This is a genomic window from Polaromonas sp. YR568 (assembly GCF_943371715.1).
Lineage (GTDB): Bacteria > Pseudomonadota > Gammaproteobacteria > Burkholderiales > Burkholderiaceae_C > Polaromonas.
Genome location: NZ_CALRVW010000004.1, coordinates 115344 through 228064 on the forward strand (window position 1 = coordinate 115344; position 112721 = coordinate 228064).

Below are 112721 nucleotides of genomic sequence, written 5' to 3' on the forward strand. Positions count from 1 at the left end.
TCACCTTCGCCGGCCTGCTGATCGGTCGGGCACGCTTGGGCTGGCGCGGGCGGCAGGCGGTGCGGGTGCTGTATCTGGGCTCCGGCCTGCTGCTGCTCGGTTATGTGGGCTCGCGTTTTGTCCTTGAAGTCATTTTGAAGCGCGTATGAAATACCTGTTGGTGATTGTCCTGGCGCTGGGGGTCCTCTGGCTCTGGCGCAGCAACCGGCGCGCCGGGCAGCCGGGGCGGCCACCCGCGCCGCCGGCCGGCCGCCCCGGCATGCCGGCCACCGAAGTCGTGGCCTGCGCCGTCTGCGACGTGCACCTGCCGCGTGCGGACGCGCTGCCCGGTGGCAAGGGGTTTTACTGCAGCGACGCGCACCGCCGCCAGGCCGAGGGCTGATGGCCAAGGCGGCGCCGGACTCCGGAAATTCCTGGTTTGGACCGGTAGAGAAATCCGGCGCATGGGAATCGGATGCCGGCGGCGAGTCTTTCGGCCGGCTGTGGCGGGCGTTCATGGCGGCCCGCGTAACGCTGGCCACCGTGCTGCTTGCCTTGCAGGCCTCCATCTATGCGCTGGGCCAGCCTGTCGGCAAGGCCATGATCGCGCTGTGTGTGGCCTATTTTGTTGCCGCGCTCGCCGTGCGTGTCTGGGCTCAACCGAAACCGCCAGGCAGCACCTTCGACGCCCAATGGCTCTCCACGGTCGGCGTCGACGTGCTGGCATTTTCGGCGCTCAATTTCCTGCAGTCGGGGGCGATCAACTACACGGCGCTGTTCGCGCTGCCGGTGCTGCTGGCGTCCGTGCTGGGCCCCATCCTGCTGGCCCTCGGTACCGCCGCCAGCGTGGCGCTGCTGCTGCTGGCCGATGCCTGGTGGGCCTCGCTGCAATTGCCGGGCGACGCCACGGCGCGCTTCCTGCAGGCCGGTCTGAGCGGCTCGGGCTTTTTCATCATTGCCCTGCTGGCCAACCAGCTGGCCCTGCGCCTGTCGCGGGAACAAAAGCGGGCCGAACGCAGCCACTCCGCCGCACGCATGCAGACCCAGGTCAATGAACTGGTGATCGACACCCTGGTCGATGGCGTGCTGGTCATCGATACCAAGGGCATCGTACGCGCGGCCAACCCCGCTTCGCTGCGTTTGCTGGCCAGCCAGGACACGGCGCGCACGGCCCCCTTTGTATTGGCCGCCGAGACGGCCTGGCAGCCCCTGACAGAGCTGGCACAACTGACATTCGAGCAGCGCCAGCCGCAGCAGGCCGATGTGAGCCTGGAGCATGCCTCGCGCCATGCCCGTCGCCTGCAGGTGCGTACCCGGCTGGCCGCCTCGCGCGACGGCTCGCACGAGAGCCTGTGCGTGATGTTCCTGGAAGACCTGCGGGAAATGGAAGCCAGGGTGCGCACCGAAAAAATGGCGGCGATGGGCCGCATGTCGGCCGCGGTGGCCCATGAAATCAGGAACCCGCTGGCGGCCATCACGCAAGCCAATGCCCTGCTGGAGGAAGACCTGCAGGACCCCGGGCAGCGCCAGCTCACAGGCATGGTCAGCCAGAACGCGCAGCGCCTGGCCAGGATCGTCGAGGAAATCCTCAACATCTCCCGCGTTCAGGAGCAGGCGCCCCAGGCGCTGACAAGCGCCCTGCCGCTCGATGACATGGTGCAGCGCATCTGCTCGGACTGGACCCAGCAAACGGCATCGGGCCAGCGGCTGCGCCTGCGTGCCGGTGCCGGCCGGACGGGCGTGCTGTTCGAGGCCGAGCACCTGCGGCGACTGATGGTCAACCTGCTGGACAACGCCCTGCGTTATGCCAGCGCTGCAGGCGATGCGATACAGGTCGCCACCGACATCACCGCCGCCGGGCAGCCCCGGCTGTCGGTCTGGAGCGACGGGCAACCACTGGAAAAAACGGTGCAGTCGCATCTGTTCGAGCCGTTTTTCTCTTCGGAGAGCCGCTCGAGCGGGCTGGGCCTGTATATCTGCAGGGAGCTCTGCGAACGCCATGGTGCGCTCATAGGCTACCAGCGGGCCGTCCGCAACGCGGTGGAAGGCAACGAGTTTTTTGTTATCTTCCGGCCAGCCGCCACCGCGCCAACTTTGTCCCAGACGGGTTTTGACACAATGTGGTCTGACATCCAGAAAACACCATGACTCTCCCGACGCAAGCCCACATCCTGGTGATTGACGACGAGCCCGACCTACGAACCCTCTACGAGCTGACCCTGCTGCGGGAAGGCTACCGGGTTGAGGCGGCGGCCGACCTGGCGCAGGCGCGCGCCCTGCTGCAGCAACGCCGCTTTGATGCCGTGATCACCGACATGCGCCTGCCCGACGGGCTGGGCCTGGAGCTGCTGCGCGAGATGGTCACCCTGCAGCGCCCCGAACGCTGTGTGGTCATCACCGCCCACGGGTCCGCCGAAAATGCGGTGGAAGCGCTGAAGGCCGGCGCCTTTGACTACCTGACCAAGCCGGTGGACCTCAAGCAGTTTCGCAGCGTGGTGGCGTCGGCCATCCAGGGACCGGCGCCCCCCACGGCCGTCGCCGAGCGCAGCAGGCCCGGCAGCGAGGACGGACCCGCCGCCTCCAGGGCCGCACGGCCGGCGGATGCCTCCCCGACACTGCAGCGCCTGGTCGGCGAATCGGCCGTGATGCAGGCCGTCAAGTCCCGTATCGTCAAGGTCGCCAGCAGCATGGCGCCGGTGCTGATCCAGGGTGAGTCCGGCACCGGCAAGGAACTGGTGGCGCGGGCCGTGCACGACTGCAGCCATCGCGCGGCAGGGCCCTTTGTCGCCGTCAACTGCGGCGCCATCCCGGAAAATCTGCTGGAAGCCGAATTTTTCGGGGCCCGCAAAGGCGCCTACACCGGCTCGGCACAGGACAGGCTCGGTTATTTTCAGTCGGCCAAAGGCGGCACCCTTTTTCTGGACGAGATTGGCGACCTGCCGCTGGCGATGCAGTCCAAGCTGCTGCGTGCCATCCAGGAGCGGGTCGTCCGTCCGCTGGGCTCCACCCAGGAGGACACGGTGGATGTGCGCGTTGTCAGCGCCACCCACAAGGATCTGGCCGCTGCGGTGGCGGCCGGCACCTTCCGCCAGGATTTGTACTACCGGCTCAACGTCATTGAAATCAGCGTCCCGCCGCTGCGTGAGCGCCGCGAGGACCTGCCCGCCCTGTGTCGGGACCTGCTCGGAAGGATTTGCCGGGAGTCAGGCTTTCACATGCCGGACCTCTCCGGTCAGGTCCTGGCCACCTTGCAGCAGCACCCCTTCAACGGCAACGTCAGGGAACTCGAGAACCTGTTGCACCGGGCCATTGCCCTCGGCGAAGACGGTGACCTGCATCTCGAATCGCCGCCGGCCGAATATGTCGCCGTGCCGGAAAACCTGCAGGACTTTCTTGACGGGCAGGAGCGCAACATCCTGTCCAAGGTCCTGCAGGAAACCGGCTTCAACCGCACGGCGGCCGCCGCCAAGCTGGGCATCAGCCTGCGCCAGATCCGTTACCGGATCGCACGCCTGAACATCGTGACGCCCCAGGGCGATGAAGCGGCCGATGAGCCCTCCTGAGGCCGTATCCGCACTGTGGCGGGACGGCTGGTACCGCTATGCCAGGGCGCTGACATCGCCGAACTTCGGTCCGCGACCCGCGTCGGCTTGCATCGACCTGATCGTCATCCACTCCATCAGCCTGCCGCCGGGCGAATTTGGCAATGGCCAGGTGCAACGCCTGTTCACCAACCAGCTGGACTGGGACGCCCATCCCTACTTTCAGTCGTTACGCGGCTTGCAGGTGTCTTCCCATTTTTTCATCACCCGGTGCGGGGAGCTGTGGCAGTTTGTCAGCTGTGATGCGCGCGCCTGGCATGCGGGCGAGTCCGGCTACCGCGGCAAAAACAACTGCAACGACGACTCGATTGGCATCGAACTCGAGGGCCTGGAAGGCGGGCTGTTCGAAGCCGCCCAGTACGAAACCCTGGCCAGCGTCTGCGCGGCGCTGCTGCGTCATTACCCGATCACCTACCTGGCTGGCCATGAACACATTGCCCCCGGCCGCAAGCAGGACCCGGGGCCCGGCTTCGAATGGTCGCGGCTGCAGGATTCGCTGGGCTTGCCGGCTAAGTGTTTTCCCGCAGATCTCTGATGACCCTGGTGGTGGCCGCTTGGGGGCCGTCCGTCAACAACCACGACCATCGGAAGCCTTGATCGCCTTGCAAGGCGCATGAACACGTGATCGGCACGTGTCCGGCCGATGGATGCCCAGCTTTCGGGGCACCCACGCGGACCCAGGCTTGTGCATTTTTTCCTGCAAAAAAAAGCCACAAAAAGTAAGCGGACCGTGCCGCAGCGATTCAGGACCGATACACTACCTGTAGTGCTTGAAATCACTCCAGACCCTAGGTATAGTGTCTTAGCCCTATATCCGATGGATGGATTCAGGTGCCCAACAGCCCAAGGAAAGCCCGCCACCAAGCCAGCCACAGGCAACCGTCAGCCCTTCTTCCTGTCCTGAATCACATCGAACTCACCAACAACAAAGCACAACGAGGAAAACATGCAAACCGCCCAACACGCAGTCCCTACCCCCGCCGGCATGCCTGTCGCACACCAGTCTCCTGCCAGCAGCGCCCAAACCAGCTCCCTGGCCCACTACCAGATCATCCGCCGCAACGGCGCCGTGGTTCCGTTTGAGCCGAACAAGATCGCCGTCGCGATGATGAAAGCCTTTCTGGCGGTGCACGGCACCCAGGGCGCGGCGTCGGCCAGCGTGCGCGAAACCGTGGACGGCCTGACCCAGGCTGTCATGCGCGCCCTGATGCGCTCACGCCCGGGCGGCGGCACCTTCCACATAGAAGACGTGCAGGACCAGGTCGAGCTCGGCCTGATGCGCGGCGGCCACCATGAAATCGCCCGCGCCTATGTGCTGTACCGCGAAAAACGTACACAGGAGCGCGCACGTCAGCCGCAGACGCCAGCCACCCAGGCACCACAGCTGCATGTGCTGGACGGCGGCAAAAAAGTCACGCTGGACATCGGCAAGCTGCAGGCGCTGATCGAAGCCTCTTGCGCCGGCCTGGGCGCCGAGATCAAGCCCGACCCGATCGTGCAGGAAACCATGCGCAACCTGTACGACGGCGTGCCGATCGACGAGGTCTACAAGGCATCCATCCTGGCGGCCCGCACCCTGATCGAAAAAGACCCGGACTACACCTACGCCACCGCGCGTCTGCTGCTGCATACGATCCGCCGCGAAGTGCTGGGCGAGGAAGTCACCCAGGAAGACATGGGCACCCGCTACGCCGAGTACTTTCCCCAGTTCATCGCCAAGGGTGTGCAAAACGAGCTGCTCGATGAAAGACTGCAGCAGTTTGACCTGGAGCGCCTGGGCGCCGCGCTCAAGCCCGAGCGCGATCTGAAATTCGACTACCTCGGCCTGCAGACCCTGTTCGACCGCTACTTCCTGCACGTGCGCAAGCAGCGCATCGAGCTGCCGCAGGCGTTCTTCATGCGCGTGGCCATGGGCCTGTCGCTCGACGAGATCGACCGCGAAGCCCGCGCCATCGAGTTCTACGAAATCATGTCCTCGTTCGACTTCATGTCGAGCACCCCCACGCTGTTCAACGCGGGCACGCTGCGCTCGCAGCTGTCGTCCTGCTACCTGACGACGGTGGCCGACGACCTGGGCGGCATCTACGACGCCATCAAGGAAAACGCGCTGCTGTCGAAGTTTGCCGGCGGGCTGGGCAACGACTGGACGCCGGTGCGCGCACTCGGCGCCCACATCAAGGGCACCAACGGCGAGTCGCAAGGCGTCGTGCCATTCCTGAAAGTCGTCAATGACACCGCCGTGGCGGTCAACCAGGGCGGCAAGCGCAAGGGCGCGGTCTGCGCCTACCTTGAAACCTGGCACCTGGACATCGAGGAATTCCTGGAACTGCGCAAAAACACCGGCGACGACCGCCGCCGCACGCACGACATGAACACCGCCAACTGGATTCCCGACCTGTTCATGCGCCGCGTGATGGAAAAAGGCAGCTGGACGCTGTTCTCGCCATCAGACACGCCCGACCTGCACGACAAGTTCGGCATCGAGTTCGAAAAGGCCTATGTCGCCTATGAAGCCAAGGCCGAGCGCGGCGAAATCAAGCCCGCCCGCAAGCTGCAGGCCATCGACATGTGGCGCAAGATGCTCTCGATGCTGTTCGAGACCGGCCACCCCTGGATCACCTTCAAGGATGCCTGCAATGTGCGTTCACCCCAGCAACACACCGGTGTCGTGCATTCGTCCAACCTGTGCACCGAGATCACGCTCAACACCAGCGACACCGAAACCGCGGTCTGCAACCTCGGCTCGGTCAACCTGGTCCAGCACCTGAAAGACGGCGCCGTCGACCACGAGAAGCTCAAGAAGACCATCACCACGGCCATGCGCATGCTGGACAACGTGATCGACATCAACTACTACGCGGTCAAGAAGGCACGCGACTCCAACATGCGCCATCGCCCTGTCGGCCTGGGCATCATGGGTTTCCAGGACTGCCTGTACGAGCTGCGCATTCCCTACGCGTCGGATGCCGCGGTCGACTTTGCCGACAAATCCATGGAAGCCGTCTGCTACCACGCCTACTGGGCCTCGACCGAACTGGCCAGGGAGCGCGGCAAGTACACCAGCTACAAGGGTTCGCTCTGGGACCAGGGCATCCTGCCGCTGGACACGCTGGACTTGCTGGCCAAGCAGCGCGGTGGCTATCTGGAAGTGGATCGCTCGGTCACGCTGGACTGGGACGCCCTGCGCCAGAAGATCGCGCAAGATGGCATGCGCAATTCCAACTGCGTGGCCATCGCACCGACCGCCACCATCTCCAACATCATCGGCGTCGATGCCTGCATCGAGCCCTGCTTCGGCAACCTCTCGGTCAAGTCCAACCTGTCCGGCGAATTCACGGTCATCAACCACTACCTGGTGCGCGACCTCAAGCGCCTGGGCCTGTGGGACGACGTGATGGTGGTGGACCTCAAACACTTCGACGGCTCGCTGCGTCCCATCGACCGCGTGCCGCAGGACATCAAGGCGCTGTACGCCACGGCGTTCGAGGTAGATGCCACCTGGCTGGTCGAGGCCGCGTCACGCCGCCAGAAATGGATTGACCAGGCGCAGTCGCTCAACATCTACATGGCCGGCGCCTCGGGCAAGAAGCTCGACGACACCTACAAGCTGGCCTGGTTGCGCGGCCTGAAGACCACTTACTACCTGCGCACCATGAGCGCGACGCACGCAGAAAAATCCACCGTGAAAGCCGGCAAGATGAATGCCGTGGCCTCCGGCAACACCGACGACACCGGCAGCATGAACGCACTTGATGCGGCGGCAGCCACAGCGCAGGCGCAGATGAGTGCATCACCTGCGACGGACATCAAGTTTTGCGCGATCGACGATCCAGGATGTGAGGCCTGCCAATAAAAAAACGGATCACGGCGCCGGAAAAATCCGGCGCCTGATTCGATGTAATTGAGCAACACTAATTCAGAGCGATGTGAATGAACACTTTTCATTTTGTATCGCTGCTTTCATAATCCAACTTATTGGAAACATCTATGTTGACCTGGGACGAAGAAGCTAAACCATCGTTGCAAAAACCTCTTGCCAGCACCCTTCCTGAAGGGAGCTCGATGGAACTTCCGCCTCTTTCTTTGCAGCCCCATGCTGCAGCCCGCATGCTCGACGACAGCGCCCTGACTTCTTCAGGCATGCGCGCAGCACCGGCCGCCGTGGCGCCCACCACCCATCGCGTCAAAGCCGCCGACAAACGCATCATCAACGGCCAGACCGACGTGAACCAGCTGGTCCCGTTCAAGTACAAATGGGCCTGGGAAAAATACCTGGCCAGCTGCGCCAACCACTGGATGCCGCAGGAAGTCAACATGACGCGCGATATCGCGCTGTGGAAAGACCCGAACGGCCTGACCGAAGACGAACGCCGCCTGGTCAAACGCAACCTCGGCTTCTTCGTCACCGCCGACTCGCTGGCCGCCAACAACATTGTGCTGGGCACTTACCGGCACATCACGGCACCCGAGTGCCGCCAGTTTTTGCTGCGCCAGGCGTTTGAAGAAGCCATTCACACCCACGCCTACCAGTACATCACCGAATCGCTGGGCCTGGACGAAAGCGAAATCTTCAACGCCTACAACGAAGTGCAGTCGATCCGGGACAAGGACCAGTTCCTGATTCCCTTCATCGATGCGATCTCGGACCCCAACTTCAAGACCGGTACCCAGGAAGCGGACCAGACCCTGCTGAAGTCGCTGATCGTGTTCGCCTGCCTGATGGAAGGCCTGTTCTTCTACGTCGGCTTCACGCAGATCCTGGCGCTGGGCCGCCAGAACAAGATGACCGGCGCCGCCGAGCAGTACCAGTACATCCTGCGCGACGAGTCCATGCACTGCAACTTCGGCATCGACCTGATCAACCAGCTCAAGCTTGAAAACCCGCTGCTGTGGACTGCCGAGTTCAAGGCCGAGATCAAGGCCCTGTTCATGAAGGCGGTTGAGCTCGAGTACCGCTACGCCGAGGACACCATGCCCCGTGGCGTGCTGGGCCTGAACGCTTCCATGTTCAAGGGTTACCTGCGCTACATCGCCAACCGCCGGGCCACGCAGATCGGCCTGGAAACGCTGTTCCCGAACGAGGAAAATCCGTTCCCCTGGATGAGCGAAATGATCGACCTGAAAAAGGAACGCAACTTTTTTGAAACCCGTGTGATCGAGTACCAGTCCGGTGGTGCTCTCTCCTGGGACTGACAGACAAGCCGACACAACAATGATTTCCAGACTTGCATTGACCACTGACCGCACCGCAGAAGTGCGCGCGTTGGGCTTTGCTCCCGTGTTCGCGGCGCTGGGCCCGGTTCGCCGACAGCCCAACGCCGTGAATCGCTTCGCGTACTCCAGACGTGAAGTGATCTTTGCAATGTGATCAAGGAGAAAACTATGGCAACTGCGAAAAAAACTGCGGCTAAAAAAGCTGCTCCGAAGAAAGCCCCTGCGAAAAAAGTAGCGGCGAAAAAAGCGCCTGCTAAAAAAGTAGCAGCGAAAAAAGCCCCGGCCAAAAAAGCGCCAGCGAAAAAAGTAGCAGCTAAAAAAGCTCCTGCGAAAAAAGCGCCAGCGAAAAAAGCCCCGGCCAAGAAAGTAGCGGCGAAAAAGCCTGCTGCGAAAAAAGCAGCAGCTAAAAAGCCTGCTGCGAAAAAAGCAGCAGCTAAAAAGCCTGCGGCGAAAAAAGTAGCGAAAAAAGCGCCAGCTAAGAAAGCTGCTGCGAAGAAACCCGCTGCCAAAAAGCCAGCAGCCAAGAAAGCAGCGAAAAAGCCCGCTGCGAAGAAAGCCGCGAAAAAACCCGCTGCCAAAGCTCCTGCTGCTCCGGCTGCCCCTGCGGCTCAGACAACTCTGAACCCGCAAGCTGCCTGGCCGTTTCCAACAGCCAGCAAGCCGTAAGCAGTAAGGCCCTTGGCCTCAAGCCCGACATCGCAAGATGCCGGGCTTTTTTGTTTTCTGGGTGAGGGGCAAGGCATGGCCCGCGCCCATTTCAGGACAGCCGGCCGCGTCGGCATCGAATTGCTACAAATTCAATAGCTGTCTGCGCCCGCCCGGAAAGGGCTGGAGACCTTTTTTGCTTTGAGTTTCGCCTACAGGCCGGTTTCAGCGGTGGTGAGTGTGTAGTTCTGGCCGCCGCGGAAGGCAATCTTGTGGGCGCCGACACGGTTGCCCAGCTCGGCGCAACGCACCAGCGACCAGCCTTTTTCGAGACCGAACAGCAGGGCCCCGCGAAAAGCGTCGCCGCAACCGGTCGGGTCCACCACTTCGGTGGCGACCACCGGCGCGACCAGCGTCTTGTCGCCGTCCACCCAGACCTCGCAACCGTGCGCACCCAGCGTGACCACCAGGCCCTGCACCCGCTTCGATATCTCGGCGCAGGACAAACCGGTCCGGTCGCACAGCAGTTTGGCCTCGTAGTCGTTGACCGTGACCCAACTCGCCAGCTCGACAAAATGGGCCAGGTCCTGGCCGTCAAACATCGGCAGGCCCTGGCCGGGATCGAACACAAAAGGAATGCCGGCGGCCTTGAACTGCTCGGCATGCTGCAGCATGGCATCGCGCCCGTCCGGCGAGATGATGCCGATGCTGATATCGGCGCGCGGCGCGATTTGGGTCGTGTGCGCCTGGCCCATCGCCCCGGGATGAAAGGCGGTGATCTGGTTGTTGTCGCGGTCCGTCATGATCATGGCCTGGGCGGTGTAGGTGTCTCCCACCTCCCTGACAAACTCGGTGCTGATGCCCAGTGTGTTCAGGCGCGCCACATACTCGGCGCCATCGGTCCCCACGGTCGCCATGGGCAAGGGTGTTCCGCCCAGCTGCTGCAGGCTGTAGGCAATGTTGCCGGCGCAACCGCCAAACTCCCGGCGCAGGGCCGGCACCAGGAAAGACACATTGAGGATGTGCAGCTGGTCGGGCAGGATCTGCTCGGCGAAGCGTCCCTCGAACGTCATGATGGTGTCAAAGGCCAGGGAACCACAAATTACAGCAGGCATGGAGATCTCGATTCAGTCAGGGATAAAAAGCAAGGACCCGGTAGCCGGCAATCCGCAGGGGCGCGGAAGGCCGCGCGGGCGACGGTTGGGACGCGTTGGCGTCGGGTGGGGAATTCAGAATTCTGATCGCCAGCGCGCCGGAGAATTCGGCGCCGGCTGCCAGCGTTGGAGCGGTGGCGCCCAGTTCGGCCGGGCTCAGCACACGCCGCAGCTGCGCCTGGTCCTGGGTGTCGGTCAGTGTCAGCTCCAGCGACGGCAGGGCCAGGGGGATCGCCCCTGCGTTCCTGATCACCACCTTGAGCCGATAAGCATCGGCGGCGAGTTTGTTGAAGGTCGAACTCTCGATCACCACCGATTCAATCTGCTGCGGCGGCCTGATCTCGCAATGCAGCGAGGCGCACAGCGTGTACAAGGCCGGACGGAGCCAGGGCTGCGACACGGCCAGCGTATGCCTCTGGAACAGGGCGACCTGCAGCAGCAGGGCGGCCAGGAGCACCGATGCCGCCAATCCGAGCGCCACACGCACCGCGGGCTTGCGCCAGAACGCATCGCGCCTGGCCTCGCGCACAAACGACACCTCGTGAACAGGGTCGGGTTCAGCGGCCTCCGATTCACTGAACGCACTTTCCGTATAGCCCGCTCGCGCTGCGGGTGCAGCCGCTGCGGAAAAGTCGGAGGGCTCGGGGCTCACCGAAAAGGCGAACACGTCGGCGGCGAGGTCGGGCGACGGCGACACCTGGACTTCCGGCACCGGGGCAGGCGCGGCAACCAGTGCCGCCTCTTCCGCCTCCTCCATCAGCATGGCATCCGACCAGTCGGGCTCAGGCTCCGCCGAGGGCGCCACCAGCATGGGTGCCACGGAGGCCGCCCGGTCGCTGCCCACCGGCGGTTCAGGCTGGGCAGAAGGTACCGCGGGCACCGAAACATCAGTGGGCAACGCGCTGGACGGGGGGGCGTAGGGCTGCAGGTTGGCTGCTGCGTCAAAAACTTCGGAGCAGTGCCCGCAACGCACCCAGCCTTGCGAAATCTTGAGTTGGTCGGCCACGACTTTGAACATCGTGCCGCAGGCAGAACAGCGCGTAATCAGGCTCATTTAGGGCCTTATTGTACGGGGCGTGTCAGGGTGCGGGTCCGCTCAGAGCCGGGCGGTCATCAGTATCCAGCCGTCTTCCTGGTCCGCCACCTGCAGCTGGCAGTAAGGCGCATAAGCAGCCTTGAGCTCGTCGGCCTGCCGCTCGAGAATGCCGGCCAGCACCAGCGCACCGCCGGGAGCCACACGCGCGCAGAGCAGCGGCGCCAGCACCTTGAGCGGCGTGGCCAGGATGTTGGCCAGCACGGTCTGGTAAATGCCTTCGGCCTTGTCGGGCAGGCCGGTGGTCAGACTGACATGGTTCGCCTCGGCATTGGCCAGCGTGGACTGCACGGCCGCCTCATCGATATCAACCGCATCGATGCTGGAAGCACCGAACTTGGCCGCACCAATGGCCAGAATGCCGGAACCGCAGCCATAGTCGAGCACACGCCCCAGCGACTTGCCGGCCGCGCCCTGGCCCGCAATCCAGCGCAAACACATGCGTGTGGTCGGGTGGGTACCGGTGCCAAACGCCAGCCCCGGGTCCAGCCGGATCACCTGCCGGGCCTGCGCGGGTGGCTCGTGCCAGGTCGGGACAATCCAGAACTCGGGGGTGATTTCCACCGGCGTAAATTGAGACTGCGTCAGCCGCACCCAGTCCTGCTCGGGCACCGCCTGGATGGCCACCAGCCGGCAACCGGCAAAAAAGTCCTGCGCGGACAGCACGCTGGCGGCGTCGCGCGCGCCGGCTTCATCCGAAAAAAGCGACACCACGCGCGAACGCTCCCAACCGGCCTTGGGTGGCGGCATGCCGGGCTCGCCAAACAGGGCCTGCTCGGCAGGCGTCTGTGCATCGGCATCTTCGACCGACACACTGAGTGCGTCGAGCGCATCAAGCGCCTCGCTGAGGATTTCGACCTGGGCAACGGGTGCCAGAAGAATCAGTTCAAACATGATTTATCGGCAAGCAGCCAGTTCAAGCCAGGGCCGCGGATCTGGCTTTGCCAGTCCGCAGGCGCAGCGGCCCCCTCGGGGGGCAGGGAGCCACACGAAGTGGGCAACCGTGGGGGCCACATGTTCACCTGTCACGTTGCGACAACCACTCTTCAAGGTAGTGGATGTTGGTGCCGCCGTCCATGAACTTGGCATCCACCATCAGTTCGCGGTGCAGCGCAATGTTGGTGTTGATGCCCTCGACCACGGTTTCGGCCAGCGCGGTGCGCATGCGGGCCAGGGCCTGCTCGCGGGTGTCGCCGTGAACAATGATCTTGCCGACCATGGAGTCGTAATTCGGCGGCACAAAGTAGTTCGTGTAGATGTGCGAGTCCACCCGCACGCCCGGCCCGCCCGGCATGTGCCAGGTGGTGATGCGCCCTGGCGACGGCACAAACTTGTAGGGATCTTCGGCGTTGATGCGGCATTCGATCGCATGGCCCTTGATCTCGACTTGGCGCTGGGTGAAGGGCAGCTTTTCGCCGGCCGCAATCTGGATCTGCGACCGGACGATGTCCACGCCGGTGACCCACTCGGTCACCGGGTGCTCGACCTGGACCCGGGTGTTCATCTCGATGAAGTAGAACTCGCCGTTTTCGTACAGGAACTCGAAGGTCCCGGCACCACGGTAGCCAATTTTCTTGACGGCCGCGACGCAGCGTTCACCGATACGCTCGATCAGCTTGCGCGGAATGCCCGGGGCCGGCGCCTCTTCGATCACCTTCTGGTGACGGCGCTGCATGGAGCAGTCCCGCTCACCGAGCCAGACCGCATTTTTGTACTGGTCGGCCAGAATCTGGATTTCGATATGCCGCGGGTTCTGCAGGAATTTCTCCATGTAGACCTCGGGGTTGCCAAAGGCAGCGCCCGCTTCGGCCTTGGTGGTCTGCACCGCGTGCAGCAGCGCTGCCTCGGTGTGCACCACCCGCATGCCACGCCCGCCACCGCCGCCGGCGGCCTTGATGATGACGGGGTAACCGACCTGCCTGGCCGTGCGCTTGATGATGGCTGCGTCGTCCGGCAAGGCACCTTCGGACCCCGGCACACAGGGCACGCCGGCCTTGATCATGGTCTGCTTGGCCGAGACCTTGTCACCCATGATGCGTATCGATTCGGGCGACGGGCCAATGAACTTGAAGCCGCTTTTTTCCACCCGTTCGGCAAAGTCGGCGTTTTCGCTCAGGAAACCGTAGCCGGGGTGGATCGCCTCGGCGTCCGTCACCTCGGCGGCCGAGATGATGGCCGGCATGTTGAGGTAACTCAGCGCCGACGGTGCCGGGCCGATGCAGACCGACTCGTCCGCCAGCTTGATGTACTTGGCCTCGCGGTCGGCTTCGGAATACACCATCACGGCCTTGACGCCGAGTTCCCGGCAGGCCCGCTGGATGCGGAGCGCAATTTCGCCGCGGTTGGCGATCAGTATCTTTTTGAACATGCGGCGGTCACTCGATCATGAACAGCGGCTGACCGTATTCCACCGCCTGACCGTTCTCGCACAGGATGCGGGTGATGGTGCCGGATTTGTCCGCTTCAATCTCGTTGAGGATTTTCATGGCCTCGATGATGCATATGGTCTCGCCTTCCTTGACCTGACTCCCCACTTCCACGTAGGCCTTGGCGCCGGGGCTCGAGGAACGGTAAAAGGTGCCGACCATCGGGGACTTGACCGCATGGCCGGCGGGCGCAGCGGGTGCGGCCGGCTCGGACGGTGCAGCCGGCACGCCGGCCGCCGGAGCGGCCACCGGTGCCGGCATCATGGCCATGGGGGCCTGCATCACCATGGGCGTTCCGCCCGACTTGACGATACGGACCTTGCCTTCGGCTTCGGTGATTTCCAGTTCAGACACATTGGACTCGGAAACGAGGTCAATCAGTGTCTTGAGTTTTCTTAGATCCATGGTTTCTCCAACGACGGTGGGCGCCTCGAGACGGCGGTTCCGAGATTCATGTTGCCGACGGCATGACGGGCGAACGGCGGCGCTGGTTTGCGCCTACATTCCGCTTTTTATACCCTTCGGCGCTTAAAAATCAGCTAATTTTATTAATTCAGGCTATTTTAGCCAGACGCGAAAGGGCGAAGTCTACCGCATAGCGGTAACCGGCCGGCCCGAACCCGGCCATCACGGCTTCCGCCAGATCCGAAAAATAGGAGTGGTGGCGGAAGGCTTCGCGGCGGTGAACATTGGAAAGATGCACCTCCACGAAAGGAATGGCCACGCCAGCAAGGGCATCACGGATCGCCACGCTGGTATGCGTGAAAGCCGCCGGGTTGATGACGATGAACTGTGTGCCGTCGGTGCGCGCCTGCTGGATGCGGTCAACCAGCGCACCTTCATGGTTGCTCTGAAAAGTCTGTAGCGATGTGCCGCGATCTGCGGCGAATTTGACCAAATCTTCGTTAATTTGATCCAACGTCGTCACCCCGTAAACCTGCGGCTCCCGGGTTCCGAGCAGGTTCAGGTTCGGTCCATGCAATACCAGTAAGTTCATCAATGCTGCCTCCTTCCCGGCCGGCCGCCGGGCAAGCCCGAACTTTACCCCATATCCATGCGATACCCGGCCGGCGACCAGGACTCATCTCCCCCCACCCCCGCTTCTCAGGCCAGTTGCGCCCACTGGGCCAGATCCTCGGGCGTCACCTTGCCGCTTTTGCGATGCAGCAGCTGACCGGACGCGCCAAACACCACGGTGAAGGGCAGCCCTCCGGACAGGTTGCCCAGCGACTTGCTCAGCTCGGTGCCGGAGAAGCCGGCCATCGCCACCGGAAAACCCAGCGGTTTGCGCTGCAGCCAGGCCCGCACCGCACTGGGTTGATCCACGGCCAGACCCAGAACTTGCCAGCTTTTAGCCTTGTTTTCCCGGTAAAAGCTGTCAAGAAGAGGGAGTTCCTCGATACATGGCGGGCACCAGGTGGCCCAGAAATTGACCAGCAGGGGTTTGCCGGAAAAATTGGCCAGCGCCAGGCTGGCACCGTCGGGCGTGTCAAAGGATTGCGCCCAGAACGGGTCGCGCGTTGCGCCCTGCCCGCTCGCGGCGGCGGGTACGCCATGCGGCTGGAACTGCCACCAGGCGACGCCCGCGCCCGCGAGTGCGGCCGCCGCAGCCGTACCGCCCAGCATCAGTTGCCGGCGGTTCATGAAGGGGTTTCCTGGGTGGCCATCAGCAATTTTTGCACGTCGGCCAGATCCCCACGCGGCTTGCGGCCTTTGGCATCTGGCCTCAGCGCACCGCGCAGGTGGTCGTGGTCATAGACCATCAGGTGCACACCGACCGTTTCCTGCAGCGGCTTGCACAGGCTGCGCACGCTCAGCGCCTCGACGCTGTCGCCGGTGAACCCGGTGACGGTGCGGGGTTCGTAATCCACATCGTGGTCGATCAGCGCAATTTCGGCGGATTTCGGGTCGTCGCAGAACAGCTGGATGTAGATGTCGGACAGCCGCGTGGCCGTGCCGTGCCAGACGGCGCCGCCCAGGTAGGGCCGAAATTGCGCCATGCGCTGCATCCAGGTCAGGGCCAGCGCACGCAACGCGGCCAGCTCGGCCGGCTGGGTCTCGGCGCAGAACAGCGCGATGTACTCGCGCACCGCGTCTTCGACCTCGTCGTTGCCCGGCAGTTCGCTGCGGCCGGGCAGGTCCATCTGCTTGACGGCGCGGCGTTTGGCCGGCCCGTACTCCAGGCCTTCTTCCACGACCAGCGCGGCGGCGGTGGCGGCAATTTCCAGTTTCAGGGTGTGGGTGTTCACGGTAGGGTTCTCGGCGATGAAGGGCCGCCTGCACATCGGCGGCCGCATGAATGATTCTGCATGCGGTTGACCCGCCCGCCAGCGGTAAAGTTGCATGCGCGGGGAAAAGCGGCCTGCACGCTTACAGCGCGTACATTCTGCAATGCTATGAAATAAATAGCTGCTTGCGCATGTCCTGTTTGGGCTACCGCCGTATTTCATCACAATTCCGGCAAAAAGCAGTGAGCGGCGACGTCCGCCCTGCCCGCCGCGTGGCTTCTAGAATACCTGCATGCACATACATATTCTGGGAATCTGCGGCACCTTCATGGGCGGTCTGGCCGCGCTGGCGCGCGAGGCCGGGCACAAGGTCACCGGTTGCGACACCGGCGTCTACCCGCCGATGAGCGACCAGCTGCGTGCGCTGGGGATCGAGTTGATCGAGGGTTATGGCGCCGACCAGATGGCGTTTGCCCCGGATGTATTTGTGGTCGGCAATGTGGTGTCCCGCGCGCATGACGCCAGCGGCAAACCCAAATTCCCCCTGATGGAAGCCATCCTCAATGCTGGCGTGCCCTACACCAGCGGTCCCCAGTGGCTGTCCGGCCATGTACTGCACCACCCGACGCACCACCCCACCGGCCCGCGCCATGTGCTGGCTGTCGCGGGCACGCACGGCAAAACCACCACCACGGCCATGCTGGCCTGGATTCTGGAGTCTGCCGGCCTGCAGCCGGGCTTTCTGGTCGGCGGCGTGCCGCTGAACTTCGGCGTGTCGGCACGGCTGGGCACCGGCAACACCTTTGTGATCGAGGCGGACGAATACGACACCGCGTTTTTCGACAAGCGCAGCAAGTTCGTCCACTACCGGCCGCGCACTGCCATTCTGAACAACCTCGAGTTCGACCACGCCGACATCTTCGACAACCTGGCGGCGATCGAGCGCCAGTTCCACCACCTGGTGCGCACCGTGCCCGGCAGCGGCCGGATTGTGGTCAACGCCCGCGAAGACAGCCTGGCGCGCGTGCTGGCCCAGGGCTGCTGGAGTGAGCGGGTACTTTTCGGCGGCTCCGCGGCCGAAGGCTTCTCCGCCCAGGGCGAACCCGCGGCTTTCGACGTGCTGCGCGACGGCCGCAAAGTAGCGCGCGTTGAATGGGCCATCAGTGGCGTGCACAACCAGCTCAATGCGCTGGCCGCCATCGCCGCGGCCGAGCATGTGGGCGTGGCGCCGCAAGCGGCCGCCGAGGCCCTGGGCAGCTTCGAGAACGTGAGGCGGCGCATGGAGGTGCGCGGCACGGTGGCGCGTGCCGGCGGAACGATCACCGTTTATGACGACTTTGCGCACCACCCGACCGCCATCCACACCACCATCGACGGACTGCGCCGCCAGCTGGCCAGCGCGGGCGGCGACCAGCGCATCCTGGCGATCTTCGAGCCACGCAGCAACACCATGAAACTGGGCACCATGACGGCCCAACTGCCCTGGAGCCTGGAGCAGGCCGACCTGGCGTTCTGCCATGCCGGCGGACTGGACTGGGACGCCCGGGCCGCGCTGGCCCCCATGGGCGCGCGCGCGCAGGTGGCGGACAACCTCGACCAGCTGCTGGCGCAGGTCACAGCCGCGGCGCGTCCCGGTGACCACTTGCTGTGCATGAGCAACGGCGGTTTTGGCGGCATCCACGCGCGCTTGCTGGAGGCCTTGCAGGCCGGCTGATTTGCTACTTTTTTGATAGCTGCCTGCGCACGCCCATCAATGGCTGCAGGCCAAAATCATCCAGAAACTCAGTAGCTGACCGCCATCGCCGGCACATCGATGTGAATCACCGGCTTGGCCAGCGAGGCGCTGGCCGCCCGCGCAAAGGCCTGGGCCCAGGCGGCATCGGCAAACTGCTGCGGGCCGGCGGCCTGGGCGACCACCAGCACCTTGTCGGCCATCAGCAGCTTGCCGGTGGGCCGCAGCGGCTCGCAACCCATCTGGGTGAACTGCTCGTCGAGCCAGGCCCTGGCCACATCGTGCGGCATGGGCTGAACCTCGTTGAGGTCCATCCGCACGGGCGGGCTGTTTTTGAAGGTGACGGTGACTTCGCTGTACATGGGTTTCCTCGGTATCGAAGCGGAATGCCTGCCAGCATGAACGCCGCCGTCCGCTCCGGCAATCGGCTAAAACCCGCGCCGGCAGCACAGGCCGCCCGCAGGCTTACTGGCGGCCCAGTTGCGCCGGCGCCGTCAGGTCGTGCTTGCGCACCGGGAGGGTCGGTGGACCCGCAGGTGCGCCCGGCAGCGCCTGTGCCAGCCCGTTGCGGCTTCTCCCGGGAAGGCTGTCCTCCCCGCCGGTGAAGGTGGCGGCTCCTGCCTTGTCGGGTGTCGTGGTGATCGAACCGGCGAAATACAGGCTGGCCAGGTCCCGCGTCAGCTGGGCGTGTGTCAACGCGGTACGCCGCAGCAAGGCGTCAAAGTCGCCCGCTGCCTGCGACAGTTCGCGCAACAGGATCAGCTGCGAGTCCCTGATCCAGCGCATGGGCACGGCGGGCGCATGGCGAAAATAGACCGGCTTGCTGCGGTAGCGCGAAGGCAACACGTCGCGCTCCGTGCGCTGCGCATAGATCCAGCGCAAATGGGTCAGGCTGCTGCGCAGAAAATGACTCGGGATGTCGTGCGCCTCCAGGGGGCGCCGGTCCCATTGGGCCAGTTCGAAATCGGCCGGGTCGGCCTTGCGCAAAATGCCGATGCGCCACTCGTGGAAATCCATCACCGCCAGCAACTGGCCCCTGTGGCTGACGTGATAAATACCGGGCAGCAACTCGTTCTCGCGCGCGATCAGTTGCCCGCCCAGGACAAACTGGGAACGCAAAGGCCGCAACCAGCCCTCGAAATGCTGCAGCACCCCGGACAGGCTGGCAGCCGCGCTGAGGTCGAAGGTGTGCTTGGGGTCAAAATCGTCAGAGGACAGCGGCAGCGAGAAGGCGATCGGGCGGTCAACCTCGTCCAGATCAAGCTGCACGGTGCGCTCGGTGGGCAGGCCGGCCAGGATTTTCAGGGTGTCGGCGGCCACCAGCCGGCTTTTTTCACCACTGACCAGCCAGGCATCGGCCTCCGCAAACGGGCCGACACGCCACACCGCCCCGCCCGTTGGCAATTGAGCGAGCAGCAGATGGAGCCGCTCGCGTTGCTCGGGCGTAAAACCAGCCAGACCTAGACAGAGGATGGGTTGCTCGGAAGACATGGCGCTTTCGTGGACGACCGGTTCTTCCATGTGACAACCGCTGTCGTGGCATGGGATGGAAGTGTAACCAGAAGTTCCAAATCTAGCACCAAATGGTTAATGCGCCATCCCCCAATTGGGGGAGGCGGCGTCAACGCGCACGTCGGGCTTTGACCGCTTCGGACAACACATCGAGCAAATGGAGCGAATCATCCCAGCCCAGGCAGGCGTCGGTGATGCTTTTGCCGTATTCCAGGTTTTTGGCATCGTCCTTGCCGGGCGTGAATTTCTGGGCACCCGGCTGCAGATGGCTCTCGACCATCAGGCCGAAGACCTGGTGCGAGCCCCCCGCCACCTGGGTGGCAATCTCGCGCGCCACCTCCAGCTGTTTTTCATGCTGCTTGGAGCTGTTGGCGTGGCTGCAGTCGACCATCAGCGTGGCCGGGAGTTTGGCCGCTTCCAGCTCCTTGCAGGCCGCGCCCACGCTGGCTGCATCGTAATTGGGCGTCTTGCCGCCGCGCAGGATCACATGGCAGTCCTTGTTGCCGTTGGTCTGCACAATCGCCACCTGGCCGTTTTTGTGCACCGACAGGAAATGGTGGCCACGTGCGGCCGCCTGGATCGCGTCGGTGGCGATGCGGATGTTGCCGTCGGTGCCGTTCTTGAAGCCAATAGGTGCCGACAGGCCGGACGCCAGTTCGCGGTGCACCTGGCTTTCGGTGGTGCGCGCCCCGATGGCACCCCAGGCGATCAGGTCGCCGATGTACTGTGGCGAGATCACATCGAGGAACTCGCTGCCGGCCGGCAGGCCCAGGCGGTTGATGTCGATCAGCAACTGGCGTGCGATGCGCAGGCCTTCGTCGATGCGGTAGGTCTCGTCCAGGTAAGGGTCGTTGATCAGGCCTTTCCAGCCTACCGTGGTGCGCGGTTTTTCAAAGTACACGCGCATCACGATCTCCAGCGTGCCGGCGTATTTCCGGCGCTGCTCGGCCAGACGACGCGCGTAGTCCAGCGCCGCCGCCGGGTCGTGGATGGAACACGGACCGATCACCACCAGCAGGCGGTCGTCCTTGCCGGCCATGATGTTGTGGATGTTCTTGCGTGTCTGGGTGATCAGCGACTCCACAGGGGTGCCGCTGATCGGGAAGAAGCGGATCAAATGCTCGGGAGGGGGTAACACAGTGATGTCCTTGATGCGTTCGTCGTCGGTCTGGCTGGTTTTGTCGACAGGACTCGCATACCAGGCATCGCTGGCTTGGGTGGCTTTGGCATTCATGGCTGGCTTCCTTTAAGAACGTTCAAGAATCGATTCGGCAAATGGCACGGGCAAAAAAAAACCGCCGGGGTCCCGGCGGTTTTCAAGAATCTGTTGCGTCTTTTTCTGCTTACGCGAGGATCTCTCTACCGCCGGAGGCGCTTGAGAACCAAAAGTAAGCAAAATAGGATTTCGCGGAGGTCATGGGTGGAATGTAGCACAGCTGCCGGGCCATGCATTTTTTGATGGGTGCGGCCTTGGATGGCCAACCCGGGGGATATCCTCTCCTGCAAGCAGGGGCCGCGGAACCGGCTCCGCCGGCCCGCAGGCGCAGCGCCCCCTCGGGGGGCAGAGAGCTACACGCAGTGAGCGAACGTGGGGGCAAACATCCCTAACCGCGCAAGCGTTCCCACCAGGTTCTGGCCCGCTCCACCCGGGCCTCGTCGAGCGCCGCCGAGCCGGACTCGCCCGCTTCCCGGCCGCTGAGCTGTTCGTACATGTCGATCAGCAGCATGCCTTCTCCCAGCGTACGCCACCCCACCAGCTCGAAGTCCTCAAAATGGATGGTTTGCGGCGGCGGCGGGCCGGGCTTGTCCTGGGGGCTGGCTGCCAGCAGCCACTGACCAATCAGCACACGGAAGTTGTTCAGCGCCGCCAGGTAGGCCGCGTATTCATAAAGGCCGCGCCAGGCCGGAGAGAGCGCAATCACCAGCGCGCGATGCTCGCGCAGGATGGTCATCAGGTCCATCAGGGGTGCGGCCAGCGCCTGCAGATCGGGCTCGCGCTTCAGGCCTGACAGCACGGCTTCGATGCCCACCGCCAGGCCACCCATGCCGTCGGCCAGCTGCAGCGACTCCTCGTCGGCCATCGCCGAACGCAGGAAGTGGCTGAGTTCGCCAAAACTCTGGATGCTGGGAAGCAGCGTGGTCGGGTCAATCGGCAGACGTGCGCTGGGTCCCCCGCTCATGGTTCACCTCGCCCTCAGGCGGTGCCGCCTACGGTCAGGCCGTCAATGCGCAGGGTGGGCTGGCCGACGCCGACCGGCACGCTCTGGCCTTCCTTGCCGCAGGTGCCGACGCCGCTGTCGAGCTGCATGTCGTTGGCGATCATGGTGACGCGGGTCAGCGCATCGGGGCCGTTGCCGACAATGGTGGCGCCCTTGACCGGGTACAGGATCTTGCCGTTTTCGACCCAGAAGGCTTCGCTTGCGGAGAACACGAACTTGCCCGAGGTGATGTCCACCTGACCGCCGCCGAAATTGGTGGCGTACAGGCCCTTCTTGATGCTGGCGACAATTTCCTCCGGCGCCTTGTCGCCACCCAGCATGTAGGTGTTGGTCATGCGCGGCATCGGCACATGGGCATAACTTTCGCGGCGGCCGTTGCCGGTAGGCTTGACGCCGGACAGGCGCGCATTGAGCGAGTCCTGGATGTAGCCCTTGAGGATGCCGTCCTCGATCAGCACGTTGCGCTGGCTGGCGTGGCCCTCGTCATCGACATTGAGCGAGCCGCGGCGGTCGGCAATCGTGCCGTCGTCGAGCACCGTCACGCCTTTGGCCGCCACACGTTGGCCGACGCGGCCCGAAAACGCGCTCGAACCCTTGCGGTTGAAGTCGCCCTCCAGCCCGTGGCCAATCGCCTCGTGCAGCAGGATGCCGGGCCAGCCGGGGCCCAGCACCACGGTCATTTCGCCGGCGGGGGCCGGACGCGCATCGAGGTTGGACAGGGCCGCGGTCACCGCGTCATTGACATATTCATTGATCTGCGCCTCGTCGAAATAGGCCAGGCCGAAACGGCCGCCGCCGCCGCCCGAACCCATTTCGCGGCGGCTCACGCCAGCGACTTTTTTCTCGGCAATCACGGTGACCGACAGGCGCACCAGCGGCCGCACGTCGGCGGCCAGCGTGCCATCGGCCCGCGCCACCATCACCACGTCGTATTCGCTGGCCAGGCCGGCCATGACCTGCACGATGCGCGGGTCTTTGGCCTTGGCGAGTTTTTCCACGCGCTCAAGCAGTTGGACCTTGGCCGTGCTGTCCAGTGTCGCGATCGGGTCCATGTCCCGGTACAACGAGCGCCCCGGCGCGACCTTGCGCGCCGGCACCTTGACACGGCCGGCGCGGGTGGCCGCCGAGATGGTGCGCACGGTGCGCGCCGCGTCGAGCAGCGAGGCCTCGGAGATGTCGTCGGAGTAGGCAAACGCGGTTTTTTCACCACTGACCGCACGCACGCCCACGCCCTGGTCGATGCTGAAGGAGCCGGTCTTGACGATGCCTTCTTCCAGGCTCCAGCCTTCGCTGCGCGTGTACTGGAAATACAGATCGGCGTCATCCACGCCGTGCGAGGTGATTTCCCCCAGGGCGCGGCTCAAATGGGCCTCGGTCAGCCCGAAAGGCGCCAGCAGCAGCTTTTGCGCTATCGCCAGCCGCTCCGACGTGGCGTCGGCGTTCGGACGGGCGGCGCGGGCGGCGGTAAAGGCTGGCTTGCGGGCCGAGGCCGGCGAGGATTTGAGTGAGGTCATGCGGTCATTGTAGGCAGTCCGCCCCGGCCCCGCCCCTGCAAGGCTACTGTCCGCCGCATGCCACCTGACACCGACCACCGCCGGCGAGTGATCAGGCGCTCAGGTCGCTGGTCGCCGCCGCCGGCCCGTTGGTTTTGCACGAGTCGATGCCGCTGTCGCGCGCGGCAGCCGTGGAATACATCTGGCTCTGACCAATCACCTGGTTGTTGCCGGCACGCAGGGTGAAATAGGGCGATCCGTCCTTGCCGTCCAGGCGCACATACCGGTCGTCGTCCGCAGCATTTTTCTTCACCGATTCGATGCCTGCGAGGGCGCTGGCCTTGGTGTCGTACATCTCGCTGGACAAAATGGTCTGCCCATTGCCCGCCAGCAAGGAGAAGAAATACTTGTCGTTTTTGGATTTCTTGAGTTCGAATTTGCCAGCCATCAGGTTTCTCCTTGAGAAAAAGGGATTACAACGCTTGCCCTTCTTTGTAGCCGACCCCAGGCTGGAGCGCAAGAACCTGTTCCCGAATCGCGGCACGCCATGTGCCGGCCCCAGGCTGCCCGACGGGCCTCAAGGTCCGGGCTAACGGTCCGCCAGGTACTTGAAAATGGCCGCGTCATCAAGCGCAGCCAGCCCCGCGTTATGCGCCTGGGCAAACACCTCGCTGGCGCGCGCGCCCAGTGGCCCCTCGAAACCAGCAGCCCGGGCCGCTTCCACCGCCAGGCGGGTGTCCTTTTCAAGCAGCGTCACATGCGCGCGCGGCGCATAGTCGCCGGCAATGGCGCGGCGCATGCGGTCGGAGCCTATCCAGCTCTGGCCGCTGGACTGCTCGATGACGTCCAGGGTCCGCCCCGGGTCCAGCCCCAGGCGCCCGGCCAGGGCCAGCACCTCGGCCGCCCCGACCAGGTTGATGCCGGCCAGCAGGTTGTTGACCAGCTTGGTACGGGCGCCGTCACCGGGTTGGTCGCTGATGCGAAAGACCTTGCCCGACAGGGCCTGCAGCAAGTCCGCCTGCTGTTCATACACGGCCGGTGCGCAGGCGACCATCAGGCTCATGGAGCCGTCACGCGCCCGCGCCGGACCGCCCGACATGGGCGCGTCCACCGTGTGCACGCCCAGCGCCGCCAGCTGGCCGGCAAAAGCCTCGACATCCTGCGGCGAGATCGTCGGGCACAGCATCACGGTGTGGCCCGGCTGCAGCATGCACGCCAGCCCGTCGGGGCCGAACAACACGGCGTCAGTCTGCGCGGCATCCACCACACAGACAATGAATGCTACCGAATTGATAGCTGCCTGCGCAGGTACAGAAAGGGCTGAAGCCCCTTTTTCCTTCAACTCTGCGACTTTGACAGGGTCGATGTCGCAGACCTGCACGGCCCAGCCCCGGGAGAGCAGGTTGGCCGCCATGGCGCCGCCCATGTTGCCGATGCCGATGATGGTGACCGTCATGGGGGACAGGGGCATGCTCACCTTAACTTTGCACCAATCTCTTGGCCTTGGAGATCGACATCAGGATGCCCACCGCCAGCCCCAGCGTGACCATGGCCGTGCCGCCGTAACTGATGAAGGGCAAAGGTACACCCACCACCGGCAGGATGCCGCTGACCATACCCATGTTGACGAAGGCGTAGGTGAAAAAGATCATGGTGACCGCGCCGGCGAGCAGTCGGGCGAACAGCGTGGGCGCCTCCAGCGCGATGACCAGGCCGCGAAAGATCAGGAAGATAAAGCCGGCGATCAGCAGCAGGTTGCCGACCAGCCCGAACTCCTCGGAGTAGGCGGCAAAAATGAAGTCGGTGGTGCGTTCGGGAATGAATTCCAGGTGGGTTTGCGTGCCCTGCATGAAGCCCTTGCCGAAGACCCCGCCCGAGCCGATGGCAATCATGCCCTGGATGATGTGAAAACCCTTGCCCAGCGGGTCCCGCGTCGGGTCGAGCAGCGTACAGATGCGCTGCTGCTGGTAGTCGTGCAGCACCGGCCAGCGCACGCCGTCGGCACACAGCTGCGGCTCGAACCAGACCACCAGGAAAATGCCGGCCAGCCCCAGCAGCACCGGCGGCGCAATCAGCTTCCAGCTCAGCCCGGCAAAAAAGATCACCGCCAGGCCGGCCGCCAGCACCAGCAGCGAGGTGCCCAGATCGGGCTGCTTCATGATCAGGCCCACCGGCACCGCCAGCAACAGGCAGGCGACCAGGTAGTCGAGCGGTCGCAACTGCCCTTCGCGCTTCTGGAACCACCAGGCCAGCATCAGCGGCATGGCGATTTTCAGGATCTCGCTGGGCTGGATCACGATGCCCAGGTTGATCCAGCGTTTCGCGCCCTTCTTCGTGATGCCAAAAATCGCCACGGCCACCAGCAGCGCCACGCCCAGCACATACAGGGGCACGGCAAACGCCATCAGGCGCTGCGGCGGGATCTGCGCCACGACAAACATGATGCCCCCGGCAATCAACATGTTGCGGCCGTGGTCCATGAAACGGGTGCCGTGGTCAAAGCCGGACGAATACATGATCATCAGGCCGGCGCTGGCCAGCAGGAAAACGGCAAACGCCAACGGGCCGTCAAAGCCCTGGAACATCGGGGCGGCGCGCTGGAAAAGAGAGGGTTTGTCGAAAACGGCGGACATGAAGGAGGATTATCTGCCAGCTGGTGCCGGCAGGTTCGCTACAGGGTCCAAATCCGCACTCGACAGCGTCACGCTGCGCCGGTGGTCCGCTTTGGACAGTAGGACGGACTCCCCACTCCCTCCCCCCGCCCCTCCCTCGCCCCGCTGGGCGATAGCGGGGAGTTTCATTTGGCTACGTGTTCTGCGCCCGCGTGCAAACATGACGGCCGCGTGCCCCGACATGACGCGCTTTGCGCGTCATGTCTCCCCATACCCGAACCCGCATTCGTTTCCCCCACCCGTCGGGCTGGGCCGAGGAGCGCAGCCGAAAGTGGATCAGGGCGAGCGATTGTCTGAGCGCAGCGAGTTCGAGCTCGACCCCACTTTCGGCGAGCACCGGAGGCTGCCCGCAGCGAAGCGGAGGGACCCAGACCATCGGGTCGCCTTTTCTTTTGCTTACTTTTCTTTTGGCGACGCAAAAGAAAAGTGAGTTGCCGCCGGGCAACCCCCGGCTTGCTGGTGAACTACAAACAAGCGAAGAGCTGAAGTAGTTAGCACGTATGGATCCCGGATCAAGTCCGGGATGACAGACAGCGCAATAAATTTGCTACAAGTTCAATAGCTGCTAACGCGCTCCAGTCATTGGCCAGAGCCCCTTTTTACGTAGAATTCATCATGCCCACCACCCACCTCCTCTACCTCCACGGCTTCCGCTCCTCCCCCCAATCCGCCAAGGCCCGGCAGGTCGCAGCGTGGATGCAAAGCCACCACCCCGGGGTGGTCTGGTGGTGCCCGCAACTGCCGCCCTCCCCGCGGGAAGCGATGGAACTGGTGAACAGTGGCATCGCCGGCTGGCCGCGTGACAGCATGGCGGTGATGGGTTCGTCGCTGGGCGGCTTTTATGCGACGCATGTGGCCGAAACCTGCGGCTGCAAGGCCGTGCTGCTCAACCCGGCAGTGAATCCGACGCGCGACCTGGCGAAGTACATCGGCGAGCAGACCGCCTGGCACGACCCGAACGAACACTTTTTCTTCGAGCCGCATTTTGTGGATGAGCTGCGCGCCCTGGAGCGCGGCCCCGCGGCCCGGCCGGAAAACTACTTCGCCCTCATCGCCAAGGGCGACGAGGTGCTGGACTGGCGTGAAATGACCGGCCGCTACCCGGGGGCGCACATCCGGCTGCTCGAAGGCGGCGACCACGCCATCAGCGACTTCGAGCGCCACTTGCCGGAGGTGATGGACTTCCTGGATCTCGCCTGAGGCCGGCCCGGGGCGGCTGATTACACTAGGAGAAGTAACCAAAGGATGTCGTTTTGTTTGTATTGTTTGAAGAGGCCGGCAAGTTTCTGGCCGGCCGCATCTTGTCCGAAGCCGATACCTCGCTGCAGGTGGAGCTCGACTCGGGCAAACGCGTCAAGGTCAAGGCGGCCAACGCGCTGCTGAAATTTGAGAAACCCGCGCCGGCCGAGCTGGTCGCTGCCGGACAGCGCCTGAGCGCGGAGATCGAGCTGGACCTGGCCTGGGAATTCGCGAGCGACGAGGAATTCGGCTTTGCCGACCTGGCGCGCGACTACTTCAGCGCCGACCCGGCCAAACCGGCCTCCATCGAGCAGCAGGCCGCCGCGCTGTTCCGCCTGTTCGAGGCGCCGCATTATTTCCGCCGCGCCGGCAAGGGGCGCTTTCGCAAGGCGCCGGCCGAGATCCTGCAGCAGGCGCTGGTCGCCATCGAAAAGAAAAAACAGGTCATTGCGCAGATCAGCGCCTGGGCCGAAGAACTCGCCCAGGGCCAGTGCCCGGCGCCGGTGCGCGAGCAGCTCTACAAGATTTTGTTCAAGCCCGACAAGAACAGCCCCGAATACAAGGCGGTGGTCGAGGCCTCTCGCTCGGCGCACAAGGCGCCGCTGGACCTGCTGCAGCAATCGGGCGCAATTGCCTCGCCCTACCAGTTTCACTGGAAACGCTTCCTGTTTGAAAACTTCCCGAAAGGCACGGGTTTTCCGGCCCTGCAGGCCCCCGCCATCAGCGACGAATTGCCGCTTGCGGACGTTCGGGCGTTTTCCATCGACGACTCCAGCACCACCGAGATCGACGACGCGCTGTCGGTGCAGGGCCTGGGCAGCGGCACGGTCACGCTGGGCATCCACATTGCCGCGCCCGGCCTCGCGGTGTTGCCGGGCAGCCCGGTGGACGCTTTGGGACGTGCACGCCTGTCCACGGTGTACATGCCGGGTTACAAGCTGACCATGCTGCCCGATGAGGTGGTGCAAAGCTACACGCTGCAGGAAGGGCGCAACTGCCCGGCCCTGTCGCTGTATGTCACCTTCGATGAAGCCACGCTGGCGATCCGTGAGTCGGTGACGCGGCTGGAGCAGGTGCCCATCGCGAGCAACCTGCGCCATGACAAGCTGGACGACACCTTCAACGAAGCGTTCTTCGAAGCAGCGCAGGCCACGCCGCCAGCCGGCGTCACCTGGGGCGTGGAGCTGGCCTTTTTGCACCGGCTGGCCCTGCACCTGAAGGCCCAGCGCGAAGTGGTGCGCGGCAAGCCGGAAAACTTCAACCGGCCCGACTACAACTTCTCGCTCGACATTGCCCCGGGCAAGGAGCCGGAAGGCAACGAGACGGTCAGCATCAGCATCCGCAAACGCGGCGCGCCGCTGGACCTGATCGTCGCCGAGGCCATGATCCTGGCCAACAGCACCTGGGGCGAATGGATGGCCACGCATGGCGTGCCCGGCATTTACCGCAGCCAGGCCAGCCTGCTACCGGGCGTCAAGGTGCGCATGGGCACCAAGGCCCTGCCGCATGCCGGCATCGGCGTCAAGAGTTACGCCTGGGCCACCTCGCCGCTGCGCCGCTACACCGATCTGGTCAACCAGTGGCAGATCATCGCCTGCGTCAAACACGGCCGCACGGCCGCGCTGGCCGCACCGTTCAAGCCGAAAGACGCGGAACTGTTTTCCATCATCTCGGGCTTTGATGGCGCCTACAGCGCCTACAACGGTTTCCAGGCCGGCATCGAGCGTTACTGGACGCTCAAATACCTGCAGCAGAACCAGATCACCGAGCTCACGGCGACGGCCTTCAAGGACAACCTGGTGCGCGCCGACGATCTGCCGCTGGTGTTGCCGGCCGCCGGTGCCCAGGGCCTGCCGCGCGGCGCCAAGGTGCGCATCCGCCTGGGCGACATCGACGAGATCACGCTCGACATCCACAGCACGGTGCTCGAACGCCTGGACGCCGTGGTGAACGAAGCCGATGCCGAGCAGGTGGCCGAGGAAGACAACGAATCGGAAATCGCCGCTGGTCCGATCTCCATCGCCGTCGATCTGAACGAGCCGGCCGACGACGCTGCAGCCGTGGCGGGCGCCGGTTAACACCCATAATCCTCTCCTGTGAAGTCCCCCAGCACCCTGCAAATCGCCTTGGGCGTATCGCTCGCCGTCCATGCGGTCCTCCTGACCGTGCGTTTTGTCGATCCGGAACGTTTAAACCGGATTTTTCAGGACACACCGCTGGAAGTGATCCTGGTCAACGCCAAAAGCAATGAGCGGCCGGACCAGGCCAAGGCGATCGCCCAGGCCTCGCTGGCCGGTGGCGGCGAGGCGGAAAAAGGCCGGGCCACCAGCCCACTGCCGCCTTCGGCGCTGACCGAGCTCGGCGACGCCAGCGAAGACGCGCAGCGCAAGGTCGAGACCATGCAGGAGCAGCAGACCATGCTGCTGGCACAGATCAAAAAGCAGCTTGCGGCCATGCCGCCGCCTGACCCGAAGGTGCCGTCCGCCGACCCGGCCCAGGCTGAACGCGAGGAAAAGCGCAAGCAGCTGATCAAGATCCTGGCCGAAATCGAGCGGCGCATCAACGAAGAAAACGCGCGGCCCAAAAAGCGCTACATCAGCCCCGCCACCCGCGAGGAGGTGTACGCCGTGTACTACGACACGCTGCGCCGCAAGATCGAGGAAAAAGGCACGGTGAACTTTCCCGAGCAGGCCGGCAAAAAACTGTATGGCGAACTCACCATGGTGCTCACGGTGAACCACGACGGCCGCGTCCTGTCCACCGAGGTGGCCGAAACCTCGGGCAACCTGACGCTGGACCGGCGCGCGCAAAGCATTGCGCGCAACACCGGCCCGTTTGACCGTTTCAGCGAGGCCATGCGCCGCAAGGCCGACCAGATCGTGGTGGTCTCGCGATTCAAGTTCGCGAGCAACGAGACGCTGGAAACCAAGCTCCTTGAGCGATGAGCGGCCCCATGGATCACTATTGCGTCCTCGGCAACCCGGTGGAACACAGCAAGTCGCCCGCCATCCACGCGCGTTTTGCCGAGCTGACCGGCCAGGCCATGGACTACCGCAAACTGCTGGCACCGCTGGATAACTTCGCCCAGACGCTGCAGCAATGGATAGACAGCGGCGGACGCGGCTGCAACGTGACCGTGCCCTTCAAGTTCGAAGCCTTCCGGCTGGCCACTGTTGCCACCGAACGCGCCCAGCTGGCGCAGGCCGCCAACACGCTGAAGTTCGAGGCCGGCCGCATCGAAGCCGACAACACCGACGGCATCGGCCTGGTCAATGACATCCAGAACAATGCGGGCGTCCGGCTGGCCGGGCGTGACCTGCTGCTGCTGGGCGCCGGTGGGGCCGCGGCCGGCGTGCTGGGGCCGCTGCTGGCAGCCGGTCCGCGCCGCCTGGTGGTCGCCAACCGCACGCATACGCGCGCGGTCGAGCTGGTGGCGCGCCATACCAGCCATGCCTCGCTGCAACAGATGCTACAAAAAACAGAGCTGGTCGCGCAGGAACTGCAAGGGCTGGAGGCCGATTTTGATGTGATCATCAACGCCACGGCAAGCAGCCTCAGCGGTGCAGCCATCACGCTGGACCCACGACTGCTCAAACCCGGCGCGCTGGCCTACGACATGATGTATGGCGCGGCTGCCCAGGGGTTCACCGACTGGGCACGGACCCACGGCGCGGTGCCGCGCGACGGTCTCGGCATGCTGGTGGAGCAGGCCGCTGAATCCTTTCTGTTCTGGCGCGGTGTGCGCCCGCCCTCGGCCCAGGTGCTCAAGGAAATGCAGCAGCAAAAGGCCGCGGCATGAAAGCCGTGCTGCGCTGGGTCCTGCTGGTGCTGCTGGCCGCCGTGGCGCTGCAGCTTTATTTTGTCGGCCGTATCGCGCTGATGGTCGTGGTGGATCCGCAGTCCACCGCCTTCCAGCGCTCGGAAGCGTACCGCCTGGTCACCGAAAAAGGCGAGCTCAAATGGCGCCAGCAGTGGGTGCCTTATGCCGAGCTGCCGGCCAACCTCAAGCGTGCGGTCATCGCGTCCGAGGACGCCACCTTTGTCGAGCATGAAGGGGTGGACCTGGAAGCCCTCGAAAAAGCCTGGGAGAAAAACACCCAGGCCGAGCAGCGCGCCGAAAAGGCCGCCGGCAGGCTGTCCAACCGCGCCGCGCCGGCGGGCGCGGCCAAGGCCGCCAGACCACCCAAGATTGTGGGCGGTTCCACCATCACCCAGCAGCTGGCCAAAAACCTGTTTCTCTCAGGCGAACGCACGCTGATGCGCAAGGGCCAGGAGTTGGTGCTGACGCTGCTGCTCGAAGCCCTGCTGAGCAAGCAGCGCATCCTGGAGATCTACCTCAACAATGTCGAATGGGGCGAAGGCGTGTTCGGCGCCGAAGCCGCGGCCCAGCATTATTTCCGCAAGCCCGCCGCCAGACTCAGCGCCTACGAGGCCGCGCGACTGGCCGTCATGCTGCCGCGCCCCAAGTACTTCGAAACCCGTCCGGGCTCGGGCTACCTGGCCTCGCGCGCGGCCACCATCGCGGCGCGCATGGGTGGGGTGGAGGTGCCGTGAAGATACCCGCCAAAGTCATGAGCCTGTTCCTGCTCGGCCTGATCCGGGCGCTGACCGGCGCGCAGGCTCGCTGGCAGGGCTGCCCGCCCAAGGCGGAACAGCGCATTTATTTCGCCAACCACCAGAGCCATGCCGACCTGGTGCTGATCTGGGCCGCCCTGCCCAGCGAGCTGCGCAGCATCACGCGGCCCATCGCCGCCAAGGACTACTGGACCAAAACGCCGTTCAAGCAGTGGCTCACCACCTCGGTGTTCAATGCGATCTATGTGGACCGCGCCAAAACCAGCGACCAGGACCCGCTGGAACCGCTGATCGACGCGCTCGAAAGCGGCGATTCCATCATCCTGTTTCCCGAAGGCACACGCGGCAACCAGGAAGAGCCGCAGGCCTTCAAGTCAGGCCTGTACAACCTGGCGCAGAAGTTTCCGCAGGTGGTGCTGGTGCCGGCGTGGATCAACAACGTGCAACGCGTCATGCCCAAGGGCGAAGTCGTGCCCGTGCCCATTCTGTGCTCGGTCACCTTCGGCGCGCCCCTGGCGCTGCAGGAAGGCGAGGACCGCGGCGCCTTCCTGGCGCGTGCGCGTGATGCCGTGCTGGCGCTGAGGGAAAGCTGATGAGCAGCTTTCTGCGCAACCTGAGCCCGTCCAACCAAGTCGGCCTGCTGTTTGTCGTGGTGTTCGGCCTGCTCATCGTCGCCAGCATCGCGGCGCTCATCATGTCGCTGCGCGACAGCGGCGAGGACGAGATCCGCACGCAGGACATCAAGGAGTTCAGCAGCCTGCTCAACACCTCGTGGATCATGTGCACCGTGTTCTGGGTCGGCTGGGCCCTCGGCGAGACGGTGGCCACCCTGCTGTTTGCGCTGGTGGCCTTTTTCGCCCTGCGCGAATTCATCACGCTGTCGCCGACCCGCCGTGGCGACCACCGCAGCTTGGTGCTGGCTTTTTTTGTGGTGCTGCCGGTCCAGTTCTGGCTGGTCATGACCGAGCGCTTTGATCTGATCACCGTGTTCATCCCGGTCTATGTGTTCCTGGCAATCCCGGTGGTCAGCGCCCTGGCCAATGACCCGCAGCGCTTTCTGGAGCGCAATGCCAAGCTGCAGTGGGGCATCATGGTCTGTGTGTATGGCATCAGCCATGTGCCAGCCCTGCTGCTGCTGGACTTTCCGGGCTACAGCGGCAAAAACGCCTTCCTGGTGTTTTTTCTGGTGTTTGTCGTGCAGACCGGCATGCTGGTGCAGCACCTGGCCGCGCGCAAGTGGCCGCGCACGCCGACCGCGCCCGCGGTCAGCCAGAGCTTCAACTGGACCAGCTGGCTGATCGGCTTGGGCGCCGGCGGTTTTGTCGGCGGGCTGATGTCGGGCCTGACCCCCTTCAAGCCGGCGCAGGCCGTGGCCATGGCATTGATCGCCTGCGTCGCCGGCTCGCTCGGCCACCTGGTGATGAAGGCCCTCAAGCGCGACCGCGGCATCACCAACTGGGGCAGCGAAGGCCGGTCGGTCACTGGCGCCACCGGCCTGCTGGACCGGGTCGATGCCCTGTGTTTTGCCGCGCCGGTGTTCTTTCATTCGGTTCGATGGTATTTCGGGCTATGAGCTTGCGTTTCGAGATTTTGTATTTACCAGCCAGGGCCGCGGAGCCGGCCTTGCCGGGCCGCAGGCGCAGCGCCCCCTCGGGGGGCAGCGCAGTACACGAAGTGACAAGCGTGGGGGCCTAATGCGTATTCTCGGCATCGACCCCGGCCTGCAGATCACCGGCTTCGGCGTGATCGATGTGGACGGGCCGTCGCTAACGTACGTGGCCAGCGGCACCATCAAGACCACTCACCTGGATCGCGGCAACCTGCCGGCGCGGCTGAAAGTGCTCTTTGACGGCATCTGCGAGATCACGGCCCGCTACACGCCTGACAGTTCCGCCTGCGAGATCGTGTTTGTGAATGTCAACCCACAGGCCACGCTCATGCTGGGCCAGGCGCGCGGCGCCTGCGTCACCGCGCTGGTGAGCTGCAACATCGAGGTGGCGGAATACACGCCGCTGCAGATGAAGAAAGCCGTGGCCGGCTACGGAAAGGCCGGCAAGCCCGAGGTGCAGGAGATGGTCAAGCGCCTCTTGAGACTCCCCGCCCTGCCCGGCAAGGACGCGGCCGACGCCCTGGCCCTGGCTATCACCCACGCGCATGTGGGTGGCTCCGCCGCGATCCTGGCGCGGGCAACCACCTTGGGTCGGACTTCCACCGCCTCGTTCAAGGACGGCCGGCACCACTGAGCTGGCTGAGGGAGGGCAGTTGCCCGCTCAACTCTTCTTAAAGTAACGTGGGAAGAAAGGCAGAAGGGCGGCAACCATGCTCCGGAGTCTGCTTCGTCATGATCCCGGACATTTGACTGAGTCGCGATATGCTCATCGTAGTTACTTCGCGAACTCACGACGAAGCAGACGATGTGCAACGACCGCCGCCCCAAAAACCGCGGTACCGACGACGAGCCACTTAAAGCCAGAAGGAAGCTCATCCCTGTCGTACAACGTGCGGTGAGGATTGCTCTTCAGAAATCGCAACCGAATGCTTTCACCCCTGGCCAATGCTTGTACATGGTCTCCGGAAAGGAATTTCCCATTCACGGCGATAGGTCCGCCAGGAGTCTCATAAACAACGTCAGCCTGTGCTGATTGTCCTGGCGCGAACTTTGCTGCCCTTGTTAAGGCCAAGTCCGAACTCTTCATTACAGCGCGTTCGGACATCCAGGAAAATTGCATTTTCTCGAACAGTTCGAGGCCCCCAATAAATAAGCCACTTAGACCCATAACGTACAGCCAGGCAACGAAAGCTACCTTACCCATAGTGCCCCCTCCAGGTCAGCTGCCGAACATCTGGCCGGGTCAGCTTTAGAGTAGCTTGCATGTCGCTTCACTGCCAATCTCCGTTTTTTCATTGCTTCCTCTTCAACGGGTGAGAACCGAGTCCGCGCAGGCGGGGCATCGTCGGGCAGCCAATTCTATTGCAGACCTTTTGACGCGCGAGCGAGTAATCTTCGCTGCGCGACGTACCTCAGGCAGTTCATCGACGACGGACAGAGCAACCCACCATGGCTTCGTTCTCAACCGAAACTACCGCAACCGTGTGAGGCAAATTGAACCCATGCAGTGACATTTTCGGAGGTCTTGTTTTCAAGACAGGCCGCGCGCGAGGCAGGATTATTCCGATGGTATTTGACGCCGCACTCAGCGATGGATCGACGTACGGCCCCGCCGATTTCGCCTGCGTCCCAAGCGGGCGCGCTTTGAATTTTTATACGAATAGAAACTAACGTCACCCTGGGGGACAGGCCTAGCCCCAGAGCAGTTCGTCGGCGATCAGTATGGCGAAAAAGACGAATGCGGCGACCAGCGTGCCGCCGAGTATCCTGAGGCCGGTGCGTTTGTAGCGGACGTTCGATGTCAGCGCGAACAGCGCAAACGAAATGCCCGCAGCCACCAGCAGCAAAACAATGACGATGCGGAAAACAGCCATGCAGCTCCCGTTCTACCAAGCCCGCGCCAGGGTCGCAAAACCCTCAGGCGCTTTTTTTTCATCGTCGAAGGTGACGACTTCCCAGGCATCTTCGTGCGCCAGCAGCTCGCGCAGCAGCTTGTTGTTCAGCGCATGGCCGGAACGGAAGGCCGTGTAGGCGGCCAGCAGCGGCTTGCCGAGCAGGTACAGGTCGCCCATCGCATCGAGGATCTTGTGTTTGACGAACTCGTCGTTGTAACGCAGGCCGTCGGTGTTGAGCACCTTGTAGTCATCCATCACGATGGCATTGTCCAGGCCACCGCCAAGCGCGAGCCCGTTGGCGCGCATCATCTCGACGTCCTTGGTGAAACCGAAGGTGCGGGCGCGCGCGATGTCGCGGCTGTAGGAACCGCTGCCCATGTCGAACTCCACACGCTGGCCGGTGGAATCCACCGCCGGGTGGTCGAAGTCAATTTCAAACCCCAGCTTGTAGCCGTTGTAGGGCGACAGGCGCGCCCATTTCTCGCTGGCGCCCTGCCCTTCCCGCACCTCGACCGGCTTGAGCACGCGGATGAAACGCTTGGGTGCCGCCTGCAGTTCAATGCCGGCCGACTGCAGCAGGAACACGAACGAGGAGGCCGAGCCGTCGAGAATCGGCACCTCTTCGGCGGTGATATCCACATACAGGTTGTCGATGCCCAGGCCGGCGCAGGCCGACATCAGGTGTTCAACCGTGTGCACCTTGGCACTGCCGCTGGAAATGGTGGAAGCCAGGCGTGTGTCGGTCACCGCCTGCGCGGAAATGGGAATGTCCACCGGTTGCGGCAAATCCACGCGCCGAAACACAATGCCCGTGTCCGGCGCCGCCGGCCGCAAGGTCAGCTCGACCCGCTGACCGCTGTGCAGGCCGACGCCAACGGCCTTGGTCAGCGATTTGAGGGTGCGTTGGGCAAGCATGGACTTATTTTAATTGGGGAGGGTGAACCGTTGGTAAAGCACGGTTATACGGGTAATCGTCCGGGCCGTCCCTGTACAAGCCTTCTGTAGCCCAAGCTGCTGCGGTGTGCCTGCAAGCCGGGACTCGCCCCGGCGGGCGACTTACTTTTCTTTGCTTCGCCAAAGAAACCTAAGGAAAAGAAAGGCGACCCGATGGTCTGGGTCCCTTCGCTTCGCTACGGGCAGCCTGCGGTGCTCGACAAAAGCGGGGTCTCGCTCGAACTCGCCTTCGGCTCAAACAATCGCGAGCCCTGATCCGCTTTTGCCTGCGCTCCTCGGCCCAGCCCGACGGGTGGGGGATGAAAGCGGGAGCGGATTCGGGTGCGGGAAGACTTGACGCGCAGCGCGTCAAGTCGGAGAACGTGGCCGTCATGTTTGCACGTGCTTGCAGCACACGCAACCAAATGAAGTCCCCCTCAATCGCCCAGCGGGGCGAGGGAGGGGCTAGGGGTGGGAGTGGGGAGTCACCCCTACTGCCCAGTGCAAACCACAGCCGCGGCGTGACGCTTCAAAAAACCGGGATCAATCCGCCTGCTTGCGCAGGAAAGCCGGAATCTCGAAGTCGTCCATGCCGCCCGACGCCAGCGCATCGACCTTGGCAGCCGCCTGCGTGCGGTTGGTACGCCAGACGCTGGGCACCGCCATGTTGCCGTAGTCGGTCTGGGCCGAACCCATGCTGCTGCCGCCCGGATGGGCACCACTGACGGTTGCGCCGCCGATCGCCATGTTGAGCACCGGCATGTTGTCCGTGCCGGTACGAAGCACCTGCAGCGGAGGCGCCTGGCGGCGTACGCCCTGGCGGCTCAGGCCGGTGGCTACCACGGTAACGCGGATGTCTTCGCCGAGGTCGTCGTCGTAGGCGGTGCCGTAAATCACATGCGCATCAGGCGAGGCGTAGGCGCGAATGGTGTTCATCGCGAGCTTGGACTCGTTGAGCTTGAGCGAGCCCTTGGCCGCGCTGATCAGCACCAGCACGCCCTTGGCGCCCGACAGGTCAATGCCTTCGAGCAGCGGGCAGGCGACGGCCTGCTCGGCCGCGATGCGTGCGCGGTCCGGGCCGTTGGCGCGGGCCGTGCCCATCATGGCCTTGCCGGGTTCACCCATCACGGTGCGCACGTCCTCGAAGTCGACGTTGACGTGGCCGGGGACGTTGATGATCTCGGCAATACCGCCGACGGCGTTCTTCAGCACGTCGTTGGCATGCGCAAAGGCTTCATCCTGCGTCACGTCGTCGCCCAGCACTTCGAGCAGCTTCTCGTTGAGCACCACGATCAGCGAATCGACGTTGGCTTCGAGTTCGGCCAGGCCGAGGTCGGCATTGGTCATGCGGCGCCCGCCTTCGAACTCGAAAGGTTTGGTCACCACACCGACGGTGAGGATGCCCATTTCTTTCGCGATGCGTGCAATCACCGGCGCTGCGCCAGTGCCGGTGCCGCCGCCCATGCCGGCGGTGATGAACAGCATGTGCGCGCCGGCGATGGCAGCGCGGATGTCGTCCACCGCCATCTCGGCCGCGTCACGGCCCTTCTCGGGCTTGCTGCCTGCGCCCAGGCCGCTGCCGCCGAGCTGGATCTGCTTGTGCGCGCTGCCGCGGCCGAGTGCCTGTGCGTCGGTGTTGGCGCAGATGAACTCCACGCCCTGGACGTTGCGCTCGATCATGTGTTCGACCGCATTGCCGCCGCCGCCACCCACACCGATCACCTTGATCTGCGTGCCCTGGTTGAACTCTTCGATTTCAATCATTTCGATGCTCATGTGAGCCTCCTATCCATATGTTGCAGTTGCCAAAAATTTTTATTAGTTTCTTTTCAATCGGGAAACCATCACGCAGGGGGATCAGCGCCCCCCGAATGGCTGCACCGCGGACTCCGCCAGATAAAAACCGGAAATTTTTTCATCAGAAGTTCCCCACCAGCCAGTCTTTGACCCGGCCAAAAGCGTTGTGAACACTGCCTGCCTTCTGCGCGACGCGGTGCCCGCGCATGCGCGCCAGCCTCGCTTCCTCGAGCAACCCCATGACGGTGGCCGCACGCGGCTGGGCCACCATGTCTGACAGTGCGCTGGAATAACGCGGAATGCCGCGCCGCACCGGCTTGAGAAAAATGTCTTCACCGAGTTCGACCATGCCCGGCATCACCGCGCTGCCGCCGGTGATCACGATGCCGGACGACAGCACCTCCTCGTAACCCGACTCGCGGATGACCTGCTGCACCAGCGAGAAAATTTCCTCGATGCGCGGCTCGATCACGCCGGCCAGCGCCTGCTTGGACAGCATGCGCGGCCCGCGGTCGCCCAGGCCCGGCACTTCGACCTGGGTGTCCGGGTCGGCCAGCAGCTGTTTGGCAAAACCACTCTCGACCTTGATGTCTTCGGCATCCTTGGTCGGGGTGCGCAGCGCCATCGCGATGTCGCTGGTGATCAGGTCGCCGGCGATCGGGATCACGGCCGTATGGCGGATCGCGCCGCCGGTGAAAATCGCCACGTCGGTGGTGCCGGCGCCGATGTCGACCAGCGCCACACCGAGTTCCTGCTCGTCGCGGCTGAGCACCGACAGGCTGGAGGCCAGCGGGTTGAGCATCAGCTGGTCCACTTCCAGGCCGCAGCGGCGCACGCACTTGATGATGTTCTCGGCCGCGCTTTGCGCGCCGGTCACGATGTGCACCTTGGCCTCGAGCCGGATGCCGCTCATGCCGATCGGTTCGCGCACGTCCTGCCCGTCGATGACAAACTCCTGCGGCTCGACCAGCAGCAGGCGCTGGTCGGTGGAGATGTTGATGGCCTTGGCGGTCTCGATGACGCGGGCCACATCGGCCTGCGTGACTTCCTTGTCCTTGACCGCCACCATGCCGCTGGAGTTGATGCCGCGGATGTGGCTGCCGGTGATGCCGGTGTAGACCCGCGCGATCTTGCAGTCGGCCATCAGTTCGGCCTCTTTCAGCGCCTGCTGGATGCTCTGCACCGTGGCGTCGATGTTGACCACCACGCCGCGCTTGAGCCCGTTGCTGTAGGCGATGCCCAGGCCGGCCAGCTTGAGCTCGCCGCCGGGCAGGACCTCGGCCACCACCGCCATGACCTTGCTGGTCCCGATGTCCAGCCCCACCACGAGATCTTTGTATTCTTTCGCCATATCTTTACCTTTTTGCTTTCCTGTCCTCTTTGCCGCCCAACACCGTGGTGGTGACGCCTCGGAGCTTGAGTGCATACCCGTTGCTGTAACGCAGGTCGGCCGATTCGAGGTTGCGGCCGAACTTGCTGGACACCTGTGTCAGCGTGGCGATGAAGCGCTCGGCACGGCTGTGAATCTCGTCGAGGGAGCCCAGTCCCAGCTCGATGAGCACACCGTCCTCGAGCCTGGCGCGCCAGCTGCCGCGGGCCGTCAACTCCAGCAGTTCCAGCCGCGTGTCCAGTTTTTCGAATACCGGGGCCAGCTTGCGGTAACCCGCCAGAACCAGTTCGGCTTGACCCTGCGGCCCGTTGAGCAGCGGCAGGTCGTCGGCCTCGACGTCGCCCTGGTTGGCCTCGAACACCTCGCCGTAGCTGTTGACCAGGCGGGCGTCGCCCTCCTGCCCCCAGAAGGCGATGGCCTGGTGCTCCTGCAGCACGACCCGCAGCCGGTTCGGAAACTCGCGCTGCACCACCGCCTTGCGCACCCAGGGCACGCTCTCGAACGCCGCCTGCGTCCGCAGCAGGTCGACGGTGAAAAAATTGCCGGTCAGCTTGGGCACCACATTGGCGCGCAGCGTGACCGCGTTGTTGTGGCCGAGGTCGCCGCCGACCCGGATGGCCGTAAGGCGAAACAGGTTCTGCTGCAGCAGCCACGACACCCCGAAGGTCACCAGCATGCCCGCAAACGCAAGCCCCAGCACCAGCGATGTGGTGTTCATGAGCTTGACGTCCAGCGGGACAGGCAGGGTTTGGCTCACGCAGCGCCTCCCGGAATGCGCGGGTTGTCCAGGCTGGCCGTGCGCAGCACCTCCAGACAGAGGTCCTCGTAACTGATGCCCGCGGCGCGTGCCGACATCGGCACCAGCGAATGGCTGGTCATGCCGGGCGAGGTGTTGATTTCCAGCAGGTAGGGCTTGCGGGTCTTGCCGTCGATCATCACGTCGAGGCGGCCCCAGCCGCGGCAACCGAGCAGGCGGTAGGCCTTGAGCACCAGCGCCTGGATCGCCGCTTCCTCGCCGGCCGGCAGACCGCAAGGCACCAGGTACTGGGTGGTGTCGGTGAAGTACTTGTTCTGGTAGTCGTAGTTGCCCTCGGGCGCGACGATGCGGATCACCGGCAGGGCCCGCGCATCCTCCCCCGTGCCCAGCACCGGGCAGGTCACTTCATCACCGCTGATGAACTGCTCGCACAACACATCGGCATCCATTTGCGCCGCCTGTTCGACCGCATCGACCATGCCGGAATAACCCGCCACCTTGACCACGCCGATGGAAGAACCCTCGCGCGCCGGTTTGACGATCAGCGGCAGCCCCAGGTCGTCGGGGACCGCAATCACCTGCCCACGCTCATAGGCGCCGCGACGCAGCAGCGTGTATTTCGGTGTTGACAGACCCTCGGCCAGCCAGATGCGCTTGGTCATGACCTTGTCGATGGCGATGCTTGACGCCATGACGCCGGAGCCGGTGTAGGGAATGCCCATCAGCTCGAGCGCGCCCTGCACCGTGCCGTCCTCGCCGAAACGGCCATGCAGCGCAATGAAGCAGCGCGCGAAGTTCTCGCGTTTGAGCTCGCCGAGGTCGCGCTCTGCCGGGTCGAAGACGTGGGCATCGACGCCGCGCGAACGCAGCGCCTCCAGCACCCCGCAGCCCGACATCAGCGAGACCTCGCGCTCTGCGGAGTGGCCGCCCAGCAGCACCGCCACCTTGCCAAATGAGGAGTCTTTCAGGCTCACAGCCCTTTCCCTTCCTGCGCAGAACGCTCTGTTTTTTGTAGCAATTCGACCACCTTGCCGGGCACCGCACCAATCGTGCCGGCGCCCATGCACAGCACCACGTCGCCGTCCCGGGCGTTGTCGGCAATCGCCTGCGGCATGGCCTCGATGTCATCCACGAACACCGGCTCGACCTTGCCAGCCACCCGCAACGCGCGCGCCAGCGACCGGCCGTCGGCTGCCACGATCGGCGCCTCGCCGGCGGCGTAGACCTCGGACAGCAGCACACTGTCGGCCTGGCCGATGACTTTCACAAAATCCTCGAAACAGTCACGGGTGCGGGTGAAACGGTGCGGCTGGAAGGCCAGCACCAGGCGCCGCCCGGGGTAGGCACCACGCGCCGCCGCCAGCGTCGCCGCCATCTCGACCGGGTGGTGGCCGTAGTCGTCAATCACGGTGAAACTGCCGCCGGCGGGCGCCGGCACATCGCCGTAATGCTGGAAGCGCCGGCCCACACCCTTGAATTCGGCCAGCGCCTTCTGCACCGCCGCGTCGGGGATGTTGAGCTCCACCGCGACCGCGATGGCCGACAGCGCATTGAGCACGTTGTGCTCGCCGGGCAGGTTCAGCACCACGGGCAGGTCGGGCAGGATGACGCCGTTGCGCCGCTGCACCGTGAAGTGCATCTGCCCACCGACCGCCTTCACGTCCACAGCCCGCACCTGCGCGTCTTCATTGAAGCCGTAGCTGGTGATGGGGCAGGACACCTGGGGCACGATTTCGCGCACGGCCGCATCGTCGGTGCACAAAATCGCCGTGCCGTAAAACGGCATGCGGTGCAGGAAATCGACGAACGCCTTCTTCAGGTTGCCAAAGTCGTGGCCGTAAGTCTCCATGTGGTCGGCGTCGATGTTGGTCACCACCGCCATCACCGGCAACAGATTGAGGAAGGACGCATCCGACTCGTCGGCCTCGACCACGATGTAGTCGCCCGAACCCAGCCGGGCATTGGCGCCGGCGCTGTTCAGGCGTCCACCGATCACAAAGGTCGGATCCAGCCCGCCTTCGGCCAGGATGCTGGCGACCAGGCTGGTGGTGGTGGTCTTGCCGTGCGTGCCTGCGATCGCAATGCCCTGCTTGAGGCGCATCAGCTCGGCCAGCATCAGCGCGCGTGGCACCACGGGAATGCGTTTTTCGCGCGCCGCCAGCACCTCGGGGTTGTCGGGTTTGACCGCCGTCGAGGTGACGACCGCATCGACACTGGCCAGGTTTTCCGCGGCATGCCCGACAAAGGTCTGGATGCCCAGCCCGGCCAGACGGCGCAAGGTAGCGCTGTCGGACAGGTCGGAGCCGGAGATCACGTATCCCAGGTTGTGCAGGACCTCGGCAATGCCGGACATGCCGGAGCCGCCCAGGCCGATGAAGTGAATGTGTTTGATCGCGTGTTTCATGTCGCCAGCTCCTCGCAGGCGGCCACCACGTTGGCGGTGGCATCTGTTTTTTGCATCTTTTTGGCCTCAAGCGCCCGCTGCAAAAGCGCAGGTCGCTCTGTTTTTTGTAGCATGTCTGCCAGAAATTCAGGAGTCAGGTCACGCTGCGGAACCAGCCAGCCGCCGCCGTTGTTCACCAGAAAGGCGGCGTTGGTGGTCTGGTGATCGTCCACCGCGGCCGGGAACGGCACGAACAGCGCCGCGGCGCCAACAGCCGCAATTTCAGTGACGGTGCTGGCGCCGGCGCGGCAGACCACCAGGTCAGCCTCGGCGAAAGCGCGGGCCGTGTCGTTGATGAAGGGCGTGAGTTCGGCCTGCACACCGGCGGCGCGGTAGTTCTCGCGCAGCGCCTCGATCTGCCGGGCACCGCTCTGGTGGATGACGTGGGGACGCTGCGCCTCGGGAATCAGGGCCAGCGCCTGCGGCACGATGCGGTTCAGCGCCTGCGCGCCCAGGCTGCCACCGACCACCAGCAATTTCAGGGGCCCGCTGCGGCCGGCAAACCGCACCGCCGGGTCGGGCTGTTGCGTGAAGGCCGGGCGCAAGGGGTTGCCCACCCAGGCCGCGTTTTTCAGCACATTCGGAAAAGCCGTGAACACCCGGTCGGCCACCCCCGCCAGCACCTTGTTGACCAGCCCGGCGACCGAGTTCTGCTCGTGCAGCACCAGCGGCTTGCCCAGCAGCACACTCATCATGCCGGCCGGAAAGGCAATGTAGCCGCCCAGCCCCACCACCACATCGGGCTTGACACGGCGCACCACTGTGATGCTTTGCCAGAAGGCCTTGAGCAGGCGCAGCGGCAGCAGGGCCAGCGTCGCCACCCCCTTGCCGCGCACGCCCGAAAATTCAATGCTCTCGAAGGGAAAACCGCGCGGCGGTACGAGCTGGCTCTCCATGCTCGGATGGTCGGCCGTGCCCCGGCCGCCCAGCCAGTGCACGCGCCAGCCGCGCTCACGCAGCGCCTCGGCCACGGCCAGACCCGGGAAGATGTGGCCGCCGGTGCCGCCGGCCATGATGAGAGCGCACTTGGCGATATCGCTCATGCTTGTTGCCTCCGGCACTGCAGCACAGTGCGCACCGTCAGGCGTCGGCAACGCATCCCATTCGCGTTACTGTCGATCCCCATCAACATGGGGCCCCTCGCCAGGTAGCTCATGGTCGCCCTCCGCGCATGAGTAACCTGTTTTCGTAATCGATGCGCAGCACCACCGCCAGCGAAATCAGGTTCATCAGAATCGCCGAGCCGCCATAACTCATCAGCGGCAGGGTCAGGCCCTTGGTCGGCAAGGCGCCGAGGTTCACGCCCATGTTGATGAAGGCCTGGAAGCCGATCCAGATGCCCACGCCCTGGGCCACCAGGCCGGCAAACAGGCGATCCAGCGCAATCGACTGGCGACCGATGTGCATGATGCGGCGCGTCATCCACATGAAGGCGCCGATCACACACAGCACGCCCAGCAGGCCGAACTCCTCGCCGATCACTGCCAGCAGGAAGTCGGTGTGGGCTTCGGGCAGCCAGTGCAGTTTTTCGATGCTGCCGCCCAGGCCCACGCCGAAAATTTCGCCGCGCCCGAACGCAATCAGCGAATGCGACAGCTGGTAGCCCTTGCCCAGCGCGTACTTTTCGCTCCAGGGATCGAGGTAGGCAAAAATCCGCTCCCGGCGCCAGTCGCTGAGCATCACCATCAGCGCAAAGGCGATCACCACCACGGTGGCAATGACAAAAAACATGCGGGCGTTGACACCGCCCAGGAAAAGAATGCCCATGGCGATCACCGAGATGACCATGAAGGCGCCCATGTCGGGCTCGGCCAGCAGCAGCAGGCCCACAATGCCAATGGCCACGGCCATCGGCAGGACGGCGCGGAAGAAGCGCTCCTTGACTTCCATCTTGCGCACCATGTAGTCGGCGGCGTACAGCAGCACCGCAAACTTCGCGAGTTCCGAAGGCTGGAAGTTCATGAAGCCCAGCGAGATCCAGCGGCGCGCGCCGTTGACGCCCTTGCCGATGAACGGAATCAGCACCAGCATCAGCAGCACCAGCGAGGCCACAAACAGCCAGGGCGCGACTTTCTCCCAGGTCGAGACCGGCACCTGGAAGGTCAGCAGGGCAATGGCAAAAGCCACCCCCAGCGACAGCGCATGGCGCAGCAGGAAGTGGGTGTGTGCATAACGCGCGAACTTCGGGTTGTCCGGCATGGCGATGGACGCGGAGTACACCATGACCAGGCCCCAGACCAGCAGAGCCACCGTGACCCAGATCAGGGCCTGGTCCACCCCGGACAGGCGCACCGGTGCCGACTCGGAACGCGAGCGGCGCTGGCCGCCCAGCCGCACCGGCAGTCCCTCGGGCGCAGCGCCGCCCAGGCTGGAGAACCAGCCGGAAAGACGGGTAGTCACCGTCATGACACCACCCCCGCGTCCTGTGCGAGCGCCTGGACCGCGTCGCAAAACACCTGGGCACGGTGCCCATAGTTGTCGAACATGTCAAAACTCGCGCAGGCCGGCGACATCAGCACGGCGTCCCCGGCTTGCGCATGCCGGGCCGCCAGTTCCACGGCGGCCTGCATGGAGCCGGCATCGAACAGGGGCACGCCCGTGCCTTCCAGCGCCGCACGGATCAGGGGCGCATCGCGCCCGATCAGCACCACCGCCCTGGCATGCTGGCGCACCGGCCCGGCCAGCGGAGAAAAGTCCTGTCCCTTGCCTTCGCCTCCTGCGATCAGCACCAGCTTGCGTTCGGCGCCCAGGCCGGTCAAGGCCGCCACCGTGGCACCCACGTTGGTGCCCTTGCTGTCGTCAAAATACTCGACGTCGTGGACCACCGCCACCGGTGTTACGCGGTGCGGCTCGCCCGTGTATTCGCGCAGGGCGTGCAGCATGGACGCCAGGTTGCCGCCCACCGCGCCGGCCAGCGCCAGCGCGGCCAGCGCGTTGGTGGCGTTGTGGCGGCCACGGATGCGCAGGGCCTCGACCGGCATCAGGCGCTGGATGTACAGCACCACTTCTTCGTCCTTGCGGCGCTTGACGGTTTCGTCGGCCTCGGCAGCACGCACCAACCAGGCCATGCCATTGACGGTTTCGATGCCGAAGTCGCCCGGCCGTTGCGGCATGCCCAGCCCGAAGGTCACGTATTCACGCCACTTCGGCTTTTGCAGCTTGAGGCGCACCGGCTCGGGCAGCATGGCCATCACCACCGGATCATCGCGGTTAAGCACCATCAGGCCCTTACTGCCGAAGATGCGCGCCTTGGCTGCGCCGTAGGCCTCCATGCTGCCGTGCCAGTCCAGATGGTCCTGCGTCAGGTTCAACACCGTGGCGACGGTGGGCTCGAATCCCTGCACGCCGTCGAGCTGGAAGCTCGACAGTTCCAGCACCCAGACCTCGGGCAGGCTGTCCGCATCGAGGTGGTGTGCCAGCATGTCCAGCAGGTTGGGGCCAATGTTTCCCGCCACTGCCACCGTTTTGCCGCCATGAGCGACCAGCTGACCGGTGAGCGCCGTCGTGGTCGTCTTGCCGTTCGTTCCGGTGATCGCCAGCACCTTGGGGGTGTAAGCACGTTCGGCCCGCAGCTCAAGCAGGGCCCGGGCGAACAGGTCCAGTTCGCCGCCCGTCCACAGGCCGATGGCCTGCGCCGCCTGCCAGACCGGCGCGACCTCCGCGGGCGACAGGCCCGGGCTCTTGAAGACGGCACGGATGTCCGTGCCTGCCACCAAGTCGGGCCCGAAAGCGCCGGCGCGGAATTCGACCTGCGACAAGTCCGCCTGCAAGCGGGCCAGCTGGGGCGGCGTCTCGCGGGTATCGGCCACGGTGACACGCGCACCCTGACGCACGCACCAGCGGACCATGGCCAGGCCCGAAGCCCCCAGGCCGAGAATGAGGACATGCTGGCCGCGCAGCGCCGACACCGGCGTTTCGCTGGCGGGTGCGTCGGCGGCCGGGGCCTCGTCGTCAGCACCCGCCTGTACCGTTTCATCGGTCGGCAACGCCGCCACGGGAACGGCCGGCAGGGCCGGTTCGGGACTGCTCACCTCGGCAAACAATTGCGCAACAAAGGCCGCGGCATCACGCGCCGCCGTCAGCGTTTCGGGCAGCGGCCGCGGGCCGGCTTTGCCGGTCACCCCGGTGTCGGCCAGCTCCACCTCTGAAGCCGGGACCGTCGGGTCCGATTCTGCCGAGGCCTCCTCTGCTGGCGCCAACGGCGTCGCGGGTTCCGCCTCCACCTCAAGTGCCGGCACAGGCCCAGGCTCCGGCGCGTGCGCCTGCGTCACCGCCACGGGCGGGACTTCGGGCACGTCAGGCGCTTCTGGCGCCTCGCCGGGAGGGGGGAATGCGTCGTCGGTGTTCATCGCAGTTTCAGCGTCGACAGGCCAATCAGGCACAGCAGCATGGTGATGATCCAGAAACGCACGACCACCTGCGTTTCCTTCCAGCCACTTTTCTCGAAATGGTGGTGCAGGGGCGCCATGCGGAACAGCCGTCGGCCCTCACCAAAACGCTTGCGGGTGTATTTGAAATAGATCACCTGCAGCATCACCGAGAGGGCTTCAACCACGAAGATGCCGCCCATGATGGCCAGAACGATTTCCTGGCGCACGATGACGGCAATCGTTCCGAGTGCGGCGCCCAGCGCCAGCGCGCCCACGTCGCCCATGAAGACCTGCGCGGGGTGGGTGTTGAACCACAGGAAGGCCAGACCGGCACCGGCCATGGCCGAGCAGAAAATCAGCAACTCCCCCGCGCCCGGGATGTGCGGAAAAAACAGGTATTTGGAATACACGGCGCTGCCCGTCACATAGGCAAACACACCGAGCGCCGAGCCGACCATCACGACCGGCATGATCGCCAGCCCGTCCAGGCCGTCGGTCAGGTTCACCGCATTGCTGGCGCCGACAATCACGAGGTAGGTCAGCAGCACAAAACCGAACACGCCGAGCGGGTAGCTGATTTCCTTGAAGAAAGGCAGCTGCAAGCCGGCCTTGGGCGGCAGGTTCACGTCAAAGCCGGACTGCACCCAGCTCATGAACAGCTCCAGCACCCGCAGGTTGGAGCTTTCCGAGATGCTGAACACCAGGTACAGGGCGGCCAGCAGGCCGATCACCGATTGCCAGAAGTATTTTTCCCGCGAGCGCATGCCCTCGGGATCCTTGTGCACCACCTTGCGCCAGTCGTCGACCCAGCCAATGGCACCAAAACCGAGCGTGACGATCAGCACGATCCAGACAAAACGGTTGCTCAGGTCAAACCACAGCAGCGTGGAAATGCCGATGGCCAGCAGGATCAGCACGCCGCCCATGGTCGGTGTGCCGCTCTTGCTCAGGTGGGTCTGCATGGCGTATTCGCGGATGGGCTGACCGATCTTGAGGCTGATCAGGCGGCGAATCACAAAAGGGCCGGCGATCAGTCCGATCAGCAAGGCGGTCATGGCAGCCATCACCGCGCGAAACGTCAGGTACTGGAACACGCGGAAATAGCCGAATTCCGGTGACACGGTTTGCAGCCACTGGGCCAGGCTAAGCAGCATGGGTCTTCTCCTCTTTTTGTTGTTGTGTGTCGGCCGTGATGGCCTGGACCACGCGCTCCATCTTCATGAAGCGGGAGCCCTTGACCAGCACGCTGGCCAGACCCGGCAAGGCAGCCCGCACGGCGGCCTGCAGGGCATCGATATCGTCGCCAAAATGCCGGCCGTTGCCGAAGGCCGCGGCAGCGTCGGCGGACTGCGTGCCCAGCGTGAACACCTGCTCGATGCCGCGCACGCGCGCATGGGCACCGACCTCGACATGGAAGGCAGGCCCCTGATCGCCGACCTCGCCCATGTCACCGAGCACCAGCAGGCGCGGCCCCGGCAGTTCGGCCAGCACGTCGATGGCGGCTCGCACGGAATCCGGGTTGGCGTTGTAGCTGTCGTCGATCAGCGTGAGGGCGTGGCCCGCGACCTGGAGTTGAAGGGCACGCGAGCGGCCCTTGACCGGGACAAAGGCCGACAGACCCGCAGAAATGGCCGCCAGCGGTGCACCGGCCGCCAGGGCGCAGGCGGTGGCGGCCAGGGCATTTTTGACATTGTGCCGGCCGGCCACCTGCAGGGAAAAATCGACAGCACCCTGCGGCGTGCCGGCCAACACCTGCCAGGCGCCGCCCAGCCATTGCGCGGTACCGGTGACGTCGGCCTCGCCCGACTCGGCAAAGGTCAGCACCGCGCGGGCTCCGGCGAGTTCCCGCCACAACGGTGTGTACATCTCGTCGGCAGGAAACACCGCGACGCCCGAGGCCGGCAACGCCGCGATGACCGCGCCGTTTTCGCGGGCGACGGCTTCCACCGTGGCCATGAACTCCAGGTGTTCGCGCTGCGCATTGTTGACCAGCACCACGGTGGGCCGCGTCATGGCTGCAAGGCTGGCAATTTCACCGGGGTGGTTCATGCCCAGTTCGACCACGCCGGCCTGGTGGGTGGCGCGCAGGCGTAGCAGCGTCAAGGGCACGCCGATGTCATTGTTGAAATTTCCTTCGGTCGCAAAAGCACCGTCCTGCTTCCAGGCGCGCAGGATGGAAGCGATCATCTGCGTGACCGTGGTTTTGCCATTGCTGCCAGTCACGGCGATCAGCGGCAGGGTGAACTGCGAGCGCCAGCCCGCGGCAAGCTCGCCCAGCGCCTGCTTCGAATCGCCCACCAGCAGGCCGGGGAGTTCGGCACTCAGACCATGTTCGGCCAGAGCCGCCACCGCGCCCGCGTTTTTCGCCTGCACCAGGAAATCATGGGCATCAAAGCGTTCACCCCTGAGCGCCACAAACAGATCACCGGGCTGCAGGCTGCGCGTGTCCGTGTGCACGCGCTGGAACCGCAGCGTGCCGTCGCCCACCAGCCGGGCTGAGGGCAACCACTGCAGGGTCTGTTGCAGGGTCATCATGCGAGGCCTCCCGGCGCGGCATGGCGGCTCGCGCCCTGGTCCAGCGCGGCTTCGGCCTGCGCCTTGTCGGAAAACGGCAGCTTGATTCCCGCGGTTTCCTGGAAACTTTCGTGGCCCTTGCCGGCAATCAGCACCACGTCGCCAGCCTGCGCCTGGCCCACCGCATGGGCGATCGCCAGGGCGCGATCTGCCTGGACGTGCACCGCATCGCGGCGGGAAAATCCCTGCAGGATCTGGCTGATGATGGCGTCGGGATTTTCGCTGCGCGGGTTGTCACTGGTCACCACCACCCGGTCCGCGCCTTTTTCAGCCACTGACGCCATCAGCGGGCGCTTGCTGGCATCACGCTCCCCGCCACAGCCAAAAACGCACCAGAGTTGTCCGGAACGTCCGGTGGCCAGCGGCCGCAGCGCGCCCAGCACCTTCTCGAGGGCATCGGGGGTGTGGGCATAGTCCACCACCACCAGTGGCCGGCCCGGCACCGCAATCGAGTCCATGCGTCCGGGCACCGGCGACAGGTGGGCGCAGGCTTCGACCACGTCCGTCAAAGGCAGGCCCAGCGCGCGCAAGGCCGCCATCACACCCAGCAGGTTGGACACGTTGTACTGCCCGACCAGCGCGGTCGAAATCCGATACCGTTCATCACCCTCCACCACGTCAAAACCCAGCAAATCCAGGCCATGGTGGATGGCCTGGGCCTGCAGGCGCGCGGGCGCCAGGCAGGACACGGTCCAGACGTCGAGACCCGACTCGCGCAGGGTCGCCGCCAGCGCCGCCCCGTGCGGGTCATCGACGTTGATGACCGCCGCCTTCAGGCCGGACCAGCCAAACAAGCGGACCTTGGCGTCCCAGTAGGCCTGCATGGTCTGGTGGTAGTCGAGGTGGTCCTGCGTGAAGTTGGTGAAAATCGCCACGCGAATGTCGGTGGCATCCAGCCGGTGCTCGGCAATGCCAATCGACGAGGCCTCCAGCGCGCACGCTGAAAAGCCGTCGTCCACCCAGCGCCTGAGCTGCTGCTGCAGCAGCACGGGATCAGGCGTTGTCAGACCGTTGAACACCATGGCCTCAGGCTGTCCGATGCCCAGCGTGCCGACCACGCCGCAGCGCCGGCCCAGCTTGCCCAGGGCCTGGGCCAGCCACCAGGCGGTCGAGGTCTTGCCGTTGGTGCCGGTCACGGCCAGCACGTCCAGCTTTTTGCTCGGATACTCAAAATAGGCCGCGGCAATCGGCGCCGTCGCCGTTTTCAGACCGCTGTAGGCCGCGACACGGCTGTCGCTGAAGGCATAGGCCTCCGCGCCGGCCTGCTCCACCAGGCAGGCCTGCGCACCCGCGGCCAGAACGTCCGCCACGTACTTGCGCGCATCGGTGGCGGCACCCGGCCAGGCGATAAAACCATCACCGGCGCCGACCTTGCGGCTGTCGGTCCAGAGACTGCCGCTCACGCGCTGGTGTAACCAGTGCGCGGCCTGCTCGGGGGTGTGCAGCCGCTCCATCAGAACGACTCCTCCACCGCGTTGGTGACGATCTGCGGTTTGACGGCCATGTCGGGCTGAACGCCCATCATGCGCAAGGTCTGCTGCACCACCTCGCTGAAGACAGGTGCGGCCGCCAGCCCGCCGTAGTATTTGCCGTCGCTGGGTTCATCAATCATCACGGCAACAATGATGCGGGGAGCTTCGATCGGTGCCATGCCGGTGAACCACGCGCGGTATTTGTTGCTCGCATATCCCTTGCCGACCTGCTTGTGCGCCGTGCCTGACTTGCCGCCGACCGAATAGCCGACCGTCTGCGCCAGCTGGCCGGTGCCGCCGGGCGCCGCTGCCATCTGCAGCATTTTCCTGACCGCACGCGCGTTTTCTGGTGAAAACACCTGCACACCCGTCGCAGGCTCGCTGCTTTTGAGCATGGTCACCGGGATGATCCGGCCGTCATGCGCGAAGGACGTGTAGGAATGCGCCATCTGGAACAGCGAGGCCGACAGGCCATAGCCATAGGACATCGTGGCCTGCTCGACGGGCCGCCATGATTTCCATGGACGCAGCCGCCCCGTGACTGCGCCGGGAAATTCGATTTGCGGCTTCTGCCCGTAACCAAGCGCGACATAGGTGTCCCACATTTCATGCGGGCTCATCTTCTGGGCGATTTTGAGTGCGCCTACATTGCTTGACTTTTGGATCACACCTTCCACGGTGAGCGTGCCGTAATTGTGGGTGTCGCTGATGGTGAATCCGCCGATGCTGATCCGCCCCGGGCCGGTCTCGATCAGGGTGCCCGGCCTGATCCTGCCCGCCTCGAGCGCCATGGCCACGGTGATGGGCTTCATCGTCGAGCCGGGCTCGAAAGTATCCGTCACTGCACGGTTGCGCAACTGCTCGCCGGTGAGATTCTGGCGTTTGTCAGGCACATAACTTGGATAGTTGGCCAGCGCCAGCACTTCACCCGTGATCGTGTCGAGCACCACCACACTGCCGGCCTTGGCCTTGCGTTCGATCACGGCATCGCGCAGCTTCTGGTAGGCAAAAAACTGCACCTTGCTGTCCACGCTGAGCTGGATGTCCTTGCCCTCCACAGGCGGCACTTGCTCACCGATACTTTCGACCACGCGCCCGAGACGGTCCTTGATCACGCGCCGGGAACCCGGCTTGCCCGCCAGATCCTTGTTGAAAGTGAGCTCGATGCCTTCCTGTCCGCGGTCCTCCACATTCGTGAAGCCGACCACATGCGCAATGGTCTCACCCTCCGGATACTTGCGCTTGTATTCCTTGCGCTGGTAAATGCCCTTGATCCCCAGGCCGTGAATCTTCTGGGCAACCGGCTCGTCGACCTGGCGCTTGACCCATACAAAGGTCTTGTCCTCGTTGGCCAGTTTCTTGTTGAGGTCACTCACCGGCATTTCCAGGAGCTTGGCCAGCTCGGCAAGCTGGGCTTTGCTCGCTTCGACATCCTCGGGAATCGCCCAGATACTCGACGCCGGGACGCTGGACGCCAGAATGAGTCCATTGCGGTCCAGGATACGCCCCCGATTGGCAGGCAACTCCAGCGTCCGGGCAAAACGGACTTCGCCCTGGCGCTGAAAGAACTCGTTGCCAACCACCTGCACATACGCCGCCCGGCCAGCCAGCCCGGCAAACGCCAGGGCAATGCCCGCGACGATCAGCTTGCTGCGCCAGACCGGGGTCTTGCTGGCCAGCAGCGGACTGGAGGTGTAACGCACGCTTCTACTCATGGGCGCTACCTGCCGCAGGCGGATGTTTGTAGGTGACGTATTGCGTGATGGCGGGTGTCGCTGAACGCATCTGCAGTCTGTCCCTGGACAGCTGCTCCACCCGCAACGGCGTGGCCTGCGCGCGTTTTTCAACCTGCAGGCGCTCCTTGTCGGACTCGAGCTGGCGGCTGAGTGCCACGGTTTTTTCCAGTTCGACAAACAGCCGGCGCGATTCGTACTGCGTGCGCACCAGGTACAGCGCGCTGACCAGCACGGCCACCAGCAGGACCAGGTTCAGTCGCGTCATGCCGAAGTCCCCGGGTAACGCTGTGACGCCACCTGAACAGGCACCTCGGTCCGTTCGGCCACGCGCATGACGGCGCTGCGTGAGCGCGGATTGGCCGCCACTTCCTCGGCGCCAGGCTTGACACGCTCGAGCGCCTTGAGCCGCATGGCCTTGGGTTCGGCAAACGGCGCGCGGCGGTCGAACACCTCGCGCGAATGTTCGGCGATGAATTGCTTGACGATGCGGTCTTCCAGCGAATGGAAACTGATCACCACCAAACGTCCTCCCGGTTGCAGTACTTTCAGCGAAGCCTCTAGCGCCTGTTGCAGCTCTTCAAGCTCGGCGTTGATGAAAATCCGAAAAGCCTGAAATGTGCGCGTTGCAGGGTCCTTGCCCGGCTCGCGGGTTTTGACCGCGCCAGCCACGACCTCGGCCAGTTCAGCGGTGGTTGCAATAACGCCCCGCTCCTGTCGGCGACGATCAATCGCCTTTGCGATCTGCCCAGCAAACCGTTCTTCGCCATATTCACGAATCACCTCCGCAATGGTGTCTGTCTCTGCATCGGCCAGCCACTCGGCCACGCTCTGGCCCCGCGTGCTGTCCATGCGCATGTCCAGCGGCCCGTCGCCGCGGAAGGAAAAACCGCGCGCCGGGTTGTCGATCTGCGGCGAGCTGATGCCCAGGTCCAGCAGGATGCCCGCCGCACTGCCCGCCGGCATCTCGCCCAGATGGCTGAACGCCTGATGGCGGATGGCAAAACGCGGGTCGGCGATGGTCTGCGCTTCGGCAATGGCTTCCGGGTCCTTGTCGAAGGCGGTCAGCCGACCCCGGTCGGACAGCCGCGAAAGAATGAGGCGCGAGTGGCCACCGCGCCCGAAGGTCGCGTCGATGTAATGCCCGTCCGGATTGATCTGAAGCGCTGTGACTGCTTCGTTCAACAAGACGGTGCGGTGTGTCCATGTGTCTTGCACCGTCGTCTTTCAGAATGAAAAGTCTCTGAAGACATCGGGCATTTCGCCCTTCATCTGCTCGGCCTCCTGGGCCGCATAGGTCGCCGCATCCCACAGCTCGAAGTAGCTGCCCATACCAAGCAGCACCGTGTCCCGGCTGATGCCTGCCGCGCCGCGCAATTCGGGAGAGACCAGAACGCGCCCGGCGGCGTCCATGTCAACGTCCATCGCGTTGCCCAGAAAAATCCGTTTCCACCACTGTGCCTGCATCGGCAGCGAGGCAATGCGTTCGCGAAATTTCTCCCACTCGTTGCGCGGGAATATCATGAGGCAGCCGTGCGGGTGTTTGGTGATGGTCAGCTGGCTCGATGCAGTGGCGCTGAGCACGTCGCGATGCCGGGTTGGCACAGAGAGCCGACCCTTGGTATCGAGAGCTAGAGAAGACGCGCCTTGAAACACCGTTAAAAACCTTTAGAGAACACTTTTCACCACTAAATTGCACTTTTTCCCACTTTAGCAGGAAAGTTTTGCCATGCAAGTGGTTTGCTACAAATTTTTTCAATGAAATCAAGCACTTAGAAACACTTTTGCAAGCAGGCACCAATTAAAAATCGTTCTAAATTAAGCACTTAGAAGATCCAGTGAAAGTGTTGCTTTAAGCCAGGGGCAGACTGGACGAATGCCGGCTCGGGTGACAGGCGGGAGAAGGAAGGGGAAAACGGGCGCTGGAAGCCCTGGGGGAGATCGCCAGCCCCGCGGCCGCCTCCCGGTCGCCCGGCGCAGACAGCCTGCGTGGTGTGCAAGGCAGCGGTGGCGTTTCCTTGGTAGCCGCGATGCGGCGAGGCGCGCAGAATCCTAGTCGACGCGCGTCACGACACGGGCATGTTCGGTGATGCCAATCACGTTGAAGAATGCGGCTACCAGACGATTGACATCGGTGAACTGCACGGCGCGATTCTCGGCTTCTCGCGCGGATACCCAGTTGAGCAGGGTCCCGGCTGCAGAAAAATCAACACGAATCAGCTTCGCACAGGAAATCACCATGATGTCTGCGCCCATCAGCTTGGCCTCAAGCTTGTCGAGCACGGCAATGGCGTCACCCTCGATCTGGCCAGACAGTTCAACCGCATAGAGATGACTCATCTGGGAGTTGCCGCCCATCTCGGTATCGCCCTCCATCGCGCTGCTGAGGCTGGACGGCACGGAATCGCGGTAGACATCGCCAATGATGGCCTGCCCGGCCGCAGCGCTGCCGCGCGGCTCCAGCGGCTTGTAGTCGCAGCGCGCACTGTCCCAGGCGGGCGGCGAAACCTCATAGGTCACGCAAAAATCGAGGGCCGTCAGCTCGAACTCGTCCGGCTGGTGCGTCACCCTCAGGGTCTCCAGGCGCAACTGCCACCATCCCTGGGGCGTATCCCGCACCCCGGAGGGGGTCGCGTCCTGCAATACCCGCTCCAATTGCGCCTCGCCCATGAAACGCAGCTGCACCGGTTGTGCCGCCCAGCCGCTGAACACCTTGCACAGGGGTTCCACGGCATTTTCATCGATGGTTTTGAGGTTTTTCCAGTCCAGCCGCCACGGCATGGGCGCACGCGCCAGGGCCGCGCTCAGTGCCGCCACGGTCTGGATGCCCAGTTTTGACGGGCAGATCCAGTCCGCGGCCGGTCCGTTGCCAGCCACCGGGCCGGCCGAACTGGTCGGCTGGGACAACTGCTGCACCATGGCAGGCATGGAAAACCACTGCGGCGCTGAACGGTCAAAGCGGCCGACAAACTCGACGGCCAGATTTTCGAACTTGTCCTGCTGACCGGTGGCGCGGTACAGATCAAACAGCGCGAGCCAGGTGTCGGCATGCCTGGCCCGACTTCCCTGGGGACCCAGCGTCTCGAGCAGCCCCGCTTCCGCGCCGGCATCATCGCCATTGGCAAAACGAATGGAGGCCTCCTCCAGTTCGGGATCGTGCGCCACCTCCGAGGCATCCACCACGGAAAATTTGGATGCCGAGAAGCCCGAAGACTCCCCGTCGCGGGAAATGGCAGATATGAGCGGTCTGGGTGCAGCAGGCTTGGGGGGCGGGGCGGGCGGCGCGACAGTGGCACTGACAGGCAGGTCCTCCAGCCTCGGGGCCGATGCCGGCTGCGGCGACATGGCGGCGGCCCTGGTCTTGGCCAGTGCCGTGGTCAGGGCACTGGGCGCCGTGGTCGGATAGCTGGCGGGCAGCGCGTTGTCCAGCAACGGGGCATGGGTGCTGAGGTTGGGCGAACCGGCCAGCGTCGCCGGGCCAAGCGAGGAAGGCTCGGTGACACCCGCGGCCGCACCGCCATGCTTGGTTTTCCACCACTGCATGGACATCTGGGCTTCGATTTCGTCGATTTTCTTCAGCGTGACGGCGCGGTCGTCGGGCTTGGACGGCATGCTGCTCTGGAAGAACGACGGCCGGGCGCCCGGGTCCTGGCCCGTCATGGCCTCGCGCTTGCGCATTTTCCGGAGCATGTCGAATTCGCGCTTGCGCACAAAATCGTTGCGGCGTTTGCGCTCAATCATCTCCTTGAGCATCTGCTTGCTCAGGGCCTCCTCCCGGTCCGACTCCTTGCCATCAAGTTCGGACCAGTTCGTCGCCGGGTTGCGGACGAACTTCACGACTTTCGAAAGCAAGCCAGGGGTGGTGTCTTCTTTGGCCATCAACAGCGGTTCAGGAGGAAGTAATCAACGGGAAGGATCAGTCGCCGAACATCTTCTGCTTGAGCTCGCGCCGCTGCTGTGCTTCCAGCGACAAATTGGCCGTTGGACGGGCAATCAGGCGTCCCACACCGATGGCCTCGCCGGTTTCGTCGCAGTAACCGTAGTCACCGGAGTCAATGCGGGCGATCGACTGCTCGATTTTCTTGAGCAGCTTGCGCTCACGGTCACGTGTGCGCAACTCGAGGGCGTGTTCCTCTTCAATGGTCGCGCGATCGGCCGGGTCCGGCACCACCACGGTGTCTTCCCGCAGGTGTTCGGTGGTTTCACCGGCACTGTTGTGGATGTCCTGCTTGAGCAGGGACAACTTGTGCCGGAAAAAGGCCAGCTGCTTGTCGTTCATGTACTCCGAGTCCGGCATGGCCTTGACTTCTTCGTCCGTCAACTCCTCACCCGGCTTGGTCTTCCAGTTGTTGGCAAGTTTGGGATCTTTTTTGGCCGCCACATGCGGGGGCGGTGCGATCACGCGCTCGGCGATGGTGGAGTAGCTGGCTTTCGCAGCATCGGGGGAGTGGGTCGGGATCATGGGCGCGGGAGGCGGTGCAAAAGAGGAATTGCGCAAGGAGGCGCGACGCCCTGGCTTCAAAGCCGGTGTCTTCAACGGAGCGGGCGCCGCCGCGATGCTGGCAGGGCTGGGCGGGGTTTTCACGGCGGGGACAGCCGCCGTTTTGGTGATCGTTTTGATAATGACTTTTTCTTCAGGTTTGGCGGGGGCTTTGCCCTTCACGGACGGCGGGGCCGGCTTGGTGACAGGTTTGGCGGCTTTGACCGCGGGTTTAACAACAGGGGCGGGTTTGGCAGTTTTCACGGCCTTGACGGCCGGACGGCTTTTGGCAACGGGCGCAGGCTTTTTCGCAACGGGCGCCGCCTTGGGCTTGGCCGCCACCTTGGCTTTGGCCACGGGCTTGGCTGTCGCTTTGGGCTTGGTTTTGGAGGCAGCCGGAGCCGGCTTTTTCACGGCGGTTTTCGAAGCCGCTGGTTTGACCGCCACTTTGGTCGTGGCTTTCGCTTTGCCGGCTGACGTGGCTTTTCCAGCGGACTTGGCCGCGACCTTGGACTTTTTTTCTTGAGCTTTCACACTGGGTCTCCTCGTGGAGGCAGCTTCGGGATGGTCCCCATGCTGACTCCGGGCCAGGCTGACGTCTGTCAGCCCAACCCTGTCTTTTACCTGATTGTCCGGTTTGTTCGCCGCCGCACCTGCCGTTTCAAGGGCGGTACTTACCCTGACTTCCCCCCGCTGCCTTTTTGCCGGGGACGGCCGGCCAGGAGCGTCGGCGCGCGATTGTAGCGGCTCGCCGGCACGCTGGGATACCCGCGCGCCTAAACGTTGGAGAATGGAGACAATCATGAGGCCCTCCCGCCTTTCAAGGCATTGTGTGGACAGCCTACCTCAAACCAGACACTGCTCCAGGCCCTGGAGAAAAATATCTTTCGGCAGATCGATGCCGATAAAGACCATCTTGCTGACCTTCAATTCGTCTGCGCCCCAGGCCGGCCCCAGGTCGCTGCCCATCAGCTGGTGCACGCCCTGGAAAATCACCTTGCGTTCGGTGCCCTGCATGTTCAGCACACCCTTGTAGCGCAACATGCGCGGGCCGTAGATATTGACGACGGCGCCGAGGAAGTCCTCGAGTTTGGCCGGGTCAAAAGCACGCTCCGAACGGAACACAAAACTCTTGACGTCGTCATCATGATGGTGGTGATGGCCGTGTTTCTCATCCTGCGCATGGGACGGGTGGTCGCAATGCTCGCCGTGTGCGTGGTCATGGCCGGCATGGTCGTGTTCGTCGGCCTTGAGGAAGTCCGGATCAATGTCGAGCTTGGCATTGAGGTTGAAGCCGCGCAGGTCAAACACGTCGGCAATGGCCACCTCGCCGAAATGGACGGCTTTCTGCGGCGCGCGCGGGTTCATGTGTTTGAGGCGGTGCATCAGCGCCTGGACTTCGTCCTCGGCCACCAGATCGGCCTTGCTGATGAAGATCTGGTCGGCAAAGCCGACCTGGCGGCGCGCTTCCTGGCGGTCGTTGAGCTGGGTGGGTGCATGTTTGGCATCCACCAGCGTCAGGATGGAGTCCAGCAGGTACTGCTCGGCGATTTCCTCATCCATGAAAAAGGTCTGCGCCACCGGGCCGGGGTCGGCCAGGCCGGTGGTCTCGATCACCACGCGCTCGAAGTCCAGCAGGCCCTTGCGCTTCTTGGCGGCCAGCAGTTGCAGGGTCTCGCGCAGGTCTTCGCGGATCGAGCAGCAGATGCAGCCGTTGTTCATCTGGATGATGTTTTCCTGGGTGTCGTTGACCAGGATCTCGTTGTCGATGTTTTCCTCGCCGAACTCGTTTTCGATCACGGCGATTTTCTGGCCGTGGGCTTCGGTCAGGATGCGCTTGAGCAGCGTGGTTTTGCCGGCGCCGAGGAAGCCGGTCAGGATGGTCACGGGAATCAAACTCATGGTGTCTGCCTAAAAAATACAGGGGAATACGGGGGAAAGCCGGAACGGTGGACCCGTGAAGGTGGGGAGTTTAGTCGTCAACGCAAGGCCCTGCGGCGCGCATTGGCTCCGCACGGGGCCTGCCGGATCACTTTACAGGCCCTGTCAAGCGTTCCAGCGAAGGAGACCCTTGTTTGCTACGTTATTGATAGCTAGCTGCGCCCGTCCGAAAAGGGCAAGAGTCATTTTTGATGGAAGTTTTTTTTATTTCTTGAGCAACACCAGCCCCTTGAGGTACTCGCCCTCGGGGAAACTGACGGTCATCGGGTGGTCGGGCGCACCGCCCAGGCGTTCGGTGATGAAGGCATCGACGCCGGCGTCGGTGCCGGCGGACGCCACGATCTTGTGAAACAGGTCGGCGCTGATACCGCCCGAACACGAATAGGTGAACAGCACGCCGCCGGGCGCCAGGATGGACAGCGCGATGCGGTTGATGTCCTTGTAGGCGCGTGCCGCACGTTCGGCATGGGCCACGGTGGGCGCGAACTTGGGCGGGTCCAGCACGATGGCGTCGAAGGTCCGTCCTTCCTTGTGGAACTGCCGCATCGAGGCATTGACATCGGCGTCCAGCATGGTGGTGCGGGCGGCGTCAAAGCCGTTCAACGCCACATTGGCCGCGGCTTTTTCAATCGCCGGACCGGACGAATCGATGGACGTGACATGTGCCGCGCCGCCGGCCATCGCCGCCACCGTGAAGCCGCCGGTGTAGCAGTAGCAGTTGAGCACGTTCTGGAACTGCAGGCGGCGCGCATGCTCGGCGAACTTGCGGCGGCTGTCGCGCTGGTCCAGGTAAAAGCCGGTCTTGTGGCCGGTCGCGATGTCCAGGCCCAGTTGCCAGCCGTGTTCGGTGATGACGAGGTCGGTGGGGCCACCTCCGGCCAGCCAGCCGGTCGCCTCGGGCAAACCTTCGAGCGAACGCACACTGGCGTCGGAACGCTCGTACAGCCGCGTGAGTCCGGTTTCGGCCAGCAGGGCTTCGACGATCACGCTTTTCCAGCGCTCGACGCCGCAGCTGGAAAACTGCGCCACCAGCGTGTCGGCATAGCGGTCCACCACCAGGCCGGGCAAGCCGTCGGACTCGCCGTGGACCAGTCGCATGCCGTCACTTTGTATGTCAAAACGGCTTCTGGCCCTGATGGCCTGTGCAATACGCGCTACAAAAAACGAAGCATCGATACGTTCGGTCTCGACAAAACTCCAGACCCGGGCGCGAATCTTCGAACTCGGGCTGAAGGCCGCCCAGCCGAGAAACTGCCCGTCGTGCCCCTCGACCCGCACCGTTTCACCGGCATCCGCCCCGCCGCGGGCAATCGCGCCGTCAAACACCCAGGGATGGCGCCGCAGCAGCGAACGTTCCTTGCCTTCTCTCAACCGTATTGATTTCATGCGCCTATTGTCGCGGCTGCGGCTGCCCCGAAAGTGGCCCGCGGGAAATTTGCGACAATCACTTGATGTTTTTTAAGGGCTTTTCAACGCATTTTGCAGGCAGCAAGGCATGGTTTCGTCCGTGCGGCGGCCTGTGCGCGGCGTTCGGATTGGCCCTGCTGCTGGCCCTGCTGAGCCCGCCTGCGCTGTCCCGCACGGTGCTGGACCTCGACGCGGACAGGCAGCCGGTCGCACTGGCCGACTGGGGCGACTACTGGATCGACCCGCAATCGCGGCTGGGGGTCGAACAGGTCGTCAACCAACGCGACCTCGGCTGGCAGCAGACCCCGGCGCGCGGCATATATCCCCTGTTGCCCGGGCAGTCGCTGTGGATCCGTTTCATCGTGCCGCCCGCGCCCGACATGGAGCGCTGGCTGCTTGAAATTCCCTATGCGGCGCTGGACCGGGCATCGCTGTACACGCGGGACAGCGCCGGCCAGTGGATAGAGCAGCGCGCCGGCGACCTGACGCCGGTCAACCAGTGGCCCACGCCGCATCGCCACCCCCTGCTGGTGGTCAACTTCAATGCCGAGGACCCGACGCATTACATCCTGCGCATTGAAAACGCCCAGGGGTTCAGCGCGCCCATCCGCTTTGTCAGCTCCGGTCATGTGCTGCGCAGCGAACAGCAGGTCTCGCTGTTCCTGGGGGTGTATTTCGGCCTGGCGCTGCTGGGCTGCATCGTCGGCCTGGCCGGCGCCTTCTGGCTGCGGGACCGGGCCTACCTCTACTATGCCGCGTGTTCCGCGCTGATCGGCCTGACGCAGGTGGCCATCACCGGCGTGGGCGGCCTGCATCTATGGCCCGACTCGCCGGTCTGGACCGACCGTTCGCTGGCCGTGCTGGCAACCTGGATGCTGGTGTCGCTGCTGCTGCTCAATGCCACCGTGGTGTCGCTGGCGCAGCGCTCGCGCATGCTCAACCTCGTGGTGGGGGCCGTCGCACTGGCTGGCGCCGGCCTCTCGCTCGCGCTGGCACTGACCGACAGCGCGCTGCGCATCACACTCATGGTGCCTTACCTGGTGCTGGTGCCGGTGCTGCTGCTGGCGATCAATCTCTGGGCCTGGCGGCGCGGCGACCGTTTCGGCGGATGGCTGTTGCTGAGCGCCGCTCCTTTTGCCGTCAGCCTGTCGCTGGCGATTGCGCGCTACCTGCAGTGGCTGCCCCTGAGTTTTGCCACCGAGCAGGGGGTGCTGGCCAGCATGGCACTGCAGATGCCGGCGATGCTGGTGGTGCTGGTCCTGCGCAGCCAGCAGCGCCGCGAGAACAGGCGCCGCATCCAGGGGCTGGACCGGGTCGATCCCTCGACCGGCCTGATCAACGAGCAAGTGTTTGTCGAACGACTGGAGCGCATGATTGCCCGCTCGCAGCGGCTCAGGCACCAGGGCGCCGTGCTGATGATCGACCTGGTCAACAGCGAACAGGTCAGGCGCGATTTCGGGCGCCGGGCCGCCGAGGAGTTGCCGCTGCGTGTGGCCGAACGGCTGCTCTCGACCGCGCGCGAAATCGACAGCGCTGCACGCCTGTCCGAACAGCGTTTCGGCATGCTGGTGGAAGGCCCTTTTTCCGCGGAGGAAGCCGCCACGCTGGGTCCGCGCATCGTGGCCCGTTGCCTGATGCCCTACAAGGGCCTGCCGGCGGACTGCGCCGCCCAGATTCGCGTGGCCTATGCGCTGGTGCCGCGCCAGGGACCGACTGCCGAAATCGTGCTGGCCCGGCTGGCGCAGAAACTGGCCGGTGTGCCGCCGCAAAGCAAACGCGCGGTGTTCATGCTGCCTGATTACAAGTAGAGCCCCCACGGTCGCTCACTTCGTGTAGCTCCCGAGGCCTTGCAGGCCGCGGCTCGCCAGAAGCTTCGCCTCTGTCACCTGTCCAAACCTGCTCAAGCAGGTTTGGAGCCGCAGGCTCCAGCCCCTCGGGGGCGCTGCGCCTGCGGACTGGCAGAGCCAGATCCGCGGCCCCTGCTTGACCAAGAAGACCCGCCGTCGCCGCGACGGTCAAGGTTTGGACTTGCCCCCGGGTTTGAGGCCAGCCACCGTCGCACGCGGATGCGCGGCATCGTAAACCTTCGCCAGGTGCTGGAAATCGAGCCGGGTGTAGACCTGCGTGGTGGTGATGTTGGCATGGCCCAGCAGTTCCTGCACCGCGCGCAGGTCGCCGCTGGACTGCAGCACATGGCTGGCAAAAGAATGCCGCAGCATGTGCGGATGCACCGGCGTGGCGAGGCCCGCCTGCAGTGAGCGCTGTTTGAGGCGCACGCGGATGTGCTGCGGCGTCAGGCGCGTGCCGCGCTGGCTGATGAACAAGGCCGCATCGTCCTTCGCCCACCCACTGCGCGCGGCCAGCCAGTCCTGCAGCGCCTCCAGCGCCTTGCTGCCCACCGGCACGCTGCGCCGCTTGGACCCCTTGCCGAGCACATGCGCCTCGGCGGCCTGAAGGTCGACCCAACCGCGCGCCTGGCTGCTGGCCACGACATCCAGCCCGGTCAACTCGCCGATACGCAGGCCGCAGCCGTACAGCAGTTCAGTGATGCACTGGTCGCGCGCCTGCAGCGCCGGGTCCTCGCCGTCCGCACCTTCGAAGGCCGCCAGTTGCACCGCCTCATCGACACTGAGCGCCTTGGGCAATGGTTTGGCGGCCTTGGGCGCGCGCAGGTCCTGTACCGGGTTGCTGCTGACCAAGCCTTCGCGGCCCAGCCAGGTGTAAAAGCCGCGCCAGCCCGAGAGGATGAGCGCGATGCCGCGCCCGCTGCGCCCACCGCTGTGCATCTGGGCCACCCAGCGACGCATGTGGAGGTTTTGCGCCCCGGTCAGCGCCACGCCGGCCTGCCGGCAGTTGACCTGCAGTTTCTGCAAGTCCAGCGCGTACAGCTCGACGGTGCGCTGCGCCAGACGCTTTTCAACCCGTACGTGTTCGAGGTAACGCTCGACCAGCGGGTCCGCCTCGGGCACCGGCTGCGCCGCTGCGCCGTCGCTGCCTGCAGGTTGCCCGTGCGCGGCCATGGCTTGGCGCAGGGTCAGGCTTCGGAGGCTGCCGGCCGCAGGCGCGACAGCGCCGCGCCGGCCAGCTCGCCGATGCGCTCGAGGAAATCCGTACCCATGCTGGCACTGAAACGCTCGGGATCGGGCGAGGCCAGCACCAGCATGCCGAAGGCCTGCGGCGACTTGCCGGGCCGCAGCGGAATCAGCGCCACCGACAGGGCCTGGGCCGGATCGGGCAGCCAGCTGACGGCCTCGAAGCCGGAATTGACACCGCAGTAGGGTGTGGTCAGCGAGGACGCAAAGGCTTGCGTGTCTTCGCTGACGCCAGTCGAAAAGTCTTCCATCGAAAAAATGCCGTTCACGTGCCAGACCTTGATGGCCGCCTGCGGCACGGCGAACTGCGTCTGGATCTCGCGCACGATGGTGTCGGGCAGGTCGCGCGCATGGGCGGTCAGCAGCAGGTTCAGCGTGCACTGCTGCAGCTTGTCGGCAATGCCCACGTTTTCCTGACCGTGGCGGATCATGTCGACGACCCGGGACTCCAGCACCTTGATCTTGTCGCGCAACATGCCGGCCTGGCGCTCCTGCAGGCTCACCGCCCGGCTGCCGTGGCCGCTGGACAGCTGCACCGTCGCCAGCAGCTCGGCATGGCGCTCGAAAAAGTCCGGCGTGTTGGCCAGGAAGTTGGCAATGTCGTCTTCGGTGATCGGGTTCTGGATGGAGTGTTCGCTTGGATTCATGTTCTTGGTTTTTCCGTTAAGTCGACAAAATCTGCAGATTCAAAGGTGGTCGGGGACTTCAATGGCGGCTTCAAACACCGTGGTCGCTGGCCCGGTCATTAGCACCGGGGACGGCGCCGCGTCCAGCCCGCCCTGCCACTCGATGGTCAGGGTGCCGCCGTGGGTCAACACGTCCACGCGCGCGTCCAGCAGGCCCAAGCGTATGCCAGCGACCACCGCCGCGCAAGCCCCGCTGCCGCAGGCCAGGGTTTCGCCAGCGCCGCGTTCGTACACACGCAGGGCAATCCGGCTGCGCGACATCACCTGCATGAAGCCGGCGTTGACGCGGCGCGGGAAACGCACATGGTTCTCGATCAGCGGGCCCGTCTGCAGCACGGGCGCGTTCTCCACGTCGTCCACCAGCTGCACCGCATGCGGGTTGCCCATGGACAGAACTGCTACAAAAACAGGAGCTGCTTGCGCCCTCCCCTCAAGGGCCAGAGGCCATTTTTGCCATGAATGTACGGTTTCGGGCTGCAGCCCCGTGGCGTCGAAGGGCACGCGCGCCAGCTCGAAGATGGGCGCACCCATGTCCACCGTGACGCGGCCGTCCGGCTGCATGCGCGGCTCGATGACGCCCGCCAAGGTTCGGACCCTGACCACGTCCTTGTCCGTCAGGCCCTGCTCGCGCACAAAGCGCAAAAAGCATCGTGCGCCGTTGCCACACTGCTCGACCTCGCCGCCATCGGCGTTGTGGATCACGTATTCAAAATCAACACCGTCACCGGGCGAAGGCCGCACCGACAAAATCTGGTCGGCGCCCACGCCGAAGTGGCGGTCCGCCAGAAAGCGGTACTGGCCCGGCGTCAGGTTCAGGCGCTGCTGCGTCTCGTCGAGCATGACAAAATCGTTGCCCGCACCCTGCATCTTGGTAAATCGGATTAGCATCCGGGCATTATCCGCCGAGGCTGCGCCGCCCTCCTTCCCCCTTGCACAACTTCCGGAAAGACCACCCATGCGCATTCCAGACTGGACGCCCGCCCTCAAGCCCCAACCCCCGGACCTCGTCGATGCCATCCTGAAACGCCGCGGCGGCACCCTGATCAACCTCGACAAGGCCCTGCTCTGGAGCGAGCCGTTGGCGCGCGCCTGGAACGTTTACCTGGGTGCGGTGCGCACCGGCCTGCCCACCAGCCGCAAGCTGCGCGAGCTCGGCATCTGCACGGTCGCACTGCTGACCGGCGCGGCCTATGAATACAAACACCACGCGCCGGACTTTCTGGCCGCCGGCGGCAGCCAGGCCGAACTCGATGCGCTCAATGCGCTGGTGAAAGCCGACGCCCGCGCCTCGGCCGCGCACCCGGCACTGGGCGCGGTCGAACAGCTGGTGATCCGTTACGCGGCGCAGATGACGCTGGACGTGAAAGTCAGTGACGACGTGTTCGAGGCCCTGCGCAAACATTTCGATACGACTGAGCTGGTTGAACTGACCAGCGCGATCGCGACCTACAACATGGTGGCGCGCTTTCTGGTGGCGCTGGGCGTTTCGCCGGAGGAGCATGCAAGCTGAAGGCGCAACAGGACATCGGCTTTTCATGGCGCGTCCTACACCCCCGCGTCCAGAAAAGGCGACATGAAAACCCCGCGAACACCCTCCCGTTTTTTTGCTTCTTCCCGCCCCCGGTTGGCTACCGTCCTGGTTGGAATCCTGGCGCTGGCGGCGGGTACTGCCGCGCCTTCGGCCATCGCTCAAGCCATACCCGCAGGCGGCAGCCCGGCGCAAGCTGCGCCCGATGACGCAGAACTCAACCAACGCTTTGCACGCTGGATCGCCGACTTCAGCACCAGCGCACGCGCAGCCGGCATCACCGAGGAGACGCTGCGCCTTGCCTTCGATGGCGTTCGCTTCATCCCGCGCGTGACCGAGCTCGACAGCGCCCAGCCCGAGTTCACCCGCGCCGTCTGGGACTACCTCGACAGCGCGGTGTCGCCGCAGCGCGTCGTGCGCGGCCAGGACAGGCTGCTGCAATCGCGACCGGCCATCGATGCCGCCGCAACGCGCTACGGTGTGCCGGCAGAAATTCTGGTGGCGATCTGGGGCATGGAGAGCAACTACGGCAGCAACACCGGCGACATCCCGACCATTGACGCCCTGGCGACGCTGGGTTTCGAAGGCCGGCGCGAGGCCTGGGCGCGCAGCCAGCTGCTCGCCGCCCTGAACATTCTGCAGAACCGGGACATCACCCGCGCGCAGATGCTGGGGTCCTGGGCCGGCGCGATGGGCCAGACGCAGTTCCTGCCCACCAACTTTCTGGCCTATGCGGTGGATGCCGATGGCGACGGCCGGCGCGACATCTGGGGCAGCCTGCCTGACGTGATGGCCTCGACCGCCAACTTCCTGGCCAGGTCCGGCTGGCAGGCCGGCCAGCCCTGGGGGCTGGAGGTGCGCCTGCCGCCGGGCTTCGACCTCGCGCTCGCCGATGCCGACGTCCGGCAACCGGCCTCCGCCTGGGCGGCCCAGGGGGTTCAGTCCATGGACGGCGCACCGCTGCCCGCTCTGGCCGACAGCGCCCTGCTGCTACCGGCCGGCGCCCGCGGACCGGCCTTCCTGGTCGGCCCCAACTTCCGCACCATCCTGCGCTACAACAACTCGACCAGTTATGCGCTCGCCATCGGCCTGCTGGCGCAGGCCCTGGCCGGCGGCCCGACGGTGCAGACGGCCTGGCCGCGTGATCTGCAACCGCTGACGCGCAGCCAGTTGCTGACGCTGCAGACGGCGCTGAATACCCGCGGCTTCGACAGCGGCACGCCCGACGGCACGATGGGACCGGCCACGCGGCGCGGCATACGGCTCTACCAGCGCAGCTTGGGCCTGCCGGCGGATGGGTATCCGACTCTGGAGTTGCTGCAAGGCCTGCAGTGACGCTGCGTGGGAAAACGCGGCCGAACGGGCGATAAACTGCGCTCGATGGGACGCAGTGTCCCGCAAGGAACATGTACGATGAAAGGTGTCACCTTCAGGGCATTCGCCGGGCCGTCAGATTTCGAGGCCATGGTTGCATGCGCCAACGCCTCGTTTGCCGCAGACCAATCGGAGATCACTCGTACCGTGGAGGATATGGCGCGTGACTACTCGTCTTTTACCGCGTGCATCCCGGAGCGCGACGTACGGATCGCGCAAGTTGGCGATGAAATCGTGGGATATGTGCGCGGCTGGCATTGGGCACAAGCCGATGGCCTGCATCTCTACGGGCAACTCGGACTGGTGGCTCCGCAGTGGCGCAGGCAGGGCATCGGCGGAGCCTTGCAGGACTGGCTGGAAGCTCACCAGCGGGAAATCGCAGCCACCCATCGTGATGCCACCGGGCATGCGCATCAATCTTTTGTAAACCAGGGCGAGACTGCCCGTGCCGCGCTGCTGGTCAAGGCTGGTTATCACGCAGAGCGCTTTTTCTTCACCATGGTCCGGCCAACCCTGGACGCTGTGCCCGCCTTTCAACTCCCGCCGGGACTCGAAATCCGTCCGGTACAACCAGAACATTTGCAGAAAATATGGGATGCCCATATACGCGCCTTTCAAACGCACTGGGGTTTCTCGGCGCCAAGCGAAGCGGACTACCAGATTTGGTTGAAGACCAGAGCCCAGCACTCGCAGCTGTGGCAGATTGCATGGGACACCCGCAGCGACGAAGTCGCAGGGCAAGTGAGAGCATTTGTCGACGAAACGTACAACCAGTTGCATGGGCGCAAACGCGGCTGGACGGAATTCATCAGTGTCGGCGAACCCTGGCGAAGGCGCGGTCTGGCGCGGGCGCTGATATCCCGCAGCCTGCATGCCCAAAAAGCCATGGGCTTGCAAGACACAGGTCTTGGCGTTGATGGCCAAAACCTCGATGGTGCCAACCGTGTTTACGAGGACTGCGGCTTCGTGGTGACCAAGCGAAACGGTCTCTACCGCAAGCCGCTGGAGATCAGTGCACGGGCCTGAAGGTTTCGCCCTTGGCCTGGCGATTGCGTGAGGCCATGAAGAAAGGGCCCGCAAGCCCTTCTTTATTTCCTCCAGGCGCTCAATCCGCCTTGATCCCGTTGTCCTTCACCACCTTCGCCCAGGTGTCGATCTGCTTGTCGATGAAGACGCGAGCCGAGTCGGGCGTGCCGCCGACGATGTCGATCCCCTGGGCGCTGAGCTTCTTGGCGATCTCGGGATTTTTCAGCGCCTTGTTGACTTCCTCGTTCATGCGTTTGAGGACCTCGGGCGGGGTTTTGGCCGGTGCCAGGATGGCCCACCAGGCCGGTGCGTCAAAGCCGGCAAAACCGCTTTCGGCCACGGTTGGCACATTCGGCAGATCGGGCGAGCGTTTGCTGGTCGTCACGGCCAGCGGGCGCAGGCGGCCGCTGTCGATGTGCGGCTTGGTCACAAACACCGAGGCGATGGACAGCGGCACATGGCCGGCCACCGCATCGGTCATCAGCGGACCACCGCCCTTGTAAGGCACGTGCTGCCAGTCGATGTTGCCGCTTTTGCCCAGCAGCGCCATGGCCAGATGGCCCAGGCTGCCCGAGCCGATGCTGCCGTAGTTCACGTTTTTCTTGGCTTTGGCGGCGGCCACCACATCGGCAAAACTCTTGTACTCGGAAGCCGCGAAGGTGGCCAGCACCATGGGCGAGGTGCCGATCAGCGTGACCGGCGCCAGGTCCTTGCGGGTGTCGAACGGCATGCCGGGAATCAGGCTGGGGTTGACGCCATGGGTGTCGAACACCACCGCAAAGGTGTAGCCATCGGCCGGCGCGGCGGCCACGGCGGCGGTGCCGATGGAGCCCGAAGCACCACCCTTGTTTTCGACAATGATGTTCTGGCCCAGTTGCTGTGACAGCGGCACGGCCAGAATGCGCGCAACCTGGTCGACCGAACCACCGGGCGGGAAGACGGCGACCAACTTGATCGGCTGTTTTGCGGGCCACGTTTGGGCCATCGCGCTCATCGAGGTGGCGCACAATGCGGCGGCCGTCATGGCCAGGGCGGTTCCGGAAATCCAGTGTTTCATGATTCACATCCTGCAAATAAGGTGGTGGCCAGTATCCTCAGGCCGCCGTCAGAATGCCATTGCGGTAAACACGTAGCATGCCAACCATCCGCCGGCACACCGGCGGCGTGTGCCGGTTTCGCGCAAAATCAGCCCATGGTCCGACCCACCCAACTCCTCTATTCGCAGCGCGAACCCGCGCCCACCCGTCCCGCCGCCACCGTGCTGCTGCTGCGCGACAGCGCCGAGGGCATCGAAATCCTGATGACACGGCGTTCCATGACGGCCAGCTTTGCGCCGGGCGCTTACGTGTTCCCCGGTGGCGGCATCGATGCGGCCGATGCGGCAGCACATGGCCAGTCCACCCGCCGCGCAAGCCAGACCGACCTGCACCTGACGCAGGCGATTGCCGCCATCCGCGAAAGTTTTGAAGAGCTCGGCGTGCTGCTGGCCCGCCATGCCGACGGCAGCCACGCCAGCACCGCCGATATTGCGTCCCTGAGCCGCACCGCGCCGTTCGCCGCGCAGTGCCGCGAGCGTGGCCTGACGCTGGCTGGCGACCAGGTGTTTGTTCTCGCGCACTGGATCACCGACCGCGACCTGCCGCGCCGTTTTGACGTGCCTTTTCTGGTCGCGCGCATGCCGGACGGCCAGGAGCCGGTGGCCGACGAGAGCGAACAGTTCGAGCCGGTCTGGGTGCGGCCGGCCGAGGCGCTGGCGCGGCACGAAGCCGGCGGCTTTTTCATCATCTTCCCGACCATACGCACGCTGCAACGCCTGCAGCATTTCGGCACGGTGGACGCCGTGCTGCAAGCCTGCGCCGCGTCCGAGCAGCCGCTGTGGACCTCCTGCCCGCGCGCCGGCTTTCTGGCCGGCGCCGAGGCACGCTACATGGAGCACGAGGCGCCCTACGGCGAACTGGCGCTGACCAGCCCCGATGGCCAGATGGTGCACACGCTCGACTGGCAGACCGCGCAGCCGGTGGCCCTGCTGAAGAACCTGATGCGCCTGACCGCGCCCAACCCTGGGGTGATGACCGGGCCGGGCACCAACAGCTACCTGGTCGGCGACCCGGCCACCGGCTACATCGTGATCGACCCGGGACCGGCCGACACCGACCACCTGCAGCGTTTGTGGCGCGCAGCGGGCGGCAACATCCGCATGATTGTGTGCACCCACTCGCACGCCGACCATTCGCCCGGGGCCCAACCGCTGCAGGCGATGTGCAGCAACACGCCGCCCATCCTAGGCCTGCCGTCGGCGCCGACAGCACGCGCCGCCAGCCAGTTCACACCCGACCGGTCGCTATTAAATCAGGAGCTGCTGGCGCTTGTGGCTAAAGGGCTGCAAGGCGAAATGACGCATACCCTGAAGGTGATTCACACGCCCGGCCACGCGGCCAACCACTTGTGCCTGGTGCTGGTCGAAGACGGCATTCTGTTCAGCGGCGACCACATCCTCAACGGCAGCACCACGGTGGTGGACCCGCCCGACGGCAACATGAACGCCTACCTCGATTCGCTGGACGCACTCGACGCGGCTTGCGACGAACACGGCATCGCGTTCATCGCGCCGGCGCACGGCCATGTGCTGGGCGAGGCCAAAACCGTCATCGCCCAGCTCAAGGCGCACCGCCTCCGACGCGAGGCCAAGATCCTCGGCGTGATGCAGGCGCAGCCGCAAGGCAGCATGGACGAGTGGGTGGCCGCCGCGTATGACGACGTGGACCCGCGTATCTGGCCGGTGGCGAAACGCTCGCTGCTGGCGCATGTGGAGAGGATTCAGGCGCAGGGGCTCTTCAACCTGTAAACGGTCCCGGAGCAGCGCCTGGCCCGACCACCTCAGCTGGCCGCCGCCAGCCGCACAAAGGCCTGCACCACCTCCGCCGTCTCGGCGCTGCGCTGCACCGCGTAGACATCGGCATGCGGCGCCTCCTTGCCCAGCGGAATCACCTTGATCTGGTCCGGAAACAGGCCGCGCAGCGACGACGGAATCAGGGCCACGCCCATGCCTGCCCCCACCAGGCTCAGCAGCGCGGGCAACTCCAGCACACGCTGGCTGACCTGCGGCGAAAACCCGGCCTGGACGCAGCAGTCATGGATGTACTGCGCATGGGCCGACGAATCGGTGCGCAGCATCACAAAGGGCTGATCGCGCAAATCCGGCAAACGCAGCTGGCGGCGCCGCGCCAGCGCATGGCCAACGGGCAGCGCGACCGCCACCGGATCGCGCCAGAGCAGCGTGCTGCTGAGCACCGCGTCGTTGACCGGCGTGCGTGACACGCTCAGGTCAATGCGCCGCTCGCGCAGGGCCTGCAACTGCACGGCCGGCTTGAGCTCGTGCAGGTTGACCTCGACCTCGGGATGGCTTTGCGCATAACCGGCCATGATGCGCGGCAGCGGCCCCAGGAAATGCGAGCCCGACAAACCGATGTCGATGCGCCCGGCCAGGCCCTGCCCGATCGCGCGGGCCCGGTTGCCGGCCTCGTCCACGCGGGCCAGCACGGCCTGCGCGTCGATCAGAAAGGCCTGGCCCGCGAGCGTGAGCTCGACCCGGCGGCTGGTGCGCTGGAACAGCCGCGCGCCGATTTCCCGCTCGAGCTGGCTGATCTGCAGGCTCAGCGGCGGCTGGGACACATGCAGGCGGCGCGCGGCCCGGGTGAAGCTGAGCTCCTCGGCCAGCGCAACAAAGTAACGCAGATGACGCAGTTCCATGGCGGTTGATTGATACCTTAAAGATCTTGATCAAGACTAACAATATATTGGACACGAATTTCAGGCCGTTCAAAAATACGCCTTCGGTTCCGAAAAAATCATCCAGGAGACACCCCATGCTCAAACAACTTTTCACCACGGCCGCCCTGTGCCTGGGCACGCTGGCCATGGCCCAGGACGCCTACCCGTCCAAGCCCATCGCCCTGATCGTGCCGAATCCGCCGGGCGGCTTTGTGGACGCGTCGGCCCGCCTGCTGAGCGAGCCGCTGAGCCGCGTGGCCAACCAGTCGGTGGTGGTGGACAACCGCGGCGGCGGCAGCGGCAACGTGGCCTACCAGGCGGTGGCGCGCGCCAAGCCCGATGGCTACACGCTGCTGATCTCCTACTCGGCCTACCACGCCGGCAACCCGGCCCTGACGCCCAACCTGCCCTGGGACCCCGTCAAGGACTTCGCGCCGGTGGCGCTGCTGACGGTGGCGACCAACGTGATTGCCGTGCACCCGTCGGTGCCCGCCACCAACCTCAAGGAATTCATCGCCTTCCTCAAGCAGAACCCGGCCAAACTCAACTACGCCTCGCAGGGCAATGGCTCGCTGTCGCACATCGGCACCGAAGTGTTCAAGCAGCAGACCGGCACCTTCATGACGCACATTCCCTACCGCGGCTCCGGCCCGGCGGTGCAGGACGTGCTCAGCGGCCAGGTGCAGGTGTTCATCACCACGCCGCCGTCGGTCATGGGCCACGTGCAGGCCGGCAAGCTCAAGGCCTTTGCCGTCACCGGCGACAAGCGCAGCCCGCAGATGCCGCAGATCCCGACCACGGCCGAAGCCGGCCTGCCCGGCTTCAAGCTGGAAGCCTGGGTCGGCCTGTTCGCGCCCGCCGGCACCCCACCCGCCGTGATTGCCAAGCTGACGGCCGACGTCAAGCGCGCCATGGAACTGCCCGAGGTCAAGACCCGTGCCGATGCCGCCGGTATCGAGATCCGTTACCAGGGCCCCGACGCGCTGGCCCAGCTGGTGAAGTCCGACCTCGCCTACTGGAGCAAAACCATCAAGGCGGCCGGCATCAAAGCCGACTGACATTTTTCAGGACACCCGCACCCATGAGCCGCACCTACCGCATCGGACAGATCGTCCCCAGTTCCAACACCACCATGGAGACCGAAATTCCGGCCATGCTGCGCGCCCGCGAGCCGCATTTTCCGGAACGCTTCACCTTCCACTCCAGCCGCATGCGCATGCAGAAGGTGACGAAGGAAGAGCTCACCGCCATGGATGCGGCCTCCGACCGCTGCGCGCTGGAGCTGTCGGACGGCCGGATGGACGTGCTCGGTTACGCCTGCCTGGTGGCCATCATGAGCCAGGGCCTGGGTTACCACCGCGCCTCCGAGAAGCGCCTGCACGAGGTCACGCTGGCCAACGGCAAGCCCGCGCCCGTGGTGTCCAGCGCCGGCGCGCTGGTGGAAGGCCTGCAGGCCCTGGGTGCGAAAAAGATTTCGGTGCTCACGCCCTACATGAAACCGCTCACGCAAATGGTGGTGGACTACATCGAGCACGAGGGTTTTCAGGTGATGGACAGCCTGTCGCTGGAAATTGCCGACAACCTCGAAGTCGGCGCGCAGGATCCGCTGGCGCCGAGCCGGCTGGTCAGCCGGCTCGATACAAAGGGCGTGGATGTGGTGGTGCTGTCGGCCTGCGTGCAGATGCCTTCGCTGGCGTCCATCCAGGTCGTCGAGGACAAACTGGGCCTGCCGGTGATTTCGGCCTCGGTCTGCACGGCCTACACCATGCTCAAACGCCTGGGCCTGTCCACCCACGTGCCGGGGGCCGGCACGCTGCTGTCGGGCAAGTACTGAGCGCCCTGCCCGGATCGGCAGTGCGCATGAAAAAGTGTGAAGCCCGCCGATAGGCCGGATTTTGTGCGGAACGGCTTCCTTGCGGTCGCCGCCCCGTGACTGCCATTAATCTGGGCCGTCTGTCACCAGACGGCTCGGTGCTACCTACCCGCACACTCCGGGGGCCCCGTCAACGTGTGCCTACTTGGTATTGCTGCGCGTAGAGATTGCTCGTTTCACCCGGACTTAACCGGCTCGTCTCTGTAGCTCTGATCCTCACCTCACGGTGGACAGCTGTTAGCTGCTACGCTGCCCTATGCAGTCCGGACCTTCCTCCAGTGCGGTGTTTCCACCCTTGCACCAGCGGCAGTCTGGCGTGCTTCACCCCGCTATTATCCCGGCAAATCGTTCGCTACTGATTTGATAGCTGCTTGCGCCCACCCCTTCTGGGCCAGGGGCTTAAAATACTTCATAGATCCGAAATACAGATCCACGAGGTAACACCCCATGATCCGCCTGACCGAGCTCAAGCTGCCGCTTGACCACCCCGAAGACGCGCTGCCGGCGCTGATTGTCAAGACACTGGGCATCCAGCCCGCCGAGCTGCTGCGCCACAGCATCTACAAACGCAGCTACGACGCGCGCAAGCAGAAGCTGCTGCTGGTTTACATCGCCGACGTGGCCCTCGCCAGCCCCGAACTGGAAGCAAGCCTGCTCAGGCAGTTTGAAGCCAACCCCCACATCCGCCCCGCGCCCGACCAGAGCTACCACCTGGTGGCCCGGGTGGACAGCGCGCCGGCTGTGCGCCCCGTCGTTGTCGGTTTCGGCCCCTGCGGCATTTTTGCGGCGTTGCTGCTGGCGCAGATGGGCTTCAAACCCATCGTGCTGGAGCGCGGCAAAAAGGTGCGCGAGCGTACCAAGGACACCTGGGGCCTGTGGCGCAAGGGCGTGCTGAACCCGGAATCGAATGTGCAGTTCGGCGAGGGCGGCGCCGGGACCTTCTCCGACGGCAAGCTCTGGAGCCAGATCAAGGACCCGCGTTTCCTCGGCCGCAAGGTCATGCTCGAATTTGTGAAGGCCGGCGCACCCGAAGAAATTTTGCTGGTCAGCAAGCCGCACATCGGTACCTTCAAGCTGGTCAAGGTGGTGGAACACATGCGCGAGCAGATCACGGCGCTGGGCGGCGAGATCCGCTTCCAGCAGCGCGTCAGCGATGTGCTGATTGAAGAAGGACACATCCGCGGCCTGACCGTGCAGAATCTGGAGGACGGCAGCAGCTACGAACTGCGCGCCGACCATGTGGTGCTGGCGCTGGGGCACAGCGCACGCGACACCTTTGCCATGCTACACGAACGCGGCGTCTACATGGAAGCCAAGCCGTTCTCGGTAGGTTTCCGCATTGAACACCCGCAAAGTCTGATCGACCGCGCAAGGCTCGGCCAGCACGCCGGCCACCCGCTGCTGGGCGCGGCCGACTACAAGCTGGTGCACCACGCGGCCAACGGGCGCTCGGTCTACAGCTTCTGCATGTGCCCGGGCGGCACCGTGGTCGCGGCCACCTCCGAAGTGGGCCGGGTCGTGACCAACGGCATGAGCCAGTACTCGCGCAACGAACGCAACGCCAACGCCGGCATCGTGGTCGGTATCACCCCGGCCGACTACCCGGGCGGGCCGCTGGCCGGCATAAACTTCCAGCGCCAGCTCGAGTCGCACGCCTTCACGCTGGGCGGCGGCGGCTACGTGGCGCCGGGCCAGCTGGTCGGCGATTTTGTGGCCGACCAGGCCTCGACCCAGCTCGGCAGCGTGGAGCCCTCCTACAAGCCCGGCGTGTTGATGACGGACCTGGCCAGCGCCCTGCCCGACTACGCCATCACCGCCATGCGCGAGGCGCTGCCGGCCTTCGGCAAGAAGATCAAGGGCTTCGACATGTTTGACGCGGTTCTGACCGGCGTGGAAACCCGCACCTCGTCGCCGCTGCGCATCACGCGCGGCGACGATTTCCAGAGCCTGAACGTCCGGGGCCTGTACCCGGCCGGCGAAGGCGCCAGCTACGCGGGCGGCATCCTGTCGGCCGGGGTGGACGGGATCGAGGTGGCCGAAGCAGTGGCGCTCGACCTCACGAAAACAGTCAGGGTATAAAAAAGCCGCTGCAGGTGCAGCGGCTTTTGGTTCACTGGTGTCGGCTTGATGCAAGGCTGATACAGGTCCACAGGGCGCGATCAGGATTGCGTGGGCTCTTTGGCGCGGCGTGCGCCTATCTTCGGCACCAGCATGCCCACCTGCTCGCGATACACACGGTAGCGCTGGCCGAACTGCGCGATCAGGTCACGTTCCTCGAACCAGATGCCAATCAGGATGTAGCCGGTGCAGGCCACAGCAAACAACAAATGGCCTGCCGTCATATGCGGCGTGGCCCAGAAGCTGAGCACAAAACCCAGGTAAAGCGGGTGCCGGACGTAGCGGTAGAACAGCGGCGTGTGGAACGCAGGCTCCGGCAAAGCCTGCCCACGCAGGTTCGCCCACACCTGGCGCAGCCCGAAGAGTTCGAAGTGGTTGAGCAGGAAGGTGCTGACCAGCAAAACGCCCCAGCCCAGCCAGAACACGGACTGCAGCACGAAGCGGCCGACCGGGTCATTCACCGACCAGAGCACCGGCTCGGCGATGGGCCGCCATTGCCACAGCAGCAACGCGAGCACAACGGTTGCTGCCAGCACGAAGGTGCTGCGTTCGATGGATTCGGGAATCACCCGGGTCCACCAGCGCTTGAAGCCGCGCCGTGCCATCACGCTGTGCTGTACGGCAAAGAGCCCCAGCAGCGCGACATTGACAACCAGCGTTTCGACCAGCGGCGCGGCAGCCCCGCTGTCGATGGTTTTGGGCAGTAGCGGCAGGTTGCCGATAAAGCCGATGGCATAGGTAAAGGTGACCAGAAAAAACAAGTACACCACCAATCCATAAAGGGCAGCGAACAGTGCCATGTCGATTCTCCCAATAGTATGAAGTTGATGAAACGTCGGGACAACGGCCCGCATTGGCCATTGAAATAAAAGGGCGAGGCAAACCATGCCCATTCGCCGCGGGCCTGAAAAAATATTGCAAGAGGAAGCGGAAGCGCCGGTCCGGCGCCCGCGTGCTACGGCACTTCGCAGCCGGGCGGCAGGCGCGGTGGGCGGCAGACCCCGGCAGTTTTCATCTCGCCAAAAGCCCGCCAAAGGACGCTGATCTGCGGTGTCATCGCGCCCACCAGCGGTTGTCCAGCACCTGCGCAATGCGCAGTGCAGCGCGCGCCGCGCCGTCGGTTTCCACCGGCCGGTAACGCACGGGTTCGTGCATCGCGGCCAGCGCGCGTCTGGCCAGTTGCTCGGGGTCCAGCGTCGCCGCATAGTCCATGGAACGGTCGGCGGCGTAATTGGCCAGGCGCTGGCGCACATGCACGCATTGTTCAAAGTGGCGCTGCAAAGGAAAGCTCAGGAAGGGCCGGCGTGTGGCCACCAGTTCCATGGTGGTTGACAGCCCGCCCTGCACCAGCGCCAGGTCGCAGCAGGCCAGGTGCTCGTAGAGATTGTGCACATAGGGCCGCACCTCCAGCCCGGGCTTCGGCTCGAACTCGTCGCCAGACAGGCGCGGGCCGGTGACAAGGATCAAGCGCAGTTCGGGCAGTTCGCGCTTCATGCGCGGGAACGCCGCTGCGATGCGTTGCAGCAGGTGGCGGCCGGTGGCCGTGCCGCCGACCGCGGCGATCGCGATCTTCTCGTCGCTTCGGTAGCCATGCCGGGCGCGCAGGCGCTCGGTGTCGGCCAGCGTATGCGGGTCGAAGGGCAGGCAGTAGCCGCAGTAGCAGAAGTTTCGGTCTGTCCACGCGCGGATGCCGGGCAGGCCCGGGCCGAAGGGCTGCTCGGTCACGTCTTCACGGTTGCCCACGAAAATGGCGGCGTCGCGCAGGTAGGGGTAGCGCGCCACATGTTCGATGTCGTCGGCATTGCGGTCGGAGCACAGCGCAGCCTCCCGCTCGTTGCCTGGCTCCATCGGCAGGCAGCCGACAAAGTCGGTGAGGAAAACGTAGGGTTGGCGCTTCAGCTCCGGGTTCTCGTGATAGAAGTAGTCCACGTCCCAGGCCTCGTCGCCGATCACCAAGTCGTAATGTTCGGCCTCCATCAGGTCGACAAAGGTCATGAAGTTGTGGCTCATGATCTCGTCCATGGTGCGCAATGCGAAAAAGGCAGACAGGTCGTGTTCGCCGGCCATGTTCTCGAAGTGGCGGCTCTCGTTGGCCAGGCGTTGCGTGATGGGGTGAAGACGCTCGCCTTCGCGTTCCAGGTAGCGCGCAGCCGGGTCCACGGTGAACCAGTCAATCGCCAGATCCGGCTGCAGCTTGCGCAGCTCGCGCGCAATCGCCAGGTCGCGCTGCACATGGCCCAGACCAATGGGGCTGGAGATGAACAAGGCGCGGCGTGGCCGCTTCATGGCGCGTGTCCAGGTGCGCTGCCGCGGCGCTCCTGCGATGAACTCATGCAGCGCACGGTTGAAGACCACCGGGTCGCGCGCCGCTGTCACATGGCCGCCGCCGGCAATGGTCAGAATCTTCGAGCCCGGCACCAGGGCATGGATCGCCTGCCCCTTGGCGTAGGGCACGCGCAGGTCATCGTCGCCGTGGATCACGAGGGTCGGGCAGGTCAGCCGGCGCGCGAGGTCGCGCACGTCGTTGCCCACCCACGCCTTGCGGCACCATCCCAGCCACTCCGCGCTGGTGGCCCAGCCGTAGTGCACGCCGTCTTCGTACGGCTTTGTCGAATGGGGCTCGTTGAAGATGATGCCCATGAACCAGTCGAGGTAGCCGGGCCAGTCGCCGGCCAGCAGTTCGCCCTCCATCTTCAGGCGCTGTGCGAGCCTCTCATCGTTCGGTACCGAGTCGGCAAAGCCTCCCGCCGTGACCAGATGCGTGATGCGCTGCGGCTGCTCGGCCGCCAGCCGCAGCACCGTCAGCGCCGCGGCCGAAATACCGACCAGGGCCACGCGCTCGACGCCGACCGCATCGAGCACGGCCACGAAGTCGGCGTAAAAGTGTTCAAAACTGTAGGCGTCCTGGCCCATGGGCCGGTCGGAACGGCCGTTGCCGCGCCCGTCGGTGGTGATGACGCGAAAATGCCGCGACAGGTAGGGCACCGTGGCCTTGAGCATCTGGCTGTGCACGATCTGGAACGGCGGCGCAAACGCGATCCAGGGGCCGCTGTCTCCCCACACCGCGTACCAGAGCTTCACGCCATCGCGGTCAACGAAGCCGTGGGACGCGGGCTGCACGGTTTCAAACGGCGAGGCTTCGGCGCCCGGTACCGCGCCGGGCTCGGGCAAGGGGCCGGCGATGCGGTCGAAACGCGTGGGCCGGGGACGGAGGGGGGTGTTCATGGGCAGCTCCTTGGGCGACCAGCACACTAGACAGTCTTGGCAACCTTGGCATCCAGCGACTCCAGCAGCCACCCAACGGCATCCAGTGCCGCACGGTGCTGGGCCTGCTCTTCCTTCACGTCCAGCAGATTGGCGAATTCCATGCCGAGCCAGAACTCCGAGACCCAGCAAGCAATGACCTCGGGGGTGAACGGCGGCGGCAGTTGGGTGCCACTGGCTTGCAACGCGGCAATGGCTTCGCGCACAGCACCCAGCACCAGCTTCTTCCAGGCCATCAAGCGCGGCAGGAACTTCTCGCGCAGACCCGGGTTGGACAGGCTGGCCGCCCACAGCTCGGCCTGCAAACGCACGAAGCCCGACGCGAGGTCGCTCTCGTAGAAGCGGCGCGCGCTGGCCCACTTCTGTGCAAAGCTCCCGCCGCTTTCGTACAGCGCGGTCTGGCGCGACAGCAGCCGCTGGTTCACCGCATCGAGCACCTCGATGACCAACTGGTCCTTGCTGCGGTAGTGGTAGTTGATCAGGGCATGGTTGACCCCTGCATCCCTGGCGATCTCGCGAATGCTCAGCGCCGCGTAGCCCTCGGACACCAGGCGGCGGAACGCCGCATCCAGGATGCGCTCGCGCGTCTGTGTTGCGTCACCGTCGTGCAGTTTCGAGGTAGCGGACAGGGCTGCGGATTTTGAAGTCATCTTTAAACATCCGGTTTAACCAGTTGTTCAAATAATAATGATTCCTGAATCTGTGTCAAGCCCACTCCGGGAAAATGGGCTATCCGGCCTGTCGCAACCATCGCGCAGGCATGAAAAAAGCCGCTGCGGGTGCAGCGGCTTTTGATTCGTCCGGTATCGACTTAAACCTGGCCGGGCTGGGCCGATTGCAGTGCGGCAATGCGCTCCTCGATCGGCGGGTGCGTGGCAAACAGCTTGCCGATGCTGCCGGTGATGCCCATGGCTTCCACCGCCTTGGGCAGCTGGCCGGGCACCATGCCGCCCAGACGGGCCAGCGCGTTGATCATGGGCTGCTTGCGGCCCATCAGCTGCGCGGCACCGGCGTCGGCGCGGAACTCGCGGTGGCGCGAGAACCAGGCGACCACGATGGCGGCGGCAAAACCGAGCACGATGTCGAGCACGATGGTGCTGACGTAGTAACCGATGCCGGGGCCGGAGTTGCTGTCGCTGCCCTTACGCAGAAAGCTGTCCACCGCATAACCGATCACGCGGCTCAGGAACACCACGAAGGTGTTCATCACGCCCTGGATCAGCGTCATGGTGACCATGTCGCCATTGGCCACGTGGGCGATTTCATGGCCGAGCACGGCTTCGATCTCTTCACGCGTCATGCCCTGCAGCAGGCCGGTGGAGACGGCGACCAGCGCCGAGTTCTTGAAAGCACCGGTGGCAAAGGCGTTGGGCGCACCTTCGAAAATACCGACCTCGGGCATGCCGATGCCGGCCGTGGTCGCCAGCTTGCGCACGGTCTCGACGATCCAGGCTTCGTCGGCGTTCTGCGGTTCGTTGATCACGCGCACGCCGGAACTCCACTTGGCCACCGGCTTGCTGATCAGCAGCGAGATGATCGCGCCGCCAAAACCGATGACCGCAGCAAAGCCCAGCAGCATGCCCAGGTTCAGCCCTTGCGGCGTGAGGTAGCGATTGACGCCCAGCAGGCTGGCGACAATGCCCAGCACCACCACAACGGCGAGGTTGGTCATGACAAATAGAAAAATACGCTTCATGGATGCTCCGTAGAGGTCGGTAAAAACAAGTGCCGCAAAAAAAGGGACTGTTGCGGACAAATGGGGAGGGTTCAGCCCAAATCAAGCGCCGGATTTTTTACTGGGTGTTGTTTAGCGGCGCGGGCGGAATACGAAAGAGTCATCATAAAAGGAAAAGTTCTCGTTCTCCGGCCACCAGCCCGGAACGCCCAGCACCGGCAGCGGCAGGAAGGGCTTGGCGGAGAGCTTGTCGGCGCTCAGGTCGGCGGCCACCCAGGCGTCCAGATCCGCTATGGAATTCATAGCTGGTTGCGCCCTGTAGATATGGGCTGTGATCGGTTTTCGTGGGTAGACCAGTTTTTCCAGCAAGGCATGGCCAAACAGCACCAGCTGCGCCTGCTGCCAGAGCGGGCGCAAGTCGACAAACAGGCGCTGCCAGTCCCGATCCACCAGCGCATCCCACAGCGGGGGCGGTGCCGACAGGAAGGCCGCGTTTTCGTCGAACACCGTCAGCGCGTCACGCACTGGCCCGCGCAGTGGTGCGACACCGGCCGCGGCGATTTCCGCCGCCTGCAGCTGGTTGAGCTTTTTCTTGGTCAGCGGAAAACGCATCCAGCACAGCCCGTTGAAAAAATCGTGCAGGTTGTCGCGTGTAGGAACGGTGCCGGTCTCAAAAATGAACTGCTCGTAGGCCTGTCCGTCGGGCAAGTCGGACTGCGGCACAAAACGCCGCGGCGCCGCCGGCTCACGGTTCAGGGCCTCATGACACACCACACCGGCTGCGATGGCCTGTGCCACGCGCTCCCCTGGGTCGCGCCACGGCGCCAGCCAGGGGCGGCCCCAGTCCACCGGCCAGGCCGCAGCTGGCGCGTCAGCGCTCATCCGTTCCTGGCAGCCGGTCGCGACAGCCGTTTGTCGCGCACCATCACCGTGGACTTGCCTTCGTCGACGATGTCGAACAGCTGCGAGGCCACGAGCAGCTTGGTCAGCGTGGCGTAGCCGTAGTTGCGGTGGTCGAACGAAGCCTGGTTGGCGATTTGCGTGCCGACCGCACCGACGCGCGCCCAGCCCTCGTCGTCGGCGGCGGCCTGCACAGCGTTGCGCAGCAGCATGACGAGTTTGGCGTCCTGCTTGAGCTGCGCCGGTGTGGCGCGCAGGGGCGCAGTGGCCACGGCTTCGGCGTCTTCCCGGCCGCCAGCGGGCGCATCGGCCGCGGCAATCGGGCGCAGCTTGTCGAGGTAGAGAAACCGCGAGCAGGCGTTGACAAAGGGCTCAGGCGTTTTCTGCGCGCCAAAGCCGTAGACCGCCGCACCCTTGGCGCGCAGGTGCATGACCAGCGGCGTGAAGTCGGCGTCGGATGAGACAATGCCGAAAGCGTCGGGCCGGTCGGTGTATAGCAACTCCAGTGCGTCGATCACCATGGCCATGTCGCTGGCGTTTTTGCCCTTGGTGTAATCGAACTGCTGCATGGGACGGATGGCGTGTTCGTGCAGCGCTTCTTCCCAGCCCTTGAGCTCGCTTTTTTTCCAGTTGCCGTAGGCACGGCGGATATTGGTCTCACCGAAGGTCGACAGTTCGTTGAGGATCAGGTCGATCTTGGAGGCCGGCGAATTGTCGGCATCAATCAGCAGCGCAACGCGGGGTTTGCTTTCCATCAGGGGCTCCCATTGCCAACAAGTTTCCAGGCCAGCGCTTCGCCCGAGCGCAGCGGCTTGAGTTCGGCTTCTCCGAAGGCAAAACTCTCGGGCGGCGTCCAGCTTTCCTTCTTGAGCGTGATGGTGCCCTGGTTGCGCGGCAGGCCGTAGAAGTCGGCCCCGTTGAAGCTGGCGAAGGCTTCGAGCTGGTCGAGCGCGCCTGCGGCATCAAAGGCTTCGGCGTACAGCTCCATGGCCGCGTGGGCGGTGTAGCAGCCGGCGCAGCCGGTGGCGTGTTCCTTGAGGTGGGCCGGGTGCGGCGCGCTGTCCGTGCCGAGGAAAAAGCGCGGATTGCCGCCGGTGGCCGCTTCGACCAGCGCCAGCCGGTGGGTCTCGCGCTTGAGCACCGGCAGGCAGTAATAATGCGGCCGGATGCCGCCGGTGAAGATGGCGTTGCGGTTGTACAGCAGGTGGTGCGCGGTGACGGTGGCCCCTAGAAAAGGGCCGGCATCACGCACATAATGCGCCGCCTCTTTGGTGGTGATGTGTTCGAACACGATCTTCAGTTCCGGAAAATCACGGCGCAGCGGGATCAGCTGGGTGTCGATGAACACCGCTTCGCGGTCGAACAAGTCGATTTCGGGCGAGGTCACCTCGCCGTGCACCAGCAGCAGCAGGCCTTCGCGCTGCATGGCTTCAAGCGTCTTGTAGGTCTTGCGCAGGTCGGTGACGCCGGCGTCGCTGTTGGTGGTGGCACCGGCCGGGTAGAGCTTGAGCGCGACCACGCCGGCGTCCCGGGCGCGTTTGATCTCGTCGGGCGGCAGGTTGTCGGTCAGGTACAGCGTCATCAGCGGCTCGAACGCCACGCCTGAGGGCACGGCGGCCTGGATGCGCTCGCGGTAGGCGACGGCCTGCCCGGCCGTGGTCACCGGCGGGCGCAGGTTGGGCATGATGATGGCGCGGCCAAACTGTGCCGCGGTGTGCGGCACCACGGTGCGCAGGGCATCGCCGTCACGCACGTGCAGGTGCCAGTCGTCCGGGCGGGTCAGGGTCAGGGAAGTGATCGGTGAGGGGGCGGCTGAGGTCATGGCCTGAATTGTCTCACCGGCGGCCATGGCCCTGCCACGGCCGCTCCGGCACTGCACCCTGCGGCTACAGCAGGTAGTCGCCGCTTTCTTCCGGCTGGAACAGGATCTCGACGATTTTCGCCGTGGCCGTGCCGCCGTCCGGCGTGGGCCAGCGGGCGGTACTCCCTTTTTTCAGGCCCAGCAGGCCAGCACCCACCGGTGACAGCACCGAGACAAAGCCGGCCGCCGGATCCGCGTCGTGCGGGTAACACAGCGTCAGCTTGCGCTGCTCGCCGGTGTGCCCGTCGGCCATCAGCACCTGCGAATACATGGTGACGACGTTGGCGGGCACCTTGTAGGAAGAGATCAGTTCGGCGCTGTGGATCAAGTCATCCACCGCGGCATGCGTCTGCGGCGATGCACCGGGCCGCTGGAGCAGCTTGCTGATGCGGACGTGGTCGAGCTCGGTCAGCAGACGGGCCGGCGAATTGGAAAAAAACATGGGAACTCCTGGATCAAACGCCCGGCTCAAGGCTGCCGGGCACGCCGCGCGGAAGGCGAGGGCCCGGTGATCCAGAAATGCGCTACAAGAAAGAAGGAGAGGATCGCCGGGCTCAGGAATGTGCGACCGGCTGATGCGGCCATGCGCCTTCCAGCAACGCGGATGCGCAAGGCAGGAAGAAAGTCGAGGTGGCAGGCAGCATATCGAGATTGTAGGTGAGCGCTCCCCGGCGCGTAGCGAGCGGGATGCAGCGCAAGGCGCGGGTGTCAGGCCACCGGAACGTACTTCAGGTACGTGAGGATGGCCTGATCGGGACCCGCAACGCCGCGCTGCGCCCGCGCAGTAGCGCCTAGTGGGCGAGGATCTTGTTGAGGAAGTCCTTGGTCCGGTCCTGGCGGTTTTCCGGGTGCATGAAGAACTCGTCCTTCGAGCAATCTTCCAGAATCTTGCCGCCCACGTCCATGAAGATGACGCGGCTGCCGACCTTTTTCGCGAAACCCATCTCGTGCGTGACCACCATCATGGTCATGCCGTCGGTGGCCAGGCCCATCATGCAATCGAGCACCTCGCCGACCATTTCGGGATCGAGCGCCGAGGTCGGCTCGTCGAACAGCATGGCGATCGGGTCCATGCTCAGCGCACGGGCAATCGCCACACGCTGCTGCTGGCCGCCCGAGAGCTGGCCGGGAAACTTGTCCTTGTGCGCCATCAGACCCACGCGGTCCAGGTATTTCAGGCCGTGGGCCTTGGCCTCGTCGGGCTTGCGGCCCAGCACCTTGATCTGGGCCAGGGTCAGGTTTTCGGTCACGCTCAGGTGCGGAAACAGCTCGAAATTCTGGAACACCATGCCGACGCGCGAACGCAGCTTGGGCAGGTCGGTCTTGGGGTCGTGCACGGCCTGGCCGTCCACGTAGATCTCGCCCTTCTGAAAGGGCTCGAGCGCGTTAATGACCTTGATCAGCGTCGATTTGCCCGAGCCGGACGGGCCGCAGACCACGACCACTTCCCCTTTTTCGATTTTGGTGCTGCAGTTGTTGAGCACCTGAACGGCGCCATACCACTTGGAAACTTCCTTGAGTTCGATCATCTTGATTCTCCGGAGCGCGGGTGCGATAAGTGTTGTTTAGCGAATGATGGCGATCTTGTTCTGCAGCTTCTTGACGACATACGACAAGCCAAAACAGATCACGAAATAAACCACGGCGGCCAGCAGGTAGGCCTCTTCAGGGCGGCCGTAGATCTTGCCGGCGGTCGTCAGGCCCTTGAGCAGGTCGTAGGCGCCAATGGCGTACACCAGCGAGGTGTCCTGGAACAGGATGATGGTTTGCGTCAGCAGAATCGGTACCATGTTCCTGAAAGCCTGCGGCAGCACAATCAGCTTCATGTTCTGCGCATAGGTCATGCCCAGCGCGCGCCCGGCGTTGACCTGGCCGCGCGAAATCGACTGGATGCCGGCGCGCATGATCTCGCTGAAATACGCGGCTTCAAACGCAATGAAGGTGATGATGGCCGAGATCTCCGAGCGGTTGTTGGCGCCCCCCGGAATCAGATCAAAAAACGCGGCCGGCATCAGCAGGTAGAACCACAGGATCACCATGACCAGCGGCACCGAACGCATGCCGTTGACGTAGAAGGTCGCGGGGTACACCAGCAGCTTGATGCCGGACAGGCGCATCAGCGCCAGCAGCGTGCCCAGGATGATGCCGCCTATGGTCGCGATCACCGTCAGCTCGACGCTGAAAATGAAACCCTTGATGACGAACTTGGAGATGATGTCCCAGTTCAGGAAACTCATGTCAAGACCGAACATGTCAGTGCCCCCCGCCGGTGGCGCCAGCCACGACAAAGCCCGGAATCTGGACTTTTTTCTCGACAAAAGCCATGACGCGATTGACCGCGAAGGCTGAGATGGCATAAAGCACGGTGACGGCCAGGTAAACCTCCACGCCGCGCGAGGTTTCCTCCTGGGCCTGCATCGCAAACATGGTCAGCTCGGCAATCGAGACCGCAAAGGCGACAGAAGAATTCTTGAGCAGGTTCATCGACTCGCTGGTCAGCGGCGGGATGATGATGCGCAGCGCCATCGGCAGGATCACGTAGCGGTAGGTCTGGGCTGTGGTGAACCCCATGGCCATGCCGGCATAACGCTGGCCACGCGGCAGGGCCTGGACGCCGGCGCGGACCTGCTCGGCAATCCGTGCCGAGGTAAAAAATCCCAGCGCAAACACGACCAGCAAAAAGCTCGGTACCTGCTGCATGAAGGGAAACATCTTGGGCACGACGAAATACCAGATGAAGATCTGCACCAGCAAAGGCACGTTGCGAAAGACCTCGACCCAGACGTTGGCCAGCCGTACCAGCCAGGGACTGTTGGGGAGCGTGCGCAGCGTGCCCATCAGGCCGCCGGTCAGCATGGCCACTACCCAGGAACAGCCCGCCACCGCCAGGGTCCAGCCCCAGGCATCGAACATCCAAGCCAGATACGTCCGGCCACTGCCGTCGTCATTCAGAAAAACCTGCCAATCCCAATTCATGTTCTCTCCCGCCAGGAATTTTTTACCCTATCAACCGGCAGCCCGCGCTGCATCGCGTATGCCAAAGCTCCCAGTAAACAACAAACCCCGCCAGCAAGATCACAGACGGGGTTTGAGGTTCAGCTCAAGCCAGGATTACTTCTTGGCGTAGTCTTCCATCGGCTTGTCGTTGGGGTTGGCCCAGGCAGCCTTGGTGCTTTCGCTGACAGCCAGACCGACGCGGCTGTTCTTCGGAGGGATAGGCTGCATGAACCATTTGTCCCAGAGCTTGTTGATGTCGCCGGTCTTGATCAGGTCCTTGATGGTGTCTTCGCCGATCTTCTTCAGGGCGGCATCGTCCTTGCGAACCATGATGGCAATGGGCTCGACACTGAGGACCTCGCCGACGATTTTGAAATCAGCCGGGTTCTTGGCGGTGGCAATGTTGCCGGCCAGGATGGAACCATCCATCACGAAGGCGTCGGCACGGCCGGACTCGAGCAGCAGGAAGCTGTCGGAGTGGTCCTTGCCGAAGACTTCCTTGAAGTCAATGCCCTGGGCCCGCTCGTTCTTGCGCAGCGTCTGCACCGACGTGGTACCGGTGGTGGTGGCCACGTTCTTGCCGTTGAGCTGGGCGATCGAGGTGATGCCGGAGTTGGCTTTCACGGCGATGCGGACTTCTTCCACAAAGGTCGTCGGCAGGAACGACACGTCTTTCTGGCGGGTAGCGTTGTTGGTGGTCGAGCCACACTCGATATCCACCGTGCCGTTTTGCACGAGCGGAATGCGGTTCTGCGAGGTCACCGGCAGGTATTTGATCTCGAGCTTGCGGCCCGCGGCCTTTTCAAGGTTGGCGATCACGCGCTGGCAGATTTCAACGTGGTAACCGGCGTACTTGCCATCACCCAGGGTATAGGACAGGGCGCCCGAGGAATCGCGAACACCCATGGTCACCACGCCGGAAGCCTTGACTTTGGCGACGGTGTCGCTGGCCTGGGCAAATGCGCCGCTGGATGCAAGCAATGCGATGGAGAGAGCGGCTAGTTTGAGTTTCATGGAGAGTTTCCTTCGGGTTAAATGAAAAGGTTGGTGAATGCCATTCTAAGGAGTGGGTCCCGGGGCGAACCCCAAGGTTTACCCCAGCCTTGGAAACAGCATCGGGAGGACGGGACAGTTCCGCAAAGGGGTCAACACACAGGAAGCTGGCAACACCGGGGAAGCGTCAGAAAGATTGAAAGCCGTCAGCGGATCAAACAAGAGAAAGTCCCCAAGATAGTGCGTGCGTTGATTCGATGGAACCGGAATGACCTGACAAAGCAGTCTTTGTGCCAACCCGTCAACCGCCTTCGCAAGTCTCTCTGGGATCACGCCAACGCCATGGCAGAACGTGACGGACTGTAAATTTACGTTCTGTGAAAAGCCAATGCTGTTTGCGTGCAGCATTATGCATATTATTTATAAGCACTAAGGGTTGCTACCAAGGCGTGGTTTGCCGGGCGGCCTCGGCTGGGCCTGGCTTTCCAGGTAATGCCACAGCGCCTGCGCCGGGCTTTTGGCCGTGGCCTTGCCGGCAGGCCGCTCGCGGTAGACGCGCACGTCCATGGTCATTTCCAGCCCTTCGCCGGCGCTGACCAGCTTTTTGGCCCGCAGCTCCTTCTTGACGGCGCTGAAGGGTAAAAACGCAATGCCGTGGCCTTCCAGCGCCATGGCCTTGAGGCCCTCCGCCATGTCGGTCTCATACACCCGGTCCAGGTGAATGGCGGTGCTTGACTGCTTGAGGATCAGGTCCACCATGCGCCCCAGGTAGGCGCCGGGGGCATACCCCAGGTAAGGCAGGGGCTGGCCGGCCCGGCCCGGCAAGCGGAACAGGGGCGTGCCGTCGGCCTCGGCTTTGACAAAAGGCGCCAGCACTTCCTGCCCCAGGCTGATCATCTCGTAGCGGTCGGCATCGAGCTGGAAGGGCTGCGAGTCATGGTAGTAGGCAATCAGCAGGTCGCAGCTGCCCTCGACCAGGCGCAGCACCGCGTCATGCACATTGAGCGCAATCAGCCGGCTCTTGATGGGGCCGAACTTTTCGCGCAGGCTGCTGACCCAGGCCGGAAAGAAGGTGAAAGCCAGCGAATGCGGCACGGCGAATTCGATGACGTCATGTGCCGCCGAGTTGTGGCCGCGCAGCATGGCGCGTGTGGACTGCAGGCCCTGCAGCATCTCCAGCGACTGGCTGTACAGCGTCTCACCGGCAGGGGTCAGCCGTGTGGGATAAGAGCTCCGGTCCACCAGGTCGGTACCCGCCCAGGCTTCCAGCGCCTGGATGCGGCGTGAAAACGCCGGTTGCGTCACGTGACGCAGCGTGGCCGAACGGCTGAAGCTGCGGGTTTCAGCGAGACTGACGAAATCTTCCAGCCATTTGGTTTCCATGGATGCAATTATGCGAGTTGAAGGCAGGCCGGGATCTACGGGGAATCCCACGATGCTGCCAGATGGCGGCCGGGCAGAAAAAGATAGTTTTTATGGCGGAGCGTCCGGGCGCCATAAGATTTGCTATCAAATCAATAGCTACTTGCGCCCGCAGTCATTGGGCTACATGCCGAAAACGCTCAAGGTTTACTCGGAACTCTGCTGCAGGGCCCACATGGACGCGTAGCGCCCACCCAAAGCCAGCAAGGCGGCGTGGGTGCCGCGCTCGATGATCTGACCGGCTTCCATGACCAGGATCTCGTGCGCATCGACCACGGTGGACAGCCGGTGCGCCACCACCAGCGTGGTCTTGTTTTCGGCAATGCTGCGCAGCTCGGCCTGAATGGCACGCTCGTTGGCCGAGTCCAGCGCCGAGGTGGCCTCGTCAAAAATCATGATGGGCGGGTTTTTCAGCAAGGTGCGGGCAATCGCCACGCGCTGCTTCTCGCCGCCCGAGAGTTTCAGGCCGCGCTCGCCGACCATGGTGGCGTAGCCCGCCGGCGTCGAGCTGATGAAGTCGTGGATGCGCGCGGCACGCGCGGCCTCTTCCACCTCGGCGCGGCTGGCGCCCGGTTTGCCGTAGGCGATGTTGTATTCCACCGTGTCGTTGAACAGCACCGTGTCCTGCGGCACGATGCCGATGGCCTGGCGCACGCTGGCCTGGGTCAGGTGCTTGATATCCTGGCCGGCGATGGTGATGCGACCTTGCTGCACGTCGTAGAAGCGAAACAGCAGGCGCGCCAGCGTGGACTTGCCGGCCCCTGACGATCCGACCACGGCCACCGTCTTGCCCGGCGGTATCACGAAGCTGATGTTGTGCAGGATGGGCCGGGACGGCTCGTAGGCAAAACTGACGTTTTCAAAACGCACTTCCGGCGAGGCCTGCAGGACCAGGGCCGGCGCGCCGGGCTGGTCGGCGATCTCGCGCTCGCGCTCCATCAGGTTGAACATCTTGGACAGGTCGGTCAGGCTCTGCTTGATCTCGCGGTAAAGCACGCCCAGAAAACCCAGCGGAATGTAGAGCTGGATCATGAAGGCATTGACCATGACCAGGTCGCCGAGCGTCATGCGGCCGTCCACCACGCCCTGCGTCGCACGCCACAGCATGGCCACCAGGCCGGTGGCAATGATCAGCTGCTGACCGGTGTTGAGCAGGCTCAGCGAGGTCTGGCTCTTGACGGCGGCGCGGCGGTAACGCTTGAGGTTCTCGTCGTAACGCTGCGCCTCGAACTCCTCGTTGTTGAAGTACTTGACGGTTTCGTAGTTGAGCAGCGAATCGATCGCGCGGCTGTGCGCCGAGGAGTCGAGTTCGTTCATTTCCTTGCGGAACTTGGTGCGCCATTCGGTCACCGTGACGGTGAAGGTGATGTAGAACACCAGCGCGATGATGGTGATGCCGGCAAACCAGACGTCGAACTTGACCGCCAGCAACGTGAGCACCAGCGCCACCTCGATCAGGGTCGGGATGATGCTGTACAGCGAATAGGAAATCAGCGAATGCACACCACGCGTGCCGCGTTCGATGTCGCGGGTCATGCCGCCGGTCTGGCGCTCGAGGTGAAAGCGCAGGCTCAGCGCATGCAGGTGGCGGAACACTTCCAGTGAAATGCGCCGCGCCGCGCCCTCGGTGGCCTTGGCAAACACCAGTTCGCGCAGCTCGGTGAACAGCGAGGTCGACAGCCGCAGCAGCCCGTAACCCACCAGCAGGGCGACTGGCACGATCAGCACGGCCTGCACCGCGCCGGGCTTGAAGCTCATGGCGTCGACCAGGTTTTTCAGCAGCAGCGGCACACCGACGTTGGCCACTTTGGCGCCCACCATGAAGGCCAGCGCGGCCATCACGCGCCATTTGTAGTCCCAGAGGTAGGGAAACAGGCGCTGCAGGGTCGCCCAGTCGGAGCGGTTCAGCGCAGGTTTGGCGGGGGCGCCCGGGACGGGCGGTGTTTCGGCGGCGGGGGCATAGGAGCGCATCGGAGACAATTGTCCTGTTGTTTCAATTTTCCAATACCGATTGTGCCTATGTCCAACGAAACCGGCCTCCCCCCCCACGCCCCTAACGTCAAGCTGCCTCTCGACAAGGAACTGGTGCTCAAGGTGATTCCGATGCCGGCGGACTGCAACGCCAACGGCGACATCTTTGGCGGCTGGGTCATGGCCCAGGTCGACCTGGCCGGCTCGGTGATCCCAGCGCGTTACGCCGGCGGCCGCATGGCCACCGTCGCCGTCAACGAGTTCATCTTCAAGCAGCCGGTGCGGGTGGGCGACATCCTGTCCTTCTACTCCGAGCTCACGCGCATAGGCCGCACCTCGATGACGGTCAAGGTCGAGGTCTATGCCGAGCGTTTTGGCTCGCAGGGGCGCTACATCAAGGTGACCGAGGCCAGCGTGACCTATGTGGCGATCGACGATGCCGGCCAGCCGCGCCCCGTGCCGCCGTCGTCGCTGCCGCGTCCGCTATAGTTTTGATAGCCGCCTCCGACGGTCAGATAAGGGCCGGCGGCCAATTTCCTCCTTAAAACTTGCCGTGCCGCCCCTGACCGCCGGCAAAACGGGCCGCGCCCTGCAGGCCTTCGCCGAGACACTGCCGGCCGCGGTCCCACTCCTGCTTGAGCGCCTGCGGCATGGGCAGATCCCACTGCGTATAAGCGCTCTGGCGATCTGCCAGCATCGTCTTCTGGGGGAACGCCGCCTGCTGGTGCGCGAGCACCAGCGCCGCCTCGCGCGCCGTGCCGGTGGCCACCACCCGGTTGCACAACCCCATCTGCAGCGCTTCAGCGGCCTCGACCTTGCGCCCGGTCAGGATCAGGTCCATGGCATGGCCCATGCCGACCAGGCGCGGCAGGCGCACCGTGCCGCCGTCAATCAGCGGCACGCCGAAACGGCGGCAATAGACGCCGAAATAGGCGTCCTCGTCCATCACCCGCATGTCGCACCAGAGCGCCAGCTCCATGCCGCCGGCGACCGCCGCGCCACTGACGGCGGCGATCACGGGTTTGGACAACAGCAGGCGGGACGGCCCCATGGGGCCCGCCGGCTGGCCGTCTTCCGGCTGAAAGTCCAGCCCGGCAAACACGCCCGCGTCGCCGTCCCCGGCCTCGCGCAGCATCTTCGCGCCCGACTGCAAATCCCAACCCGCACAGAAGTGACCGTGGGCGCCGTGGAACACCGCGACTTTCGCGCTGTCGTCGCCGTCGAAGGCCAGGAACGCCTCGTACAGGGCCCGCGCATGATCGCTGTCCACCGCGTTGCGCACATCGGGGCGGTCGAGCGTGACCACCGTCACGTCGCCGTCCTTTTCAACATGAATGCTCACAACTTGTCTCCCCACCAGCCGACGCGCGGCGCCCCCAGGCAGGCGGCGAGTTCGTCGGCGCTGACATTGATGTCCATGCGCAGCAGCGCCGCCGCCATGGACTTGCCGAGGTTGTCCAGCCGCAGGTTGCGCGCACCGCCGCCCTGCAAGGCGTCGTGCAGCACCAGCTTGATTGCCAGGATGTTGGGCAGGGTCCAGCACTCGACACGGCCCGGCAGCCAGGGCGCAAAGTGTTCCGCCACACGTTGCGCCGTGACCTCGCGCGCCAGCACAGCGTAACCCGCCGCGTTCCAGGCAAACAGGCCGAAGTCCACCCAGTCGGCCTTGTCGCCGCTGCGTGCGTGGGCCAGCCGCACGAGCTGGATTTTTTGTGTCGGTGTTGTCATGTCTGCAGCAGCTCCACGCGGGTGTGCGGCTCGACCAGGCTGCGATCGATCAGGGCGGGCCAGATCCCCAGCAACTCACTGGTGTTGTGCAGGCCGTGGAAACCGCAGGTGTAGGCCGGCCCGCTGAGTCCCATCCATGGGAACAGCCGGCCGAAACCGTCGGCGGCCTTTTTGTCGCGCGTGCGCAGCACCATGCGCACCCAGACTTCGTTGAGCCCGGCCAGCGCCTCGGCATCGGGCAGGGGCGCCAGCGCACCGTGCGCCGAATTCAAGCCCGGAAACTCGACAAACAGGGCCTCGTGCGGCACGCCCTTGTCGGCCAGCTGGGTCTTGACCATCTCCACCGCCGCCAGCGCCTTGTCATGGGCATCGGGCCAGCTGAAACCCCAGGTCACCTCGGCCTTGAAGCCGTCGCGGTAACCACCGACCACCTTGAGCTGGCCGGTGCGTGGCTGGCCGGTGGCACCGGTCATGCGGACCCGGTCCTGGCCGATGTCCTCCAGCCGGACCGTCGACAGGTCCAGCACCACGTCCGGCGAAAAATACCGGTGCGGGTTGTGCACTTCATACAGCAGTTGCTGGCGCACGGTGTCGAAGTTGATGCGGCCGCCCGTGCCCGACGCTTTCATGATCACTGCGTCGCCATCCTCGCTGACCTCGGCGATCGGGTAGCCGATGTGGGCCAGGTCGGGAATGGCCTTCCAGGCTTCGGCACTGCCGAAGTTGCCGCCGCTGCCCTGGCCCGAACATTCGAGCAGGTGCCCGACCGCCAGGCCTTGTGCAAGCCGGTTCAGGTCGGCCGGTGTCGCCGTGTCCCCTGCATCGCCGAGATTCCAGTTGAACTCGTGCACCAGCGGCCCCAGAAACAAGGCGGCATCGGCGACGCGGCCGGTGATCACGATGTCGGCGCCCTGCTGCAGCGCAGAAACAATCGGACGCGCACCCAGATAGGCATTGGCAAACACCATGCGCTCGCGCACCGAATCGAAAGGCGCGCCGCTGAACATGTGTGCCGGTGCAAGGCCGGACAGCTGCCCCATGACCTCATCACCTGTCACAACGGCGACGCGCGCGGTCCATCCTTTTGCCGCAAAAGCTTCGCGGACAGCGGCCGCCGCGCCGGCCGGATTGAGCCCGCCGGCGTTGCAGATGAAGCGCACTTTTCGCTGCGCCATCGCGGGCCACAAACGCAAAAGCATGGGCACCACGTCCCTAGCGTAGCCAAGGGAAATGTCGCGTTGCAAATCCTTCTGCAGGATGGCCAAGGTGAGCTCGGCGAGATGGTCGCTGGCTATGTACTGAACCCCGCCGCGTTCGATGCTTGCAAGCACCGGTTCCCAGGCGTCTCCGTAGAAACCCAACCCGGCACCAATCCGGATTGATTTTTTCATCGAATGCAGCTCATGATCAGTCCCGTCAGATTCGAGTCAGAAAAAAAAGCGGCTTGTCGCGCCTTCCGGTTATTGCCTATTTTTACCAAGCGCCTGCTTGATAAAAATTTATTGTGGAGTAAAAGTGCAGTTATTGCAATTGATCATCAGCGGCATCGCACAAGGCTGCATCTACGGGCTCATCGCCCTGGGTTTTGTCCTGATTTACAAGGCCACCGAGACGGTGAGCTTCGCCCAGGGTGAACTCATGATGCTGGGCGCCTTTGGCGGACTGGCCTGCATGACCATGCTCGGCTTCCCGTTCTGGCTGGCCATTCTCAGCGCCATTGCCGGCATGGCCCTGTTCGGTGTACTGCTCGAGCGGTTGGTGATACGGCCCATCCTGGGCCAGCCGGCTTTTTCGATCGTGATGCTGACCATCGGTGTCGGCTACGTGGCGCGCGGCCTGATCACCATGATTCCCGGCATAGGCACGGAGACCCACACCCTGCCCGTGCCCTACAAGGACCAGATCTGGAACGTCGGCGCCCTGGTCCTCAATGTCGAACAGATGGCCGTGATCGGCAGCACCGCGGTGCTCTGCCTGGCACTGTTTGCGCTCTTCAAGTACAGCAAGCTCGGCATCGCCATGCAGGCTTCGTCGCAAAACCAGCTGGCCGCGTATTACATGGGCATCCCGGTCAAGCGGCTCAATGGCCTGGTGTGGGGCCTGGCCGCAGCCGTGGCGGCCATCGCCGGGCTGTTGCTGGCACCCATTACTTTTGTGCACGCCAACATGGGTTTCATCGGCCTCAAGGCTTTTCCCGCGGCGGTGGTCGGCGGCTTCGGCAGCCTGCCCGGCGCCATTGTCGGCGGCCTGATCATCGGCATCGTCGAATCGCTGGCCGGCTTTTATGCGCCCGACGGCATCAAGGACATCGCCGCCTATGTCGTGGTGCTGATCATGCTGATGGTCAAGCCCAATGGTCTGTTTGGCGAAAAACTCAGGAAAAAAGTCTAGCCACGGCGACTTCGCCGGACGCTTCCCCTGCCGCCATCGTCTCCCGAATAGAAATACAAACATACCAACATGCGATTCATCTTCAAGACCGACTACGGGCAGGACATCAAGCTTGCCAAGCACGGCGGCCATATCTTCTGGTACAGCCTGCTGCTGCTGCTGCTGGCCGCGCCGTGGCTGTTTGCGGAGTACTGGCTGGCCCAGCTGACCTTTATCCTGATCTACGCCATCGCCGGCCTGGGGCTGATGCTGCTGGCCGGGTTCACGGGCCTTTTTTCGCTGGGCCATGCGGCCTTTCTCGGCGTCGGCGCCTACACCCAGGCAGTCATGACCAACGCCGGCGTGCCCTTTCCCATCGCGCTGGCCTGCGCGGCCGGCCTGTCGGCCGCGGTGGGCCTGGTCGTCGGCTTGCCGGCGCTGCGCGTCAAGGGCATTTACCTGGGCATCGCCACCCTGTCCTTCGGTTTCATCGTCGAGGAAGTGTTTGCGCGCTGGGAGTCCGTCACCGGCGGCAATGCCGGCATCCACATCAAGGCGCCCGACATGTTCGGCTGGAAACTCGGCAGCGGCGAGGCCTTTTATTTTCTCTGCCTGGTGATCGCCATTGGCGCCACGCTGGGCATCCTCAACCTGCTGCGTTCACCGACCGGCCGCGCCTTTGTGGCCATCCGCGATTCGGAGATCTCCGCGCAAAGCATGGGCATTCACCTGGCCCGCTACAAGACGCTGTCGTTTGCGCTGTCCGCCGGACTCGCCGGCATCGCCGGCGCCCTGTACGCGCACAAGCTGCAGTTCATCTCGCCCGACCAGTTCAACATCCTGCAGTCGATCGACCTGCTTTTGATGATCGTGGTCGGCGGCCTGGGCTCGGTGCACGGGGCTTTCCTGGGCGCCATCTTCCTGATCTCCATGCCGCAGGCCATTGCGATGGTCAAGGACTACCTGCCGGCCTTCATCGGCCAGGCCCCCGGCCTGCAGGGCCTGGTCTACGGCCTGGTACTGATTGGTTTTGTGCTGTTTGAACCGCTGGGGCTGTATGGCCGCTGGCTCAAGATACGCACCTACCTGCAGACCTTTCCGTTCTACCGCAAGGGCATGTTCAAACGGCAGAAGTCCTTCCAGAAATCCGACAGGTTGAAATGATGAGTGAAATCCTTCTGTCAGCCAAAAATCTCAGCGTCCGCTTCGGCGGGGTACTGGCCGTGAACAATGTCAGCTTCGATGTCCGGCAGGGCGAGGTGTTCACGCTGATCGGCCCCAACGGAGCCGGCAAGACCACCGTGTTCAACCTGATCAGCCGCATCTACACGCCGACCTCGGGCGACATTGACTACATGGGCACCAAGCTGACCAGCCAGCCACCGCACAGGATCGCCGCGCTGGGCATCGCCCGCACCTTCCAGAATATCGAGTTGTTCGAACACGCGACGGTGCTGCACAACCTGCTGATCGGCCGGCACACCCACCGGCGGACCGGCCTGTGGAGTGAAATTTTCTTCACGAAGAAAACGCGCGAGGCCGAAATCCAGGCGCGGGAAAAAGCCGAGCAGATCATCGATCTGCTGGACCTGCAGCACCACCGCGACTCCTTTGTGGCCGGCCTGCCCTACGGCGTGCGCAAGGTGGTGGAGCTGGCGCGAGCGCTGTGTACCGAACCCAAACTGCTGCTGCTGGACGAACCATCCTCGGGGCTCAACGTGGAAGAAACCGACGACATGGCTTTCTGGATCCAGGACATCAAGAACGAGCTGGGCGTGACCGTGCTGATGGTGGAACACGACATGACCCTGGTCTCCAAGGTGTCCGACCGCGTGCTGGCCATGAACCAGGGCGAAGTGCTGGCCATGGGCACCCCGCGCGAAGTCCAGACCGATCCTGGCGTGATCGAGGCCTACCTCGGCTCCATCGACGACGTGTCCTCGCTCCGCCGGCAACACAAGGCGGTCGACCTGCACACGGAGGTACGCTCATGAGCGCCGTGCCACCCCCGGTGAGCGACCAGCCCGTGCTCAGGCTGCTCAACGTCGAGAGCTCCTACGGACCGATCAAGGCCATACGCGGCGTCAGCCTGCAGGTGCGCCGCGGCGAAATCGCCACCGTGCTGGGCTCGAACGGCGCCGGCAAGACCACCATCCTGAAAACCATCTCCGGCATCATCGACCCGCGCAAGGGGTCGATCGAGTTCAAGGGCGGCAACATCACCGCGCAGGACCCGGCCTACATCGTCCAGCAGGGCCTGAGCCATGTGCCGGAAGGCCGCGAGGTGTTTCCGCTGCTCAGCGTGCGCGACAACCTGCTGATGGGCGCCTACACCCGCAAGGACCGCGACGGGGTCGCCAGGGACATCGAGGTCGTGTTCGGCTATTTCCCCATCCTGCGTGAGCGTGCGCTGCAGGACGCCGGCCTGCTCTCCGGCGGCCAGCAGCAGATGCTGTCGATCTCGCGCGCCCTGATGGCTTCGCCGGACCTGATCCTGCTCGACGAACCCAGCCTGGGCCTCTCTCCCAAGCTGACCAAGGAAATTTTCGAGATCGTGGTGCGCATCAATCGCGAACGCGGCACCACCATCCTGCTGGTCGAGCAGAACGCCAACATGGCCCTGAACGCCTCCGACTACGGCTACGTGCTGGAAAACGGCCGCATCGTGATGGAAGACACCTGTGCCCGCCTGCGGGAAAAGGAAGACATCAAGGAGTTCTACCTGGGCATGAAGGAAGACGGCGTGCGCAGCGAGCGCCGCTGGAAGAAGAAAAAAACATGGCGGTGAAGACGATGCATTCCGAAGCCAGATTCACCTGCCTGTGTCATTGCGGACAGGATCCGCAATCCATGTCCCATGAACCCCATTTGCACGCGCGGCAGGAATCCAGGATCAGGTCCGGGATGACAGCCGTGTGGAGAAACGTATGAGCAACCTTTGGGATCTCTCCCACATCCAGCCTGAAACCCGCGTGGTGCTTGAGGGTGACACCATTCCGGCGCTGTTCTGGAACGGCGTCGCCCAACGCCAGGACAAGGTCTGGATGCGCCAGAAAAAACTCGGCATCTGGCGCAGCTGGACCTGGAACCAGACCGGCGAGGCCGTGCGCGAAATCGCCGGCGGCCTGATCAGCCTGGGTTTTGCCAAGGGCGAATGTGCGTCCATCCTGTCGAACACGGTCATCGAATGGGTGCTGGCCGACCTTGCCGTGCTCAGCTGCGGCGGTGTGTCCAACGGCATCTACCCGACCGACGCAGCCTCGCAGGTGCACTACCTGTGTGAAGACTCGCGCACCACGCTGCTGTTTGTCGAAGACGATGAACAACTGGACAAGGCCCTGGAAGTGCGCAGCGCCCTGCCCGGCCTGCGCAAGATCGTGGTGTTCGACATGGAGGGGCTGCGCGACCTCGACGAGCCCGATGTGATCAGCCTGGCGGCCCTGCGCGAGCTGGGGCGCAGCTACCTCGCCGCGCACCCCGGTGCGGTCGAGGAGCGTGCCAAGGCCTGCCGGCCCGAAGACCTGGCCATCCTCGTCTACACCTCGGGCACCACCGGCAAACCCAAAGGTGCCATGCACAACCACCGGGGCCTGGTGTTCACGGCGCGCGGTTACAACACCCTGGTGGCGCAGGACGAAAACGACGAACGCATGTGTTTTCTGCCGCTGTGTCACATCGCCGAACGCATGGGCGGTGAATACTTCGCGATGTACACCGGCGCCAAGCTCAACTTTGTCGAAAATCCCGAGACCATTCCGGAGAACGTGCGCGAAATCGCGCCCACCGTGTTCACCGCCGTGCCCCGCGTCTGGGAGAAGTTCTATTCGGGCGTGATGATTGCGCTCAAGGAAGCCAGCCGCCTGCAGCAGGCGGCCTATGCCTGGGGCATAGGCGTGGGCACCGAGATCGCCGACAGGGTGATGGCCGGCCGCCCCGTCAGCAACTGGCTCAAGCTCAAATTCACGATTGCCCGCTGGGTGGCGCTGGACAATGCGCGCAAGCTGATCGGCATTCACCGTGCGCGCTTTTGCGTGACAGGCGCGGCGCCGATCTCGCCGGAACTGGTCAAGTGGTACATGGCGCTCGGCGTGCCCATGCTGGAGGTCTGGGGCATGACCGAGACCTGCGGTGCCTCGACCGGTGTTCCTGCCAGCCGCATCAAGCCGGGCTCGATCGGTCCGGCCGCGGGCTTCAACGAGGTCAGACTCGACCCGGTCACCGGCGAAATCCTGGTGCGCGGCACCAACGTGTTCATGGGTTACCTGAACCTGCCGGAGAAAACCGCCGAAACCATCGACGCCGATGGCTGGCTGCACACCGGCGACGTCGGCGTGGTGGACGAGGAAGGTTTTTTCCGCATCACCGACCGCATGAAAGACATCATCATCACGGCCGGCGGCAAGAACGTGACCCCCAGCGAGCTGGAAAACGAGCTGAAATTTTCACCCTACATCACCGACGCGGTGGTGATTGGCGACAAGCGGCCTTACCTGACCGCCATCATCATGATCGACCAGGAAAACGTCGAGAAGTACGCGCAGGACCACGACGTGCCCTTCAGCAACTACCAGAGCCTGACGCGTTCGGCCGAAGTCCAGGAACTGATCCAGGCCGAAATCGACCGCGTCAACAAGAAGTTTGCGCGGGTTGAACAGATCAAGAAATTTTTCCTGCTTGAAACGCAGTTGACGGCCGAAGACGAGGAACTGACACCGACGATGAAACTCAAGCGCAAGCTGGTCGAGAAGAAATACGCCGAGCAGATCGAAGCGATGTACCGCTAGACCGAAAGCACCGCCTCACAGAGGCTCCCCTTTTTTTACCCCGCCGCCAGCAAGGCAACTCTGGCGGAGATGCCCTTGCCTTGCCGATTTTTTCTGTCGACGACCCTTGCACCGAGAACTGCATCCTGATTTGACTGCTGGCGTCAGGACGCCAGGCGCCCCACGCCTGACACGAGCCGGCGATAGCTCTTTCCCATCAACCGGAGACTTCCATGAAATTCATGACCACCGCGGCAATGACCGCACTGATCCTCAGTGCAGGCCATGCCATCGCCCAGCAAGGCGTCACCAAAACCGAAATCACCCTCGGATCCATCCAGGACCTGTCCGGCCCGCTGGCCGGCTTCGGCAAGCAGATCCGCATGGGAATGACGCTGCGCGTGGAAGAACTCAACGAGCAAGGCGGCGTCAACGGCCGCAAGATCAAGATGCTGATTGAGGACTCCGGCTATGACCCCAAAAAGGCCATCCTGGCTGCGCAGAAGCTCGTCAACCAGGACAAGATCTTCATGATGGTCGGCCACCTCGGCACGGCGCAGAACCTTGCGGCCATGCCGGTGCAGTTCGAGAAAAACGTCATCAACTTCTTCCCGATCACCGCTGCACGCGAAATGTACGAACCGCTGGACAGGCTTAAATACGCCTTTGCGGCAACCTACTACGACCAGATCCGAATCGCAACGCCCAAGTTGATGAAGGACCGGAACATCAAGACCGCCTGCATCATTTACCAGGACGACGATTTCGGGCAGGAGGTGCTGCGTGGCGCCGAAGCGGGGCTCAAAACCATAGGCGCGAGCTTTGCCGAGAAAACTTCTTACAAGCGTGGCGCAACAGATTTCTCGTCCCAGGTCGCCAAAATGAAGGCCTCGGGTTGCGAAATGGTTGTGCTGGGCACGATCATCCGCGAAACCATAGGCACCATCGGCGAGTCGCGCAAGACCGGGTTCAACCCCGTCTTTCTGGCTTCCAGTGCGGCTTACACCGACCTGATCCACAAACTCGGCGGCAAGGCCATGGACGGCCTGTTTGCCACCATGACATCGCAACACCCCTACCTGGACGCCGCGGAGCAGCCTGTCCGCTTTTGGGCCAACAAGTACAAGACCCGCTTCAATGACGAGCCGACCGTCTTCTCTGTTTATGGCTATGCCGCCATCGACGCCTTCATCCGCGGCGCGCAGAAGGCCGGCACCGATCTCTCGACAGACAGCTTCATCAAGGCCATGGACACCATGGTGGTGCCGCGCGACATGTTCGGCACGGCAGAGGCCAGCTTCAGTCCGACCAAACGCCTGGGCAACAACTTCTCGCGGCTTTCCCAGCTGCAGGAGGGCCGCTGGAAAGTGGTGTCCGAGTACGTGGCCTTCAACGGCCTGCGCCCTGTGCAGCAGAAGAACGGGACCTGGAAAATCAGCGCCGACCAGTTCAAGGAGTAAAGGCTTGTCGGGTCGCCAGTGGTCGTATCAGGTGCAACCCTGATAGTGACCTCGGCAAAAGCCGCCTGCGGGCGGCTTTTGCCGTAGCAGCGGCGCCAACTCTGGCGCGTGTAAGTGAATACGCCAGCTTGACACCGCCGGGTGAAGGTTAAGAATACGTCGGTGCAGGTAAATTCGTTTTACAGGAGACATCAATGAAATTCAGATCCACTCTGGCCCTCGCCGTACTGGCGCTCGGTTCCGGCTACGCCATGGCCCAGCAAGGCGTGAGCAAAACCGAAATCACCCTGGGTTCCATCCAGGATTTGTCAGGGCCCATAGCGGGCTTTGGCAAGCAGGCGCGCCTGGGCATGCTGCTGCGTGTTGACGAGATCAACGAGCAGGGCGGCATCAACGGCCGCAAGCTCAAACTCATTGTGGAAGACTCGGCCTACGACCCCAAAAAAGCCGTTCTGGCCGCGCAGAAGCTGGTCAACCAGGACAAGATTTTCATGATGGTGGGCCACATCGGCACGGCGCAGAATCTGGCCGCCATGCCGGTGCAGTTTGACAAGAACGTGATCAACTTCTTCCCGATCACCGCAGCGCGCGAAATGTACGAGCCCTTCCACAAGCTCAAATATTCGTTTGCCGCCACCTACTACGACCAGATGCGCAATGCCGCGCCCAAACTGGCGAAGGAAAAGGGCGCCAAAAAGGTCTGCACGATGTACCAGGACGACGAGTTCGGCCTGGAGGTGATGCGGGGCGCGGAAGCCGGCCTCAAGACCATCGGCATGGAGTTCGCCGAGAAGACGTCCTACAAGCGCGGGGCGACCGATTTTTCGTCGCAGGTCGCCAAGATGAAAGCGGCCGGCTGCGAGATGGTCGTGCTCGGCACCATCATCCGTGAAACCATAGGCGCCATTGGTGAATCACGCAAAACCGGCTTCAGCCCGATCTTCCTGGGCTCCAGCGCCGCTTACACCGACCTGATCCACAAGCTGGGTGGCCCGGCCATGAATGGCCTCTACGCCACCATGACGGTGCAGAACCCCTACCTCGACGAAGCTTCGCAGCCCATCCGTTTCTGGGCCAACAAGTACAAGACCAAGTTCAATGAAGACCCTACCGTTTTCTCGGTCTATGGCTACAACATCATCGACACCTTTGCCAAGGCCGCCCAGAAAGCCGGTCCGAACCTGACGACGGACAGCTTCATCAAGGTCATGGACACCATGAGCATTCCGCCCGACATGTTCGGCAGCGCACCGGCCACCTTCTCGCCGACCAAACGTCTGGGCAGCGACGCCTCGCGCCTGTCGCAAATCACCGATGGCAAATGGAAAGTGGTCTCCGACTACATCAAGTAAGCGGACTGCCTCTTTCGTCAAAAGCCGCCTTCGGGCGGCTTTTTTTTGCTTCTTTCCGCCTGGTCCCCCGGCAGAACCGGCCGACCCGCCATTTTTTGGGGCGGCTGTGCATCCGTTTCGTACGGTCACGTCGTATGTTCCCAGCGCCCGTCCAGCGGGCACCAGGGCTACAGCCGGCCCTGCCCCCCATCCACTCATGAAAGGAAACTTTGCGATGAAAGACAGCCAGGGCCACGCCCTCTCCGGTGCCAACAGCGCCAGCCTGACCGCCTACCAGGCCGGACTCGACCAGTTCCGCTGCTTTGTCGGCGACCCGGTCGCCAGCGCGGACGCTGCGCTGCAGGCCAGCCCCGACATGACCATGGCCCACCTGCTCAAGGCCTGGTTGTACCTGCTGGGCACCGAACCCGCCGGTCCGGCCGTGGCACGCCAATGCTGCGACGCCGCCGCCCGGCTGCCCGCTAACGACCGCGAGCAGCGCCACCTGCACGCTGCCCGCCTGCTGGCCGAGGGCCGCTGGCAGGAGGCGGGCCGGGCGCTGGAGGACCTGAGCCTGCTCTACCCCCACGACCTGCTGGCGCTGCAGGCCGGGCATCAGGTCGACTTTTTCACCGGCGACGCGCGAATGTTGCGAGACCGCATCCTGCGCGCCGCGCCAGCCTGGGATCGTGGCAGGCCCGGCTACCACGCGCTGCTGAGCATGCAGGCCTTCGGACTGGAAGAAACCGGCAACTACCTGCAGGCGGAGGCCTGCGGCCGGCAGAGCGTGGAGCTGGAGCCGCACGACGGCTGGGGCTGGCATGCGGTGGCCCATGTGTACGAAATGACTTCCCAGCCGCACAAAGGCATCGCCTGGCTGGCGCCGAATGCGGCGACCTGGGCCGAAGGCAGCTTCTTCGCTGTCCACAACTGGTGGCACCTGGCCCTGTTCCAGCTCGGACTGGGCCACACCGGCGAGGTGCTGCGCCTGTATGACCAGGCCATTGGCGGCCCGGGCTCAAGCGTCATCCTCGACCTGATCGACCAGAGCGCGCTGCTCTGGCGCCTGCAGCTCCAGAGCGTGGACGTGGGTCAACGCTGGACCGCACTGGCAGACCGCTGGACGGCGGCCGCCGAGCCCGGAACATACGCCTTCAACGACATGCACGCGATGATGGCTCTGGCGGCCGACGGACGCCCCCAGGCCCAGCAGGCCCTGCTCAATGCCATGCAGGAGGCCAAGGCCAGCGGGGCGGACAACGCGCGCTTCACTGCCGATGCAGGTTACGCCGCCACACGCGCGATGCAGGCTTTCATCGATGGCGACCACGCCCTGTGCGCCGACCTGCTGCGCGGCATCCGAAGCCGCGCCCACCGCTTCGGTGGCAGCCACGCCCAGCGCGACCTGATCGACCTCACGCTGATGGAAGCGGCCCGCCGCTCCGGCAACCAGCCGCTGGCCGATGCCCTGGCCCATGAACGGGCGTACGTGCGTCCGCCCTCGGCCGCGCTGCGGGCCGCCGCCTGAACCACGCCCGCTCAGGAGACGATGTAAGCGCCCGCCCCCGTGGACAAGAGCTGGCCGTCAGCGCCGAGGAACTCCATGCGGGTGGACGCGACACGTGAACCCAGTCGCAGGACCTCGGCGCGCAGCTCGAAAAACTCACCGATGGCGGGACGCAGGTAGTCCACGCGCAAATCAATGGTGCCCAACTTCGAGAAGCGGTGCATGCGCTGGGCCGGGGTTTCATCCATGTGGCGTGCACCGATGGCCGCCATGATGGCCAGCCCCGCCATCGCATCGAGCCCCGCACTCACGACACCGCCATGGATGCGGTTGTAGGCATAGTGCCCCACCAGCGAAGGCTGCATGTCGATGCGGCCCACCACGCCTTCGGGACGGACTGACACCACCTTCAGGCCCAAAGCCTGGTTGAAGACAATTTTTTCTTCGAAAAGTGTTTTCAGGGCAGCGATGAACTCGGGCTCGAATTCGACGGTGCCGGCAGGCGATGCGGTGGTTCTGGTCATAGGCCCAATTGTCGTGCAGCGAGGTCCTTCATGATCTCTTCGGCGCCGCCGCCAATCATCATGACCTTGACCTCGCGGTAGATGCGTTCGCTTTTGGTGCCGCGCATGAAGCCCATGCCGCCCAGGATCTGCACCGCCTGGTCGGCGCAGAACTGCATGGTCTGCGTCGCATGGTTCTTCAGCATGCAGACATGGGCCACCCAGTCGGGGCCCTGGTCGCCGGCGTCGGCCCGGTCGGCCACCGCATCGACCCAGGCCTGGGTGGAGGCGATGCGCATCTGCATGTCCACCAGCTTGTGACGAATCACCTGCTTGTCGACCAGTGTGCTGCCGAAGGTCTTGCGCTGGCGCGCCCAGTCCAGCGCCTCGTCGTAACAGGCCTGGGCAAAACCCAGGGCCGCAACCGACATCGCCATGCGCTCGCCGTTGAAGTTGCCCATGATGATTCTGAAACCACCGCCCTCCTCGCCCAGCAGATGGCCGGCCGGCACCCGCACGCCTTCAAAACGCAGGTGCGCGGTGTCGGAGCACCACCAGCCCATCTTTTCGAGCCGGGTGCGCGACAGGCCCGGGCTGTCGCCGGGCACGAGGATCATGGAAATTCCGCTGGAACCCTTGCTGCCGGCGTCGCCGGTGCGGACCGCCACCGTGATGAAGTCGGCGCGCATGCCCGAGGTGATGAACACCTTCTCGCCGTCGATCACATAGTCGGCGCCGTCGCGCCGCGCCGTCGTGTGCAAGGCAGCCACATCGGAGCCGCCGCCGGGCTCGGTGATCGCCAGTGCCGCTATTTTCTCCCCACGCAGCACCGGTGGAATCACCGCCTGCTGCAGCGCCGCCGATCCATAAGCGAGCACCGGTGGCAGACCGATGTTGTGCGAGAACAGGCTGGCCAGCACACCGCCGCTGCCGCCGTGGCGGCACAGCGCCAGCGTCATCGCATTGCGCAGCCGCCAGGAGGCCGGGGTGCCGCCCAGGGCCTCGGGGTAACCCAGCGCCAACAGGCCCAGTTCGGCCGCCTGCTGGTACAGGGCACGTGGAAACTCGCCGGCTTCGTCCCACTGGCTGACCTGCGGCGCAATTTCGCGCTGGGCAAAACGCTTGACCGACTCAGCCAGGTCGGCCAGCGCGTCGAGATCGCCGGAGGAAGGGTTCATGTTTCAAACCTCAACAAGACCTGGCCTGGCGCGGTCTGCTGGCCGGGCTCCACGGCCATGGCTGCCACCACTGCATCGCGTGTCGCGCACACCGCATGTTCGAGTTTCATCGACTCGATCACCAGCAAGGTGTCGCCACGTTTGACCGATGCGCCGGCGCTCACCTTGACCGCGATCACCTTGCCATTGAAGGGCGCCCGGAGTTCCATCGCCTGGTTGCCCGAGGCGACCCCGGCCGCCGGTTCCAGACTCGCGTCCTTGAGCCAGACATCGGTCGCACCAACCTGCACATGCCAGCGCCCGTCGGCCACCCGGCAAGCCCGTGCCGTGCGGCTCAGGCCGTCCAGCGTGACCCGCATCTGGCCGGCCCCGGCAGGCACACAGGCGGCCGCGTGCTGCTGCGCCCCCGATGACACGTCCAGCCCGCCCGCGCCGGTTTCCGTCACGGTGAGGGCCAGCACCTGCTCGCCATGCAGCACCCGCAAGGCCTTGCCGAAGGGACAGGGCAAGGCCTGCGCAGCGCCGGCACTGCCCTGGAAAATCAGCGCGAGGGCGGCCGGCAACAAGACCTGCGTTTGCTGGTCCCGCAAGGTCTGGCGGATTTCGTCACCGTGTTCGGCCACAAAGGGAATCAGCGCCTGGCCGGCGCGGAACACCGGGTGCGCCAGGCACGCCGCCAGAAAAGCGCGGTTGGTCGGCAGGCCCAGCAGCTGCATGCCGGCCAGCGCGGCCACCAGGCCGTCCATGGCCTGCGCCCGCGTGGCCCCATGCACGATCAGCTTGCCGAGCATGGAGTCGTAAAACGGCGTGACCTCGCCACCGGCCTGCAGCGCATGGTCAAAACGTGCGTGCGCAGGCTCAACAAAGTGCTGCACCCGCCCGGCATGCGGCGAAAAATCATCGTCTTCGGCACACAGGCGTACCTCGATGGCGTGGCCGCGGAAAACCACGTCGTCCTGGCCCAGCGGCAAGGCTTCGCCCTGCGCCATGCGCAACTGCCACTCGACCAGGTCCAGGCCGGTCACCGCTTCGGTGACCGGGTGCTCGACCTGCAGCCGGGTATTCATCTCCATGAGGAAAAAATCACCGTTCTCGTCGAGCAGAAACTCCACCGTGCCGGCGCCCACATAACCGGCCGCCTGCGCCAGCGCCACCGCACAGCCGCCCATGCGTTCGCGCAACACAGGGTCCACCGCCGGGCTCGGCGATTCTTCAATCAGTTTCTGGTGACGCCGCTGCACCGAGCAGTCGCGCTCGCCCAGGTGAATGCACCGGCCATGCGCATCGGCAAACACCTGCACCTCGACATGACGCGGGCGCAGGAGCGCGCGTTCGAGCAGCAACTCCTCACTGCCAAACGACGACAGCGCTTCGGAGCGCGCGCTGTGCAGGGCCGCCTGCAACATGGACGGCGCCAGCACCAGACGCATGCCGCGACCGCCGCCGCCTGCCGCGGCCTTCACCATCAGCGGGTAACCCAGCTTGTCCGCCTCGGCCGTCAAACGCTGGTCGGACTGGTCCTGGCCCTGGTAGCCGCTCAGGCAGGGCACGTTGTGCTGCAGCGCCAGGTTCTTGGCGCTGGCCTTGTTGCCCAGCGCGCGAATCGCGGCCGGTGGCGGACCGACCCAGGTCAGGCCGGCGTCGAACACCGCCTGCGCGAACTCCGCGTTCTCGCTCAGGAAACCGTAGCCGGGATGCACCGCGTCCGCGCCGGCCGTCTTCGCGGCGGCCAGCAGCTTGTCGATACGCAAATAGGAGTCGGCCGACAGTGTGCCGCCCAGCGCCACCGCACTGCCCGCCTCCTGCACATGCAGGGCCTGCGCATCGGCGTCGGAATAGACGGCCACGGTGGCGATACCCATGCGGTGCGCGGTGCGGATGATGCGGCGCGCGATTTCGCCGCGGTTGGCAATCAAGAGGCGGCGAATGGTCATGGCAGTCATGCGGCCCACCCGGGTTTGCGTTTTTGCGCAAAGGCCGCCAGGCCTTCGGCGGCCTCGGGGCTGCGCAGGTTTGCTGCAAATTTGATAGCTGCTTGCGCAGGAAGATCGGGGGCTGGAGCCTGATTCAGCATACAAAGCAGCGCCTTGGTATGGGCCACGGCCCCCGGGGCCGCCCGGCGCAGCGCGCTGATGCGACCGGCGACGGCGGCCGGCAGATCGTCAGCGACCTCGTCCACCAGACCTTGTGCCAGGGCTTGCTGTGCGGAAAGTTTTTCTCCGGACAGCATCAGCTGCCGCGCCAGCCGGTCCCCCAGGCGCCGGTGTACAACAGGCGCAATCTGCGCCGGCACCACACCCAGCGTGACCTCGGGCGTGGCAAACACGGCGCGCGGACTGGCCAGCACGAAGTCACCGCAGCACACCAGCCCCAGGCCGCCGCCCATGGCCGGTCCATCCACCGCCACCAGCAGTATCTGCGGCAGCGCGCACAGGGCCTGCAACACATGGCCAAAGCCGGCGTTCATGGCCAGCAGCGGGTCGGTCTGCCCGGCTGGCAAGGCCTGCCCGATCGCCTGGGCAAAACCGCCCAGGCTGCCACCGGCGCAAAACGCGCCGGCGCTGCCCTGCAACACGACAAAACGCAAGGCCCTGTCCTGCGCGGCGCGTGCGCAGGCTTGTGCCAGCGCGCTCACCACCTCGTCGGTCAGTGCGTTGCGCGTGACCGGATCGTGCAGGGTCCAGTGTTCGGCTTCACCGGCGCGGGTGATCTGCAGCTTGTCGCTCATGGCCGTGCTCATCCTCAGGCAGCGGGTTTTTTGCTGCTTTTGGACAGGCCCATGTACTTGGCGATGATGCCCATCATGACTTCGTCGGCTCCACCGCCTATCGAAGCCAGCCGGCCGTCGCGGAACATGCGCGCCACCTTGTTTTCCCAGGTGAAACCCATGCCACCCCAGAACTGCAGACAGGTGTCAGGCACCAGGCGGTTCAGCCGCCCGGCCTTGAGCTTGGCCATGGAGGCCAGCTCGGTCACGTCCTGGCCCTGCACGTAGAGCTCGCAGGCACGGTAGGTCATGGCGCGCAGGCTCTCGACCTCGGTTTTCATCTCGGCCAGCTTGAACTGCACCCATTGCTGGTCGGCCAGCGTCGCACCGAAGAGTTTGCGCTCGTGCGCCCACTCCACCGTCCAGTCTATGCAATTGGTGAGCGACTGGATGCAGCTGGCCGCGCACCAGAGCCGCTCTTCCTGGAACTGCATCATCTGGTACATGAAGCCCGAGCCTTCCGCGCCTATCAGGTAGCGCTGCGGCACGCGCACCTCGTCGAAATAAATCAGGCCGGTGTCGCTGGCGTTCATGCCGATCTTCTTGATCTTCTTGCCGACCTCGATGCCCTGGCGCAGCTTTCCGTTCTCGCGCATGGGCACCATCACCAGGCTTTTGTTCTTGTGCTGCGGGCCGTCGCCGGTGTTGACCAGCATGCACATCCAGTCGGATTGCAGGCTGTTGGTGATCCACATCTTCTGGCCGCTGATCACATAGTCGCCGCCGTCCTTGCGGGCATGGCTCTTGATGGACGCGACGTCGCTGCCGGCGCCCGGTTCGCTCACGCCTATGCAACCGACCGTGTCGCCGGCAATCGCCGGGGCGAGGAACTCGCGCTTGAGCTCATCGCTGCCGAAACGTGCCAGCGCGGGGGTGCACATGTCGGTCTGCACACCAATCGCCATCGGGATGCCACCGCAGTCGATATGGCCCAGCGCCTCGGCCATGGCGACGCCGTAGGAGTAGTCGAGCCCAGCGCCGCCGTATTCCTCGGGCTTGGTCAGACCAAGCATGCCCAGCTTGCCGAGTTTCTTGAAGACCTCATGGGCCGGGAAAATTTCAGCCGCTTCCCATTCCTCCACATGCGGGTTGATCTCGGCATCAATGAAGCGCTTGAGGGTCTTCTGGATTTCAAGGTGTTCGTGGGTGTATTGCATTTTTGTCTCCTTGGGATTCGGTTCACATGCGCGCCACGCCGAACTGCATGGGCCGCAATTGCCGGGTGTCGGCCTCGGCACACATGGCCAGGCACTGCGCCAGCACGGCGCGGGTATCGCGCGGATCGATCACACCGTCATCGAGCAGCAGGCCCGAGGTGTAGAAGGCGTCGGCCTGCGCCTCGAACACGGCGACGATCTTGTCGAACTGGGCCTGCGACTGGGCCGCATCCACAGCGATGCCCTTGCGCAGCATCGCGGCCTCCGTCACGATCTGCATGGTGCGCGCCGCCTGCTCGCCGCCCATGACCGCCGTTTTGGCACTGGGCCAGCTGAACAGGAAACGCGGCGCATAACCCCGGCCGCACATGCCGTAGTTGCCGGCGCCAAACGAGGCGCCGCACTGGATGGTGATTTGCGGCACGGTGGCGTTGGTGACGGCCTGGATCATCTTGGAGCCGTGTTTGATCATGCCGCCCTGCTCGGCGTCCTTGCCGACCATGTAGCCGGTGGTGTTCTGCAGGTAGACGATGGGGTGGCCGAGCTGGCACATCAGCTGGATGAAATGGGTGGCCTTGTTGGCGCCCGCTACGTCGATGGGGCCGTTGTTGCTGATGATGCCGACCGCGCGGCCGTCGATCGCCGCCTGCACACAGACCGTGGCGGCGCCGTAGAGGGCCTTGAAGGGCAGGAAGTCCGAGCCATCGACCAGCCGCGCAATCACTTCATGCATGTCCACCGGCTGGCGCAGATCGCCGGCCATCAGCCCGAGCAGCTCCTCGGCCGGGTACAGCGGCTCGATTGCTACTGAATTCATAGCTGCTTGCGCACGTCCTGCATGGACTGGAGGCCGATTTGACCATTCAGTCCGGGCCACCACCTGGCGCGCCAGGCCCAACGCCTGGCGGTCGTCTTCGGCCAGCTGTTCACCCAGACCCGACACACTGGTGTGCATCTCAGCGCCGCCGAGCTCCTCTTCGGTGGCGACCTCGCCGGTGGCCGCCATCAGCAGCGGCGGGCCGGCCAGAAAGGCGCGCGAACGCTTGCGCACCATGATCACCACATCACTGAGCCCCGGCATGTAGGCCCCGCCCGCCGTACCGGAGCCGTGCTGCACGGTGACGACCGGAATACCCGCCGCCGACAGGCGCGCGAGGTTGCGGAACAGCGAGCCGCCGTGCACAAAACCCTCGACGCGGTAACGCATCAGGTTGGCGCCGGCGCTCTCCACCAGGTGAATGAAAGGCAGCTTGTTCTGCAGCGCGATCTCCTGCACACGCAGGATTTTCTCCAGCCCCATGGCCTGGATCGCGCCGGCCTCGATGCCCGAGTCGCTGGCCACCACCATGCAGCGCGCGCCCTCGATGAACCCGATGCCCGCCACGATGCCGCCTCCGGGCACCGACAGCACCGGGTCCTTGTGGTCCTGCATGAACCCCGCCAGTGAACACAAAGGCAGCCAGGGTGTGCCCGGGTCCAGCAACAGGCCCACCCGTTCACGCGGCAACAACTGACCGCGTTTGTCGAACACTGGTTTCGATTTGGCGGAAGCCTGTGCGGCACGGGCCTCCAGCGCACGCAGAGCTGCAATGCGTGCGAGCATGGCTTCGCGCCGCTGCACGGCCACGCTGCCCTGCGCATTCCAGGCCGACTGGAAAACCGTCATGGCTGGAACACCTTGGGCGTTGTCGCCAGATGAAACCCGTCAAACGGCTTGACGGCATCGCGCTGCTGCGCCTCGGCATCGGGCAGGCGCATGGGCCAGCCCATGCGCACTTGCGGCCGCGCGCCGTCCACCCGCAACACGGTGCCGCTGATGAAACTGGCCGCCGGGCTCAGCAAAAAAACAATGGCGGCCGAGGTTTCCGCCTCGGTGCCAAAGCGGCCCAGCGGCACGGTGTTGCGCATCTCGCGCAACATCTCCCCGGCCTCGGGCGGGTAGTGGTCCATGCCGCTCGAGGCGATGTAGCCCGGTGCCACCGCGTTGATGCGCACGCCGCTGTGGGCCCACTCGGCGGCCGCGGTTTCGGTGAAGCTGACCATGCCCGCCCGCGCCGCGCCGCTGTGGCCCATGGACGGCATGGAGCCCCAGATGTCGGCGACGATGTTGACGATGCTGCCGCCGTGATCCGCCATGGACTGCAGGTAACACTCGCGCGCCATCAGGAAACCGCCCGTCAGGTTGGTGTTGATGACCGCTTCCCAGCCCTTCGCGCTGATGCTTTCCAGCGGCGCGATGTATTGCCCGCCTGCGTTGTTGACCAGCGCGTCGATGCGGCCCTGCGCGATCACAATCGCCGCGACGGTGACCTTCACCGCCTCTTCCTGGCGGATGTCGCAGGGATGGAAACTGGCGCGGCCGCCGGCGGCCACAATCTCGCCGGCCACCTCGTGCAGCTTGTCGATCTTGCGGCCGATCAGCACGACATGCGCGCCCAGGGCTGCCAGCTCATGGGCCGTGCAGCGGCCGATGCCGGAGCCGCCGCCAGTGACGACCACCACCTTGCCGGCAAACAGGCCGGCGCTGAAGACGGATCGGTAAGTCATGGTCGGATCTTCCTTTTGGCGGGTGTGCGGGCGTCCCCGATGAACAGCGCCATGGCCGCGTCGGACAGCTCATCGAGCGAGGCGCCTTTTTTGGCGTCAAACCATTGCGCCGACCAGTTCAGCGCCCCGAAAATCAGCAGCCGCGCCAGCTTCACCGGCGCCTGCAGCCGGCCCTGGTCGCTCAGGGCCTGGAGCACCGGCGCCCAGACCGATTCGTAGTCGCCCTGCAGCCTGGCCAGCGAGGCGCGCTGCCTGGCCGGGCTGGAACGCGACTC

General features: G+C 64.3%; 102 protein-coding genes, 1 other RNA gene and 1 pseudogene (1 of these 104 only partly in view). 35 read left to right on the forward strand and 69 right to left on the reverse strand.

Annotated features, from left to right (window positions below; all coding sequences use genetic code 11):
- The 8 genes from ccsA to AAG813_RS04730 all read left to right on the forward strand — a co-directional run.
- Window positions 1–149, forward strand: partial view of a cytochrome c biogenesis protein CcsA gene (gene ccsA / locus AAG813_RS04695; RefSeq protein WP_341912332.1) — the 3' end only. The gene continues 652 nt to the left of window position 1, outside the view; only the last 149 of its 801 coding nucleotides appear in the window; its start codon lies beyond the left edge, outside the window; its stop codon occupies window positions 147–149.
- Entirely contained in the window at window positions 146–382 is a 237-nt protein-coding gene (locus AAG813_RS04700; RefSeq protein ID WP_341912334.1) for a PP0621 family protein, read from the forward strand. The genes ccsA and AAG813_RS04700 overlap by 4 nt, the downstream gene beginning before the upstream one ends.
- Before the next feature lie 113 nt (window positions 383–495).
- Window positions 496–2127 (forward strand): ATP-binding protein, encoded by a 1632-nt coding sequence (locus AAG813_RS04705; protein ID WP_341912335.1) that lies wholly within the window; start codon window positions 496–498, stop codon window positions 2125–2127.
- Window positions 2124–3542 carry a sigma-54 dependent transcriptional regulator gene (locus AAG813_RS04710; protein WP_341912338.1) on the forward strand — a complete coding sequence of 473 codons (1419 nt, stop codon included), beginning with the start codon at window positions 2124–2126 and terminating at the stop codon, window positions 3540–3542. Before AAG813_RS04705 ends, AAG813_RS04710 begins: the two co-directional genes overlap by 4 nt.
- The gene (ampD, locus tag AAG813_RS04715) at window positions 3529–4116 is read left to right on the forward strand and encodes a 1,6-anhydro-N-acetylmuramyl-L-alanine amidase AmpD (RefSeq protein WP_341912340.1); all 588 of its coding nucleotides are present in this window, start codon (window positions 3529–3531) and stop codon (window positions 4114–4116) included. Before AAG813_RS04710 ends, ampD begins: the two co-directional genes overlap by 14 nt.
- Window positions 4117–4566: 450 nt before the next feature.
- On the forward strand, window positions 4567–7434 hold the full coding sequence (locus AAG813_RS04720) for a ribonucleoside-diphosphate reductase subunit alpha (protein WP_341912533.1): 2868 nt from the start codon (window positions 4567–4569) through the stop codon (window positions 7432–7434).
- A gap of 134 nt (window positions 7435–7568) precedes the next feature.
- Window positions 7569–8774 carry a ribonucleotide-diphosphate reductase subunit beta gene (locus AAG813_RS04725; protein ID WP_341912342.1) on the forward strand — a complete coding sequence of 402 codons (1206 nt, stop codon included), beginning with the start codon at window positions 7569–7571 and terminating at the stop codon, window positions 8772–8774.
- A 189-nt stretch (window positions 8775–8963) separates the two neighbouring features.
- A complete protein-coding gene (locus tag AAG813_RS04730; protein ID WP_341912344.1) occupies window positions 8964–9461 on the forward strand; it encodes a histone H1-like DNA-binding protein in 498 nt (165 codons plus the stop codon).
- A 191-nt stretch (window positions 9462–9652) separates the two neighbouring features.
- Here the strand turns inward: AAG813_RS04730 and AAG813_RS04735 are convergent, their stop codons facing one another.
- The 8 genes from AAG813_RS04735 to AAG813_RS04770 form a co-directional block, all read right to left on the reverse strand.
- On the reverse strand, window positions 9653–10555 hold the full coding sequence (locus AAG813_RS04735) for a carbohydrate kinase family protein (protein ID WP_341912346.1): 903 nt from the start codon (window positions 10553–10555) through the stop codon (window positions 9653–9655).
- A 16-nt stretch (window positions 10556–10571) separates the two neighbouring features.
- Entirely contained in the window at window positions 10572–11648 is a 1077-nt protein-coding gene (locus AAG813_RS04740) for a DUF3426 domain-containing protein (protein ID WP_341912347.1), read from the reverse strand.
- Window positions 11649–11690: 42 nt separating this feature from the next.
- A complete protein-coding gene (prmA, locus tag AAG813_RS04745; protein WP_341912349.1) occupies window positions 11691–12581 on the reverse strand; it encodes a 50S ribosomal protein L11 methyltransferase in 891 nt (296 codons plus the stop codon).
- 124 nt (window positions 12582–12705) lie between these two features.
- Window positions 12706–14055, reverse strand: coding sequence for an acetyl-CoA carboxylase biotin carboxylase subunit (accC, locus tag AAG813_RS04750; protein ID WP_341912351.1), 1350 nt, complete (start codon window positions 14053–14055; stop codon window positions 12706–12708).
- A gap of 7 nt (window positions 14056–14062) precedes the next feature.
- Window positions 14063–14518 carry an acetyl-CoA carboxylase biotin carboxyl carrier protein gene (gene accB, locus AAG813_RS04755; protein WP_341912353.1) on the reverse strand — a complete coding sequence of 152 codons (456 nt, stop codon included), beginning with the start codon at window positions 14516–14518 and terminating at the stop codon, window positions 14063–14065.
- Between the two features lie 148 nt (window positions 14519–14666).
- Window positions 14667–15113, reverse strand: a complete 447-nt coding sequence (gene aroQ, locus AAG813_RS04760; protein ID WP_341912355.1) for a type II 3-dehydroquinate dehydratase — start codon at window positions 15111–15113, stop codon at window positions 14667–14669.
- Between the two features lie 104 nt (window positions 15114–15217).
- On the reverse strand, window positions 15218–15757 hold the full coding sequence (locus AAG813_RS04765) for a TlpA disulfide reductase family protein (RefSeq protein ID WP_341912356.1): 540 nt from the start codon (window positions 15755–15757) through the stop codon (window positions 15218–15220).
- On the reverse strand, window positions 15754–16398 hold the full coding sequence (locus tag AAG813_RS04770; protein WP_341912535.1) for a hypothetical protein: 645 nt from the start codon (window positions 16396–16398) through the stop codon (window positions 15754–15756). The genes AAG813_RS04765 and AAG813_RS04770 overlap by 4 nt, the downstream gene beginning before the upstream one ends.
- 235 nt (window positions 16399–16633) lie before the next feature.
- Here AAG813_RS04770 and mpl point away from each other — a divergent pair, with 235 nt between their 5' ends.
- On the forward strand, window positions 16634–18055 hold the full coding sequence (mpl, locus tag AAG813_RS04775) for a UDP-N-acetylmuramate:L-alanyl-gamma-D-glutamyl-meso-diaminopimelate ligase (RefSeq protein ID WP_341912358.1): 1422 nt from the start codon (window positions 16634–16636) through the stop codon (window positions 18053–18055).
- 68 nt (window positions 18056–18123) lie between these two features.
- On the opposite strand, the gene AAG813_RS04780 is transcribed toward mpl, so the two are convergent.
- The 8 genes from AAG813_RS04780 to rodA form a co-directional block, all read right to left on the reverse strand.
- Window positions 18124–18435 carry a hypothetical protein gene (locus AAG813_RS04780; protein ID WP_341912360.1) on the reverse strand — a complete coding sequence of 104 codons (312 nt, stop codon included), beginning with the start codon at window positions 18433–18435 and terminating at the stop codon, window positions 18124–18126.
- A 103-nt stretch (window positions 18436–18538) separates the two neighbouring features.
- Window positions 18539–19564, reverse strand: coding sequence for a hypothetical protein (locus AAG813_RS04785; RefSeq protein ID WP_341912362.1), 1026 nt, complete (start codon window positions 19562–19564; stop codon window positions 18539–18541).
- Between the two features lie 130 nt (window positions 19565–19694).
- Window positions 19695–20819: a 3-deoxy-7-phosphoheptulonate synthase gene (locus tag AAG813_RS04790; protein ID WP_341912364.1), complete on the reverse strand. Its 1125-nt coding sequence runs from the start codon at window positions 20817–20819 to the stop codon at window positions 19695–19697.
- Window positions 20820–21189: 370 nt separating this feature from the next.
- Window positions 21190–21765, reverse strand: coding sequence for a hypothetical protein (locus tag AAG813_RS04795; protein ID WP_341912365.1), 576 nt, complete (start codon window positions 21763–21765; stop codon window positions 21190–21192).
- 14 nt (window positions 21766–21779) lie between these two features.
- A complete protein-coding gene (gene tldD, locus AAG813_RS04800; RefSeq protein WP_341912367.1) occupies window positions 21780–23318 on the reverse strand; it encodes a metalloprotease TldD in 1539 nt (512 codons plus the stop codon).
- A gap of 91 nt (window positions 23319–23409) precedes the next feature.
- Window positions 23410–23745 (reverse strand): YegP family protein, encoded by a 336-nt coding sequence (locus AAG813_RS04805; protein WP_341912370.1) that lies wholly within the window; start codon window positions 23743–23745, stop codon window positions 23410–23412.
- A gap of 141 nt (window positions 23746–23886) precedes the next feature.
- Complete coding sequence (locus AAG813_RS04810) at window positions 23887–24768, reverse strand: NAD(P)-dependent oxidoreductase (protein WP_341912372.1); 882 nt, start codon at window positions 24766–24768, stop codon at window positions 23887–23889.
- A gap of 7 nt (window positions 24769–24775) precedes the next feature.
- Window positions 24776–25930, reverse strand: a complete 1155-nt coding sequence (rodA, locus tag AAG813_RS04815) for a rod shape-determining protein RodA (protein ID WP_341912374.1) — start codon at window positions 25928–25930, stop codon at window positions 24776–24778.
- 654 nt (window positions 25931–26584) lie between these two features.
- Between rodA and AAG813_RS04820 the strand changes: the two genes are divergently transcribed.
- From AAG813_RS04820 to ruvC, 8 genes are all read left to right on the forward strand, one after another.
- A complete protein-coding gene (locus tag AAG813_RS04820; RefSeq protein ID WP_341912376.1) occupies window positions 26585–27169 on the forward strand; it encodes a YqiA/YcfP family alpha/beta fold hydrolase in 585 nt (194 codons plus the stop codon).
- A gap of 53 nt (window positions 27170–27222) precedes the next feature.
- Window positions 27223–29286, forward strand: a complete 2064-nt coding sequence (locus AAG813_RS04825) for an RNB domain-containing ribonuclease (RefSeq protein WP_341912378.1) — start codon at window positions 27223–27225, stop codon at window positions 29284–29286.
- An 18-nt stretch (window positions 29287–29304) separates the two neighbouring features.
- Window positions 29305–30153, forward strand: a complete 849-nt coding sequence (locus AAG813_RS04830) for a TonB C-terminal domain-containing protein (RefSeq protein WP_341912380.1) — start codon at window positions 29305–29307, stop codon at window positions 30151–30153.
- On the forward strand, window positions 30150–31007 hold the full coding sequence (gene aroE / locus AAG813_RS04835) for a shikimate dehydrogenase (RefSeq protein WP_341912382.1): 858 nt from the start codon (window positions 30150–30152) through the stop codon (window positions 31005–31007). Before AAG813_RS04830 ends, aroE begins: the two co-directional genes overlap by 4 nt.
- Window positions 31004–31762, forward strand: coding sequence for a transglycosylase domain-containing protein (locus AAG813_RS04840; RefSeq protein ID WP_341912385.1), 759 nt, complete (start codon window positions 31004–31006; stop codon window positions 31760–31762). The genes aroE and AAG813_RS04840 overlap by 4 nt, the downstream gene beginning before the upstream one ends.
- A 2-nt stretch (window positions 31763–31764) precedes the next feature.
- Window positions 31765–32376 (forward strand): lysophospholipid acyltransferase family protein, encoded by a 612-nt coding sequence (locus AAG813_RS04845; protein ID WP_341912536.1) that lies wholly within the window; start codon window positions 31765–31767, stop codon window positions 32374–32376.
- The gene (locus AAG813_RS04850; RefSeq protein ID WP_341912387.1) at window positions 32376–33356 is read left to right on the forward strand and encodes a phosphatidate cytidylyltransferase; all 981 of its coding nucleotides are present in this window, start codon (window positions 32376–32378) and stop codon (window positions 33354–33356) included. The genes AAG813_RS04845 and AAG813_RS04850 overlap by 1 nt, the downstream gene beginning before the upstream one ends.
- A 121-nt stretch (window positions 33357–33477) precedes the next feature.
- Window positions 33478–34026, forward strand: coding sequence for a crossover junction endodeoxyribonuclease RuvC (ruvC, locus tag AAG813_RS04855; RefSeq protein ID WP_341912390.1), 549 nt, complete (start codon window positions 33478–33480; stop codon window positions 34024–34026).
- Window positions 34027–34167: 141 nt separating this feature from the next.
- Here ruvC and AAG813_RS04860 read toward each other — a convergent pair whose 3' ends face one another.
- The 20 genes from AAG813_RS04860 to dksA all read right to left on the reverse strand — a co-directional run bounded on the left by AAG813_RS04860 (window position 34168) and on the right by dksA (window position 57218).
- A complete protein-coding gene (locus AAG813_RS04860) occupies window positions 34168–34596 on the reverse strand; it encodes a hypothetical protein (RefSeq protein ID WP_341912392.1) in 429 nt (142 codons plus the stop codon).
- 487 nt (window positions 34597–35083) lie between these two features.
- Entirely contained in the window at window positions 35084–35266 is a 183-nt protein-coding gene (locus AAG813_RS04865; RefSeq protein WP_341912394.1) for a hypothetical protein, read from the reverse strand.
- Between the two features lie 12 nt (window positions 35267–35278).
- The gene (lpxC, locus tag AAG813_RS04870) at window positions 35279–36202 is read right to left on the reverse strand and encodes a UDP-3-O-acyl-N-acetylglucosamine deacetylase (protein WP_341912396.1); all 924 of its coding nucleotides are present in this window, start codon (window positions 36200–36202) and stop codon (window positions 35279–35281) included.
- Between the two features lie 561 nt (window positions 36203–36763).
- Window positions 36764–37996, reverse strand: coding sequence for a cell division protein FtsZ (gene ftsZ, locus AAG813_RS04875; protein WP_341912398.1), 1233 nt, complete (start codon window positions 37994–37996; stop codon window positions 36764–36766).
- A gap of 142 nt (window positions 37997–38138) precedes the next feature.
- Window positions 38139–39368, reverse strand: coding sequence for a cell division protein FtsA (gene ftsA / locus AAG813_RS04880; RefSeq protein WP_096664404.1), 1230 nt, complete (start codon window positions 39366–39368; stop codon window positions 38139–38141).
- A 4-nt stretch (window positions 39369–39372) separates the two neighbouring features.
- Window positions 39373–40164 carry a cell division protein FtsQ/DivIB gene (locus tag AAG813_RS04885; RefSeq protein ID WP_341912403.1) on the reverse strand — a complete coding sequence of 264 codons (792 nt, stop codon included), beginning with the start codon at window positions 40162–40164 and terminating at the stop codon, window positions 39373–39375.
- Window positions 40161–41138: a D-alanine--D-alanine ligase gene (locus AAG813_RS04890; RefSeq protein WP_341912405.1), complete on the reverse strand. Its 978-nt coding sequence runs from the start codon at window positions 41136–41138 to the stop codon at window positions 40161–40163. Before AAG813_RS04890 ends, AAG813_RS04885 begins: the two co-directional genes overlap by 4 nt.
- Window positions 41135–42568 (reverse strand): UDP-N-acetylmuramate--L-alanine ligase, encoded by a 1434-nt coding sequence (gene murC / locus AAG813_RS04895; protein WP_341912407.1) that lies wholly within the window; start codon window positions 42566–42568, stop codon window positions 41135–41137. The genes AAG813_RS04890 and murC overlap by 4 nt, the downstream gene beginning before the upstream one ends.
- Complete coding sequence (murG, locus tag AAG813_RS04900) at window positions 42565–43650, reverse strand: undecaprenyldiphospho-muramoylpentapeptide beta-N-acetylglucosaminyltransferase (RefSeq protein ID WP_341912409.1); 1086 nt, start codon at window positions 43648–43650, stop codon at window positions 42565–42567. Before murG ends, murC begins: the two co-directional genes overlap by 4 nt.
- A 109-nt stretch (window positions 43651–43759) precedes the next feature.
- Window positions 43760–45013, reverse strand: a complete 1254-nt coding sequence (gene ftsW, locus AAG813_RS04905) for a putative lipid II flippase FtsW (protein WP_341912411.1) — start codon at window positions 45011–45013, stop codon at window positions 43760–43762.
- Complete coding sequence (murD, locus tag AAG813_RS04910; RefSeq protein WP_341912412.1) at window positions 45010–46956, reverse strand: UDP-N-acetylmuramoyl-L-alanine--D-glutamate ligase; 1947 nt, start codon at window positions 46954–46956, stop codon at window positions 45010–45012. The genes ftsW and murD overlap by 4 nt, the downstream gene beginning before the upstream one ends.
- Entirely contained in the window at window positions 46953–48131 is a 1179-nt protein-coding gene (gene mraY / locus AAG813_RS04915) for a phospho-N-acetylmuramoyl-pentapeptide-transferase (RefSeq protein WP_341912413.1), read from the reverse strand. The genes murD and mraY overlap by 4 nt, the downstream gene beginning before the upstream one ends.
- The gene (gene murF / locus AAG813_RS04920; RefSeq protein ID WP_341912415.1) at window positions 48121–49512 is read right to left on the reverse strand and encodes a UDP-N-acetylmuramoyl-tripeptide--D-alanyl-D-alanine ligase; all 1392 of its coding nucleotides are present in this window, start codon (window positions 49510–49512) and stop codon (window positions 48121–48123) included. Before murF ends, mraY begins: the two co-directional genes overlap by 11 nt.
- On the reverse strand, window positions 49509–51005 hold the full coding sequence (locus AAG813_RS04925) for a UDP-N-acetylmuramoyl-L-alanyl-D-glutamate--2,6-diaminopimelate ligase (RefSeq protein WP_341912417.1): 1497 nt from the start codon (window positions 51003–51005) through the stop codon (window positions 49509–49511). The genes murF and AAG813_RS04925 overlap by 4 nt, the downstream gene beginning before the upstream one ends.
- Window positions 51005–52738, reverse strand: coding sequence for a penicillin-binding protein 2 (locus tag AAG813_RS04930; protein ID WP_341912419.1), 1734 nt, complete (start codon window positions 52736–52738; stop codon window positions 51005–51007). Before AAG813_RS04930 ends, AAG813_RS04925 begins: the two co-directional genes overlap by 1 nt.
- Window positions 52731–53024: a cell division protein FtsL gene (gene ftsL / locus AAG813_RS04935; protein ID WP_341912421.1), complete on the reverse strand. Its 294-nt coding sequence runs from the start codon at window positions 53022–53024 to the stop codon at window positions 52731–52733. Before ftsL ends, AAG813_RS04930 begins: the two co-directional genes overlap by 8 nt.
- Window positions 53021–53974: a 16S rRNA (cytosine(1402)-N(4))-methyltransferase RsmH gene (gene rsmH, locus AAG813_RS04940; protein ID WP_341912423.1), complete on the reverse strand. Its 954-nt coding sequence runs from the start codon at window positions 53972–53974 to the stop codon at window positions 53021–53023. The genes ftsL and rsmH overlap by 4 nt, the downstream gene beginning before the upstream one ends.
- Before the next feature lie 9 nt (window positions 53975–53983).
- Window positions 53984–54412 carry a division/cell wall cluster transcriptional repressor MraZ gene (mraZ, locus tag AAG813_RS04945; protein ID WP_096697479.1) on the reverse strand — a complete coding sequence of 143 codons (429 nt, stop codon included), beginning with the start codon at window positions 54410–54412 and terminating at the stop codon, window positions 53984–53986.
- Between the two features lie 396 nt (window positions 54413–54808).
- Entirely contained in the window at window positions 54809–56635 is a 1827-nt protein-coding gene (locus AAG813_RS04950; RefSeq protein WP_341912427.1) for an STAS domain-containing protein, read from the reverse strand.
- 37 nt (window positions 56636–56672) lie between these two features.
- Window positions 56673–57218, reverse strand: a complete 546-nt coding sequence (gene dksA / locus AAG813_RS04955) for an RNA polymerase-binding protein DksA (RefSeq protein ID WP_341912429.1) — start codon at window positions 57216–57218, stop codon at window positions 56673–56675.
- Here dksA and AAG813_RS04960 point away from each other — a divergent pair.
- Window positions 57217–57762, forward strand: coding sequence for a hypothetical protein (locus AAG813_RS04960; RefSeq protein ID WP_341912431.1), 546 nt, complete (start codon window positions 57217–57219; stop codon window positions 57760–57762). The genes dksA and AAG813_RS04960 overlap by 2 nt on opposite strands.
- A 320-nt stretch (window positions 57763–58082) precedes the next feature.
- Here AAG813_RS04960 and AAG813_RS04965 read toward each other — a convergent pair whose 3' ends face one another.
- Together AAG813_RS04965 and AAG813_RS04970 are read right to left on the reverse strand one after the other, a co-directional pair.
- Window positions 58083–59138, reverse strand: a complete 1056-nt coding sequence (locus AAG813_RS04965; protein WP_341912433.1) for a GTP-binding protein — start codon at window positions 59136–59138, stop codon at window positions 58083–58085.
- 243 nt (window positions 59139–59381) lie between these two features.
- A complete protein-coding gene (locus tag AAG813_RS04970; protein WP_341912435.1) occupies window positions 59382–60563 on the reverse strand; it encodes a class I SAM-dependent methyltransferase in 1182 nt (393 codons plus the stop codon).
- Between the two features lie 149 nt (window positions 60564–60712).
- Between AAG813_RS04970 and AAG813_RS04975 the strand changes: the two genes are divergently transcribed.
- Entirely contained in the window at window positions 60713–62392 is a 1680-nt protein-coding gene (locus AAG813_RS04975; RefSeq protein WP_341912437.1) for a 7TM diverse intracellular signaling domain-containing protein, read from the forward strand.
- 207 nt (window positions 62393–62599) lie between these two features.
- Here AAG813_RS04975 and AAG813_RS04980 read toward each other — a convergent pair whose 3' ends face one another.
- From AAG813_RS04980 to dapF, 3 genes are read right to left on the reverse strand one after another with little or no spacing between them, the layout of a single operon-like run.
- Window positions 62600–63604 carry a tyrosine recombinase XerC gene (locus AAG813_RS04980; RefSeq protein ID WP_341912440.1) on the reverse strand — a complete coding sequence of 335 codons (1005 nt, stop codon included), beginning with the start codon at window positions 63602–63604 and terminating at the stop codon, window positions 62600–62602.
- Between the two features lie 14 nt (window positions 63605–63618).
- The gene (locus AAG813_RS04985) at window positions 63619–64323 is read right to left on the reverse strand and encodes a DUF484 family protein (protein WP_341912442.1); all 705 of its coding nucleotides are present in this window, start codon (window positions 64321–64323) and stop codon (window positions 63619–63621) included.
- A gap of 39 nt (window positions 64324–64362) precedes the next feature.
- Window positions 64363–65250, reverse strand: a complete 888-nt coding sequence (dapF, locus tag AAG813_RS04990) for a diaminopimelate epimerase (protein ID WP_341912444.1) — start codon at window positions 65248–65250, stop codon at window positions 64363–64365.
- 67 nt (window positions 65251–65317) lie between these two features.
- On the opposite strand from dapF, the gene AAG813_RS04995 reads away from it, so the two are divergent.
- From AAG813_RS04995 to AAG813_RS05005, 3 genes are all read left to right on the forward strand, one after another.
- Window positions 65318–65872, forward strand: coding sequence for a carboxymuconolactone decarboxylase family protein (locus AAG813_RS04995; protein WP_341912446.1), 555 nt, complete (start codon window positions 65318–65320; stop codon window positions 65870–65872).
- A 63-nt stretch (window positions 65873–65935) separates the two neighbouring features.
- Entirely contained in the window at window positions 65936–67225 is a 1290-nt protein-coding gene (locus AAG813_RS05000) for a lytic murein transglycosylase (protein ID WP_341912448.1), read from the forward strand.
- A gap of 78 nt (window positions 67226–67303) precedes the next feature.
- Window positions 67304–68290 (forward strand): GNAT family N-acetyltransferase, encoded by a 987-nt coding sequence (locus AAG813_RS05005; protein ID WP_341912450.1) that lies wholly within the window; start codon window positions 67304–67306, stop codon window positions 68288–68290.
- A 79-nt stretch (window positions 68291–68369) separates the two neighbouring features.
- Here AAG813_RS05005 and AAG813_RS05010 read toward each other — a convergent pair whose 3' ends face one another.
- On the reverse strand, window positions 68370–69347 hold the full coding sequence (locus tag AAG813_RS05010) for a tripartite tricarboxylate transporter substrate binding protein (RefSeq protein ID WP_341912452.1): 978 nt from the start codon (window positions 69345–69347) through the stop codon (window positions 68370–68372).
- A 135-nt stretch (window positions 69348–69482) separates the two neighbouring features.
- On the opposite strand from AAG813_RS05010, the gene AAG813_RS05015 reads away from it, so the two are divergent.
- Window positions 69483–71135, forward strand: a complete 1653-nt coding sequence (locus AAG813_RS05015; protein WP_341912454.1) for an MBL fold metallo-hydrolase — start codon at window positions 69483–69485, stop codon at window positions 71133–71135.
- Between the two features lie 32 nt (window positions 71136–71167).
- Here AAG813_RS05015 and AAG813_RS05020 read toward each other — a convergent pair whose 3' ends face one another.
- Window positions 71168–72040, reverse strand: coding sequence for a LysR substrate-binding domain-containing protein (locus AAG813_RS05020; RefSeq protein ID WP_341912457.1), 873 nt, complete (start codon window positions 72038–72040; stop codon window positions 71168–71170).
- 167 nt (window positions 72041–72207) lie between these two features.
- Between AAG813_RS05020 and AAG813_RS05025 the strand changes: the two genes are divergently transcribed.
- Together AAG813_RS05025 and AAG813_RS05030 are read left to right on the forward strand one after the other, a co-directional pair.
- Complete coding sequence (locus AAG813_RS05025; protein ID WP_341912538.1) at window positions 72208–73119, forward strand: tripartite tricarboxylate transporter substrate binding protein; 912 nt, start codon at window positions 72208–72210, stop codon at window positions 73117–73119.
- Between the two features lie 23 nt (window positions 73120–73142).
- Window positions 73143–73895, forward strand: coding sequence for an Asp/Glu racemase (locus AAG813_RS05030; protein ID WP_096664323.1), 753 nt, complete (start codon window positions 73143–73145; stop codon window positions 73893–73895).
- 34 nt (window positions 73896–73929) lie between these two features.
- On the opposite strand, the gene rnpB is transcribed toward AAG813_RS05030, so the two are convergent.
- An RNA gene (gene rnpB, locus AAG813_RS05035) (RNase P RNA component class A) lies at window positions 73930–74257 on the reverse strand.
- Between the two features lie 124 nt (window positions 74258–74381).
- On the opposite strand from rnpB, the gene AAG813_RS05040 reads away from it, so the two are divergent.
- Complete coding sequence (locus AAG813_RS05040) at window positions 74382–76013, forward strand: NAD(P)/FAD-dependent oxidoreductase (RefSeq protein ID WP_341912461.1); 1632 nt, start codon at window positions 74382–74384, stop codon at window positions 76011–76013.
- 80 nt (window positions 76014–76093) lie between these two features.
- On the opposite strand, the gene mddA is transcribed toward AAG813_RS05040, so the two are convergent.
- From mddA to AAG813_RS05110, 14 genes are all read right to left on the reverse strand, one after another.
- Complete coding sequence (gene mddA, locus AAG813_RS05045; RefSeq protein WP_341912463.1) at window positions 76094–76852, reverse strand: methanethiol S-methyltransferase; 759 nt, start codon at window positions 76850–76852, stop codon at window positions 76094–76096.
- A 253-nt stretch (window positions 76853–77105) separates the two neighbouring features.
- Complete coding sequence (locus tag AAG813_RS05050) at window positions 77106–79277, reverse strand: alpha/beta fold hydrolase (RefSeq protein ID WP_341912465.1); 2172 nt, start codon at window positions 79275–79277, stop codon at window positions 77106–77108.
- 26 nt (window positions 79278–79303) lie between these two features.
- Window positions 79304–79966, reverse strand: a complete 663-nt coding sequence (locus tag AAG813_RS05055; RefSeq protein WP_341912467.1) for a TetR/AcrR family transcriptional regulator — start codon at window positions 79964–79966, stop codon at window positions 79304–79306.
- A 161-nt stretch (window positions 79967–80127) separates the two neighbouring features.
- Window positions 80128–81012, reverse strand: coding sequence for a protease HtpX (gene htpX, locus AAG813_RS05060; RefSeq protein WP_096697497.1), 885 nt, complete (start codon window positions 81010–81012; stop codon window positions 80128–80130).
- Window positions 81013–81123: 111 nt separating this feature from the next.
- Complete coding sequence (locus tag AAG813_RS05065; protein WP_341912470.1) at window positions 81124–81873, reverse strand: DUF3025 domain-containing protein; 750 nt, start codon at window positions 81871–81873, stop codon at window positions 81124–81126.
- Window positions 81870–82646 carry an NYN domain-containing protein gene (locus tag AAG813_RS05070; RefSeq protein ID WP_341912472.1) on the reverse strand — a complete coding sequence of 259 codons (777 nt, stop codon included), beginning with the start codon at window positions 82644–82646 and terminating at the stop codon, window positions 81870–81872. Before AAG813_RS05070 ends, AAG813_RS05065 begins: the two co-directional genes overlap by 4 nt.
- Entirely contained in the window at window positions 82646–83713 is a 1068-nt protein-coding gene (gene pyrC / locus AAG813_RS05075; protein ID WP_341912474.1) for a dihydroorotase, read from the reverse strand. The genes AAG813_RS05070 and pyrC overlap by 1 nt, the downstream gene beginning before the upstream one ends.
- A gap of 64 nt (window positions 83714–83777) precedes the next feature.
- Window positions 83778–84194: a GreA/GreB family elongation factor gene (locus AAG813_RS05080; protein WP_341912476.1), complete on the reverse strand. Its 417-nt coding sequence runs from the start codon at window positions 84192–84194 to the stop codon at window positions 83778–83780.
- A gap of 349 nt (window positions 84195–84543) precedes the next feature.
- Window positions 84544–85281, reverse strand: coding sequence for an amino acid ABC transporter ATP-binding protein (locus tag AAG813_RS05085; protein ID WP_341912480.1), 738 nt, complete (start codon window positions 85279–85281; stop codon window positions 84544–84546).
- 36 nt (window positions 85282–85317) lie between these two features.
- Window positions 85318–86004, reverse strand: a complete 687-nt coding sequence (locus tag AAG813_RS05090; RefSeq protein ID WP_300517934.1) for an amino acid ABC transporter permease — start codon at window positions 86002–86004, stop codon at window positions 85318–85320.
- A 1-nt stretch (window position 86005) separates the two neighbouring features.
- Window positions 86006–86728, reverse strand: coding sequence for an amino acid ABC transporter permease (locus AAG813_RS05095; protein ID WP_341912483.1), 723 nt, complete (start codon window positions 86726–86728; stop codon window positions 86006–86008).
- Between the two features lie 135 nt (window positions 86729–86863).
- On the reverse strand, window positions 86864–87763 hold the full coding sequence (locus tag AAG813_RS05100) for an amino acid ABC transporter substrate-binding protein (protein ID WP_341912484.1): 900 nt from the start codon (window positions 87761–87763) through the stop codon (window positions 86864–86866).
- A gap of 408 nt (window positions 87764–88171) precedes the next feature.
- Complete coding sequence (locus AAG813_RS05105; RefSeq protein WP_341912486.1) at window positions 88172–89125, reverse strand: LysR family transcriptional regulator; 954 nt, start codon at window positions 89123–89125, stop codon at window positions 88172–88174.
- A 186-nt stretch (window positions 89126–89311) separates the two neighbouring features.
- Window positions 89312–91135 carry an ABC transporter ATP-binding protein/permease gene (locus AAG813_RS05110; RefSeq protein ID WP_341912488.1) on the reverse strand — a complete coding sequence of 608 codons (1824 nt, stop codon included), beginning with the start codon at window positions 91133–91135 and terminating at the stop codon, window positions 89312–89314.
- A gap of 48 nt (window positions 91136–91183) precedes the next feature.
- On the opposite strand from AAG813_RS05110, the gene AAG813_RS05115 reads away from it, so the two are divergent.
- Window positions 91184–91624 carry an acyl-CoA thioesterase gene (locus tag AAG813_RS05115; RefSeq protein ID WP_341912490.1) on the forward strand — a complete coding sequence of 147 codons (441 nt, stop codon included), beginning with the start codon at window positions 91184–91186 and terminating at the stop codon, window positions 91622–91624.
- A 52-nt stretch (window positions 91625–91676) separates the two neighbouring features.
- Here the strand turns inward: AAG813_RS05115 and AAG813_RS05120 are convergent, their stop codons facing one another.
- The 3 genes from AAG813_RS05120 to AAG813_RS05130 are packed head-to-tail and all read right to left on the reverse strand — an operon-like array spanning window position 91677 to window position 94254.
- Window positions 91677–92477: a crotonase/enoyl-CoA hydratase family protein gene (locus AAG813_RS05120; RefSeq protein ID WP_341912492.1), complete on the reverse strand. Its 801-nt coding sequence runs from the start codon at window positions 92475–92477 to the stop codon at window positions 91677–91679.
- Window positions 92474–92863 (reverse strand): hypothetical protein, encoded by a 390-nt coding sequence (locus tag AAG813_RS05125; protein WP_341912494.1) that lies wholly within the window; start codon window positions 92861–92863, stop codon window positions 92474–92476. The genes AAG813_RS05120 and AAG813_RS05125 overlap by 4 nt, the downstream gene beginning before the upstream one ends.
- Window positions 92860–94254: an acyclic terpene utilization AtuA family protein gene (locus AAG813_RS05130; RefSeq protein WP_341912496.1), complete on the reverse strand. Its 1395-nt coding sequence runs from the start codon at window positions 94252–94254 to the stop codon at window positions 92860–92862. The genes AAG813_RS05125 and AAG813_RS05130 overlap by 4 nt, the downstream gene beginning before the upstream one ends.
- Before the next feature lie 124 nt (window positions 94255–94378).
- Between AAG813_RS05130 and AAG813_RS05135 the strand changes: the two genes are divergently transcribed.
- The 8 genes from AAG813_RS05135 (at window position 94379) to AAG813_RS05170 (ending at window position 104315) form a co-directional block, all read left to right on the forward strand.
- Complete coding sequence (locus AAG813_RS05135) at window positions 94379–95254, forward strand: branched-chain amino acid ABC transporter permease (protein WP_096664264.1); 876 nt, start codon at window positions 94379–94381, stop codon at window positions 95252–95254.
- 69 nt (window positions 95255–95323) lie between these two features.
- A complete protein-coding gene (locus AAG813_RS05140; protein WP_341912500.1) occupies window positions 95324–96397 on the forward strand; it encodes a branched-chain amino acid ABC transporter permease in 1074 nt (357 codons plus the stop codon).
- A complete protein-coding gene (locus AAG813_RS05145; RefSeq protein WP_341912502.1) occupies window positions 96394–97227 on the forward strand; it encodes an ABC transporter ATP-binding protein in 834 nt (277 codons plus the stop codon). The genes AAG813_RS05140 and AAG813_RS05145 overlap by 4 nt, the downstream gene beginning before the upstream one ends.
- Window positions 97224–98021 carry an ABC transporter ATP-binding protein gene (locus AAG813_RS05150; protein WP_341912504.1) on the forward strand — a complete coding sequence of 266 codons (798 nt, stop codon included), beginning with the start codon at window positions 97224–97226 and terminating at the stop codon, window positions 98019–98021. Before AAG813_RS05145 ends, AAG813_RS05150 begins: the two co-directional genes overlap by 4 nt.
- A 139-nt stretch (window positions 98022–98160) precedes the next feature.
- Window positions 98161–100017 carry an AMP-binding protein gene (locus AAG813_RS05155; protein WP_341912506.1) on the forward strand — a complete coding sequence of 619 codons (1857 nt, stop codon included), beginning with the start codon at window positions 98161–98163 and terminating at the stop codon, window positions 100015–100017.
- A gap of 212 nt (window positions 100018–100229) precedes the next feature.
- Complete coding sequence (locus AAG813_RS05160; RefSeq protein ID WP_341912509.1) at window positions 100230–101456, forward strand: ABC transporter substrate-binding protein; 1227 nt, start codon at window positions 100230–100232, stop codon at window positions 101454–101456.
- 194 nt (window positions 101457–101650) lie between these two features.
- Window positions 101651–102808 (forward strand): ABC transporter substrate-binding protein, encoded by a 1158-nt coding sequence (locus AAG813_RS05165; protein WP_341912510.1) that lies wholly within the window; start codon window positions 101651–101653, stop codon window positions 102806–102808.
- Between the two features lie 196 nt (window positions 102809–103004).
- Window positions 103005–104315, forward strand: coding sequence for a tetratricopeptide repeat protein (locus tag AAG813_RS05170; RefSeq protein WP_341912512.1), 1311 nt, complete (start codon window positions 103005–103007; stop codon window positions 104313–104315).
- 11 nt (window positions 104316–104326) lie between these two features.
- On the opposite strand, the gene AAG813_RS05175 is transcribed toward AAG813_RS05170, so the two are convergent.
- The 8 genes and pseudogenes from AAG813_RS05175 to AAG813_RS05210 all read right to left on the reverse strand — a co-directional run.
- On the reverse strand, window positions 104327–104818 hold the full coding sequence (locus tag AAG813_RS05175) for a thioesterase family protein (protein WP_341912514.1): 492 nt from the start codon (window positions 104816–104818) through the stop codon (window positions 104327–104329).
- Window positions 104815–105975, reverse strand: coding sequence for an acyl-CoA dehydrogenase family protein (locus AAG813_RS05180; RefSeq protein WP_341912516.1), 1161 nt, complete (start codon window positions 105973–105975; stop codon window positions 104815–104817). The genes AAG813_RS05175 and AAG813_RS05180 overlap by 4 nt, the downstream gene beginning before the upstream one ends.
- Window positions 105972–107918, reverse strand: a complete 1947-nt coding sequence (locus AAG813_RS05185) for a biotin carboxylase N-terminal domain-containing protein (protein WP_341912518.1) — start codon at window positions 107916–107918, stop codon at window positions 105972–105974. Before AAG813_RS05185 ends, AAG813_RS05180 begins: the two co-directional genes overlap by 4 nt.
- A complete protein-coding gene (locus AAG813_RS05190) occupies window positions 107915–108703 on the reverse strand; it encodes an enoyl-CoA hydratase-related protein (RefSeq protein ID WP_341912520.1) in 789 nt (262 codons plus the stop codon). Before AAG813_RS05190 ends, AAG813_RS05185 begins: the two co-directional genes overlap by 4 nt.
- Window positions 108704–108717: 14 nt before the next feature.
- Complete coding sequence (locus AAG813_RS05195; RefSeq protein ID WP_341912523.1) at window positions 108718–109899, reverse strand: acyl-CoA dehydrogenase family protein; 1182 nt, start codon at window positions 109897–109899, stop codon at window positions 108718–108720.
- A gap of 22 nt (window positions 109900–109921) precedes the next feature.
- Window positions 109922–111565, reverse strand: coding sequence for a carboxyl transferase domain-containing protein (locus AAG813_RS05200; RefSeq protein ID WP_341912525.1), 1644 nt, complete (start codon window positions 111563–111565; stop codon window positions 109922–109924).
- Window positions 111562–112446 (reverse strand): SDR family oxidoreductase, encoded by an 885-nt coding sequence (locus tag AAG813_RS05205; RefSeq protein WP_341912527.1) that lies wholly within the window; start codon window positions 112444–112446, stop codon window positions 111562–111564. The genes AAG813_RS05200 and AAG813_RS05205 overlap by 4 nt, the downstream gene beginning before the upstream one ends.
- Window positions 112443–112721 (reverse strand): annotated as a pseudogene (locus AAG813_RS05210) (TetR/AcrR family transcriptional regulator); the annotation flags it as partial. The pseudogene AAG813_RS05210 and the gene AAG813_RS05205, both read right to left, overlap by 4 nt.

Bases quoted from the DNA above. Each gene is read 5' to 3' on its own strand.
- AAG813_RS04700 (WP_341912334.1), top strand. From the start codon at position 146: ATGAAATACCTGTTGGTGATTGTCCTGGCGCTGGGGGTCCTCTGGCTC.
- AAG813_RS04705 (WP_341912335.1), top strand. From the start codon at position 496: ATGGCGGCCCGCGTAACGCTGGCCACCGTGCTGCTTGCCTTGCAGGCC.
- AAG813_RS04710 (WP_341912338.1), top strand. From the start codon at position 2,124: ATGACTCTCCCGACGCAAGCCCACATCCTGGTGATTGACGACGAGCCC.
- ampD (WP_341912340.1), top strand. From the start codon at position 3,529: ATGAGCCCTCCTGAGGCCGTATCCGCACTGTGGCGGGACGGCTGGTAC.
- AAG813_RS04720 (WP_341912533.1), top strand. From the start codon at position 4,567: ATGCCTGTCGCACACCAGTCTCCTGCCAGCAGCGCCCAAACCAGCTCC.
- AAG813_RS04725 (WP_341912342.1), top strand. From the start codon at position 7,569: ATGTTGACCTGGGACGAAGAAGCTAAACCATCGTTGCAAAAACCTCTT.
- AAG813_RS04730 (WP_341912344.1), top strand. From the start codon at position 8,964: ATGGCAACTGCGAAAAAAACTGCGGCTAAAAAAGCTGCTCCGAAGAAA.
- AAG813_RS04735 (WP_341912346.1), bottom strand. From the start codon at position 10,555: ATGCCTGCTGTAATTTGTGGTTCCCTGGCCTTTGACACCATCATGACG.
- AAG813_RS04740 (WP_341912347.1), bottom strand. From the start codon at position 11,648: ATGAGCCTGATTACGCGCTGTTCTGCCTGCGGCACGATGTTCAAAGTC.
- prmA (WP_341912349.1), bottom strand. From the start codon at position 12,581: ATGTTTGAACTGATTCTTCTGGCACCCGTTGCCCAGGTCGAAATCCTC.
- accC (WP_341912351.1), bottom strand. From the start codon at position 14,055: ATGTTCAAAAAGATACTGATCGCCAACCGCGGCGAAATTGCGCTCCGC.
- accB (WP_341912353.1), bottom strand. From the start codon at position 14,518: ATGGATCTAAGAAAACTCAAGACACTGATTGACCTCGTTTCCGAGTCC.
- AAG813_RS04765 (WP_341912356.1), bottom strand. From the start codon at position 15,757: ATGAACCGCCGGCAACTGATGCTGGGCGGTACGGCTGCGGCGGCCGCA.
- AAG813_RS04770 (WP_341912535.1), bottom strand. From the start codon at position 16,398: ATGTGCAGGCGGCCCTTCATCGCCGAGAACCCTACCGTGAACACCCAC.
- mpl (WP_341912358.1), top strand. From the start codon at position 16,634: ATGCACATACATATTCTGGGAATCTGCGGCACCTTCATGGGCGGTCTG.
- AAG813_RS04780 (WP_341912360.1), bottom strand. From the start codon at position 18,435: ATGTACAGCGAAGTCACCGTCACCTTCAAAAACAGCCCGCCCGTGCGG.
- AAG813_RS04785 (WP_341912362.1), bottom strand. From the start codon at position 19,564: ATGTCTTCCGAGCAACCCATCCTCTGTCTAGGTCTGGCTGGTTTTACG.
- AAG813_RS04790 (WP_341912364.1), bottom strand. From the start codon at position 20,819: ATGAATGCCAAAGCCACCCAAGCCAGCGATGCCTGGTATGCGAGTCCT.
- AAG813_RS04795 (WP_341912365.1), bottom strand. From the start codon at position 21,765: ATGAGCGGGGGACCCAGCGCACGTCTGCCGATTGACCCGACCACGCTG.
- tldD (WP_341912367.1), bottom strand. From the start codon at position 23,318: ATGACCTCACTCAAATCCTCGCCGGCCTCGGCCCGCAAGCCAGCCTTT.
- AAG813_RS04805 (WP_341912370.1), bottom strand. From the start codon at position 23,745: ATGGCTGGCAAATTCGAACTCAAGAAATCCAAAAACGACAAGTATTTC.
- AAG813_RS04810 (WP_341912372.1), bottom strand. From the start codon at position 24,768: ATGCCCCTGTCCCCCATGACGGTCACCATCATCGGCATCGGCAACATG.
- rodA (WP_341912374.1), bottom strand. From the start codon at position 25,930: ATGTCCGCCGTTTTCGACAAACCCTCTCTTTTCCAGCGCGCCGCCCCG.
- AAG813_RS04820 (WP_341912376.1), top strand. From the start codon at position 26,585: ATGCCCACCACCCACCTCCTCTACCTCCACGGCTTCCGCTCCTCCCCC.
- aroE (WP_341912382.1), top strand. From the start codon at position 30,150: ATGAGCGGCCCCATGGATCACTATTGCGTCCTCGGCAACCCGGTGGAA.
- AAG813_RS04840 (WP_341912385.1), top strand. From the start codon at position 31,004: ATGAAAGCCGTGCTGCGCTGGGTCCTGCTGGTGCTGCTGGCCGCCGTG.
- AAG813_RS04850 (WP_341912387.1), top strand. From the start codon at position 32,376: ATGAGCAGCTTTCTGCGCAACCTGAGCCCGTCCAACCAAGTCGGCCTG.
- ruvC (WP_341912390.1), top strand. From the start codon at position 33,478: ATGCGTATTCTCGGCATCGACCCCGGCCTGCAGATCACCGGCTTCGGC.
- AAG813_RS04860 (WP_341912392.1), bottom strand. From the start codon at position 34,596: ATGGGTAAGGTAGCTTTCGTTGCCTGGCTGTACGTTATGGGTCTAAGT.
- AAG813_RS04865 (WP_341912394.1), bottom strand. From the start codon at position 35,266: ATGGCTGTTTTCCGCATCGTCATTGTTTTGCTGCTGGTGGCTGCGGGC.
- lpxC (WP_341912396.1), bottom strand. From the start codon at position 36,202: ATGCTTGCCCAACGCACCCTCAAATCGCTGACCAAGGCCGTTGGCGTC.
- ftsZ (WP_341912398.1), bottom strand. From the start codon at position 37,996: ATGAGCATCGAAATGATTGAAATCGAAGAGTTCAACCAGGGCACGCAG.
- ftsA (WP_096664404.1), bottom strand. From the start codon at position 39,368: ATGGCGAAAGAATACAAAGATCTCGTGGTGGGGCTGGACATCGGGACC.
- murC (WP_341912407.1), bottom strand. From the start codon at position 42,568: ATGAAACACGCGATCAAACACATTCACTTCATCGGCCTGGGCGGCTCC.
- murG (WP_341912409.1), bottom strand. From the start codon at position 43,650: ATGAGCGATATCGCCAAGTGCGCTCTCATCATGGCCGGCGGCACCGGC.
- ftsW (WP_341912411.1), bottom strand. From the start codon at position 45,013: ATGACGGTGACTACCCGTCTTTCCGGCTGGTTCTCCAGCCTGGGCGGC.
- murD (WP_341912412.1), bottom strand. From the start codon at position 46,956: ATGAACACCGACGACGCATTCCCCCCTCCCGGCGAGGCGCCAGAAGCG.
- mraY (WP_341912413.1), bottom strand. From the start codon at position 48,131: ATGCTGCTTAGCCTGGCCCAGTGGCTGCAAACCGTGTCACCGGAATTC.
- murF (WP_341912415.1), bottom strand. From the start codon at position 49,512: ATGATGACCCTGCAACAGACCCTGCAGTGGTTGCCCTCAGCCCGGCTG.
- AAG813_RS04925 (WP_341912417.1), bottom strand. From the start codon at position 51,005: ATGGAGCGGCTGCACACCCCCGAGCAGGCCGCGCACTGGTTACACCAG.
- AAG813_RS04930 (WP_341912419.1), bottom strand. From the start codon at position 52,738: ATGAGTAGAAGCGTGCGTTACACCTCCAGTCCGCTGCTGGCCAGCAAG.
- ftsL (WP_341912421.1), bottom strand. From the start codon at position 53,024: ATGACGCGACTGAACCTGGTCCTGCTGGTGGCCGTGCTGGTCAGCGCG.
- AAG813_RS04950 (WP_341912427.1), bottom strand. From the start codon at position 56,635: ATGGCCAAAGAAGACACCACCCCTGGCTTGCTTTCGAAAGTCGTGAAG.
- AAG813_RS04960 (WP_341912431.1), top strand. From the start codon at position 57,217: ATGGGCGCGGGAGGCGGTGCAAAAGAGGAATTGCGCAAGGAGGCGCGA.
- dksA (WP_341912429.1), bottom strand. From the start codon at position 57,218: ATGATCCCGACCCACTCCCCCGATGCTGCGAAAGCCAGCTACTCCACC.
- AAG813_RS04965 (WP_341912433.1), bottom strand. From the start codon at position 59,138: ATGAGTTTGATTCCCGTGACCATCCTGACCGGCTTCCTCGGCGCCGGC.
- AAG813_RS04970 (WP_341912435.1), bottom strand. From the start codon at position 60,563: ATGAAATCAATACGGTTGAGAGAAGGCAAGGAACGTTCGCTGCTGCGG.
- AAG813_RS04980 (WP_341912440.1), bottom strand. From the start codon at position 63,604: ATGGCCGCGCACGGGCAACCTGCAGGCAGCGACGGCGCAGCGGCGCAG.
- AAG813_RS04985 (WP_341912442.1), bottom strand. From the start codon at position 64,323: ATGAATCCAAGCGAACACTCCATCCAGAACCCGATCACCGAAGACGAC.
- dapF (WP_341912444.1), bottom strand. From the start codon at position 65,250: ATGCTAATCCGATTTACCAAGATGCAGGGTGCGGGCAACGATTTTGTC.
- AAG813_RS04995 (WP_341912446.1), top strand. From the start codon at position 65,318: ATGCGCATTCCAGACTGGACGCCCGCCCTCAAGCCCCAACCCCCGGAC.
- AAG813_RS05000 (WP_341912448.1), top strand. From the start codon at position 65,936: ATGAAAACCCCGCGAACACCCTCCCGTTTTTTTGCTTCTTCCCGCCCC.
- AAG813_RS05005 (WP_341912450.1), top strand. From the start codon at position 67,304: ATGAAAGGTGTCACCTTCAGGGCATTCGCCGGGCCGTCAGATTTCGAG.
- AAG813_RS05010 (WP_341912452.1), bottom strand. From the start codon at position 69,347: ATGAAACACTGGATTTCCGGAACCGCCCTGGCCATGACGGCCGCCGCA.
- AAG813_RS05015 (WP_341912454.1), top strand. From the start codon at position 69,483: ATGGTCCGACCCACCCAACTCCTCTATTCGCAGCGCGAACCCGCGCCC.
- AAG813_RS05020 (WP_341912457.1), bottom strand. From the start codon at position 72,040: ATGGAACTGCGTCATCTGCGTTACTTTGTTGCGCTGGCCGAGGAGCTC.
- AAG813_RS05025 (WP_341912538.1), top strand. From the start codon at position 72,208: ATGGCCCAGGACGCCTACCCGTCCAAGCCCATCGCCCTGATCGTGCCG.
- AAG813_RS05030 (WP_096664323.1), top strand. From the start codon at position 73,143: ATGAGCCGCACCTACCGCATCGGACAGATCGTCCCCAGTTCCAACACC.
- AAG813_RS05040 (WP_341912461.1), top strand. From the start codon at position 74,382: ATGATCCGCCTGACCGAGCTCAAGCTGCCGCTTGACCACCCCGAAGAC.
- mddA (WP_341912463.1), bottom strand. From the start codon at position 76,852: ATGGCACTGTTCGCTGCCCTTTATGGATTGGTGGTGTACTTGTTTTTT.
- AAG813_RS05050 (WP_341912465.1), bottom strand. From the start codon at position 79,277: ATGAACACCCCCCTCCGTCCCCGGCCCACGCGTTTCGACCGCATCGCC.
- AAG813_RS05055 (WP_341912467.1), bottom strand. From the start codon at position 79,966: ATGACTTCAAAATCCGCAGCCCTGTCCGCTACCTCGAAACTGCACGAC.
- htpX (WP_096697497.1), bottom strand. From the start codon at position 81,012: ATGAAGCGTATTTTTCTATTTGTCATGACCAACCTCGCCGTTGTGGTG.
- AAG813_RS05065 (WP_341912470.1), bottom strand. From the start codon at position 81,873: ATGAGCGCTGACGCGCCAGCTGCGGCCTGGCCGGTGGACTGGGGCCGC.
- AAG813_RS05070 (WP_341912472.1), bottom strand. From the start codon at position 82,646: ATGGAAAGCAAACCCCGCGTTGCGCTGCTGATTGATGCCGACAATTCG.
- pyrC (WP_341912474.1), bottom strand. From the start codon at position 83,713: ATGACCTCAGCCGCCCCCTCACCGATCACTTCCCTGACCCTGACCCGC.
- AAG813_RS05080 (WP_341912476.1), bottom strand. From the start codon at position 84,194: ATGTTTTTTTCCAATTCGCCGGCCCGTCTGCTGACCGAGCTCGACCAC.
- AAG813_RS05085 (WP_341912480.1), bottom strand. From the start codon at position 85,281: ATGATCGAACTCAAGGAAGTTTCCAAGTGGTATGGCGCCGTTCAGGTG.
- AAG813_RS05090 (WP_300517934.1), bottom strand. From the start codon at position 86,004: ATGTTCGGTCTTGACATGAGTTTCCTGAACTGGGACATCATCTCCAAG.
- AAG813_RS05095 (WP_341912483.1), bottom strand. From the start codon at position 86,728: ATGAATTGGGATTGGCAGGTTTTTCTGAATGACGACGGCAGTGGCCGG.
- AAG813_RS05100 (WP_341912484.1), bottom strand. From the start codon at position 87,763: ATGAAACTCAAACTAGCCGCTCTCTCCATCGCATTGCTTGCATCCAGC.
- AAG813_RS05105 (WP_341912486.1), bottom strand. From the start codon at position 89,125: ATGGAAACCAAATGGCTGGAAGATTTCGTCAGTCTCGCTGAAACCCGC.
- AAG813_RS05110 (WP_341912488.1), bottom strand. From the start codon at position 91,135: ATGCGCTCCTATGCCCCCGCCGCCGAAACACCGCCCGTCCCGGGCGCC.
- AAG813_RS05115 (WP_341912490.1), top strand. From the start codon at position 91,184: ATGTCCAACGAAACCGGCCTCCCCCCCCACGCCCCTAACGTCAAGCTG.
- AAG813_RS05125 (WP_341912494.1), bottom strand. From the start codon at position 92,863: ATGACAACACCGACACAAAAAATCCAGCTCGTGCGGCTGGCCCACGCA.
- AAG813_RS05130 (WP_341912496.1), bottom strand. From the start codon at position 94,254: ATGAAAAAATCAATCCGGATTGGTGCCGGGTTGGGTTTCTACGGAGAC.
- AAG813_RS05140 (WP_341912500.1), top strand. From the start codon at position 95,324: ATGCGATTCATCTTCAAGACCGACTACGGGCAGGACATCAAGCTTGCC.
- AAG813_RS05145 (WP_341912502.1), top strand. From the start codon at position 96,394: ATGATGAGTGAAATCCTTCTGTCAGCCAAAAATCTCAGCGTCCGCTTC.
- AAG813_RS05150 (WP_341912504.1), top strand. From the start codon at position 97,224: ATGAGCGCCGTGCCACCCCCGGTGAGCGACCAGCCCGTGCTCAGGCTG.
- AAG813_RS05155 (WP_341912506.1), top strand. From the start codon at position 98,161: ATGAGCAACCTTTGGGATCTCTCCCACATCCAGCCTGAAACCCGCGTG.
- AAG813_RS05160 (WP_341912509.1), top strand. From the start codon at position 100,230: ATGAAATTCATGACCACCGCGGCAATGACCGCACTGATCCTCAGTGCA.
- AAG813_RS05165 (WP_341912510.1), top strand. From the start codon at position 101,651: ATGAAATTCAGATCCACTCTGGCCCTCGCCGTACTGGCGCTCGGTTCC.
- AAG813_RS05170 (WP_341912512.1), top strand. From the start codon at position 103,005: ATGAAAGGAAACTTTGCGATGAAAGACAGCCAGGGCCACGCCCTCTCC.
- AAG813_RS05175 (WP_341912514.1), bottom strand. From the start codon at position 104,818: ATGACCAGAACCACCGCATCGCCTGCCGGCACCGTCGAATTCGAGCCC.
- AAG813_RS05180 (WP_341912516.1), bottom strand. From the start codon at position 105,975: ATGAACCCTTCCTCCGGCGATCTCGACGCGCTGGCCGACCTGGCTGAG.
- AAG813_RS05185 (WP_341912518.1), bottom strand. From the start codon at position 107,918: ATGACTGCCATGACCATTCGCCGCCTCTTGATTGCCAACCGCGGCGAA.
- AAG813_RS05190 (WP_341912520.1), bottom strand. From the start codon at position 108,703: ATGAGCGACAAGCTGCAGATCACCCGCGCCGGTGAAGCCGAACACTGG.
- AAG813_RS05195 (WP_341912523.1), bottom strand. From the start codon at position 109,899: ATGCAATACACCCACGAACACCTTGAAATCCAGAAGACCCTCAAGCGC.
- AAG813_RS05200 (WP_341912525.1), bottom strand. From the start codon at position 111,565: ATGACGGTTTTCCAGTCGGCCTGGAATGCGCAGGGCAGCGTGGCCGTG.
- AAG813_RS05205 (WP_341912527.1), bottom strand. From the start codon at position 112,446: ATGACTTACCGATCCGTCTTCAGCGCCGGCCTGTTTGCCGGCAAGGTG.